The sequence below is a fragment of the Enterobacter sp. 01-M-02-SI-ECC genome (assembly GCF_047530595.1).
GTDB lineage: Bacteria > Pseudomonadota > Gammaproteobacteria > Enterobacterales > Enterobacteriaceae > Enterobacter > Enterobacter cloacae_M.
Genome location: NZ_JBLKCZ010000002.1, coordinates 171,907 through 287,249 on the forward strand (window position 1 = coordinate 171,907; position 115,343 = coordinate 287,249).

Here is a 115,343-nt window from a genome sequence, read left to right on the forward strand (position 1 = left end):
TGCCTGGACCCGTATTTTTCCGAACGGCGACGAGCAGCAGCCTAACGAAGCGGGGCTGGCGTTTTACGACCGGCTGTTTGACGAGCTGGCCGCGCACAACATTACCCCGCTGGTGACGCTCTCGCATTACGAAATGCCGTGGGGGCTGGTGAAGCAGTACGGCGGGTGGGGCAGCCGCCAGACCATTGGGTTCTTCGAGCGCTACGCCCGCACCGTGTTTGCGCGCTACAAGGAGAAGGTGAAGCTCTGGCTGACCTTCAACGAGATCAATATGTCTCTTCACGCGCCGATGACCGGCGTGGGCCTGCCGGAAACCAGCAGCAAAGGGGAGGTGTACCAGGCGATCCACCACCAGCTGGTGGCCAGCGCGCTGGCCGTGAAGGCCTGCCACGAGATTATCCCGGATGCCAGAATCGGCAACATGCTGCTGGGCGGCCTGATGTACCCGCTGACCTGCAAACCGGAAGATGTTCTGGAGACGCTGCAGGAAAACCGCGCGTGGCAATTCTTTGGCGACGTGCAGTGCCGTGGCGCCTATCCGGGGTATATGCAGCGCTTCTTCCGCGACAACGGTATTCAGCTTGAGGTAACGGATGCCGACCGCGAGGCGCTGAAATCGACCGTCGATTTTATCTCCTTCAGCTACTACATGACGGGCTGCGTCACCGCGGATGAGGCCCTCAACCAGCAGGCGCGCGGCAACATCCTGAGCATGGTGCCTAACCCGCATCTGGCAAGTTCCGAATGGGGCTGGCAGATTGACCCCATCGGCCTGCGTACCCTGTTAAACGTGCTCTGGGATCGCTATCAGAAGCCGTTGTTTATCGTGGAAAATGGCCTGGGGGCGAAGGATAAACCGGATGCGAACGGCGTGGTGCAGGATGACTATCGCATCAGCTACCTTAACGACCACCTGGTGCAGGTGCGTGAAGCGATTGACGACGGCGTTGAGGTGATGGGCTATACCAGCTGGGGGCCAATCGACCTGGTGAGCGCGTCTAAAGCTGAACTCTCTAAGCGCTACGGCTTTATTTACGTCGATCGCGATGACAGCGGAAAGGGCACGCTGGCGCGCAGCCGTAAGAAAAGTTTCTACTGGTATAAAGAGGTTATTGCTACGAAAGGGGCTTCGCTGAAAGTTTGATATCAGGAACCTTGCCCGGCGCAGAGCCGGGCAAATAGATCAGAAAATCATCTTGAATACGCCGGTGACCACTAAGAGCCCTATCAGAAATATAATTAAAATAACCCACAGTAATATTTTCATTCCTTTCTCCCGCTCATGGATGTCCTGAATAAGTGTAGCAGCGTATTTATATTTGGCGTGAATGCATTGGATTTAATCATTCTCTTTGGGAATAAATTTCCGGGTATTAAAATGTATGACAATTTGCGGATTGCCACGCGTTACTAAAAAAATGAACGATATCGAGCGTAACGTGCGCCTTTATTTTTTGAGTTTATGGCGTAATGAAACGTTCTCTTATTTTATCTCTGAGTGCTCCCTTCGCTTTTATTCTGGCAGCCTGTGCGCCTGAACATGCCACGGTATCTCCCCTTAAAACGCAAACCGCGGCGGCGTCGGTGAATACGGTTCTGAATCATCAGGACTGGCCGAAAAATGAGTGGTGGAAAGCGTATAACGATCACCAGCTTAACGGGCTGATTGCGAAAGCGTTGAGCGATGCACCGGATATGCAGATTGCCCGTCAGCGCATTACGCTTGCCGAAGCCCAGGCCAAAGCCGCGATGGCCGCTGACGGTCCGCAGATTGATTTTTCCGCCGATGCGGAACGCCAGAAAATGTCCGCCGAAGGGCTGATGGGGCCTTTTGCCTTTACCGACCCGGCTGCAGGCACCACCGGGCCGTGGTACACCAACGGCACCTTTGGCCTGACCGCTGGCTGGGAACTCGATCTGTGGGGAAAAAATCGCGCCCGGGTCGAGGCCCGGATTGGCAAAGTGAATGCGCAAAAAGCGGAGCTGGAGCAAACCCGCCAGCTGCTGGCCAGCAGCGTGGCGCGGCTCTACTGGGAGTGGCAAACTCAGGCCGCCACGGGGGAGGTACTCGCGCAGATCAAACATGAGCAGGACAACATCATTGGTGCCGATCGCGAACTGTATCAGCATGGGATCACCTCCTCCGTGGAGGGGGTGGAAACTGATATCAACGCCAACAAAACCGAAGAGCAGCTGGCAGAAGTCAACGGGAAGATGAAAGCCGTCGAGGCGCGTCTGGTCGCGCTGACGAATTCTTCCTCCGTAACGCTTACGCGGCATGCGCTGCCGACGGTCGACGCCGCGCTACCGTCGACGCTCGGTTATGAACTGCTGGCACGCCGCCCGGATCTTCAGGAGGCACACTGGTATATCGAAGCCTCTATGAGCGAGGTGGAGGCCGCGAGAGCGGCTTTCTATCCTGACGTGAACCTGATGGCGTTCCTACAGCAGGATGCCCTCCATCTGAGCGATCTGTTTCGCGCTTCAGCGCAGCAGATGGGCGTGACCGCCGGGCTGACGCTGCCGATCTTCGACAGCGGCAGGCTGAACGCCAGTCTGGATATCGCCCAGGCGCAAAATAATCTCTCGGTGGCAAACTACAACAAAGCGGTGGTCGAAGCGGTCAATCAGGTGGCGCGCACGGCCAGCGAAGTCGAAACGCTGACGGCGAAGAACCGCCATCAGCAGCAGGTTGAAAAAGATGCGGCGCGGGTTGTGGCGCTGGCGCAGGCGCGTTTCAGCGCGGGGATCGTTGCGGGCTCGCGGGTCAGTGAAGCCAGGATCCCGGCCCTCAGGGAAGACCTCGCCGGATTGATGCTGAAAGGCCAGTATGTCGACGCCACGCTGCAGCTCACCTCGGCGCTGGGCGGCGGTTATCATCATGGCTAAAAATGGTCATTATCTATACTTACCTCTTTGCAGTTTTTCAGGAGGTGAGTATGACCAGAGTAGCGATAGTGACCGCATCGGATTCCGGGATTGGTAAAACCACGGCGCTGATGCTCGCAGAGCGCGGGTTTGATATTGGCGTCACCTGGCACTCGGATGAAAAAGGAGCGCTGGAAACCTGCCGCGAAGTTGAAGCGCAGGGGCAGCGCGCAGAGGCTATCCATCTTGATTTAAGCACGCTGCCGGAAGGCGCAGAGGGTATTGAAACGCTGATTGCGCGTTTTGGTCGGCTGGACGTGCTGGTCAACAATGCGGGTGCGATGACCAAAGCGCCGTTCCTTGAGATGCCGTTTGACGACTGGCGGAACATTTTCACCGTCGACGTGGACGGCGCGTTTCTCTGTTCACAAATTGCCGCCCGCCAGATGGTGAAGCAAGGGGAAGGGGGGCGGATTGTGAACATTACCTCGGTGCATGAGCACACGCCGCTGCCAGAGGCGAGCGCCTACACGGCGGCAAAACACGCGCTCGGCGGGTTAACCAAATCCATGGCGATGGAACTGGTTAAGCACAACATTCTGGTGAACGCCGTCGCGCCGGGCGCCATTGCCACACCGATGAACGACATGGACGACAGCGAAGTGAAGGAGGGTTCAATGCCGGAAATCCCGCTGGCGCGGCCGGGCCACACCAAAGAGATAGCCAGCCTGGTGGCATGGCTGTGCGACAGCGACGCCAGCTACACGACGGGGCAATCGTTTATTGTTGACGGGGGCTTTATGCTGGCGAACCCGCAGTTTAAGCAGGAGGGGTAGTTTTCCCCTCTCCCTGTGGGAGAGGGTGAGGGCATCAGGCCGCACCCGGCTACTCCTCATTCCGCGTCTTTTCCCGATGCTTCAGCCACAGCCTGACCCCAATCACCGCCACCACCACCAGAATCAGCCACGCCCAGTGCTTCAGATGCTGGTCGAGATTATGCAGCCACGGGCCAATCACTTCGCCCCCTACGTAGCCGAGCGTCGTAAAGATCATCGCCCAGGCAATCGCACCAAGAACATTGAGCGGCAGGAAAATTTTTGGCGGCAGATGGCTGGCGCCAATCAGTATCGGCCCGATAATGCGAAAGCCATACATAAAGCGCGTGCCGATGACGAACAGATAGGGATGACGTTGAATGAGCCGTTGAGCGCGACGGATTTTCTTCTGATGCTTTGCGAAACGCTTAAGCAGCGTGGGCCCGAAGCGCAGCCCGAGAAAGTAGAGCAGCTGATCGCCAATCATTCCACCGAGCGCGACCGCTGCGACGACCAGCGGGAATTTCAGCAATCCCTGATGCGCGGCGACGCCGCCTAACAGCGTGATGGTTTCACCTTCTGCCACGCTACCGACGACCAGCGCGGCATATCCATATTGTTCAATGAGTGCGTTAATATCCATTACGTAAATGTAATCTCCCTCTGCTTACCTCGTTTAATCATATACCCCATGAATCAACAGCGGGGAAATCAACGGAAATTTCCCACTGTACAGAAAATAATCTAAAGCCTGCATTATACTTAAGGTATCGCTGACGGGCCGACAACAAGGGGGCGCTATGAACCATGTCTGGGGACTTTTCTCCCATCCCGATCGTGAGATGCATGTCATTAAAAGTGAGAACGAAACGGTCTCGCATCATTACACGCACCACGTGCTGCTGATGGCTGCGGTGCCGGTAATATGCGCCTTTATCGGAACAACACAAATCGGCTGGAACTTCGGTGACGGCACCGTTGTTCAGCTTTCCTGGTTTACCGGGCTCTATCTGGCCATCGTTTTTTATGGCCTGATGCTGGCGGGTGTGGCGGTAATGGGGCGTGTCATTCACTGGATGGCGCGTAACTACCCGCAACGTCCATCGCTGGCGCACTGTATGGTCTTTGCCGGATATGTCGCGACCCCGCTGTTCTTAAGCGGTATTGTTGCGCTCTATCCACTGGTCTGGCTGTGCGCGCTGATCGGTACTATTGCCCTCTTTTACACCGGGTATCTGCTGTATCTGGGGGTTCCAACCTTCCTGAATATCAATAAAGAAGAAGGCCTGAGTTTTTCCAGTTCAACACTCGCTATTGGGGTGCTGGTACTGGAGGCGCTACTGGCGCTGACGGTTATTCTTTGGGGTTACGGATACCGTCTCTTCTGAGTTCACTGCATTGCTGGCGTAAATGCCAGCAATGCAGCATCTGTTCACGATTATCCGCTGGCGACAACGCCCGGTGACCGCTATGATGCCGAAGCCAGCCTGTGTTTATCCGTTGATACAGGCGGTGTACGTCATGACGTGCGTGAATAATTATCAGAAGTCTCACCATGCTGAAATTCCGAGTCTCTTTACTTAGCCTGGCGCTGCTGCTGGGCGCGTCCGCTGCCGTGCCGGCCGTCGCTAAAACGCCTGCGGTGACCGCCGCTGCCGCTCAGCCGCAAATTGCGTCCGGCAGCGCGATGATTGTCGATCTCAACACCAATAAGGTGATCTACGCCAGCCATCCGGACCTGGTGCGCCCGATCGCCTCGATTACCAAATTAATGACCGCGATGGTGGTGCTTGATGCACATCTGCCGCTGGACGAAAAATTGAAAGTGGATATCAGCCATACGCCGGAGATGAAGGGGATCTACTCTCGCGTGCGTCTGAACAGTGAAATCAGCCGTAAAAATATGCTGCTGCTGGCGCTGATGTCGTCTGAAAACCGTGCGGCGGCGAGCCTGGCGCACCACTATCCGGGCGGCTACGACGCCTTTATCCGCGCGATGAACGCAAAAGCCAAAGCGCTGGGAATGACCAATACGCATTATGTTGAACCGACGGGACTGTCGATCAACAACGTCTCCACGGCCCGCGATCTGACGAAACTGTTGATTGCCAGCAAACAGTATCCGCTGATTGGTCAGCTCAGCACCACCCGTGAAGAGATGGCGACCTTTGCGAACCCGGCCTATACGCTGCCGTTCCGCAACACTAACCATCTGGTATACCGCGATAACTGGAATATTCAGTTAACCAAAACCGGCTTTACCAACGCGGCAGGACACTGCCTGGTGATGCGCACCGTGTTTAACGGTAAACCGGTGGCGCTGGTGGTGATGGATGCCTTCGGCAAATATACCCACTTCGCGGACGCGAGCCGCCTGCGTACCTGGATTGAAACCGGGAAAGTGCAGCCCGTTCCGGCCGCAGCATTGACGTATAAAAAGCAGAAAGCGGAACAGATGGCGACGGCGCAGAACGATTGAGTCGTCCGTCAACGCCGGGTGGCGGCTTCGCCTTACCCGGCCTACGAGATAACGAAAAACGGTAACTTATGTTACCGTTTTTTGTTTTCTCCCTCTCCCTGTGGGAGAGGGTCGGGGTGAGGGCACCAGACTGCACGGTCTTTATTCCGGGAGCGTCCAGTCCCCATCGTTGAGCGAGCGCTGCATAATCACCGTATCCCGCCAGTCACCTTTCTTATAGCCTACGCTGCGCAGCTGACCGACAATCACGAAGCCATGCTTTTTATGCAGCCGCAGCGAGCCGGAATTATTGTTGCCATCTCCCACAACGGCAATCATCTGCCGCCACGGGCCTTGCTCGCAGCGGGCGATTAGCGCATCCATTAATGCCGAACCAAAACCGCGCCCGGTGATGCTGGCATCCACGTAAATCGACTCTTCCAGGGTATAGCGGTAGGCGTGTCGCGGGCGGTAAGGCGTGGCGTAGCAGTAGCCCACCACGATGCCGCGATACAGCGCGATAAGCCACGGCAAACCGCTCTCAGCCACGCTTTTCATACGCTGACGCATTTCGTCGATGGTAGGGGGGACTTCTTCAAATGACGCGCGCCCGTGCAGCACATGCCAGGCATAGATGGCGGTGATGGCATGCACATCATCGGGAAGGGCATCGCGCACTTCCAGTTCGGTCTCGGATAAAACATCAATAGCCGACATGATGTGCCTGCTCCTCGTTATAGAAAACCGGAGAAACGTTCCTCCGGCGTCAGACGGTTACTCTATTACGATTAAGGCACGCTAAACAATCTCTCAAATTTGGCTGTAGGAATTAATCAGACGCTTGCGTTACGCGCTGCTCCGCATCTGCCTCTTCTTTCCAGTATTTCTTCCGCGTTGTTTTACCAATGCCGGGGTTCATGCTGTTTGTAGGGTCATTCTCGCGATAAAACTGCTTAAGTGCGTCAGGGGCTTTATAAAGATGCCCGACGTTATGTTCCGCAGGATATTGTGCGCCGCGTTCACGCAGCAGGGCGAGCATCTGCTCCTTCAGTTCGTGCGCATCGACCCCTTTTTTGACGATGTAATCCTGATGGAAGACATAACACATAAAGTGGCCGTAATAGAGCTTATGCACCAGCTTGCTGTCGATTTCCGGCGGGAGGTGCTCAAACCACTCGGTGTCGTTACGTCGCAGGGCGATATCCAGCGCCAGAATATCTTCCACCTCTTCGGAATGCACCGCCTGATAACGGATGGCGGCGCCTGCGGCGGCAAAACGGTGCAGGAACGCTTTGCTGCCCTCTTCAGGCGTACAGGCAAAGAAATCCCCTTCGGCGGTTTTGAAGAATTCGGTCAGCCAGGACTGCGCTTCGGCAATTCCGTCCCCGGCCATTTTCAGCAGCAGGTGATGCTCGTACTTATCGCGCCAGGTTTTCATTCGCTCCGGCAGATGCGCCGGGAAAACGTTGCCCAGCTTCTGCATAAAGCGGTCGGTGAAGTGGGGTTTGAACAGCGACACTTTCTCCAGCATCGCGTCGGTGCGGCCCTTCATGGTGAAGAAGAACGGCATTTTGTCGGTGCCGAGCTTGTCGATCATCAGGAACGTATCTTTGCCGTAACGCTCGGCGATGTCGTAAATGTCCCGGTGCATGTACTCGCCTGCCACCGGCAGATGGGTAAATTCGCCCAGAATATGACGACGAATTTCGGTCAGAACCTCAGGCTGATTGGTACCGATGTAGAACACCTGCTGCTTTTTCTCCGCCGGGAAGGTATCCAGACGCACGGCAAACACGGCCAGCTTCCCGGCGCAGCCGGAGGATTCAAACAGGCGGTCCGGGTCGGCGTTGTAGCGCGCCGGCGTATCGGCGTCGATATCCCGCACGCGGGTCACGTAGTCGTGATCGTGCGCGTGGCGGCCGTCGTGCTGCACGTCTTCGTCCTTCACGCGATCGTCGTCAAGCTTGCTGAGAATCTGCTCTGGCGTCACGCCGAGATCGATTCCCAGATGGTTCACCAGCGTCAGCTTGCCGTTTTCGTCAATACGGGCAAACAGCGACATCTCGGTGTAGGCCGGGCCGCGCTGCACCAGCGAGCCGCCGGAGTTGTTGCAAATCCCGCCAACCACTGAGGCGCCAATACAGGAGGAGCCAATCACCGAGTGCGGCTCACGGCCCAGCGGCTTAAGCGCTTTTTCCAGGGAGTAGAGCGTCGTGCCGGGGAATGCGAGCACCTGCTCGCCTTTATCCAGCAGGTGCAGCTTGTCAAGGCGCAGGGTGCTGATAATCACGATGTCGCGATCGTAATCGTTGCCGTTTGGCGTGGAGCCTTCGGTCAGGCCGGTATTGGCGGCCTGCATTAAAATAATCTTGTCGCCGGCGACGCAGGCGCTCAGCACGCGCCACAGCTCCAGCAGCGTGCCGGGGAAGACCACCGCCAGCGCCTCACCCTGACCGGAGCGGAAACCTTTGCGGTAGCGGGCGGTTTTGGCCGGGTCGGTAAGCAGGTGAGAGGAGCCAACCAGGCGCGACAGTTCGTTAATAAAAGCCGTGTTATCGTTTCTTCGAACAGAAGTCATCTTCCACTCCTTGTGGTGGGGCAAATTTCTCGCTGTAAAGCATAGCGCGATTAACTGTTAAGCGGTCGAGTATTCACGAGAAAAATCAGAGAATAACCCTGCAACGTTTCGAGGGTTTGTGGCACACTGCGCTTTTCGCACGGTATGGCCGAGATCGTCCGGCGGTTATTGATGAGAGAGTAAAACGACATGAAATGGCTATGTTCTGTAGGTGTCGCCGTCAGCCTGGCGCTGCAACTTGCGCTGGCAGAGGATTTGTTTGGTAATCACCCGCTCACGCCTGAAGCACGGGACGCGTTTGTCACGGAATTGCTCAAGAAAATGACGGTTGATGAGAAAATCGGCCAGCTGCGTCTTATCAGCGTCGGTCCGGATAACCCGAAAGAGGCCATCCGCGAGATGATCAAAGACGGGCAGGTAGGGGCCATCTTTAATACCGTCACCCGCCAGGATATCCGCAAGATGCAGGATCAGGTGATGGATCTCAGCCGCCTGAAAATTCCTCTGTTCTTTGCCTATGACGTGGTGCACGGCCAGCGTACCGTTTTCCCGATTAGCCTCGGTTTAGCTTCTTCCTTTAACCTCGACGCGGTGAAAACCGTTGGGCGCGTGTCGGCTTATGAAGCGGCGGACGACGGCCTGAACATGACCTGGGCGCCAATGGTGGACGTTTCGCGCGATCCGCGCTGGGGCCGCGGCTCGGAAGGCTTTGGTGAAGATACATATTTAACCTCCACGATGGGTAAAACCATGGTGGAAGCGATGCAGGGCAAAAGCCCGGCGGAACGCTACTCGGTGATGACCAGCGTCAAACACTTCGCGGCCTATGGCGCGGTTGAAGGCGGCAAAGAGTACAACACCGTCGACATGAGCCCGCAGCGCCTGTTCAACGACTACATGCCGCCGTACAAGGCGGGGCTGGATGCGGGCAGCGGCGCGGTGATGGTCGCGCTGAACTCGCTGAACGGCACGCCTGCGACCTCTGACTCCTGGCTGCTGAAAGACGTGCTGCGCGACCAGTGGGGCTTTAAGGGCATCACCGTTTCTGACCACGGCGCGATTAAAGAGCTGATTAAACACGGTACCGCCTCCGATCCGGAAGACGCGGTGCGCGTGGCGCTCAAGTCCGGCATCAACATGAGCATGAGCGACGAGTACTACAGCAAATACCTGCCGGGGCTGGTGAAGAGCGGCAAGGTAACGATGGCGGAGCTGGACGATGCCGCGCGCCACGTGCTGAACGTGAAATACGACATGGGGCTGTTTAACGATCCGTACAGCCATCTGGGGCCGAAGGATTCTGACCCGGCAGATACCAACGCCGAAAGCCGTCTGCACCGCAAAGAAGCGCGTGACGTGGCGCGCGAAAGCCTGGTGCTGCTGAAAAACCGCCTCGACACGCTGCCGCTGAAAAAATCCGGCACCATTGCCGTAGTGGGCCCGCTGGCCGACAGCAAGCGCGACGTGATGGGCAGCTGGTCTGCTGCGGGCGTGGCTGACCAGTCCGTGACCGTGCTGACCGGTATCAAGAGTGCCGTCGGTGAAAACGCCAAAGTGGTCTACGCCAAAGGGGCGAACGTCACCAACGATAAAGACATCGTGACCTTCCTCAACCAGTATGAGGAAGCGGTGAAGGTCGATCCGCGCACGCCGAAGGAGATGATTGACGAGGCGGTGAACGCCGCGAAGCAGTCTGACGTCGTTGTTGCGGTCGTGGGCGAAGCGCAGGGTATGGCGCACGAAGCCTCCAGCCGTACCGATATCACCATTCCACAGAGCCAGCGCGATCTGATTGCCGCCCTGAAAGCCACCGGCAAGCCGCTGGTGCTGGTGCTGATGAACGGTCGTCCGCTGGCGCTGGTGAAGGAAGACCAGCAGGCTGACGCCATTCTGGAAACCTGGTTTGCCGGTACCGAAGGCGGTAACGCCATCGCCGACGTGCTGTTTGGTGATTACAACCCGTCGGGCAAGCTGCCGATGTCCTTCCCGCGCTCCGTCGGGCAGATCCCGGTCTACTACAGCCACCTGAACACCGGTCGCCCGTATAACGCCGATAAGCCGAACAAGTACACGTCCCGTTACTTCGACGAAGCTAACGGCCCGCTGTATCCGTTTGGTTACGGCCTGAGCTACACCACCTTCAAGGTTTCTGACGTGAAAATGTCGGCACCGACCCTGAAGCGTGACGGCAAAGTTACCGCCAGCGTTGAGGTGACCAACACCGGCAAGCGCGAAGGGGCAACGGTGATTCAGATGTACGTTCAGGATGTCACCGCCTCGATGAGCCGTCCTGTTAAACAGCTGCGCGGCTTCGAGAAGGTCAATCTGAAGCCTGGCGAAACCCAAACCATCAGCTTCCCGATTGACGTGGACGCGCTGAAGTTCTGGAACCAGCAGATGAAATACGATGCGGAGCCAGGCAAGTTTAACGTCTTTATCGGGGTGGATTCCGCCCGCGTGAATAAAGGCGAGTTCGAGCTGCTGTAACTTTCCCTCCTTTGCATCCCCCGACTTCCGGGGGATGCGTCTTACGTTATGCTAAAAAGGCATTTTGCCGGGTAAATCCGCTGTTTTAAGCTACGCTTTTCTCTCAAGCCTCTGAAAAAGGCGATAAAAAAATGAGGATAGCGGAATGACGATTGCAAAGGGGATGTTGGGATCTGCGGTGCTGCTGGCGGCGCTGAGTCTGCCGTTACAGGCGGCGGAGCCGGTAAAAGTGGGCTCAAAGATCGATACCGAAGGCGCGCTGCTCGGCAATATTATTTTGCAGGTGCTGGAAAGCCACGGCGTAAAAACCGTCAATAAAGTTCAGCTGGGCACCACGCCCGTCGTGCGCGGGGCGATTACCTCCGGCGAGCTGGATATCTATCCGGAATACACCGGCAACGGGGCATTCTTCTTCAAAGATGAAAACGATCCGGCATGGAAAAACGCCAAAGCCGGGTATGAGAAAGTCAAAAAACTCGACGCGGAACAGAACAAGCTGGTCTGGCTGACGCCGGCCCCGGCCAACAACACCTGGACTATCGCCGTTCGCAAGGACGTGGCGGAGAAAGGTAAGCTGACGTCTCTGGCGGATCTCAGCCGCTATCTGAAAGAGAAGGGCGACTTTAAGCTGGCTGCGTCCGCGGAGTTTATCGAGCGTCCTGACGCGCTCCCGGCGTTCGAAAAAGCCTACGACTTCAAGCTCGACCAGGCGCAGCTGCTCTCGCTGGCGGGCGGGGATACGGCGGTAACCATCAAGGCGGCGGCGCAGCAAACTTCTGGCGTTAACGCGGCAATGGCCTACGGCACAGACGGCCCGGTGGCGGCGCTCGGCCTGCAAACCCTGACCGATCCAAAAGGCGTACAGCCGATTTACGCTCCGACCCCGGTCGTACGTGAGTCGGTGCTGAAAGCCTATCCGGAGATTGCCGACTGGCTCAAACCGGTCTTCGAAAAACTGGATGAAAAAACGCTGCAACAGCTGAATGCCAGCATTGCCGTCGAGGGGCTGGATGCCAAAAAAGTGGCCGCCGACTTCCTGAAACAACAAGGGCTTGTGAAGTAACGGGAAAGGGCTGTGCCAATAAAATGTCATAACCGCGTACTGCTGCTGTTGGCCTGCGTGGCCATCGCCGCGGTCGCGCTGCCGTTTGTGAATGTCGCACCTAACCGCCTGATGTCAGGGGAAGGGCGCTATCTCTGGGAAGTGTGGGCGTTCACGCCGTGGTGGCTGGCCGCGGCGCTGGGCGCGTGGGTTGCGCTATCGCTCTGGCAAGGGCGCACGGCGCAGTGGCTGACGCTGCTCCTTGCTGAAGGGCTATTTATCCTCCTCTTCTGGGGAGCCGGGCAGGCGGCGACGCATATGGCGTCGGGGGAAAGCCCGCTGGCGAGAACCACGGTGGGCAGCGGCCTCTGGCTGTGGCTGGCGCTGTGTCTGCTGGCCAGCAGCGATGCCATTCGTCGACTCATCTCCAGCGCCGTCTGGCGCTGGGTGCTCAACGCGCAGATATGGTGTATTCCCTTGTTCCTGCTGTTCAGCGGTGAGCTGAACAATCTCTCGTTGCTGAAAGAGTACGCCAACCGTCAGGAGGTGTTTGATGATGCCCTGGCGCAACACCTGACGATCCTTTTTGGCACGCTGATCCCGGCTCTGCTGATCGGGATACCGCTCGGCATGTGGTGCTATCGTCATCCTTCACGCCAGGGTGGGGTCTTTGCCGTGCTCAACGTGATCCAGACCATACCTTCCGTCGCGCTGTTTGGCCTGCTGATTGCCCCGCTGGCGGGGCTGGTGAAGTCATTTCCGGTGCTGGGAACGCTTGGCATAGCCGGAACGGGGTTAACGCCCGCGCTTATCGCGCTGGTGCTGTATGCGCTGCTGCCGCTGGTGCGCGGCGTGGTCGCGGGCCTGAGCCAGGTCGCGCCGGATGTGCTTGAAAGCGCCCATGCGATGGGGATGAGCGCGCGGCAGTGTTTCTGGAAAATTCAGCTCCCCCTGGCGCTGCCCCTGCTGCTGCGCAGCCTGCGGGTGGTGGCGGTACAAACCGTCGGCATGGCGGTGATTGCGGCGCTGATTGGTGCGGGCGGCTTTGGCGCGCTGGTGTTCCAGGGGCTGCTCAGCAGTGCCCTCGATCTTGTGTTGCTGGGCGTGGTGCCCACGATTGCGCTGGCGGTTGTCGTCGACGCGCTGTTTGCCTTATGGCTCGCGCTGCTCAGGAGAAGAGCCAATGATTGAATTTCATGATGTCAGTAAAACCTTTGCCGGTCGCCCGGCGGCGAGCCATCTGAACCTGAACTTTGCCGAGGGGGCGTTTTCCGTGCTGATTGGCACCTCGGGCTCGGGAAAATCCACCACCCTGAAGATGATCAACCGCCTGGTTGAGCATGACAGCGGGGTGATCCGCTTTGCCGGAGAAGAGATCCGCAGCCTGCCGGTGCTGGAGCTGCGTCGCCGGATGGGCTATGCCATTCAGTCTATCGGCCTGTTTCCCCACTGGACGGTGGCGCAGAACATCGCCACCGTGCTGCAGCTGGAGAAATGGTCGCGGACAAAAATCGCTGACCGGGTGGATGAACTCATGGCGCTCCTGGGCCTGGAGCCCGCGCTGCGCGATCGCTATCCGCACCAGCTTTCCGGAGGCCAGCAGCAGCGCGTGGGCGTGGCGCGCGCGCTGGCGGCTAACCCGCAGGTGCTGCTGATGGATGAACCCTTCGGCGCGCTGGATCCGGTCACACGGGGCGCGCTGCAGGCGGAGATGACCCGCATTCACCGCATTCTCGGGCGCACGATCGTTCTCGTGACGCACGATATTGATGAAGCCCTGCGCCTGGCCGACCATCTGGTGCTGATGGATCATGGCGAAGTGGTGCAGCAGGGCTCGCCGCTTAAGCTATTAACATGGCCGAAGAACGACTTTGTGCGCGAGTTTTTTGGCCGCAGCGAGCTGGGCGTGAGGCTGCTCTCCCTGCGGACGGTCAGCGACTATATGCGTCGGGAGGAGGTGCCGGTCAGCGGCGAACCGCTGCAGGCGCAGATGAGCCTGCGGGATGCCCTCTCGGCGTTTGTCGCGCGCCAGTGCGAGGTATTGCCCGTCTCGGACTCGCGCGGTACGCCATGCGGAACCTTACATTTTCGCGATCTGCTAGCCGGGGAGGTGACGCGTGAATGCACTGCGTGATCCGCTCCTCTGGCTGGTAGCGCTCTTTGTCGCCTTGCTGTTTCTGATGCCCCACAGCGCGGCGCTGTTTAACAGCCTTTTTCCCGGGCTGCCGCGGCCGGTGTATCAGCAGGAGAGCTTTATTAATCTCGCCCTGGCGCATCTCTGGCTGGTTGCGCTCTCAAGCGCTGTCGCGATCGTGCTGGGCGTGGGGGCGGGCATCGCGATCACGCGGCCTGCGGGTCGGGAGTTTCGCCCGCTGGTGGAGACGATTGCGGCCATTGGTCAGACGTTTCCCCCGGTGGCGGTGCTGGCGATAGCGGTTCCGGTGATGGGCTTTGGTCAGCAGCCGGCGATCATTGCGCTGATTCTATACGGCGTATTGCCGGTGCTGCAGGGCACGCTAGCGGGCCTCGCGGCGGTACCGGCGTCAGTGCTGAGCGTGGCAGAAGGGATGGGGATGAGTCGCGGCCAGCGGCTGCGCAAGGTTGAACTGCCGCTTGCGGCGCCGGTTATTATTGCCGGGATCCGCACGTCGGTCATCATTAACATCGGGACGGCGACCATTGCGTCGACGGTCGGTGCCAATACGCTGGGGACGCCGATCATTATCGGCTTAAGCGGGTTTAATACGGCTTATATTGTGCAGGGGGCGGTGCTGGTCGCGCTGGCGGCCATCGTCGTCGATCGCCTTTTTGAGCGGCTGACGCTGTACCTCAGCCGACACCGCCGCGAACAATAAACGAGTACCCTGCCAGCATCACGCCGCCGATACCGCTCACGGCCATCAGGACAAAAAGGGTAATAATGGCCAGTTTGGTTGCCTTCATCATGTGCTCCTGTTGTTAACGGAACAATTATACGGTGAAGCGCAGCTGTTAATGAACCATTAAATGCCGTTATGGCTCATCCGGCCCAAGGGAATAAACCGGGTAACCATTTTCTCTCCATTCCATCAGAAGCTGCTGCTGCGTGGCGGACGGCACTTCGCCACACCAGACCAGCAGGGTCTGGCCGTCGAAAAACTCAGGCTTAAGCTGAGCCAGCGAGTGCGCCAGAACATCCACGCGCCAGCCCTTCTGGGTAGCAATCCACGCTTCCAGCCACAGGCGGGTGGTATCGTGCACGTTCCAGCCGACTACCAGCGCATCTTTTCCGGCTTTGTTCTTCGCCGAGGCAAGGCAGACGGCAATATAGTTGATCAGCACCCCGTCGAGCATGCTGAGCAGCGCCTGCAGGGTAGACTGCTGGCACTGCAGGCGTCGACGGAGCGGAATGAAAAGATGGGAGATCAGCGTCTGCGCCGGATAATCGCGACCCTGCTCTTTTATCCATCCGCGCAGGCGCTGCAGGTTGCCTGCCTGCAGGAGCCGCAGCAGGGTTTCCTGCTGTTCGCGCCAGAGGTGCTGCGTGTCCGGGTCGTCGTGGCTCAGCAGAGACTTCACTTTGCCGACCTGCACCCCGTTGTCGATCCAGCTCTTAATCTCGCGGATGCGGTCAATATCGGCCTCATTAAAAAGGCGATGCCCGCCGTCGGTCCTTTGCGGTTTGAGCAATCCATACCGTCGCTGCCACGCCCGTAGGGTAACGGGATTGATATCACAAAGGAGTGCCACTTCACCTATCGTGTAAAACGCCATATTCGCCCCCTGGCTTACGCGTTCCCAGCTTAACTGTAGACCCACTTTTGCGAACCAGGAAGGACTGATTGATTTTTGAACAAACAATGCGAAGCATGCACGATATTCAGGAAAAGGTGTGATAACGGACACGATTTTGTGTTTTTTTGGAATGCTTCAAAGAAAGTAACCCCGCATCAGTGTATGTTACGCGTTTTTAGCGTGTGCGGTTTTGAGTATGTACGAGTTTAATCTGGTGCTGCTGTTGCTTCAGCAGATGTGCGTGTTTCTTGTCATTGCCTGGCTGATGAGCAAAACGCGCCTGTTTATCCCGCTGATGCAGGTCACCGTTCGTCTGCCGCATAAGTTGCTCTGCTACGTCACCTTCTCTATTTTCTGCATCATGGGGACTTATTTTGGTCTCCATATCGAAGACTCTATTGCCAACACGCGCGCGATTGGCGCGGTGATGGGGGGGCTGCTGGGCGGTCCCGTCGTCGGTGGCCTTGTCGGTTTAACCGGGGGGCTGCATCGCTATTCCATGGGCGGGATGACGGCCCTGAGCTGCATGATCTCCACGATCGTGGAAGGGCTGCTCGGCGGCCTGGTGCACAGCTATATGATTAAGCGCGGCCGTCCGGATAAAGTCTTCAGCCCGCTCACCGCAGGTGCCATTACCTTTGTGGCCGAAATGGCGCAGATGGCGATCATTCTGCTCATTGCGCGTCCGTTTGAAGATGCGCTGCACCTGGTCAACAGCATTGCCGCCCCGATGATGGTGACTAACACCGTGGGTGCGGCGCTGTTTATGCGCATTCTGCTCGACAAGCGCGCTATGTTTGAGAAGTACACCTCGGCGTTTTCCGCCACGGCGCTGAAGGTCGCCGCCTCGACCGAAGGGATCCTGCGCCAGGGGTTTAACGAAGAAAACAGCATGAAGGTCGCGCAGGTGCTCTACAAGGAGCTGGATATCGGCGCGGTGGCCATAACCGACCGCGAGCGGCTGCTGGCCTTTACCGGCACAGGGGACGATCACCATCTGCCGGGTAAACCGATCTCCTCAGCCTATACGCTGCGCGCCATCGAAACCGGTGAGGTGGTGTATGCCGACGGTAACGAAGTGCCTTACCGCTGTTCGCTGCATCCGCAGTGCAAGCTGGGTTCCACGCTGGTAATTCCGCTGCGCGGGGAAAATCAGCGGGTGATGGGGACTATCAAGCTGTATGAGGCAAAAAACCGTCTGTTCAGCTCCATCAACCGCACGCTGGGGGAGGGGATAGCCCAGCTGCTGTCCGCGCAAATCCTCGCCGGGCAGTATGAACGGCAGAAAGCCCTGCTGACGCAGTCCGAAATTAAGCTGCTGCATGCTCAGGTCAACCCGCATTTCCTGTTTAATGCCCTCAACACGCTCAAAGCGGTGATCCGCCGCGACAGCGATCAGGCCGCGCAGCTGGTGCAGTTTCTGTCGACCTTTTTCCGTAAGAACCTGAAACGGCCGTCCGAGATCGTGACCCTCGCCGATGAGATTGAGCACGTGAATGCCTATCTGCAGATCGAGCAGGCGCGTTTCCAGTCGCGCCTGCAGGTGTCGCTCTCCGTTCCGGACGAGCTGGCGTATCAGCATCTCCCGGCCTTTACCCTGCAGCCTATTGTCGAAAACGCCATTAAACACGGCACGTCACAGCTTCTGGGAACGGGGGAGATAACCATTGCCGCCAGCCGTTTCAACCACCATCTGGTGCTGGATATTGAAGATAATGCCGGGCTTTATCAGCCTTCCGCCTCCGGCGGTTTGGGGATGAGCCTGGTGGATAAACGCCTGCGCGCCCATTTTGGCGACGACTGTGGGATTAGCGTCGCCTGTGAGCCAGACCGATTTACCCGTATTACCGTACGACTGCCGCTGGAGGAAAACGCATGTTAAGAGTGCTGATCGTGGATGACGAGCCGCTGGCACGAGAAAACCTGCGCGTTCTGCTGCAGGAGCAGCCGGATATTGAGATTGTGGGTGAGTGCGCGAACGCCATTGAGGCCATCGGCGCGGTGCACAAGCTGCGCCCGGACGTGTTGTTCCTCGATATTCAGATGCCCCGCATCAGCGGGCTGGAGATGGTCGGCATGCTCGACCCGGCGCATCGCCCCTATATCGTGTTTCTGACGGCGTTCGACGAATATGCCGTTAAGGCCTTTGAGGAGCACGCGTTTGACTATTTACTCAAGCCGATTGAAGAGAAGCGTCTGGAAAAAACGCTCACCCGTTTACGCCAGGAGCGAACCGTCCAGGACGTCACGCTGCTGCCGGAAAATCAGCAGCCGCTGAAGTTTATCCCCTGCACCGGGCACAGCCGGATTTATCTTCTGCAGATGGATGATGTGGCGTTTGTCAGCAGCCGCCTGAGCGGGGTGTTTGTCACCAGCGCGGAAGGGAATGAAGGATTTACCGAGCTGACCCTGCGCACGCTGGAGAGCCGCACGCCGCTGATCCGCTGCCATCGCCAGTATCTGGTGAACATGGCGCACCTGAAAGAGATTCGCCTGGAAGATAACGGCCAGGCCGAGCTGGTGCTGCGTGCCGGGCAAACGGTACCCGTTAGCCGTCGCTATCTCAAGAGTTTGAAAGAGGCGATTGGGCTGTAAAACTGGTACACTGCGCGCCATTGCATCATCGACATTCGAAGGCTCTATGCTAAGTAACGACATTCTTCGTAGCCTGCGCTACACCCTGAAAGCAAACAATAATGACATGGTGCGCATTCTTGCGCTGTCGCACATGGAATCCACGTCTGCAGGTTTCGATACCTGGATGACCAAAGAAGACGAAGAGGGCTTCGTTCGCTGCCCGGACATTATTCTGTCGGGTTTCCTGAACGGCCTGATTTACGATAAGCGTGGCAAAGATCCGGCTGCGCCAGAACTGGCACTGGAGCGTCGCGTGAACAACAACACGGTACTGAAAAAGCTGCGCATCGCGTTCTCGCTGAAAACGGACGATATCGTGGCGATCATGACGGAGCAAAAATACCGCGTATCCGTGCCGGAAGTGACCGCCATGATGCGCGCGCCGGATCATAAAAATTACCGCGAGTGCGGCGACCAGTTTCTGCGAAATTTCCTGCGCGGGCTGACCCACCGGGTGCATCACCCCAAGGCGTAAAGGCGGTAGGGTGCGGCCTGATGCCCTCACCCTAACCCTCTCCCACGGGGAGAGGGAGAAAACAAAACGCCATAAAAAAAGCCGGAGAGAATCTCCGGCTTTTTTGTTATTTCACCTGCTGGCCAGGCTTCGCGCCTTCGTCAGGGCTTAACAGGAAGATATCTTTCCCGCCAGGGCCTGCGGCCATCACCATCCCTTCAGAGATGCCGAAGCGCATTTTGCGCGGCGCCAGGTTCGCCACCATCACGGTTTGACGACCGATCAGCACCTGCGGGTCCGGGTAGGCTGAACGGATGCCGGAGAAGACGTTACGCTTCTCGCCGCCCAGATCCAGCGTCAGGCGCAGCAGCTTGTCAGATCCTTCCACGAATTCCGCGTTTTCGATCAGCGCCACGCGCAGGTCAACTTTGGCGAAATCGTCAAAGGTAATGGTCTCCTGAATCGGATCGTCTGCCAGCGGGCCGGTGACCGGTGCCGAAGCCGCCTTCACCTCTTCTTTAGACGCTTCCACCAGGGCTTCAACCTGCTTCATCTCGATGCGGTTGTACAGCGCTTTAAAGGTGTTCACCTTGTGGCCGAGCAGCGGCTGCGCCATGGCATCCCAGGCCAGTTCGGTGTTCAGGAACGCTTCGGCGCGGGCTGCCAGCTGCGGCAGAACCGGCTTCAGGTACGTCATCAGCACGCGGAACAGGTTGATGCCCATGGAGCAGATGGCCTGCAGGTCGGCATCGCGGCCTTCCTGTTTCGCGACAACCCACGGTGCCTGCTCGTCCACATAGCGGTTCGCCAGGTCAGCCAGGGCCATGATTTCGCGCACCGCTTTGCCGAACTCACGGGTTTCCCACGCGTCGCCAATGGTGGCTGCCGCGTCGGTAAAGGTTTTGTACAGGTCAGGATCGGCCAGTTCAGCCGCCATCACGCCGTCAAAACGTTTGGCGATAAAGCCCGCGTTACGGGAGGCCAGGTTCACCACCTTGTTGACGATGTCCGCGTTCACGCGCTGCACGAAATCTTCCAGGTTCAGGTCGATGTCGTCGATGCGGGAAGAGAGCTTCGCGGTGTAGTAGTAGCGCAGGCTGTCCGCGTCGAAGTGGTTCAGCCAGGTGCTGGCCTTAATGAACGTCCCGCGAGACTTGGACATCTTCGCGCCGTTCACCGTCACGTAGCCGTGTACGAACAGGTTAGTTGGCTTGCGGAAGTTGCTGCCTTCCAGCATCGCCGGCCAGAACAGGCTGTGGAAATAAACGATGTCTTTACCGATAAAGTGATACAGCTCTGCCGTGGAATCTTTCTTCCAGTATTCGTCGAAGCTGACGGTGTCGCCACGCTTGTCGCACAGGTTCTTGAAGGAGCCCATGTAGCCGATTGGCGCGTCCAGCCAGACGTAGAAGTATTTGCCCGGCGCGTTCGGGATTTCAAAGCCGAAGTACGGCGCATCGCGGGAGATATCCCACTGCTGCAGGCCGGATTCGAACCACTCCTGCATTTTGTTCGCCACCTGCTCCTGCAGCGCGCCGCTGCGGGTCCACGCCTGCAGCATTTCGCTGAAGGACGGCAGGTCGAAGAAGAAGTGCTCGGAGTCACGCATGACGGGCGTGGCGCCGGAAACCACGGATTTCGGCTCGATAAGCTCGGTCGGGCTGTAGGTTGCGCCGCACACTTCGCAGTTATCGCCGTACTGGTCCGGGGATTTACATTTCGGACAGGTGCCTTTGACGAAACGGTCCGGCAGGAACATGCCTTTTTCCGGGTCGTAAAGCTGAGAGATGGTGCGGTTTTTGATAAAACCGTTCTCTTTCAGGCGGGTGTAGATCAGCTCCGACAGCTCGCGGTTTTCGTCGCTGTGCGTGGAGTGATAGTTGTCATAGCTGATGTCAAAGCCAGCAAAATCGGTCTGATGCTCCTGACTCATTTCGGCAATCATCTGCTCCGGGGAGATCCCCAGCTGCTGCGCTTTCAGCATGATCGGCGTGCCGTGAGCATCGTCCGCACAGATGAAGTTAACCTCGTGGCCGCGCATTCGCTGGTAACGGACCCAGACATCAGCCTGGATATGCTCCAGCATGTGGCCGAGGTGGATTGAGCCGTTGGCGTACGGCAGTGCGCACGTTACCAGAATTTTCTTCGCGACTTGAGTCATAGTAGGCATTACTTCTTTTAACTGTGAAAAGGGTTTTTGATGTTACCCGAAAGGTAATAACTACGCCAAGTGATAAGGGCATTAATCCATAAATGAATAATTGTTACCTCTGGGGTAAACTTGGTAATTACACGTCTTTTTTCAGAACAACTACAAAGGAGTCGGGATGAGTTCTCTATCCCAGGCCAAATCACCGGAAGCCTTACGAGCAATGGTCGCCGGGACGCTGGCTAACTTTCAGCATCCAACCCTGAAGCACAATCTCACTACGCTGAAAGCGTTACACCACGTTGCCTGGCTGGACGATACCCTGCACATTGAGCTGCAGATGCCGTTCGTCTGGACCAGCGCCTTTGATGCGCTGAAAGAGCAGACCAGCTCTGAGCTGCTGCGCATTACCGGTGCGAAGGCGATCGACTGGAAGTTGAGCCACAGCATCGCCACGCTGAAGCGCGTGAAAAACCAGCCTGGCGTGAACGGCGTGAAAAATATCATTGCCGTCAGCTCGGGCAAGGGCGGGGTAGGGAAATCCTCTACGGCCGTTAACCTGGCGCTCGCGCTGGCAGCGGAAGGGGCAAAGGTCGGTATTCTGGATGCCGATATCTACGGTCCGTCTATTCCGAACATGCTGGGCGCGGAAAACCAGCGCCCAACCTCGCCGGACGGGACCCATATGGCGCCAATTATGGCTCACGGTCTGGCGACCAACTCGATCGGTTACCTGGTGACCGACGATAACGCCATGGTCTGGCGCGGCCCGATGGCCAGCAAAGCGCTGCTGCAGATGCTGCAGGAGACGATGTGGCCGGATCTGGATTATCTGGTGCTGGACATGCCGCCGGGCACCGGTGACATTCAGCTGACGCTGGCGCAGAACATTCCGGTCACGGGGGCGGTCGTCGTGACTACGCCGCAGGATATTGCGCTGATCGACGCCAAAAAAGGCATCGTGATGTTCGAGAAGGTGGAAGTGCCGGTGCTCGGTATCGTCGAGAACATGAGCGTGCACATCTGCAGCAACTGCGGTCACCACGAACCTATCTTCGGTACGGGTGGTGCAGAAAAACTGGCTGCGAAGTATCACACTCAGCTGCTGGGGCAGATGCCGCTGCACATTACCCTCCGTGAAGATCTGGACAGCGGAAAGCCGACAGTGGTCAGACGTCCGGACAGCGAATTTGCAGAGATGTATCGTCAGCTGGCGGGTCGCGTTGCGGCGCAGCTTTACTGGCAGGGCGAAGTGATCCCGGGCGAAATCGCGTTCCGCGCGGTGTAACGCCTTCGCGTTGAATTGCCGGGTGGCGCTTCGCTTACCTGGCCTACAACTGGCACTATCACGTAGGTCGGGTAAGGCGAAGCCGCCACCCGACTTTAACCCAACCGATAGTGCATCAAATAATACTCTCCGTCCGGAGAATCCCCCGTCGCCTCAATGTGCCAGCCGTGCCGCTGGTAAAACGCGACAGCCCGCGCATTCTTCACCAGACACTTAAGCGAACCCGTACTGGTAAACGTCTTCTGCACCTGTTCCAGGAGCATTTTCCCGACGCCGTGGCTTTGATACTGCGGGTCAACAAAGAGGTTGTGCAGAAAATTATCGTTCGTCCAGACGGAAGCAAAACCCAGTCGATGGCCGTTCTGCGTGGCAACCCAAATCACTTCGTCACGGGTGACCGCGTCAAAGTCTTCAAGCTGCCAGTCTGCACTGTCCAGCCATGGCCAGGCTTCACGCCGGGCGTGGAGGTAGAGCGTGCGCAGGAAAGGGCGGTCACTTTCCTGCCAGGGGCGAATCACAATTGCGTTAGCGGTGATAGAAAATATCTCCATTGTAGGCTTTGTAGATCTTGCCATCAGCATCGCCGATCAGCACGTAGTTCTCACCCATATAGGTCCAGTGGGTTCCGGCATCCGGAGCCGGCAGGTTACGTAACTGGTACTGTTTGATGGTGTACTCCGGCGTTTGATACTGCGCCGGCGCCGTGTCGCCAATCTTGAATTTCGTAAAGTCAGCGATGAACTCTTGTTCTTCATAGGCCTTGATGCCGGATGGCGCAGCGGCCGTTTGCGGGGCAGCGAATGCGGATCCCGCCAGAGACAGTAATACACCCAGAAGCAGCAATTTACGCTTAGCCATTTTTTCTCCAGTGATATCGTTACAGATACTTGTCGTCTGCAAGTCGTGCAAAGCGGAGCAGACAGTCCATTTTAAGTATCAACACAAGGTATGTTTGAAAAAAATGTAACAAAAGTACACGGTTTTGTGTAGTCGACGTGGATGATGTTTATCATTGTGGTGAATATTATCTGTGCTTTATATTTTTAATATTTATTATTTTACCAATTAATTCTGAAAATAATTTTTAACGTTAAAATTGGACTGTTGTATGAATGCTTTCCTGCAGAAGAAGATTTAATATTGCCTTCGTGTGAAGCGGTCTTAATTCCGTTTTTCTTACAAGGATGAGTATTGCTTTTGTTTTCTGAAGAGCGATTTGGTCACATCTTACACTGTCAGAATTTCATATTGCTGAATAATAATTTATTGAATTTCAAAGGCTTAGACTAAGTCTTTTTGCAAGACTGACGATGAAAGCAACGTTAAAAAGAAATTTTTATATAATGAAAGGTACAACTGCATTTTCGCTGTTATTTCTTACTGTTAGCCAATTAACAGGGTGTGTATTTTCCCCCGGGCAGAACTTAAGTGTATCCGGGAAAAAAGTCATTGCTGCGGAAGACGCCAGTTATCAGCTTGATAAGCGCGTGGAAGTTTTTTCTCTGACGCCGGGATTGATTGAAGAACTACGTCCGGCGGTATCGAAATCTCAGGCAAATCCTAATCTGGATGAGCAGATCAAAAACTGGGAATACCGCATTGGCACAGGCGACATCCTGACGGTCACCGTCTGGGATCACCCTGAATTAACGACGCCCGCGGGACAATATCGTAGTGCGAGCGATGCAGGCAACTGGGTCAACGCCGATGGTACGCTCTTTTATCCCTACGTCGGTAAGTTGCGGGTGGCGGGAAAAACGGTTTCACAGGTACGTGAAGAGATTACAGCGCGACTGGATAAAGTCATTGAGAGCCCGCAGGTGGACGTTAGCATTGCCGCCTTTCGTTCCCAAAAAGTCTATGTCACCGGAGAGGTCGAAAAATCGGGCCAACAACCCATAACCAATATTCCACTGACGGTAATGGATGCGGTTAACGCCGCTGGCGGTCTTTCTGCGGATGCCGACTGGCGTAACGTCGTGCTCACGCATGATGGCAAGGACTCCCGCCTTTCGCTCTATGCGCTGATGCAGCATGGCGATTTGACCCAAAACAAGCTGCTTTATCCTGGCGATATCCTGTTTATTCCCCGGAACGACGCGCTGAAGGTGTTCGTGATGGGCGAGGTGGTCAAGCAGAGTACGCTTAAGATGGATCGTAGCGGTATGACGCTGGCCGAAGCCCTGGGAAATGCCGGTGGACTTAACCAAAATATGGCAGATGCAACCGGCATTTTTGTTATTCGGCAGGTATCTAAAAAAGGCGACACGGACAAAATTGCCAACATCTTTCAACTGAATGCGGAAGATGCGTCAGCCATGGTGCTGGGTACGGAATTCCAGCTGGAACCGTATGACATTGTCTACGTCACCACCGCACCGTTATCTCGCTGGAATCGCGTGATCTCCCAACTGGTGCCTACCATCAGCGGCGTTCATGACCTGACCGAAACCGTTCGTTACATTAGGTCGTGGCCGCAGTAATGTTCCAGTCAATCTTAGTGGTCTGCACCGGCAATATTTGCCGTTCACCGATGGGTGAGCGGCTGTTGCGTCAGCAATTGCCCGGCAAGCAGGTGACCTCGGCAGGGATTTTGGGGCTTGAAGGGTATCCGGCGGATGCGACTGCGCAGGCTGTGGCCTGGAGTCATGGTGTTTCGCTGGAAGGTCATGTTGCCCGCAAAATTACGCGCAGCCTGTTGCAAAAATCCGATTTGATTCTGGTGATGGAGCCGGAACATCTCCGTTACATAGCCGCTATGGCCCCGGAGAACCGGGGAAAATCGTTGCTCTTTGGACAATGGCTGGAAACCAGGGAAATTCCCGACCCGTACCACAAAAGTCGTGAAGCCTATGAATATGTTTTCGAGCAATTGGGAAAAGCCAGTCAGGAATGGGCTCGTCGTTTGAGTCAACAAGGAATGAAGCAGTAATGTCGTCTTCTAAATCAGACAAATATAATGCTGCGACACCGCAGAATAATGAGATCGATCTTCTTCAGTTGCTTGCTGAGATGTTTGATAACCGGGTGACGATCGCATGCGTCACGCTCCTGCTCACGTTATGTGCAGGGATCTACGCGTTCAGCATCACACCAGTTTATCAGGCTGATGCCCTGGTACAGGTTGAAGCGAAGCAGGATAACTCGCTGCTCAAGAACCTGGCCTCGTTCGGGTCCGATCTATCGCCCGATGTCGCGCCAGAACTTTTACTCCTCAAATCACGAATGATTCTGGGAGAAACCGTCGATCGGTTAGGGCTGACTTATAACGTTAAGCGGCGAGTGTTGCCTGTAATTGGGCCTTTTTGGGAGCACGTGCGGGGAGGTAAATCCGACAAAATAACGATTGGCGCGCTGACTATTCCTCTTCTGGAAGGGAAGCCACAAACGCTAATACTCACCGTTCAGGAGCATGGGCGGTATCATCTTGAGGGAAAAACGCTTGAGGCAGACGGCGTTGTGGGAAAAACCCTGGCTAAAGACAGCATATCGCTTCTGGTGACATCCCTCAGCGCGGAACCCGGCACCCAGTTTACCCTCGAAACCGTAGCAAGGCTTGACGCGATCAACGCCATTCAGAACAAGCTTACGGTTGTTGAGTCGTCGAAACAGAGCGGTATGATCGCATTAACGTTAACGGGTGAAGACCCTGGCAAAATCGCCACGGTGCTTAATACGATTGCTGAAAATTTTCTTAGCCAGAATATTGCGCGTCAGGAAGCGAAAGATTCCCGCAGCCTCACGTTTTTACAGGATCAATTACCTAAGATCAGCCGGGAACTGGATGAAGCCGAAGCGCGACTGAATGCCTACAGAGAGCAGCGCGATTCTGTCGACTTGTCTCTGGAGGCAAAGTCGGTTCTCGATCAGGTAGTTAACGTGGAAAACCAGCTTAACGAACTGACGTTTCGCGAAGCAGAAGTTTCCCAGCTTTTCAAAAAGGACCATCCCACCTACCGTGCTTTACTGGAGAAGAAACAAACGCTTGAGCGTGAGCGCGCACGTTTGAATAGCCGCGTCTCATCCATGCCTTCCACTCAGCAGGAAATCTTACGCCTGAGTCGCGACGTTGAATCCGGACGAACCATCTACCTGCAGCTGCTGACGCGTCAGCAAGAGCTGAATATCTCGCGCTCCAGCGCTATCGGGAACGTGCGGATTATTGATCCGGCAGTGACGCAGCCGGCCCCAATCAAGCCGCGCAAAGCGCTCATTATCGTGCTGGGTATGCTGATGGGCTTGATGCTCTCTGCTGGAACGGTTTTAGTCCGCTCAGCCTTTAAGCGGGGCATTACCTCGTCTGAACAACTGGAAGTGCTGGGGATACCGCTTCTGGCGACGCTCCCGCGCTCGGTGTGGCTCTGGAAAAAAACGCACCTGCGCAGGAGAAACCTGTTTGATTCCCACTGGAAGCATAGGACGTCAAACATCCCTTTTCTGCCCATTGACCGTCCTGCAGACATGTTTGTCGAGGCGGTGCGCGGGTTGCGCACCAGCCTGCATTTTACAATGATGGATGCCGCAAACCGGATCGTCGTGGTGTCAGGCCCCACGCAGGACTGCGGAAAGACGCTGGTTAGTACGTCACTTGCGTCGATTGCCTCTCAGGCTGGACAGCGTGTGCTGTTTATTGATGCGGATATGCGCAAGGGATATGTCCACAATGTGTTCAAACTGAGCAATCATCGGGGATTATCCTGCGTGCTCGGAGGAGACGTTGAATGGCAGGCGGCTGTTCAACGCGTTGAGAAAGGCGGTTTTGATGTATTGACCTGCGGACCCCAACCTTCACATCCCGTTGAGCTGCTCATGAGTGAACGCTTCCAGACCGTGATGTCGCAGATAGACAAAGTGTATGACATCGTGATTGTCGATACCCCACCTGTGCTTGCCGTAACGGATGCCTTGCTGATAGCCCGAGCAGCGGCAACCACTCTGCTGGTCGCCCGCTTTGGTAAAACTAACGTCAAGGAGATCGAGAACTGCCTGAAGCGTCTGCAGCAAATGGGCGTGCAGGTGAATGGCGCGATCCTCAATGATATCGTGAAATCTGCCGTGCTTTATTACAACTCGGGATATAGCCATTACGACTACGGTTATACCCAGGAGTAAACCTGGCGCGACACTTCTTTACAGCGTGATGGCGTTTTGCCCGTTAAGATGACCTTCATTGAAACATGAGGTCACAATGGATAACCGCAAAATCAACCGACTGCGCCGCTGGGCGCGGGAAGGGATCATACTCGTTCTGCTGACGCTGGCCGTAGTGTGGGGTGTTGATCGGTATCGAAAACCGACACTCCCCGCCAGTTTTAGCGCAACACCAATGCAGAGCATCGACGGTAACATTCACGATATCTCGGCCCTGAGTCAGGAACGCCCGCTGCTGATTTACGTCTGGGCCACCTGGTGCAGCATATGCCGTTTCACGACGCCTTCCGTTAATCAGCTGGCAGAAGAGGGCGGGAACGTGATTAGTATTGCTATGCGTTCCGGTGATAACGCAAAGCTTGAGCGCTGGGTTGAAAAGAAACAGCTGAAAATGCCGGTGATAAACGATGAAAACGGTGCGTTGTCGCAGCAGTGGCAGGTGAGCGTAACGCCGACGCTGGTCATTGTGTCGAAGGGGAATGTGGTCAGCACCACGACAGGCTGGACGAGCTACTGGGGATTAAAATTAAGGATGTGGTGGGCAGGCGTATAAAAATAACCCCTCTCCCGGCGGAAGAGGGGTGTTGTATTACTTAGCCAGAACTTCCTGCGCGGTGCGCTCAACCAGAGACAGCAGGATTTTAATATCTTCCAGCGTCACGGTTGGGTTCAGCAGCGTCAGCTTCAGGCAGGTGACGCCGTTGTGCTCGGTCACACCAACGTTCGCACGGCCGGATTCCAGCAGCGCATCACCAATTTTCTGGTTCAACAGGGAGATGCCAGCGTCATCCATCTGAACCTGTCCGCGGAAGCGGAACAGAACGCTTGCCAGCTGTGGCTGCATAACCAGTTCCAGAGCAGGCTGCTCTTTCACGTAGGCCGCAACCTGCTGTGCCAGGGTCACGCCGTGATCGATGATCGCCGCGTATTGCTCCTGACCCAGCGCTTCCAGGCTCATCCACAGCTTCAGCGCGTCAAAACGACGGGTGGTCTGCAGAGATTTGGACACCAGGTTAGGCACACCCGCTTCTTCGTCGAACTCAGAATTCAGGTAGGCCGCCTGATAGCGCATCAGCTCATAGTGACGCGCTTCTTTCAGCAGGAACGCGCCGCAGCTGATGGTCTGGAAGAACTGCTTGTGGAAGTCCAGGGTGACGGAATCCACCAGCTCGATGCCGTCCAGGTAGTGACGATACTGCTCAGACATCAGCAGCGCGCCGCCCCAGGCCGCATCAACGTGTACCCAGATGTTCTGCTTAGCGGCCAGCTCTGCAATTGCACGCAGCGGGTCAATAGCACCGGCATCGGTTGTACCTGCCGTTGCGACGATCGCCAGAATCTGCTCGCCGTTCGCGTTGCACTGCTCAATTTTCGCCGCCAGATCGGTCAGATCCATGCGGGAAAATTCGTCCGTTTTCACCTGCACCACGGACTGGTAGCCCAGACCCATCAGCGCCATGTTTTTCTGCACGGAGAAGTGTGCGTTTTCGGAGCACAGCACGCGAATTTTGCGCAGATCTCCCACCAGACCGTCCTGCTGAACGGAGTGACCCTGACGCGCGAAGAACGCATCGCGAGCCAGCATCAGGCCCATCAGGTTGCTCTGGGTACCGCCGCTGGTGAAGACACCTGCGTCGCCGGCCTGATAACCCACGCGGGTACGCAGCCACTCGATCAGCTTGATCTCAATAATGGTTGCGGACGGGCTTTGATCCCAGGAGTCCATACTCTGGTTAGTGGCGTTGATCAGCACTTCCGCCGCCTGGCTTACCACCAGGCTTGGGCAGTGCAGGTGCGCCACACACTGCGGGTGATGAACGGACAGGCTGTCTTTCAGGAAGAACTCCACGGCGCGTTCAATCGCCGCTTCGTTGCCCAGCCCTTTCGGGTTGAAATCCAGCTTAATACGGTCGCGCAGTTCTGCGACCGTTTTGCCCTGGTACATCTCAGGCTGTTTCAGCCACTGCATCACAGCCTGAGTGCTTTGTTCGATCGCCTGCTGATAAGCTTCAATGCTCTGCGCAGAGGAGAACAAAATTGGGTTTGAATCAGACATCGTAATCAATAACTCCGGTTACGCCGGGCGAACGCCCGCAGCAAGCAGTGCCTGCTCAAATTTATCCAGGAAGATTTTCAGCTCTTCGTCGCTGATCAGCAGAGACGGCAGCAGACGCAGAACGATACCGTTACGGCCACCGCGCTCCAGAATCAGACCGGCTTCGAAGCACTTCTTCTGAATCAGTGCAGACAGCTCGCCGTCGCCCGGGAAGCAGCCCATGTGGTCAGCGGCTTCGTGTGGCTTAACGATCTCAATACCGATCATCATGCCCAGGCCGCGCACGTGGCCGATAACAGGATAGCGTTTCGCCATCTCTTTCAGCTGGCCTTTCAGCCATTCGCCCTGTGCAGCCACTTTGCCTGCGATGTTCTGGTCTTTCAGGATTTTCAGCGTCGTCAGACCGGTTGCCATCGCCAGCTGGTTGCCGCGGAAGGTACCGGTGTGGTGACCTGGCGCCCATGCGTCGAACTGCTTTTTGATACCGAGCACGGCCAGCGGCAGACCGCCACCTACGGCTTTAGACATCACGATAATGTCTGGCTCAATGCCCGCGTGTTCGAAGGCGAAGAATTTACCGGTACGGGCAAAGCCAGCCTGAACTTCGTCGAGGATCAGCAGAATGCCGTGTTCCTGAGTCACTTTACGGATGCGCTGCAGCCACTCAGCCGGAGCCGGGTTCACGCCGCCTTCGCCCTGAACGGCTTCCAGAATCACCGCAGCAGGTTTACGCACGCCGCTTTCAACGTCGTTGATCAGGTTATCGAAGTAGTAAGTCAGCGCTTTCACGCCCGCTTCACCACCGATACCCAGCGGGCAGCGGTATTCGTGCGGGTAAGGCATGAACTGCACTTCTGGCATCATACCGTCAACCGCTTCTTTCGGAGACAGGTTGCCGGTCACGGACAGCGCGCCGTGGGTCATACCGTGGTAACCACCAGAGAAGCTGATGATACCGCTACGACCGGTCACTTTTTTCGCCAGCTTCAGCGCCGCTTCAACGGCGTCAGCACCGGATGGACCGGTGAACTGCAGGCAGTACTCTTTGCCCTGACCAGGCAGCAGAGAGAGCAGGTATTCAGAAAACGCGTCTTTCAGAGGCGTAGTCAGATCCAGTGTATGTAACGGCAAGCCGCTGGTAATGACATTTTGGATGCTTTTCAGCACATCAGGATGGTTATGGCCAAGCGCAAGGGTCCCCGCGCCTGCTAAACAGTCAAGGTATTCTTTATTATCTGCATCGGTGATCCACACGGCTTCTGCTTTAGTGATGGCTAAAGGCAGTTTGCGCGGATAACTCCTGACGTTAGATTCAAACTCGGCCTGACGGGCCAGATAGGTTTCGTTGCTTTTGTGGGCATCTACGGTGTCAATACGGACTTTATCCGTCATCATATCACTCCTACAACCGCCGCTTCGTTGTGAGCCACGATTGAATAAAAAGTTAAAAAACAGATGGGGGCCTGAAAAAAACGCCGCCAATATAGAGCCTTTTGCCACGGGGCTCAATGGTTAATTTGTTTACTGTTTTGTGACATGGCGCTCAGGGGAAGGGATATCCCCTTTTTAAGAAAGAAAATTGCGCTTTATGATAAAGAAAAACAGACTGTTACGTGTGTTCTGCCCCGACTGTAAATTCATAAAAAAGAGTGTGACAAATCGTGCCATTCGCTGACCAAAAAGGAGGCAGACAGCCTCCTTGTTAGCTTTATTTCTGCGACACCTGCAAAATGCCGTGGTTACGCCCCGTCGTCTTATTCCAGGACGCCGCCGTAATGCCGTTCTCATCAAGGCTTAGCGATATAACAAAACCATTACCGTGAATCTCATAGAAATGAGCATTCAGACGTTTCACGATGGCCTTTTTGCCGTTAATGGTGGCGTTAAAAAAACCATTTGAAATCGTGGCGTTAACCGCATCCGATGTGAAAGTGGCTTCACGCAAAGGGTCGTGGACCGCAGCTGTTGTGTGCTGTGCCGCATTTTGGGCTTTTGTTTTGTGAATATCACAAGAGCCGTCATTCGCGTTCATCTCAGTACATCCTGAACGTTCTAATTGAGCACGATAGTGCGCGTTAATCGCATGAGCCGGTGTTGTCGCTACCGTCAATATCAGTGCAATCCATATTAATTGAGTTTTCATGGCTAAACTTTTGTCCACCTTATAAAACGCACAGATAATAAGAGACGTACATCATGCCGATCCAAATACCGACACCAATGAGTATCAGATACAGGGTCGCTGAAATAATGATATGTCTGAGCATGTTTTTTCTGTCATCGCTATTCTTGCCGGAGGCAAGCGGGTTATTAACTTAACGGCGTCAGTTAATAATGCTTAAGTTGTATTTAGTTAAAAGCCCATTCCGACGCCAACTGACGCCCCCATATTATTGGCGGTATCATCAGAGAAGCTCACTTTCGCGATGACATGTGAACTAAAGTTAACGGATGCCCCGACGGCAAGGGCGCTTTCATTATTGTACGTTGCACCGCCAGCAGAGAACATAACATGCTGATTCGTTTGTACCTGCGGTAAACCTGCCATCGCCATGGCGCCCGAGATACCGGCGTTGGCCTGCATCTTATTATTATCCACTTCGTCATGCAATGATTTGAATTGCTGATTGGTGTTGTTATTCATTGCCTGTAACGTCTGCTTTGTTGCCTGAAGTTCCTGAGCGGTGGCGGTAACAGCCTGGGTATTATTAGCCACTTTAGTTTGCGTTGCTGCGTCTACCTGCATGTGCGTCACGGTGGTCGTCACGCCATCTTTACCATCTTTACCATCTACGCCGTTAGTGGGTTTAGGGGCATTTTCCAGGCTGTCAAGACGGTTATCTTGCACTTTGTTAACGTTTTCCATATTGATAATTTCTGTGCCGTTCGTCATAACGCCCTGTAAAGCCGCATCGCTTTTTTGATTGGCAGTATCTGCAAGCGCGCCAGCAAGCAAGGCTTTTTGGTAAGCGTCATTTGTGGCTTGCTCAATAACCAAAACACCTAATTTAGTGGATTGAAGGTCGCTATCCACCTGCGTTAAGCGATTTTCAGTTGAGAGATCGCGAGCAATACTATCGACCCTGTTTTGCGTAATTTGGTCTTGATGGTCATTCACAATATCTGTGATTGATGCGTCATCCCAAACGGCAGCAGCAGCGTTGGTAATATTCATGGCGCTACCGGCGACCACCCCAAATACAAAAACAGGAATAACAGATTTATTGAAAAGTTTCATTCGAAGGACTCACATATTAACGTATAAAAAAACAAAATTAAGCAGAACAGTTTTGGCTTTAGTGGCGTGTGGATATCTGTATTTCCGTATGTCAATACTGGATATTCGATGCCCGGACCTTTTTTAGTAGCGTGAATAAACTATCGATTAAACCCAAATTGATAATTTTGATCTAAATCATAAATGATATGAATAAATGAAAGGGCAGGGTGCTGTATCGAGGAGGTTTATTTAATGTATACATTAACTTATGGATTGTGCGATAAATCAAGGGAAGCGTTAAGCTATTGATGAAAGTACAAATGTTTAATAGAGTTAAATAAATTAGTACTTTCTTATTCTTTCATGCGAAAGAAGTTTATCTATCTTATAAAAGCGGAATGAGCACGTAATAAAAAATAATAGTCTCAGCAAAAGTACGTAATAAAGTTTTTCAATAACGTATTAACAATTACTGAACCAGACTTAACTAAAGCGTAATAAATGTTGGCAAATGACGGGAAAGAGCGTCTGGAGATTTCCGCTGTGACAAACGGCGTGATAAATCGAAACTCCTTGCGCCTGGCCTGGGCCCGCGGTTACACTACATAACGTTAATGAGTTTTATAACTTACTGTTTTAAAAGTATTTTGACTCGGGGTGCCCTTCTTTGTGAAGGCTGAGAAATACCCGTATTACCTGATCTGGATAATGCCAGCGTAGGGAAGTCAGATGCCTTCCCGGTCATCGCTTCTTCACGCAAGGCAGGAGCGAACCCATGCAGCCTGACCTGCTCGATTTACACGTTTTACACCACTTCCGAACCCGTTCTCCGCTGACCCACTGTATGACCAACGATGTCGTACAGACCTTCACGGCCAACGTTTTGCTGGCGCTTGGCGCATCACCCGCGATGGTGATTGAGGCCGAAGAGGCTGAACAGTTTGCCGGCATCGCCGATGCGCTGCTGATTAACGTTGGTACGCTGACCTCGCCGCGTGCCCAGGCGATGCGTCGGGCAATAGAAAGCGCTGTGGCTGCAGGCAAGCCCTGGACGCTGGACCCGGTTGCTGCGGGCGCCCTGACGTTCCGCACCCGCTTTTGCCATCAAATTCTCGCCCTGAAACCGGCCGCCATTCGCGGCAATGCCTCCGAGATTCTGGCCCTTGCCGGAATGAGCGCGGGCGGGCGCGGCGTCGATACGACCGATACCGCAGCCAGCGCGGTGCCCGCAGCACAGGCGCTGGCTCGCCAGACCAATGCCGTTGTGGTCGTCACCGGCGAGGTGGATTACATCACTGACGGGCAACGTACCCGCACGGTAACGGGCGGCGATCCGTTGATGACGCGCGTAGTGGGAACCGGATGCGCGCTTTCTGCCGTTGTGGCGGCGAGCTGCTCGCTGCCGGGCGACCGGATGGATAACGTCGCTGCCGCCTGCGGATGGATGAAACGAGCCGGAACGGTGGCCGTTGCGCAGTCGCGTGGCCCGGGCAGTTTTGCCAGCGCGTTTCTGGATGCGCTCTATACGCTGGAGGAGCAGGCATGAAGCGGATTAACGCCCTGACCATTGCCGGCACCGATCCCAGCGGCGGCGCGGGTATCCAGGCCGATCTCAAAACCTTCTCGGCCCTTGGCGCGTACGGCTGCTCGGTCATTACCGCGCTGGTGGCGCAAAACACGCGCGGCGTGCAGTCGGTCTACCGTATCGAGCCGGATTTTGTTGCCGCGCAGCTGGATTCAGTGTTCAGCGATGTGCGCATCGATACCACCAAAATCGGCATGCTGGCCGAGACGGATATTGTGGAAGCGGTGGCCGAGCGGCTTAAACGCTATCAGGTGCAAAACGTGGTGCTTGATACCGTCATGCTGGCTAAAAGCGGCGACCCGCTGCTCTCCGTCTCCGCCGTGGAGACGCTGCGTACAAAGCTACTGCCGCAGGTGGCGCTTATCACGCCCAATCTGCCGGAAGCCGCCGCGCTGTTAGGCACATCGCATGCGCAAACTGAACGCGAGATGAAAGCGCAGGGAAACGCGCTGCTGGCGATGGGCTGCGGGGCGGTTCTGATGAAGGGCGGTCATCTTGACGACGCTGAAAGCCCGGACTGGCTCTTTACCCGCGACGGCGAAGTACGTTTTACCGCGCCGCGCGTGCAGACCAAAAACACCCACGGCACGGGCTGCACGCTCTCCGCCGCGCTGGCGGCGCTGCGCCCGCGGCATGACTGCTGGGCTGATACGGTGCGCGAAGCGAAAACCTGGCTCTCGGCGGCGCTGGCAAAAGCCGATACTCTGGAAGTGGGTCACGGTATTGGACCGGTTCATCATTTTCATGCATGGTGGTAACCCAGTATACTGGCAGGAAACACCACGCCTGAGAAAACAGAGATGGAACAAGCGCATACCCGGTTAATCGCTCAACTGAATGAACGGATCGCCGCGCCTGACAACACGCCGCTGTACCTGAAATTTGCCGAAACGGTAAAAAACGCGGTGCGCAGCGGGGTGCTGGAGCACGGGAATATTTTGCCCGGCGAGCGCGATCTGAGCCAGTTAACCGGGGTGTCGCGCATCACTGTGCGAAAGGCGATGCAGGCGCTGGAGGAAGAGGGCGTGGTGACGCGCTCCCGTGGCTATGGCACGCAAATCAACAATATCTTTGAATATTTGCTGAAAGAGGCGCGCGGTTTTTCCCAGCAGGTAGTGCTGCGCGGCCAAAAGCCTAATACGCTGTGGGTCAACAAGCGGGTGGTGAAGTGCCCGGAAGAGGTCGCAAACCACCTGTCGATTCCTCCGGACAGCGAGGTCTTTTTGCTCAAGCGCATTCGCTATGTGGATGACGATGCGGTGTCGATTGAAGAGTCCTGGGTGCCGGTTGGCCTCATTCCCGATCCGGATGCGATTGGCATTTCGCTGTACGACTACTTCCGCAGCCAGAATATCTTCCCGCAGCGCACCCGTTCACGGGTTAGCGCCCGCATGCCGGACAGCGAGTTTCAGGCGCACATTAAGATGGACGAAAAAATACCGGTGCTGGTGATCAAGCAGGTTGCGCTTGACCAACAGCACCGGCCGATTGAGTACAGCATCAGCTACTGTCGCAGCGATCTATACGTCTTTGTGTGCGAGGAATAATTCGTCGCGAGTCGGGGCGCAGTCCCCGCCGCGGTGGCTGACTACCCAGGACGCCACGGCATTCCCCAACAGAACGGCGTCTGCCAGGGACCATCCCGCCGCCAGCCCGGCAAGCGTGCCGCCCGCGTGGCTGTCGCCTGCGCCAATGGTGTCCACAACCGTCGCTGGGAACGCCGGAACAACGCCCGAGACGTCACCGTCATACCATGTGGCGCCGTCTTTATCATGACGCACAATCAGCGCGGCGCCGAAGCGCTGCTGCCACTCCGCACCCAGGTTTTCAGCCGCTACGCCCAGTCGTTCGGCTGCGATCTCCGCTTCCTGACGATTGAGCGACACGATCGGCCTGCAGGCCATAATCCGCGCCATCAGCGCGTCGGGGATATCCGCGATGCGAGGGCCGAAATCGATAAACGCCGTCACGTCCCGCAACCCCTCCAGCCAGCGTGTCAGCAGCTCGCCGCACGGCGAGGCCAGCTGGTAGCCGGATAAGTAGACCAGGCTCTTCGACGGGATGTTAAGCACATCAAGCCAGCGCTGCTGCCACTGGTTCTCCACGCCGCTAAAGGACATAAAGGTGCGCTCGCCGTCTGGCTCCACCAGCGCCAGGCACCAGCCGTTATCGCCGGTTTCGGCCTCGATGGCGCTGTGCAGATCCTGCTTCGCCATGGCGTTGCGGATGATGTCCGCCCATACCCCGTGACCAACGGGCAGGGCGTTTTGCGCTGTAATGCCGAGCCGCTTCAGGGCGATGGCGATATTCAGCGCGCAGCCGCCAATATTCACGCCCTGCTGTTTGAGCTCGATATCGCACCCGCGCCAGGGCAGGGCGTAGGCGTCGGCGATGACGTCTATCACCGCCGCGCCCAGCACCGTCAGCGGGCGCGTGGCGTGCAGGGTGTCGAGACGTTGGGCAAATGAACTCATACGCCCTCCCTTTGCTCCCGGTAGTGCAGCAGTTTCTCGCTATAGTGGCCGAAATCGAGCCGGTTGACGGCGTCAAGTTCGGCTTTGAGCGCCGGGTCAATTGCCTGGACGCCGTGGAGCGCGCCGCAGATGGCTGTCGCCATGGCGCCAATGGTGTCCGTATCGCCGCCCAGGTTGGCGCATAAAATGGCGCAGCGGTTCGGATCGGTTTCCGCCAGTTCGACCATCGCAATGGCCGCCGGGACGGACTCAATGGTGCTGGTTCCTGCGCCGACAAGCTGATAAATCTGCTCGCTGGCGGACTCAACCCCGTTGGCTTCCCGTACGGTTTTAAGCGCCAGCTCAATACGCGCCGCCAGCGACGCGCTGAAGGTGGTGGTTTTCGCCTCCTGCGCATAGCGGGCGATACCCGGCAGGGCATCGACGATGTTCTGCCAGCTTTCGCCGTCGACGGCACGGGAAACCGCCCACGCAATCACCACCGCGCCGGCAATGGCGAGGTCGGATTTATGGGTCGGGCTGGAGGCCAGCGCCACCTGCTCAACAAAGTGTTCCAGACGCGTGGCCGGAAGCAGGCAGCCCAGCGGGGACGCGCGCATCGCCGCCCCGTTGGTCACGCCGTTGTTTTCCAGTTCGCTCACCGGCTTGCCGTCGCGAATCGCGTTAAGCGCGATTTTGGAGGTCGGGCCGAGCACGTTCTTATTAAACGCATCGAAATCGAGCGCCCAGTGCAGAATATGCTTGCCGATAACGTCCGCGTTGATGTCTCCTTCACACTCAATAATCGCATCCGCCAGGCACAGCGCCATTGAGGTATCGTCGGTGAACTCTGCCTGTTTGAAATAGCAGGCCGCATTATTCTCTGCCGGGCCGGGTAAAAAGCGGTCGATCCAGCCGAAGTGCGACTTTACGCGCTTTCTCGGCCACAGCTCCGACGGCATGCCCATCGCATCCCCTAACGCCTGCCCGTAAAGGGCCCCGAGAACACGGTCTTGTTTCATTTAACTTCCCCTTGTGTCAGCGCGGTATCGCCATCAACCACCGCAATTGCGGCGATCTCTTTGTCCGATTCGCGGAAAAACAGCATAAACAGCACGGCAATCACGGCAATCATGATTGCACCAAACGTCCACATTCCGGCCCAGTTGAAGGTCAGCCCATTCACCGGCTCTTTGTATGCGAACATTTTTTCCATCATCACGCCGCCCAGGCGGTAACCCAGCAGGCTACCAAAGCCCTGGCAGCACAGCGTAATCAGGCCCTGCGCGGCGGTGCGCATGTGCACCGGCGCTTTTTTATCCACGTAGATATACGCGGTGACATAGTAGAAGTCGTAGCTCACGCCGTGCAGCAGAATCCCGAGGAACAGCAGGGCGTAGGTGAAGTACTGTTCCGCACCGCCGTATACGAAGAACCCGTAGCGGATGGCGGCCGTGATCAGACCCAGCAGTAAGACCTTCTTAATACCAAAGCGTTTGGTAAAGAACGGCAGGGCGAGCATAAAGAAGATTTCGGAGAACTGGCCGAGCGTCATCCAGCCGGTGGCGTTTTTCATTCCCACTTCGGTGAGATAGCCGTTGGCGAAGATGTAGTAGAAGGCCAGCGGCATGGCGAACAGGAACGAGCAGAAGAAGAATACGAGGAAGTTTCTGTCGCGCAGCAGGATCAGCGCGTCCAGCCCGAGCATCACTTTGAAGTCCAGCTTGCCGGTACTTTTCGGCGGGGTGTTCGGCAGGAACAGGGCAAAGACGCCGAGCAGGGCGGAGCTGGCTGCCGTCATCAGCAGCGGGATGTTGGTGTCGGAAATATCGCTGTAGCCCAGCATCTGCGGAAGGAACCCGCACGCAAGACCGGAGGCGATCCAGCCGATGGTGCCCATCACGCGGATGCGCGGGAAATCGGCCTCGACGTCGTCCACGTTGGCAAAGGCGATACTGTTGGTCAGCGCGATGGTGGGCATGTAGGTCAGGGAGTAAACCAGCAGCAGCGGGAAGAAGGTGCTGAACTGGGTTTGCTGTGCGGCGAAGTACATCAGAATCGCACCGGCGAACATCAGCGCTGACAGCACTTTCTGCGCGGCGAAGAAGCGGTCCGTCAGCGAGCCGACCAGAATCGGGGAGAGGATCGCGGCAATGGCGGTACAGGCGTAAGACCAGCCGATTTCCCCGGCGGTAAAACCGCTTTTGCTCAGCCACAGCCACAGCGGCACAAACCACGCGCCCCAGATAAACCATTCAACAAACATCATGAATGACAGTTGGACTTTCGTTTTCATTTTTTAATCCTGCATGTCAGAGAGGGTACGCCTTTAACATACCACTCAATAATACCTTTTAAATACCTTTGTGGCGATTGTTTGATCAATGTAACAGTTTTGTTGTACACGAATCGAGCCAGCAGATTGTGCTGAAAAAAAATGCAAAAGGTGGAAAATCTGTTAAGTCGGTACCAGGCTTAGTCTGCCCATAAAAGATGGGACTGGATAAACACACACCGACACGACGTCGGACTTACGGGAGTATCACATGACTGATATTGCGCAGTTGCTTGGCAAAGACGCCGACAGCCTTTTACAGCATCGTTGTATGACCATTCCAGCCGACCAGCTGTATCTGCCTGGTCACGACTACGTTGACCGCGTGATGATCGATAACAACCGTCCGCCTGCGGTCCTGCGAAATATGCAGACGCTCTACAACACCGGGCGGCTCGGCGGCACCGGGTATCTCTCAATCCTGCCGGTGGACCAGGGCGTTGAGCACTCTGCGGGCGCCTCTTTTGCGGCGAATCCTCTCTACTTCGATCCGAAGAACATTGTTGAGCTGGCGATTGAGGCGGGCTGTAACTGCGTGGCGTCGACCTACGGCGTGCTGGCCTCGGTTTCGCGTCGCTATGCCCACCGCATTCCATTCCTCGTGAAGCTGAACCACAACGAAACCCTTAGCTACCCAACCGAATATGACCAGACCCTTTACGCCAGCGTCGAGCAGGCGTTCAACATGGGCGCGGTGGCGGTAGGGGCGACGATTTACTTCGGCTCCGAACAGTCCCGTCGTCAGATTGAAGAGATCTCCGCGGCGTTTGAGCGTGCGCACGAGCTGGGCATGGTCACCGTACTGTGGGCATATCTGCGCAACAACGCGTTCAAGAAAGACGGCGTGGATTACCATATATCCGCCGACCTGACCGGGCAGGCGAACCACCTGGCGGCGACCATCGGCGCGGATATCGTGAAGCAGAAAATGGCCGAGAATAACGGCGGCTATAAAGCGGTGAACTTTGGCTACACCGACGATCGCGTTTACAGCAAGCTGACCAGCGATAACCCGATCGACCTGGTGCGCTACCAGCTGGCGAACTGCTACATGGGCCGCGCGGGGCTGATTAACTCAGGCGGCGCGGCGGGCGGTGATACCGACCTGTCAGACGCGGTGCGTACGGCGGTGATCAACAAACGTGCGGGCGGCATGGGGTTGATCCTTGGCCGCAAGGCGTTCAAGAAATCGATGGCCGACGGCGTGAAGCTGATCAATGCGGTTCAGGACGTCTATCTGGATAGCAAAGTCACGATTGCCTGACGGCTCCATCTCCCTCTCCCGGTGGGAGAGGGCATCATCGCGCACCGTGCGAAACATCAGCGCAAAAGCACACAGTCCGGCGGCAGTCGGCACTGCAGCGCGCCGGGCAACACCTCAATGCGGAACTGCGTCCCGCTCAGCGGCTCTCCGTCGAGGTTAAAGGTCATTCCGTGGGGAGCATTCACTTCAAACCACGCCGATTTCCCGGCGATGATATTTGGACTCTCTTCCGGCTGCGTCAGCGTGGTAAACAGCGCGGGCAGCAGGCCGTCGCCCGTGAAAATACGCAGCTGAAGCTGTCCGTCATTAATCAGCGCCTCCGGGCAGAGCTGCTGTCCGCCGCCCGCCTGACGTCCGTTGCCAATCCCAATTACCAGCGCGTCACCCTGCCACTGAAAATCCTCGCCGCGAATTTCGCAGCGGTCAGGCTTGAGGGTGTCCATGCGCATCAGGCCGTGGATCAGGTATGACACGCCGCCCAGCGCCGCCTTCAGCTTTTCCGGCGTTTCGCTGGTGATGCGCGTGCCAAACCCGCCCGTCGCCATATTGATAAAGCAAGTTTTATCATTCACCTGCGCAATATCCACAGCGGTGGCTTTGCCGAGGATCGCCAGCTGGAGCGCCTTCTCTAACTCCTCCGGGATCCCGGCGCTGGTGGCAAAGTCATTGGCGGTGCCGAGCGGTAAAATGCCCATCACCGGGCGGTTTGCCGGGGGTAGGTCGATTAGCGCTGAGGCAATCTCATTGATAGTGCCATCGCCGCCGCCGGAAATGATGGTCTCAACGCCAAGCCCGAGGGCTTCATTGATATAGCGTGCCGCGTCGCCTTTTTCCCACGTCACCCGAACGTGAATGCGCGCGCCATCGTCACGCAAACCTATGATGGCCTGACGCAGCAGATCGTTGCCCGCACTTTTGCCATTGAGAATCAATAAACTGTCTGGATAGGTTGCCATCCGCGCTGCTCCCTTTTTTAGCGTTAGTAAGAGTGTATAGCAGAGAGGAAAAAAGCGGGTAAGAACAGGATGAAAGGAACAAAATATGCCCGAAAGCGCGTTACACTCCAGCGATGATAGTAACGTAATCACAGGAAAGTGATGATGAATAAAATTTTGGTAAGCGCGTGCCTGATGGGCTTTAAGGTTCGTTACAACGGAAGTGAAAAAGCGCGAATGAACGAGCTGCTCGCTCGCTGGCAGCAGGAACAGCGTCTGGTTATCCACTGCCCTGAACTTGCGGCCGGGCTGACTGTACCTCGTCCTCCGGCAGAGATTATGTCCGCTGATGGCAAAGACGTAATGCGCGGGCAAGCCAGAATTAGTGAAAATACAGGGCAGGATGTGACTGAGCAGTATCAGCTTGCAGCCTGGCTCGCGCTACGCGCTGCTCAGGAGTCGGGGTGTAGCGCAGCACTATTAACCGATGGCAGCCCAACGTGCGGCAGTCAGTTTATTTATGACGGATCTTTTCGCGGGATACATAAAGCGGGGAGGGGTGTTGCTGCATCGTTGCTCGCAGAGCATGGGATAGCCGTGTTCTCGGAGGGGCAAATCGACGAACTGATTGCCTGGGTTGAGGAGAGAGAAGGCAAAAAAAATAAGCCCGCGTAAGGGAGATTACGCAGGCTAAGGAGGTGGTTCCTGGTACAGCTAGCATTTATGGGTTATGTTTTTCAGCGGGGGGATAATACCCGTATTGAACGAAGCGGTATGTGATCCGATTCTAAGAATTATCCCAGCGCGAAAAAATTTCCCTGATTAACTATTTGCCGTGTGGGTTTCGGGTGCTTTCACCGTTGAAGTTACGCATCAGCAGCGCAAACTTCAGCTCCACCTCTTCCGGAACCGGCAGCCAGACGGTATGACCGTCGCCCGGCGCCACGTCAATCGCCTCGCCTTTGCCGTTTTCCAGATGCTCCAGCGTGAAGTTCATGTTGCCCTGCGGGGTCATCAGCTCCAGGCTGTCGCCTTTGGTGAATTTGTTTTTCACCGCGACGGCTGCCAGCGCGCCTTTGCGCTCGCCGGTGAAGTCGCCGACAAACTGCTGGCGCTCGGAAACGGAGTAGCCGTGCTCGTAGTTCTGGTAGTCGTCATGGGTATGACGACGCAGGAAGCCTTCGGTATAGCCGCGGTGCGCCAGGCCTTCCAGAGTTTCCAGCAGGCTGGTATCGAACGGTTTACCGGCCGCCGCATCGTCGATGGCTTTGCGGTACACCTGCGCGGTGCGCGCGCAGTAGTAATAGGATTTGGTGCGGCCTTCGATCTTCAGGGAGTGCACGCCCATCTGGGTCAGACGCTCAACGTGGGCGATGGCGCGCAGATCTTTCGAGTTCATGATGTAGGTGCCGTGCTCGTCTTCAAAGGCGGTCATGTACTCGCCCGGGCGTTTGGCTTCTTCAATCATAAACACGCTGTCGGTTGGCGCGCCGATGCCCAGCGTAGGCTCGACGTTGGTCACCGGGATCGGCTCGTGCTTATGCACGATGTTGCCGACGTCATCCTCTTTGCCTTCCTGGACGTTATATTCCCAGCGGCAGGCGTTGGTGCAGGTGCCCTGGTTCGGGTCGCGCTTGTTGATATAGCCGGAGAGCAGGCAGCGGCCGGAGTAGGCCATGCACAGCGCGCCGTGAACGAAGATTTCGATTTCCATATCCGGCACCTGGGTGCGGATCTCTTCGATCTCTTCCAGCGAAAGCTCTCGGGACAGAATGACGCGGGTCAGCCCCATCTGCTTCCAGAACTTCACCGTCGCCCAGTTGACGGCGTTAGCCTGGACGGAGAGGTGAATATCCATCTCCGGGAAGTTTTCCCGAACCAGCATGATTAATCCCGGGTCCGACATGATCAGCGCGTCCGGCCCCATATCGACCACCGGCTTCAGGTCACGGATAAACGTTTTCAGCTTGGCGTTGTGCGGCGCGATGTTCACGACCACGTAGAATTTTTTACCCAGAGCGTGCGCCTCGTTGATGCCGAGCTGCAGGTTCTCGTGGTTGAATTCGTTATTACGTACGCGCAGCGAGTAGCGCGGCTGGCCCGCATACACGGCGTCGGCGCCATAGGCGAAAGCGTAACGCATATTTTGCAGCGTTCCCGCCGGGGAAAGGAGTTCCGGTTTAAACATGTTTGTTCTCGTTCTGATGACAGGTCAGATCCGCATGCACCAGGTGCAGCGGTAAGGGGAGATCCCCCACATTAAGGGCGGGCATTGTAGCGCTGCGGGGCAGGGAGGTAAAGCGCCGGGTCGCGTCACCGCTATCCCGGCGTGCTTCGTGTTGTCAGGTGTTGTCTTTTACCGTCTGAGTGGACCCGTTAGTTTTGACCGAGGCTATGCCCTTATCACGCGATTGTTCCGTTGCATAAAGCTGACTGCTGCCAATCACCTGATGATTGCCTGCCTTGAGATTGAAATGGTACTTACCGTTAGAGGCTGTTTTCTTCTCATAGCGCTCGTCCAGGGGGCTGTTCGTGCGTACGGAGGCAATGCCGTTTTCGGCGGCACTTTTACTGGTGTAAAGCTCGCTGGTAAGAATGGTCTCTCCGTTACCCGCCTTCAGCACAAACCTGAACTGACCATCACTGCTTTTACTTAATTCGAACCAACCAGACATAGGAACTCCTTGATCGAAAGTAAAGTGAGAGGCACCAGTTTTAAGCAAGCGAACCGGTAAAAAGAGTATGGTTGATTCCTGAATTGATTCCAGAAAAGAAAAACCCGCCCTGGGGCGGGTTTCAGCGTCGAAAGGTCACGCTATCCTGCACGCATCCGCTTCCCAGCGATACCCCACGCCATACACCGCGCGGATAAACGACTGCTCGGCGTCCAGCGCCTCCAGCTTGCGGCGCAGGTTTTTAATGTGGCTGTCGATGGTGCGGTCGGTCACCACGCGGTAATCGTCGTACAGGTGGTTCAGCAGCTGTTCGCGGGAGAAGACTTTTCCCGGCTCGTGGGAGAGGGTTTTCAGCAGGCGGAACTCCGCAGGGGTCAGGTCCAGCAGCTTGCTGCGCCAGCTCGCCTGGAAGCGGCTTTCGTCGACAATCAGCGGGCTTTCGGCGTCCAGCACCTGAAGCTCGCGCTGCGGCCTGCAGCGGCGGAGAATGGTTTTCACGCGGGCGACCACTTCACGCGGGCTGTAGGGCTTGCAGATGTAATCATCCGCGCCAATTTCGAGCCCCAGCAGGCGGTCAATCTCTTCAATTTTGGCGGTGACCATGACGATCGGCACGTCGGAGAAGCGACGAATTTCCCGGCACAGGGTCAGCCCGTCAACGCCCGGCAGCATTAAATCAAGCAGGATCAGATCCGGCGGGGTCTGGCGCACGTATGGCATCACCTGGTCGCCGTGGCTTATCAGCGAGGGGGCGTAGCTGGCCGCACGTAAATAGTCGATCAGCAGCTGCCCAAGCTTGGGTTCGTCTTCCACGATCAAAATGCGCGGCGTGTTTTCGTCAATCGGTAACTCGGTCATACTTCTCTCGATAAATCCCGTTCCAGAGGTAACTCTACTGTAATGCTAACCCCGCCAAAAGGCGAATGGGAGGCGCGGATCGTGCCATTATGCGCCTCAACGATGTTAACGCAAATCGCCAGCCCCAGGCCGGAACCGCCGCTGGCGCGGTTGCGGGAGCCTTCGGTACGGTAAAAACGTTCAAACAATTTTTCCAGCTGCGCGTCCTGCACGCCGGGGGCGGAATCCGCGAAGGTGAGGGCAAAGCGCCCGTTTTCCTGCCTGCCGGAGATATGTAGCCCACCGCCGCTGTCGGTGTAGCGCAGGCTGTTTTCCAGCAGGTTATTGAACAGCTGCATCAGCCGGTCCTTGTCGCCAAACACCACCGCGCTGTCCGGCAGGGAGAGGTCGATTTTCAGGTTGCGGCTGGCAAACCGCTCGCGGAAGGCGCCGCTGATCACTTCCAGAATGTTAATTACGTCCACCGGCGCCTTCTGGTAGGCCAGCGCGCCTTCGTCGGACATGGAGAGCTGGTGGAGATCGTCCACGAGCTTGGTGAGCGTGCCCACCTCCGCCTGCAGAGAGGCCACCGATTCTGGCGTAAACTGGCGCACGCCGTCCTGAATGGCCTCCAGCTCGCCGCGCAGCACCGCCAGCGGCGTGCGCAGCTCGTGGGAGATATCGGCCATAAAGTCGCGGCGCATCTGCTGGTTCTTCTCCAGCGTGCTGGCGAGCTGGTTAAAGTCCTGCGCCAGCTTGCCCAGTTCGTCCTGGCTGCGGGTATCGACGCGGGTGGTGAAATCCCCGGCGGCGAGCTTGTGCGTCCCTTCCACCAGCCGTTTCACCGGAGCGAGCAGGCCGCGCGCCAGCGGGAAGGTGGCGAGCGCGGCGAGCAGGGTGGAGAGGGCGACAATCAGCCAGCTTGTCCGGCGCTGCTGGCGGTCAAAGTTGATGTCGGTGTTGCGCGTCAGGCGCTCCACCGGAGAGGCGATAACCCAGCCGACTGTCGCATTGTTGACTTTAATCGCACGACGGGTGCCGTCCGGCGGTATCGGCGCACGCGGACCCACCAGCGTGCGCATGTCCTGGTCAATCACCCAGAACTGGGTGCGCCAGCCGTGCGGCGGCATGCCCGGCCCCGGGCGATCGTCACCGGTATCGTGCTCCAGCGAGCGCAGGATCTGGAAAATAAAGCGGTCGTTATTGCGCAGAAAACGCCAGTTGCCGTGCTGGGCGTACTGTTCACTCAGCGCATCGCTTAAGCCCTGTAAACGCTGTTCATTGCCATGCTTGATGTAATCAATAAAACCGCGCTCGAAGCTGATCCGCACCGCCCAGTGCATGGTGATCAGCAGGACGATACAGGTGGCAAATATCGCCACGAAGAGCTTGCCGGTAATGCCCGGACGCCAGAATTTCATGAACCACTCCTTTTGCCGCGCCTAATCACGACGTTCTTGCTGGTATCATCCGGCACTCTGGCGAAGATGAAAGCGGGCAGGGCGATGATGACCGCCATGCTGAGATAGGTATACAAAAAGACCTGATGCGCCACCGGCGTGTCGACGCTGAGGTGGTGCTGGCCGTACATGCCGAGCAGTAAACCCGCGATGGTCACCCCGACGCTCATCGAGAGCTGCATGATCATCGACAGCAGGCTGTTGCCGCTGCTCGCCAGATCGTCCGGCAGGTCCTTCAGCGTCAGGGTATTCATCGACGAGAAGCGCATGGAGTTGACGATCCCCTGGCAGAACAGCACCAGCGGCAGAACGTAGTACCAGCCCATCAGCGCCACGGCCATAAACAGCAGACTCACCAGCGCCAGCCCCAGCGTGGCGGTCACCAGCACGCGACGATAGCCAAAGCGGTTCACCACCTGTACCACGATGCGCTTCATTCCCATGCTGCCGAGCACCATCGGGATCATCATCAGGCCCGCGTGGAACGGCGAAAATCCCATTCCGATTTGCAGGAAAACGGGCGTCATAAACGGCAGCATGCCGCTGCCGACGCGCCCGGCGAAGCTGCCGAACAGGCCAAGGCGATAGGTAGGGTTTTTAAACAAGCTCAGGCTGAACAGCGCCTTATCGTTACCTCTGGCATGCCGCAGATACCACAGAATGGCGGTGATGCCGATAACGACCAGCATCCCCAGCGTCAGGGGCGAAATCCCCAGCCCTTTTTGCCCGTCGAGCGCCAGGGTAAGCGTGGCCATGCCCGCCGCCAGCAGGATAAAGCCAAAGAAATCAAAGCGCCGCGTCTGCATTTTGTAGTTCGGCATCAGCGTCAGGGTGGCGATGGCGCCGATGATGCCAACAGGAAGATTGATTAAGAAGATCCAGTGCCAGGAGGCGTACTCCACCAGAATGCCGCCGAGCGCCGGGCCCAGGAGCGGCCCCACCTGACCGGGCAGGGTCACAAAGGTCATCGCCGCCATGTACTGCTCGCGCGGCACGATCTTCATCACCGTTAGCCGCCCGACAGGGACCATCATCGCCCCGCCGACGCCCTGCAGCACGCGCGCCATGACCAGCTGGTCGAGGGTGTTGGCCTGGGCGCAAAACAGCGAGCCGGTGGCAAACAGCACGATGGCGGTAAAGAAGATATTCCGCACGCCCACTTTGTCCGCCAGCCAGCCGCTGGCGGGCAGCATCACGGCGACCGTCAGCACGTAGGAGACAATCACCATGTGCATATGGAGCGGGCTCTCCCCCAGGCTTTTCGCCATAGAGGGGAGGGCGGTGTTGACGATGGTCGTATCCAGCGACTGCATAAAGAAGCCGAAAGCGACTATCCATAGCTGCCAGCGAACGTTAGCGGGGAGATCGGTCATTTACTCGGTCACCGTGGTTCTGTTTTTACGCGAGAAGCGCAGCCGCAGGCGGTCGAAGAACAGATAGACCACCGGCGTGGTGTATAGCGTCAGCAGCTGGCTCATCACCAGGCCGCCGACAATGGTGATCCCCAGCGGCTGGCGCAGCTCGGAGCCGTCGCCGCCCGAGATAACCAGCGGCAGCGCGCCAAACAGCGCCGCCAGGGTGGTCATCATGATCGGACGAAAACGCAGCAGGCAGGCCTGGAAGATGGCCTCTTCCGGCGATAGATTGCCGTTACGCTGGGCGTCCAGCGCGAAGTCGACCATCATGATCGCGTTTTTCTTCACAATACCAATTAATAGCATGATTCCGATGAGCGCGATCAGGCTGAACGGCGCGCCGAACAGCTCCAGCGCCAGCAGCGCCCCAACGCCCGCCGACGGCAGCGTCGAGAGAATGGTCAGCGGGTGAACGTAGCTCTCGTACAGCACGCCCAGCACAATATAAACCGTGGCGATGGCGGCCAGAATCAAAATCACCTGCGAATTCATCGTCTCCTGGAACACCTGCGCGGTGCCGGCAAAGCTGCCGCGCACGGTGGACGGCACGCCAAGCTGCGTCATCGCGCGGTTAATTGCGTCGCTGGCTTCAGAAAGCGACGAACCGGCGGGCAGGTTAAAGGAGATAGTCGACGCCGCCGATAGCCCCTGGTGGTTCACCGACAGCGGCGCGTTGGCCGGCTGCCAGCTGGCAAAGTAGGAGAGCGGAATCGCCTTGCCGTCGTTGTTAATCACAAACATTTTGTCCAGAGCGCTGATGTCCTGGGTGTAGCGCGGATCGACCTCCATCACCACCTTATACTGGTTCATCGGCTGGTAGATGGTGGAGATCTCGCGCTGGCCGAAGGCGTTGTTCAGCAGGCTGTTGGCGGCTTCAACGTTAATGCCCAGCCGCGACATGGTTTCGCGGTCGTAGGTCAGGGCCATCTCGGCGCCGTTATCCTGCTGATCGGAGTTGACGTCCGCCAGCTGCGGCAGGGCGGCCAGCGCCTTGCGGATCTTCGGCTCCCACTCCCGCAGGGCGGCTAAATCGTCCGAGAGCAACGTGTACTGATAGCTGGCGTTCGCCTGACGGCCGCCGACGCGGATATCCTGAACGGCCATCAAAAACAGGTTTGCCCCCGGCTCTTTGGCGAGCTTCACCCGCAGGCGGTCAATCACCTGCTGGGCGGTTTCGTTGCGCTCGCCGCGCGGTTTCAGGGTAATAAACATCATCCCGCTGTTGACGCGTGACCCGCCGGTAAAGCCGGTGACGTTATCCACGGCTTTGTCTTCACGAATGATCTTCATGAAGTCCTGCAGCTTGCCGCGCATCGCCAGGAACGAAATGCTCTGGTCCGCCTGAATCCCCCCCATCAGCACGCCGGTGTCCTGCTCCGGGAAGAACGTTTTCGGGATGGTGATGTACATCCAGACGTTGAGCACGATGGTACCGATCAGCACCAGGCCGACCAGCCGGGTATGGTTCAGCACCCACTTCAGCGATTTGCCGTAGCCTTCCTGCATGGCCATCAGGAAGCGACCAAAGCCTTTGCGGCGCGGCTGCGAATGGGGCTTGCTGCGCTTGAGCATCCAGCCGCACATCATCGGCGTCAGCGTTAGGGAGATCGCCAGCGAAATCCCGATGGCGACGGAGAGGGTGACGGCAAACTCGCGCAGCAGCCTGCCCGGCAGCCCGCCCATCAGCAGCAGCGGCAGGAATACCGCCACCAGCGACAGGCTCATGGAGAGCACCGTAAAGCCCACCTCGCGCGTGCCCTGCAGCGCGGCCTGCAGCGGCTTCACGCCCGCTTCCAGGTGGCGGGAAATGTTTTCCAGCACCACGATGGCGTCATCCACCACGAAGCCCGTCGCTATCGTCAGGGCCATCAGCGACAGGTTGTTGAGGCTAAATCCGCACAGGTACATGGCGGCAAAGGTACCGATCAGCGAGACCGGAACGGCCACCGCCGGAATAAGCGTCGCGCGGCCGGATCGCAGGAACAGGAAGACCACCAGGATCACCAGGGCGACGGAGATAATCAGCGTTTGCTCCACCTCTTCAAGCGAAGCGCGAATGGTCGGGGAGCGATCCTGGGCAATTTGCAGATCGATTGCTGCCGGGATGGTCTCCTGCAGGTCCGGAAGACGGGCGCGAATGCTGTTCACCGTCTCAATAATATTCGCTTCCGGCAGCTTGCGGATCATCAGCAGAATGGCCGGTTTCGCGTTGGTCATCCCGGCGTTGCGCACGTCCTGCACCGAGTCGGTAACGCTGGCAACGTCGCTCAAGCGCACCGCCGCGCCGTTGTTGTAGTGAATAATGAGCGGCTGATATTCCGCGGCGGTTTTCAGCTCGTCGTTAGTGTGGATCTGCCAGCGGTGGCTGCCGTCCTCAATCGCCCCCTGCGGTTTGCGGACGTTGGCCGTGCTGATGGCGGAGCGCACGTCATCCAGCGACACGCCCTGGTTGAACAGCGCCTGCGGGTTTAGGCCGACGCGCACGGCGGGCAGGGAGCTCCCGCCGACGCTCACGTCACCGACGCCGTTAATTTGTGAGATGGTCTGCGCCAGCTGGGTAGACGCAAAGTCGTAAAGCTGCCCCTGAGAATACGTATCCGAGGTCAGCGTCAGGATCATGATCGGCGCATCGGACGGGTTGGCCTTGCGGTAGGTTGGGCGGCTCGGCATCCCGCTCGGCAGCAGGCTTTGTGCGGCGTTGATGGCCGCCTGCACGTCGCGCGCCGCGCCGTTGATATCCCGGTCGAAGCTGAACTCCAGAATGATGCGCGTGCTGCCCAGCGAGCTGCTGGAGGTCATCTCGTTGACCCCCGCAATCCGCCCGAGCGAACGCTCCAGCGGCGTGGCAACCGACGAGGCCATGGTCTCCGGTGACGCGCCCGGCAGCGAGGCGCTGACCATGATCACCGGGAAATCCACCTGCGGCAGGGGGGCCACCGGCAGCAGCCGGAAGCCCAGCACGCCGCAGAGGGTAATGGCGAGCGAGATTAATATCGTCGCCACCGGGCGATAAATGAAGAGGGCAAAAAACTTCACTTATGCCTCCTCTTCACGTTTCGGGAAACGGCTTTTGGTCCACAGCGCCAGGCGGTCAAACAGCAGGTAGATCACCGGCGTAGTGAAGAGGGTCAGCACCTGGCTCACCAGCAGACCGCCGACCATGCCGATACCCAGTGGACGGCGCAGCTCCGCGCCGACGCCCGTGCTGAGCATCAGCGGCAGCGCGCCCAGCAGGGCGGCCAGCGTGGTCATCAGGATCGGACGGAAACGCAGCAGACAGGCCTGGAAGATGGCGTCGCGCGGCGACATGCCCTGCTCGCGCTCGGCGGCCAGGGCGAAGTCGATCATCATGATGGCGTTTTTCTTCACGATCCCTATAAGCAGGATAATGCCGATGATGGCAATGACGTCCAGCTCGCTGCCCGCCAGCATCAGTGCCAGCAGCGCCCCCACGCCCGCTGTCGGCAGGGTAGAGAGGATGGTGATTGGGTGGATAAAGCTTTCGTACAGCACCCCGAGCACGATGTACATCGCCACTACCGCCGCGACGATAAGCCAGATGGTGTTACCCAGCGCGGCCTGAAACGCCAGCGTGCTGCCCTGGAACTGGGTCTGAATATCGGACGGGAAGCTGAGCTCTTTTTCAGCCGCCTGAATGGCCTCCACCGCTTCGCCGAGAGAATAATTGTCCGGCACGTTGAAGGAAATGGTGGTGGACGGGAACTGATCCAGATGGTTGATCGACAGCGGGGTATAGCGTTCTTCCACCGTGGCGATAGCGCTCAGCGGCACAATGCCGCCGTCTTTGCTGGTCAGGCGCACCGAGTCCAGCCCCGCCAGGCCAGGCGTGTTGTCCGTGTTGTGCTCCAGCACCACGCGATACTGGTTGGCCTGGGTGTAGATGGTGGAGATCAGGCGCTGACCGAAGGCGTTGTACACGGCGTTGTCCACGTCTGACATGGTAATGCCCAGACGGCTGGCGGTATCGCGGTTGACGTTCACGTATGCCGCCAGCCCTTTGTCCTGCCAGTCGCTGCTGACGTCGGAGAGCTGCGGCAGGGTGTTAAGCTTATTTACCAGCTGCGGCACCCAGGTGCTGAGCGCGTCCAGCGAGGTGGCCTGCAGCGTGAACTGGTACTGCGTGCGGCTGACCTGAGTATCAATGGTCAAATCCTGAATCGGCTGCAGGTAAAGCTCAACGCCCGGCACCCGCGCGACGGCGTTTTGCAGCCGCTCAATGACGGCGTTGACGCGATCGTCGCGCTCATCCAGCGGCTTAAGGTTGATCTGCAGACGCGCGCTGTTGAGCGACGGGTTGGTGCCGTCGACACCCACGTAGGCGGTCAGGCTCTCGACCGCCGGATCTTTCATAACGATCTCAGACACCTGCTGCTGGCGCTGGGCCATACTGGCGAAGGAGACCGACTGCGGGGCCTGAAGCGTGCCCTGAATAATGCCGTTGTCCTGGATCGGGAAGAAGCCTTTCGGAATGAAAATCCACAGCATCACGCTGAGCGCCAGGGTTCCCAGCGCCACGCCGAGCGCGGCCCACGGATGGTTCAGGACTTTCGCCAGCACGCGTCCGTAGGCGGCAATAATCCGCTCGAACATGCGCTCGGAGGCGCGCGAGAAGCGGTTTTGCTTGCGCAGCGACTCGTGGCTCAGCATGCGGGCGCACATCATCGGCGTCAGGGTCAGCGACACCACGGCGGAGATCAGAATGGCGACCGCCAGCGTGACGGCAAACTCGCGGAAAAGCCGCCCGACGATATCGCCCATAAACAGCAGCGGGATCAGCACCGCAATCAATGAGAAGGTCAGCGAGATAATGGTAAAGCCGATTTCCCCTGCGCCCTTCAGCGCGGCGGCCAGCGGTTTTTCGCCTTTCTCGATATAGCGCGAGATGTTCTCGATGACGACTATAGCGTCATCCACCACGAACCCGGTGGCGATGGTGAGCGCCATCAGCGTCAGGTTGTTAATCGAAAAATCGAGGAACACCATCACCGCAAAGGTGCCGACCAGCGAGAGCGGTACGGCGACGGCGGGAATAATGGTCGCCGGAACGTTACGCAGGAACAGATAGATGATCATGACCACCAGCGCAATTGCCAGCATCAGCTCGAACTGGGTGTCGGTGACCGACGCGCGAATATTCGTGGTACGGTCGGAAAGCACTTTTACGTTGACCGATTTCGGCAGGCTTTCGATCAGCTGCGGCAGCATGGTGCGAATACTGTCGGCGGTTTCAATGATGTTTGCGCCCGGCTGGCGCTGGACGTTCATCACGATCGCCTGCTGTTTGTTCGCCCAGGCGCCGAGCCAGCTGTTTTCCGCCCCTTGTTCGACGGTCGCCACATCACCCAGACGCACCGGCGCACCGTTCTGGTAAGCGATAATCAGCTGACGATATTCGTCGGCGGACTGCATCTGGTCGTTCGCCGAGAGCGTGACGGCGCGGGTGGGGCCGTCCAGCGAGCCTTTTGCCGAGTTAACGTTGGCGCTGCTGATGGCGGTGCGGATGGTTTCGCTGGTCAGGCCCAGCGCGGCAATCGCCTGCGCGTTAAGCTTCACGCGCACGGCGGGGCGCTGGCCGCCCGCCAGCGTGACGAGGCCGACGCCGGAGACCTGTGAAATTTTCTGCGCCACGCGCGTTTCGACCATGTCTTCGACCTGGGTCATCGGCATGGCGGAGGAGGTGACGGCAAGCGTCATGATTGGCGGATCGGCCGGGTTCACCTTGCTGTAGACCGGCGGGTTGGGCAGGTCTGACGGCAGCAGGTTGGTGGCGGCGTTGATGGCGGCCTGCACCTCCTGCTCGGCGACGTCCAGCGACAGCGTCAGCTGGAACTGCAGCGTCACGACGGATGCCCCGCCGGAACTCTGGGAGGACATCTGTTTTAGCCCGGACATCTGGCCGAACTGGCGCTCCAGCGGGGCGGTAATGGCGGACGTCACAACGTCCGGGCTGGCTCCGGGATAGAGAGTGACAACCTGAATCGTTGGGTAATCCACCTCCGGCAGCGCCGACACGGGCAGGAAGCGATAGCCGATAATCCCGGCGAGCAGGATCGCCACCATCAGCAGCGTGGTGGCGACAGGACGAAGGATAAACAGGCGTGACGGCCCGCCTGTAGAGCCTGGGGGCATCACCTGCATCAGGATTTCTCTCCCTGTTTCGCAGGTTCAACCACTTCCACTTTGGCCCCTTCGGTCAGACGGTCAATGCCGTCGGTGACCACGCGGTCGCCTGCGGAAAGGCCGGCGGCGATGACCACCGTCTGGCTGTCCTGGATACCGGTTTTCACCAGGTGCTTGCTGACCTTATTGTCGCCGTTAAGTACCCAGACGAAATTACCTTCGTTACCCATCTGCAGCGCAGCGGTGGGGATCACTACCGCGTTCTCTTCGGTCGCGACCAGCATACGCGCGTTGACGAACTGGTTCGGGAAGAGGGCATCGTCCTGATTGTTAAAGCGCGCCTTCAGCTTGATGGTGCCGGTGGTGGTGTCGATCTGGTTATCCAGGCTGAGCAGGGAACCTTCGCTCAGCTTCTGCTTGTTGCTGCGGTCCCAGGCTTCCACCACCAGCCCCTTCCCGGATTTTTGCGCCTGCACCACGGTCGCAATGTCGCTTTCCGGTAGGGTAAAGACTAAATCAATCGGGTGGGTCTGGGTGATGACCACTATGCCCGTGGTGTCGCCGCTGGAGATCTGGTTGCCGATATCGACCTGCTTCAGGCCCACGCGTCCGTCAATCGGCGCGGTGATGCGGCTCCAGTCCAGCTGCAGCTGGGCGCTGGCCACGGCGGCCTCGTCGGCTTTGATGGTGCCCTGCGTTTCGCTGACCAGCGACTGCTGGGTGTCCAGCTCCTGACGAGATACGAGGTTGGTTTTCACAAGCTGCTGGTAGCGGGCCAGATCGCGGCGGGCGTTGGCGAGCGTGGCTTTGTCTTTCGCGAGCTGCCCCTGCGCCTGGGCGAGGGCGACCTTAAACTGGCTCGGGTCTATTTCGGCCAGCAGATCGCCCGCTTTAACCTGCTGACCTTCCTGGAAGTGAATGGCCATCAGCTGGCCGTCGACGCGGCTGCGCACCGTCACGGTGTTGGCGGCGGTAATGGTCCCAAGGCCAGTAAGATAGCGAGGAACGGCTTTATTCACTGCCGTCGCCGCCTGGACCGGCGCCAGCGCGCCGCCGCGCATGCCGTGACGCCCTCCGCCTGCCGGGCGCTGTGCCTGACTATTTGCACCCGCGGGGGCTGCGGAGTTCGCGGATTGACTGTGCCAGTACCAGGCGGCGGCAAGGACCACCACAATGATGCCAGCGGCGATTGCCCAGCGGGATTTGTTACTGCCTTTCATCGTTATACGTTCTCATCCTGAAGACTTCGGGGAATGATACTAGTTTAGTCAGCTAACACAGCGGAAAAATGGAGGAAATATGGAAGACTGTCAGGAATGGTCTGAATGGAGGTAAACGCAAAACGGCAACATCCGTTGCCGTTTTTGGTGTTTACTCCCTCTCCCTGTGGGAGAGGGCCGGGGTGAGGGCACCAGACCGCACCGCAACAATGCTAGCTAAACATCACCTGCGCCCAGCGTGCCAGGCCTGCGGTAACGGATCCAAAGTCATCGCCACCGGCAATCGGAATGCCCGGCAGCTGTTCCGCCAGCGCTTTCTTGATCAGCGGCGAGCGGGCGCTTCCCCCCGTCAGATAAATCACATCCGGCTTCTCTTTGCCGTTCTCCAGCGCCAGCTGTACCTGCTCAAGAATACGCTGTAGCGGCTGCGCGAGCGCCGTCTCCAGCCCGTCCTGCGAAATCGCAGTGGCCAGATCGTCGCTGATAAACGGCAAGGAGACCGCATGCTCAGCACGGTCGGAAAGGGCAATTTTGCTCTCTTCGGCAGTGCGCACCACGCGGTAGCTCAGGCGCTGACGCCACACTTTATACAGCAGGGCGACTTTTTCGGCGTCCTGCGCGTCGCGCACCAGATCGTTAAGGAAGCGGCCGTTGGCGGTGCTGTAAAAATCACTCTGCGCAGGCACGTCGTTAATGGCAATCGCGTTCCACCACGGCAGGATCGGCAGGGCGATACCTTTTTCGGTTTGCCCGCCCATGCCGAGCAGCGGCATCAGGCTCTTGAATGCCAGCGCGATATCGAGATCGTTACCGCCTACGCGACAGCCGCTGTGCCCGAGCAGGCTATTTTCACGATCGCGTCGGTTATGCCACTGCGGCCCCATCAGCAGCAGCGAGCAGTCCGTGGTGCCACCGCCGATATCCACAACTAATACGCGCTTCTCTTCCGTCAGCGTGGCTTCAAAATCCAGCCCCGCGGCAACCGGCTCGTACTGGAATACCACATCTCGGAAGCCTGCGCGGTGCGCCGCGCGTTCAAGGATCCCCTGCGCCTGCTGGTTGGCCTCGCCGCCGCCCAGCCCCTGGAAGTTGATCGGGCGGCCAATGACCGCCTGGGTAATCGCATCGGAAACCTGCGTCTGCGCCTGATTGCGAATATGCAGCATCATCGCGCACACCAGGTCTTCGAACATCGCCACCTGCTGCGGCTTCAGTCCGCTGGCGCCGAGGAAGGATTTTGGCGACTTAACGAAGTAAACCTCTTCAGGATCTTCAATGTAGTGCCCGAGCGAAGAGAGGCCGAACTGCACGCTGGACGGCGAAACGTCGATGTCTTCCTCACGGTTAAAGCTGACCGCCCGGCGCAGCAGCGCCTGGGTCTCCGCCGCCGTGGCCGGAACCTGATGGTGGCGGAACAGCCATTCGCTTACCGCTTCACGCGTCGGCGCGCAGAGCATTGACGGCAGCAGCGTGCTCTCTTTTTCCATTTTCAGAAGCTGTGGCTGTCCGTTTTGCATAATCGCAACCGAGCAGTTTGCCGTACCGTAGTCGAATCCAATAAACACGATGAATCCCCATGCCAGTGAGAAGGGGCGAGACTTTAACGAAATGTCTTCATGGCGACAACAGGAATATGAAAGCAAGGCGAAACAGGACCTTTCCGTTTATGCTGTGGAGAACCCAAAAGTAGAGACGATGTACACCCTGAACTGGCAACCCCCTTACGACTGGCAGTGGATGTTTGGCTTTCTCGGCGCGCGTGCGGTGACGGGCATTGAAACCGTCACACGCGACTACTACGAGCGCAGTTTTGCCTGTGAAGGGCATCAGGGGATATTTCGCGTAACGCCGGATATCGCCACCCATACGCTGACCGTGACGCTCAGTCCGGGGTTAGTTCCGGTTGCGCAGACGTGCCTTGAACGCATCGAGCGCCTGTTCGATCTCGCCTGCAACCCGCAGCACATCGCGGATACGCTGGGCGATCTCGGTGCTGCCCGGCCGGGCTTGCGTTTGCCGGGGGCGATGGACGCGTACGAGCAGGGCGTACGGGCGATCCTCGGGCAGCTGGTGAGCGTGGCGATGGCGGCGAAACTGACGTCGCGCGTGGTGGCGCTGTGCGGTGAGCCGATCGCGGATTGTCCGGGGTATCTCTGTTTCCCCACGCCGGACGCGCTGGCGGCAGCGGACCCGCTGGCGCTGAAGGCGTTGGGCATGCCGGTAAAACGCGCGGAGTCGTTAATTCATCTGGCGCAGTCGGTCATCGACGGGACGTTTCCGCTTTTCCCGCCCGAGAATATTGAGGCCGGGATGAAGGCGCTACAGCAGCGGCCGGGGATAGGGCGCTGGACGGCAAACTACCTGGCCCTGCGCGGCTGGCAGGCGAAAGATGTCTTTCTGCCGGATGATTATCTGATTAAGCAACGCTTTTCCGGGATGACGCCCGCGCAAATTCGGCGTTATGCCGAGCGCTGGCAGCCGTGGCGCTCTTACGCGCTGCTGCACATCTGGTACACCGACGGCTGGGCACCGTCAGTTGATGGCGAAATAGCTGGTGTTGAGCAGTAGATCCAGCGGCTGCGGCTCGGCGATGGTGTCGCCATAGATAAAATCAATGCCGATGCCGGAGAGCGTATCCATCATGATGGGCTGATTGCACGGGCCCGCGATGGTTTTCATCCCCAGACGCTGGGCGTGGCCCTGCACAATGGTCACCATCATCTCATCCATCAGGTTGCCATACACGTTGCTTACCACCTCCGCGTCCAGCATCAGATAGTCGGCCATATTGGCGGTCAGGTGGGTAAAGACGTTCATGTCGCGACCCACCTGGCTGAAGATCACGCGGCAGCCCGCCTGGCGAAGCTTTTGCAGACTCCGCTGCAGGTTTTTATCCGGGCTGCACACCACGTCGGCAGAGATAACCAGATGCAGGAGACGGCCCGGCATCGGGCTTTTATCCAGCAGGTCGAGAAGTTCATCGACCAGCGTTACGCTGGCTAAACCGGCCTCAGAGAGCGGCAGTGCCACTCCCATGCCTTTACTGGCGATCTGGGCGGCTGAGGTGCGGAAAAACTCGCTAAAGATCCGTCTGTCGAGGGCATGTAAAAGCTCAGGCTCTGCCAGGCCCGAGCGGAAGGCATGCTCCTCCTGGACTTCGCCCTGGCTGGTCCACAGGCGTAACGACAGCAGCCAGAAATTACTGCTTTCCGGGATGCGCGGGGAGGCGACGCTGCGGGCAATCATCATCAGGTGATTGTCTTTAATCATGTGCCACTGTTCATCAAGCGACATCATGCTGCGCGTGTTGTGATCCCGCTCCTGCTGGGGTTCGTAAACCGTCACCATGCCGCGCCCGCTGTTTTTCGAGGCATAACAGGCTATATCCGCCTGCGACATTACCTCTGACGCCTGATGGTTATTTTCATCAATCAGCGTGATACCTGCGCTGGCGCCGATCCGGTGCAGACGGCCTTCCCACATAAAGTGATAGTCATTGATCGTGTGGATCAGGCGCCCGGCGATATAGCGCGCGCTTTCAATATTGCAGTCCGGGAGCAGTAATCCGAACTCATCCCCACCCAGACGCGCCAGCACGTCGCTGGAGCGAAGCATGGTCAACATCAGCGAAGAGAGTTCCCGCAGCAGGGCATCGCCCGCCGCATGGCCTGCCGTATCGTTGACGGCTTTGAAGCGATCGAGATCGATAAAGACCAGGGCATGACGCTGGCGCGTTTCGCGAACGGTCTGCAGAAGCCGTTTAAGATGATTTTCGAAGCTGACCCGGTTTGCCAGATGGGTCAGGGCATCGTGGGAGGCGCTGTAGCTCAGCTGACGCAGCATTTTGCGCGACTCGGTCACGTCCTGAATCACGATAACCGAGCCAATATTCTGCCCGTCCAGCGTGCTGAGCGGCGTAATGCTGTAGTGAATATCAAAATTACCGCCGGTACGGCAGTTCAGCACCACGTCCTGATCGATATCGGAACGGGACATATCGCCGCTGTGAATATTCTCCATCAGCGGCCCTTTTTCACCAAAGGTGATGTGCAACACCTTCAGGATCGGCTGGCCGATAGCCTCGGTCTGCAGCCAGCCGCTCATTTTCTCGGCCACCGGGTTCATAAAGGTGACGTTCATGTTGATATCGGTACACAGCACCGCTTCACCGATGGAATCAAGGGTAATGTGCAGACGCTCTTTTTCCTGGAAGAGGGCCTCGTTGAGCTGCTTCACCTCGGTCATATCCATGTTGATACCGAGCAGCCGTTCGACTTCACCCTGCTTATTGAGCACCCGGTTCGCCAGGGAGCGAATATGGCGCACGCCTTCCTTCACGCGGATGCGAAATTCCAGCTTAAACGGCAGGCGGGAAATCAGCGAGTCCCGCAGCACCTGCTCGGCGTGGGCACGATCTTCCGGCAGCATCGTGTCGTGCCAGAGCTGCCAGGTAGGCTTGATGTGCGGCGGGATTTCATATAGCTCAAACATCCGCTTGTCCCAGCTGATAATGTCTGGCTCCAGATCCCACTCCCAGATGCCGATGCCGCCCGCTTCGTTAGCTAGCGTAATGCGCTCCATCAGGCGTTTGTTGACCCACTCGGTCTGCTTCAGGTCGTTAATGTCTTCAATCTGGGCGATAAAATAGAGCGGCGAGCCGTCGGCATGGCGCACGACGGAGACGGCAAGAAGCGCCCAGACTACTTCCCCGTTGCGGGTGTAATAGCGCTTCTCGAGGGTATAGGTATTGATGTCGCCGTTGACCAGCTGTTCGAGCTGTTCAAGGTCGGTGTGCAGATCTTCCGGCCAGGTGAGCTGCTGGAAGGTCAGCGACTGAAGCTCCGTCTGGCTGTAACCGAGGAAATTGCACAGCGCCTTGTTAGCCTGCAGCCATTTGCCCTCAATGCTGACCAGCGCCATACCGATGGCGGAATACTCCATCGCATTGCGGAAGCGCTCCTCACTTTCGGTGATGTGCTTGCGCTCTGCGCGGAAGGCGTACATCACCATGGTCATCACGTTGGCAGGCAGGAGCAGCATCAGGAACGGCAGCCAGGGGGCGTTCAGCATCGCCCCGACGTGCTGGGTTGTCAGCGCCACCGGGTTTTGGGCAATCATCAGCGACACAACCATCACGGTGACCAGAAACACCAGGAACGCTTCCATTCGCGGCAGGCGCACGGCGCTCCACATAAGCAAAACGATAACGCAGGTGAAAGGCCACGGCAGCCAGGTGATGGCTGCCCAGCTGAGGGCCAGCGTTACGGCCAGCGTGGTCAGGGTTTCCAGGAGCAGTCTCGGGTCACGGTGGCGCAGCAGATAATGCGGTTTAAATAACAGCCCCAACGGAACCACCGCCAGTGCGCCAATCGCTTCGGACAACACCCAGACGAAGAAATTACGCAGGGGTTCAGGGCCGGGCGCCAGCAGAGACACCAGGACGCCGCCCACCAGCGGCGGTATCACTGCGCTGCCGATGGCCACGCGGATCCAGTCATTCAGATTCTGCAGCGGGTTGTACCACGGGAGCAATTTGCGAAGTAATAGCGCACCGGTAAAAGCTTCAACCACGTTAATTGAGGTGTAGGTGAAGCTTATCGATCCCCACGAAAACAGCATCCAGGTGGCCAGAATATTGCCAAACGAACAGGCCAGGGCGATTCCCGGCCACATTTTTCCTGCATGGCGGTAAAACGCCACCATCATAATGGCGGTGGGGAACCAGAGCGGGGCCAGCAGGGTGCCGAACCGGGTGAGCTCCAGGGAAAATAAGGTAAAGATAAAGGTGACCAGGCCCAGACAGACAAGTCGTATTAAAGGATGTGGGGTGGTAACCAAAACCCGCTGGTATTGTTTATTCATTACCGCTTTATCCAGAGACGCCATGCCGTCAGGGAAGATGTCCGAACGCGTGAATTAGATAATTTGGTTTATGCTAGTACAAACAATTTACAATTCATATGGTGACCGCTCAGAATTTGACACCACAGACTTATTAAATAGAGGCTCCGTGAAAAAAAACGGTTAAACGCTGAAAAAACGTTCATTTAAATTTCACTCAGGGAATAAAGCGCCACTTTTCGGCCAGTCTCGCAGAACCTGTGCTTTCGACTGGTATCACGCCCGCGAAATCCCTATAATTGCCGCGTTTGACGCTCCGGCGTCGTCCTTCCTTAACATCCAGGTTAATCAGGTCGCTAAATTTATGACTGATAAGTCTCATCAGTGCGTCATTATAGGCATCGCCGGCGCATCGGCTTCAGGTAAAAGTCTAATTGCCAGTACGCTTTATCGCGAACTGCGTGAACAAGTAGGTGATGAGCATATCGGCGTCATTCCCGAAGACAGCTATTACAAAGATCAATCCCATCTGTCGATGGAAGAGCGCGTCAAAACCAACTATGACCACCCAAATGCAATGGATCACAGCTTGCTGTTCCAGCATTTAGAAGCGCTCAAGAGCGGCCAGGCGATTGAGCTGCCCGTTTACAGTTACGTAGAACACACCCGCACCCAGGAAACCATCCGTATCGAGCCGAAAAAGGTCATTATCCTTGAAGGCATCCTGCTGCTGACCGACGCCCGCCTGCGCGAATCCATGAACTTCTCGATTTTCGTTGATACCCCGCTGGATATCTGCCTGATGCGTCGCATCAAGCGTGACGTGAATGAACGCGGCCGTTCGATGGACTCAGTCATGGCGCAATACCAGAAAACGGTCCGCCCGATGTTCCTGCAGTTTATTGAGCCATCCAAACAATACGCCGATATCATCGTGCCGCGCGGGGGTAAAAACCGCATTGCTATTGATATCTTAAAAGCGAAAATCAGCCAGTTTTTTGAATAAGCCGCGCGAATTGTGTACCGTTCAGAGATAACCTGGTTTTACCCTGAGCGCTTAACGCCTCAGGGTACGATGCATGAAAGGAGAAAGTGCCATGCGTCTTTGTGATCGCGATATAGAAGCCTGGCTGGATGAAGGCCGTTTGTCTATTACCCCACGTCCACCCGTTGAGCGTATCAATGGCGTGACCGTTGATGTGCGGTTAGGCAATAAATTCCGTACCTTTAGCGGCCATACAGCACCGTTCATTGACCTTAGCGGGCCGAAGGACGAAGTCAGCGCCGCGCTCGATCGCGTGATGAGTGACGAAATCGTGATCGATGAAGGCGAAGCTTTTTATCTGCATCCAGGTGAACTGGCCCTGGCGGTGACGTTTGAATCCGTCACCCTGCCTCCGGATCTGGTTGGCTGGCTTGATGGCCGTTCTTCGCTGGCGCGACTGGGGCTGATGGTTCACGTGACCGCGCACCGTATCGATCCTGGCTGGTCGGGGCGTATCGTGCTGGAATTCTTCAATGCCGGTAAATTGCCGCTGGCGCTGCGCCCGGGCATGATGATCGGCGCGTTGAGCTTTGAACCTCTGTCAGGCCCGGCAGATCGTCCTTACAACCGTCGGCAGGACGCAAAATATCGCGACCAGCAGGGCGCGGTTGCCAGCCGTATTGATAAAGACTGATCGTTAGCCCATTGAGGATGCCATGAGAAGAGTTCTGACAACGCTGATGATTTTGCTGGTGGTGCTGGTGGCTGGCCTTTCGGCGTTGGTTCTGCTGGTTAACCCCAACGATTTCCGCGCTTACATGGTGCGGCAGGTCGAGGCACGCAGTGGTTATCAACTGAAGCTTGACGGGCCGCTGCGCTGGCACGTCTGGCCGCAGCTCAGCATTCTCTCTGGCCGCATGTCGCTCACGGCGCCGGGGGCGGCCCAGCCGCTGGTGTCCGCAGACAACATGCGCCTTGATGTGGCGCTGTTCCCGCTCATTTCCCATCAGCTGCAGGTTAAGCAGGTGATGCTGAAAGGCGCGGTGATCCAGCTCACCCCGCAAACCGAAGCCGTGCGTGATGCCAGTGCGCCGGTTGCGCCGCGCGAAAATACTCTGCCTGATGATCCGTCCGATACCGGCTGGTCCTTTGATATCGGCAAGCTGAAAGTTGCCGATAGCGTGTTGGTTTTCCAGCATGAGCACCAGGAGCAGGTGACCATTCGCAACATTAACCTGCAGATGGAACAGGATGCTCATCATCTTGCGTCGCTGGAATTTAGCGGGCGCGTGAACCGCGATCAGCGTGATTTGACCCTGTCGCTGAATGCTAATGTGAACGCCTCAGACTATCCGCACCAGCTTACGGCCGACATCCAGCAGCTGAACTGGCAGCTGACGGGTGCCGATCTTCCCACCCAGGGGATCACAGGGCAGGGAACGCTGCAGGCCGTGTGGCGCGAAGAGCAAAAGCAGCTGGAGCTGGATAATCTCAACCTGCAGGCAAATGACAGTAGCCTGAAGGGGCAGGCGAGCGTCACGCTCGAAGAGAAGCCGAAGTGGGTGCTGAATCTGCAGTTTGACAAGCTCAACCTGGAAAATCTGCTGCCGCCTCTGCCCGCCAGCGCCACGGACAGCGATGCCACGCAGACGGGGCAAAGCCAGGCACCGGTATCACGTCCGGTAATCTCGTCTAATCTCGATCAGCCTGACTATAACGCCCTGCGCGGGTTCACGGCGGATATTCTGCTGAAAGCCAATAGCCTGCGCTGGCGCGGCATTGATTTTAGCGACGTGAGCAGCCAGATGTTTAACCATAACGGTTTGCTGGTGATCTCCGAGCTGAGCGGAAAGATGGGCGCAGGCAGCCTCTCGCTGCCCGGCACGCTCGACGTCCGTAAAGACGAAGCCAGCGCCGAATTCCAGCCGCGTCTCGACAACGTTGAGATAGGCACCATCCTGAACGCGTTTAATTATCCGATATCCCTGACGGGGCAGTTGACGCTCGCGGGTGACTTCTCAGGCACGAAAATTGATGCCGATGCTTTCCGCCGCGAGTGGCAGGGACAGGCGCATCTTGATCTGAAAAATTCCCGTATGGAAGGGCTTAACTTCCAGCAGCTGGTGCAGCAGGCGGTCGAGCGCAGCAGCGATGTGAAGGCCCAGGATAACTACGACAGCGCCACGCGCCTCGACAGCTTCACCACGGACCTGACGCTGGACAACGGACAACTTACTCTCGACGGAATGCAGGGTACTTCTTCACTCTTATCAATGACCGGTGAAGGTAAGCTGGATCTGGTGAAAGAAACCGCGGACACGCGCTTTAACGTGCGCGTACTTTCCGGCTGGCAGGGTGAAAGCAAGCTCATCGACTTCCTGAAAGAGACGCCGGTCCCGCTGACCGTATACGGCAAATGGCAGGCCCTGAATTACCGTCTGGAGGTGGATCAGATCCTGCGCAAGCATCTGCAGGATGAAGCGAAACGTCGGCTTAGCGGCTGGGCGGAACGCAATAAAGATTCACAGGACGGTAAGGACGTTAAGAAGCTGCTGGATAAGCTTTGATGTCCGTTGCGCCGGGTGACGTTGCGGCCTGATGCCCTCACCCCGGCCCTCTCCCACGGGAGAGGGAGCAAACACTAAAAACGGCAACCGGGTTGCCGTTTTGTTTTACCTAAACCTCAAAATCCAGTTCTTCCTCATCCCGCAGCGGAATGAGCTGAACCTTCTGCACGCGATGGTTTTCAATCTGCAGCGTTTTGAGCAGATAGTCGCCCACCTGAACCTCTTCTCCCGGCTGCGGGATACGCTGCAAATATTCCATCAGCAGGCCGGCAATAGTGTGATACTCCCGTTTTTCATCCAGCGGCAGCGGCACGTATTGCACCAGGTCTTCCAGCGGCATATGGCCGTTTGCCGTCCACGAGCCGTCTGCGTTTTTCTGAATATCATGGCGGGCGTCAATCTCATCCACCTCGTTAGGCAGATTACCGGCGATGGTTTCCATTACGTCGCTGAGCGTGACCAGCCCTTCCACCGAACCAAACTCATCCACCACAAAGGCAAAGTGCGTGCGCGCGTTACGGAATTGCTCAAGGGCGGAAAGCAGCGGTAGCCCCTCAGGGAAGACCAGCGGCTGGCGTACCAGTACGCGCAGGTTGAGCGCCTCGCCGTGAAGCTGCTGCTGGAGCAGGTCAATTACGTGCACCACGCCCAGCAGCTCCTCTTCCTCTTCACCGCCGGTCACCACCACGCGGGTGTGCTGGTTTTTATCCAGCAGGGCGCGAATATGCTCTTCCGGTGCCGTCAGGTCGATATGCTCAATATCATGCCGCGAGGTCATGATGCTGCTGACCGTCCGCTGATTCAGATTAAGCACCCGCTCGATCATCCGTCGTTCCTGCGGGTCGAAGATCAGCCCGTCGCTGTGATCGGCCAGCATGGCGGAGGATTCGGCATCCAGCTCCGCATCCTCTTTCTTACCGCTTAGCAGGCGCATAACCGTGTCGGCAGTACGCTGACGCAGGGTCTGATTCGCGGACAGGAAGCGGCGGCGGTTAAATATCGCCAGCTGGTTGAGCGCTTCAATCATGACGGAGAAGCCGATGGCGGCGTACAGGTAGCCTTTCGGAATATGGAAGCCAAAACCGTCGGCCACCAGGCTAAAGCCAATCATCAGCAGGAAGCTCAGGCAGAGGATCACGATGGTCGGGTGACTGTTCACAAAGCGGGTCAGCGCCTTGCTGGCCATGACCATCAGCGTGATGGCAATAATCACCGCCGCCATCATCACCGCAAGGTGGTCCACCATCCCGACGGCGGTGATCACCGAGTCGAGAGAAAAGACCGCATCCAGCACCACGATTTGCGCCACTACCGGCCAGAATTTCGCCCCGCGGCGCTGGGTTGGATTCTCGCTGTCTTTGCCCTCCAGCCGCTCGTTGAGCTCCACCGTGGCTTTGAACAGCAGGAACAACCCGCCTAAGAGCATGATCAGATCGCGGGCGCTAAAACTCAGACCGTGGATGGAGAACAGAGGCTGTGTGAGCGTCACCAGCCAGGAGATAGAGGCCAGCAGCAGTAACCGCATCACCATCGCCAGCAGCAGGCCCGTCACGCGCGCGCGGTCGCGCTGGGAAGGGGGCAGTTTTTCAGCGAGGATGGCGATAAAAACCAGATTATCAATCCCGAGCACGAGCTCGATGACGACCAGCGTAACCAGCCCGGCCCAGATTGAGGGATCGGCAATCCATTCCATAGTAATAGCAATACCTTCTGTTATATGACGAATGTCACACTTCGATCATGGATAAAGCTGGGGGAAATTGCAATGCCGGGCTGAGATTTCTCTTAATACGACGGGTAATAAAGAGAGCATTCTCAATAGGGTGTAAATAAGCGAAATACGTATATTTAATTACAAGGAAGGCATTTTAGGATATATCGCAGGGACTGATTTTTACTCTTATTTTGTCAATATAAAGAAAATCCTAAAAGTTCAAAAATTTGCTCTTAATATTAATCTTAAAAACCAATATTAGGACAGTTGTCTCCTTGCCTGCTATTAGGTTAGCTGCAACAATTCTCCCAGCATCAAATGTTAAATCTCGGTGTTGCTATTAATGTTCTGTCTTCAGGGATGGTTATTCATTATCCGTCGGGTTTCTCAAGCGACTGATATATTTCCAGAAGACCTTGCTCAAGAGGGTGTCTATCCATAACACATTGTTTAGTCAGTGGATTGGTAACTGAAAGCCAAGGGCGGTAGCGTGCCTGAAAGCGTGTGAATCAGCCTCGATTATTCTGTCAATAGCCAATGGATGAATAAGCTTTTTTTAGGACTGATGCCAGTTATATTTCTATTTGATTAACTGCATGCTGAAACCCAATACGACTCGAGCTTATTTAAATTGCACAGGATAATTACTCTGCCAAAGTGATAAATAATCAATGATGAAATCCAAAATGAAATTGATGCCATTATTGGTGTCTGTGACCTTGATGAGTGGTTGCACGGTCTTTCCCGGCAGCAATATGTCAACAATGGGTAAGGATGTGATCAAGCAACAGGATGCCGATTTTGATCTCGACAAAATGGTGAATGTTTATCCACTTACGCCTCGTCTGGTCGAACAATTACGTCCACGTCCGAATGTTGCCCAGCCGAATATGTCGCTGGACCAGGAAATTGCGTCCTACCAGTATCGCGTGGGGCCGGGTGACGTGATCAACGTGACCGTCTGGGACCACCCTGAACTGACCACGCCAGCGGGCCAGTACCGAAGCTCAAGCGACACCGGTAACTGGGTGCAGTCAGATGGCACCATGTTCTATCCCTACATTGGTAAAGTCCATGTTGCAGGGAAAACGCTTGCCGAGATACGTAGTGATATTACCGGCCGCTTAGCGCAGTACATCGCCGATCCGCAGGTGGACGTTAATATCGCCGCATTCCGCTCGCAAAAAGCCTATATCTCCGGCCAGGTGAACAAATCCGGCCAGCAGGCCATCACCAACGTTCCTCTGACCGTACTGGATGCCATCAACGCCGCGGGCGGGTTAACCGACGGCGCCGACTGGCGCAACGTCGTGCTCACCCACAACGGGAAGGAGCAGCGCATTTCGCTGCAGGCGCTGATGCAAAACGGCGATCTGACCCAGAACCGCCTGCTCTATCCGGGCGACATTCTCTACGTGCCGCGCAATGACGATCTGAAAGTCTTCGTGATGGGTGAAGTGAAGAAACAGAGCACCCTCAAAATGGACTTCAGCGGTATGACGCTGACCGAAGCGCTGGGCAATGCTGAGGGTATCGATCTGACGACCTCTAACGCGACCGGTATCTTCGTTATCCGTCCGCTGAAAGGTGAGGGCAGTGCGAAAGGCAAGATTGCCAACATCTACCAGCTGGATATGTCCGATGCGACCTCTCTGGTGATGGCAACGGAGTTCCGTCTCCAGCCATACGATGTGGTGTATGTCACCACCGCGCCGGTTGCCCGCTGGAACCGTCTGATCAACCAGTTGCTGCCAACCATCAGTGGCGTTCGCTACATGACGGATACGGCGCGCGACATTCATACCTGGTAATCCGCGATGTTTAACAAAATTCTGGTGGTATGCGTGGGGAACATTTGCCGTTCTCCTACGGCTGAACGGTTGTTGAAACACTACCAGCCCGAACTGACCGTTGATTCGGCAGGGCTGGGTGCACTGGTCGGTAAAGGTGCCGATGAGCGCGCAACGAGCGTGGCGCGGGATCATCACCTCTCTCTCGACGGCCACGTGGCCCGCCAGGTCACTGGCCGCATGTGCCGGGAGTATGACCTGATCCTGACGATGGAAAAACGCCATATTCATGCGCTTTGCGATATCGCTCCGGAGATGCGCGGCAAGGTGATGCTGTTTGGTCACTGGGACAATGAACGTGAAATCCCCGATCCGTATCGCAAAAGCCATGAGGCCTTTGAGGCGGTTTACACCTTACTTGACCAGTCTGCCCAACAGTGGGCGCAGGCACTGAAAGTTCAGCAGGGATAACAATGACAGAAAAAACGAGACCTTCTGCCGCCCCGACTTCGGGCAGTGATGAAATTGATATTGGGCGCCTGGTCGGCACTGTTGTAGAGGCAAAGTGGTGGGTGCTGGGCATTACCGCCGTGTTCGCCGCGGCGGCCGTCGTCTATACGCTGTTCGCCACCCCTATCTACAGCGCCGACGCGCTGGTACAGATCGAGCAGAATACCGGCAACTCGCTGGTGCAGGACATTGGTTCCGCGCTGGCGAACAAGCCGCCGGCATCCGACGCCGAAATTCAGCTCATCCAGTCACGCCTGGTGCTGGGTAAAACGGTTCACGACCTCGGACTCGATATCTCCGTCACCAAAAATACCTTCCCGGTCTTTGGTGCCGGCTGGGATCGTCTGATGGGGCGAAACAACGACACGGTGAAAGTCACTGACTTCGTGCTGCCGAAAGGGGCAGGCGATCAGACGTTTACCCTGAAGGTGCTTGGCCCGAAACAGTACCAGCTAACCAGCGACGCAGGTTTTAACGCGCGCGGCAAAGTGGGGCAGATGCTGACCAAAGACGGTGTCAGCATGATGGTTAGCGCCATCAACGCCCAGGAGGGCGGCGAATTCACCGTCACTAAATTCTCCACCCTGGGGATGATCAACAATCTGCAAAACAACCTGACCGTCACCGAAAACGGTAAGGACACCGGCGTGCTGAGCATGACCTTTACCGGTGAAGATAAGGATCAAATCCGCGACATCCTGAACAGCATTACCCGCAACTATCTTGAGCAGAACGTTGAGCGTAAGTCGGCAGAAGCGGCGAAAAGCCTGGCCTTCCTCGCGAAACAGCTCCCGGAAGTGCGCGCCCGTCTGGATGATGCCGAGAACAAGCTGAACGCCTATCGTCAGGATAAAGACTCCGTTGACCTGCCGCTGGAGGCGAAATCGGTCCTCGATTCGATGGTCAACATTGATGCGCAGCTCAACGAGCTGACCTTCAAAGAGGCGGAGATTTCCAAGCTTTATACCAAACGTCACCCGGCCTACCGCACGCTGCTGGAGAAACGCCGCACGCTGGAAGAGGAGAAGGCGAAGCTCAATGACCGCGTGACCGCGATGCCGAAAACGCAGCAGGAGATCGTGCGTCTGACCCGCGACGTGGAGTCCGGACAGCAGGTTTACATGCAGCTGCTGAACAAGCAGCAGGAGCTGAAAATCACCGAAGCCAGTACCGTCGGTGACGTGCGCATCGTTGACCCGGCCATTACCCAGCCTGGCGTGCTGAAGCCGAAGAAAGCGCTGATTATTCTCGGCAGCATTATTCTCGGCCTAATGCTCTCCATCGTGGGCGTGCTGCTGCGTTCGCTGTTCAACCGCGGTATCGAAAGCCCGCAGGTGCTGGAAGAGAGCGGTATCAACGTCTATGCCAGCATTCCGCTGTCCGAGTGGCAAAAATCCCGCGACAGCGTCAAAACCATCAAGGGCGTCAAGCGTTACAAACAGAGCCAGCTTCTGGCGGTGGGTAACCCGACCGACCTCGCCATCGAAGCGATCCGTAGCCTGCGTACCAGCCTGCACTTCGCCATGATGCAGGCCAAAAACAACGTCCTGATGTTAACCGGCGTCAGCCCGTCGATTGGTAAAACCTTCGTCTGCGCCAACCTGGCGGCGGTGGTCAGCCAGACCAACAAGCGCGTGCTGCTGATCGACTGCGATATGCGTAAGGGCTACACCCACGAGCTGCTGGGCACCAACAACGTTAACGGTCTGTCGGAAATTCTGCTCGGTAAAGGTGAAATCAGCCAGAGCGCGAAACCTACAACGGTGCCGAAATTTGACCTGATCCCTCGCGGTCAGGTGCCGCCTAACCCGTCCGAGCTGCTGATGAGCGAACGTTTCACCCAGTTGATTGAGTGGGCGAGCAAAAATTACGACCTGGTGCTGATCGATACGCCGCCAATTCTGGCGGTGACCGACGCGGCCGTCGTTGGCCGCCACGCGGGCACCACGCTGATGGTAGCGCGTTACGCGGTGAACACCCTGAAAGAGGTGGAAACCAGCCTGAGCCGATTCGAGCAGAACGGGATTGAGGTGAAAGGGGTGATCCTGAACTCCATCTTCCGCCGCGCGACCGGGTACCAGGATTACGGCTATTACGAGTACGAATATAAATCTGACAGTAAATAACAAAACACACCCCACCCCCTCACCCTAACCCTCTCCCCAAAGGGGCGAGGGGACAGTTCGGTGCGGGATTTGGGGGACGAACGTAATGATAACCACTGGCTGCCTTTCACCCTCTCCCCTGTGGGGAGAGGGCCGGGGTGAGGGGAAAAGATGACCACACAACGCCCTTTAGTATCAATCTATATGCCGACATGGAATCGTCAGCAGCTGGCGATCCGCGCCATCAAATCCGTCCTGCGACAGGATTACGATAACTGGGAGCTGATCATCGTGGATGACTGCTCTTCCTCGTATGAACAGCTGCAAAAATTCGTGACTGACCTCAACGACCCGCGGGTGGTCTATACGCATAACGCGATTAACTCCGGCGCCTGCGCTGTACGTAATCAGGCGATTATGCAGGCCAAAGGGCAGTATCTGACCGGGATCGACGACGATGACGAATGGACGCCGAACCGCCTGTCTATTTTCCTGTCGCATAAAGAGCAGCTGGTCACGCACGCTTTCCTGTATGCCAACGACTATGTCTGTCAGGGCGAGGTGTACTCGCAGCCCGCGAGCCTGCCGCTGTACCCGAAATCACCGTACTCTCGACGCCTGTTTTACAAGCGCAACATCATTGGTAACCAGGTCTTCACCTGGGCGTGGCGCTTTAAAGAGTGCCTGTTCGATACCGAACTGAAGGCCGCGCAGGATTACGACATCTTCCTGCGGATGGTGGTGGAGTATGGCGAGCCGTGGAAAGTGGAAGAGGCCACGCAGATCCTGCACATCAACCACGGGGAGATGCAGATCACCTCGTCGCCGAAGAAGTTCTCGGGCTACTTCCATTTTTACCGCAAGCACAAGGACAAATTTGACCGTGCCAGCCGTAAATATCAGCTCTTTACCCTCTATCAGATCCGCAATAAGCGCATGAACTGGCGCACGCTGCTGACGCTGCTGTCAGTGCGTAACGGCAAGCGCCTGGCTGATGGACTTCGGGGGAAATAATGTTTCTGGAAGATTGCCGCGCTAACAGCTGGAGCCTGCGTCCGTGCTGCATGGTTCTGGCGTACCGCATCGCGCACTTTTGCTCGGTGTGGCGTAAGAAAAGTGTGCTGAACAATATCTGGGCGGCGCCCGTGCTGGTGCTGTACCGCATCATTACCGAATGCTTTTTTGGCTATGAAATTCAGGCCGCTGCCACCATTGGCCGCCGCTTTACCATCCATCACGGCTATGCGGTGGTGATCAACAAGTTTGTGGTCGCCGGGGATGATTTCACCATTCGTCATGCGGTCACCATTGGCAACCGCGGGCCTGACAGCCTGGCCTGCCCGGTCATCGGCAATAACGTCGAGCTGGGGGCGAACGTGGTAATCATCGGTGACATTACGATTGGTAATAACGTCACGATTGGTGCTGGCAGCGTAGTGCTGGACAGCATTCCGGATAACGCGCTGGTGGTGGGAGAAAAAGCCCGCGTGAAGGTGATTAAATGAACATTCTGCAATTTAACGTACGCCTCGCAGAAGGCGGAGCGGCTGGCGTGGCCCTGGATCTGCACCAGCGCGCGCTGCAAAAAGGACTACAGTCTCGTTTTATTTACGGCTACGGCAAAGGCGGCAAGAAAAGCGTCAGCCACGATAACTTCCCGCAGGTGCACAAGCACACGCCGCGTCTGACCTCGATTGCCAACATTGCGCTGTTCCGCCTGTTTAACCGCGATCTGTTTGGCAACCTGAACAACCTTTACCGCACCGTGACGCGCACGACCGGCCCGGTTGTGCTGCATTTTCACGTGCTGCACAGCTACTGGCTGAATCTGGAAGAGGTGGTGGCGTTTTGTCAGAAGGTGCAAGCCCACAAGCCCGACACCCGATTCGTCTGGACGCTGCACGATCACTGGAGCGTGACCGGACGCTGCGCGTTTACCGACGGCTGCGAAGGCTGGAAAGATAACTGCCAGAAGTGCCCGACGTTAAGCAACTACCCGCCGGTGAAGGTGGATCGCGCGCATCAGCTGGTGGCCGGAAAGCGTCAGCTGTTCCGCGACATGCTCTCGCTCGGCTGTACGTTTATCTCCCCGAGCCAGCACGTGGCCGATGCCTTCAACAGCCTGTACGGGGCAGGGCGCTGTCAGATTATCAACAACGGCATCGACGTAGCGACGGAAGCCATTCTTGCCGAGCTGACTCCGGTGGCCGAAACCGCGGGCAAACCGAAAATTGCTATCGTTGCGCATGACCTGCGTTACGACGGTAAAACCAACCAGCAGCTGGTGCGCGACATGATGGCGCTGGGTGACAAGATAGAGCTTCACACCTTCGGCAAGTTTTCACCATTCGAAGGGGCCAACGTGGTGAACCACGGGTTTGAGACCGACAAGCGCAAGCTGATGAGTGCGCTGAATGAAATGGACGCGCTGGTGTTCAGCTCCCGCGTGGATAACTACCCGCTGATCCTCTGCGAAGCGCTCTCTATCGGCGTGCCGGTGATCGCCACCCACAGCGATGCGGCGCGCGAAGTGCTGGAAAAGTCCGGCGGGAAAACCTTCACGGAGCAGGAGGTCCTGCCGCTGGTACAGCTGCCGAAGGCGCAGATTGCTGAGATCGTTTTTGGCACAGACCTGGAATCGTTCCGCAACCGCAGCCGCAAGGCCTACAGTGGACAACAGATGCTGGAGGAATATGTCTCGTTCTATCAGAATCTGTAGTTATCTGCTGCTGCCGCTGATCTACCTGCTGGTCAACGTCAAAATTGCCCAGCTCGGCGAAAGCTTCCCGATAACCATCGTAACCTTCCTGCCCGTTCTGCTTCTGTTGTATGTCGATAAAATCAACCTCAAGAAGCTGATGATTGCCTTAGGTCTGGGCACGGGCCTGACGCTGTTTAACTACATCTTTGGCCAGTCGCTGGATGCGAGTAAATACGTCACGTCGACCATGCTGTTTGTTTATATTGTTATTATTATCGGAATGGTCTGGAGTATTCGGTTTAAAACTATTTCTCCGCACAATTATCGGAAAATCCTTAGGTTCTTTTATATTGCCGTTGCGTTAATTGTTATGCTTGCCGCACTGGAGATGGCGCAAATTATTCTCACCGGCGGCAGCAGCCTGATGGAGATAATTTCGAAATATCTCATTTACAGTAACAGCTATGTATTGAACTTCATCAAGTTTGGCGGGAAGCGTACTACGGCCCTCTATTTTGAACCGGCGTTTTTCGCTCTGGCGTTAATCTCAATTTGGCTCAGCATCAAACAGTTTGGTATCAAAACGCCTAAGACCGATGCTATGATTCTTGCAGGAATTGTTCTGTCTGGATCGTTCTCAGGGGTAATGACATTTATCCTGTTTTACCTGCTGGAGTGGGCGTTCCAGTACCTGAACAAAGATGCGATTAAGAAAAAACTGCCGCTGGCGATTATCTCCCTGACGGTATTTATGGTAGGCGTGATATTTGCCTTCCCGTACATCTCAGAACGTCTGGGTGATTTGGGAACGGAAGGGTCTTCGTCCTATTATCGCATCATTGGGCCACTGGTGATGGTGGGTTATTCCTTAACCCATATTGATGGGGTAGTAAGATTCGGCTCACTTTACGAATATGTTGCATCATTCGGAATCTTTAACGGTGCGGATGTCGGTAAAACCATAGACAATGGTCTGTATCTGTTAATTATTTATTTTTCGTGGTTCGCCGTACTGTTGACCCTGTGGTATCTGTTTAAAGTTTTCAAAATGATGATTAACGCGTTTGGTGATAACCAGAACTTTCGCGTTCAGCTTTATCTGTTTACTCCGGTGTCGCTGTTTTTTACCGGGTCAATATTTAGCCCGGAATATGCTTTCTTGATTGTCTGTCCGTTTATTCTGCGCAAGGCGCTTAATATTACGAACGTATGACGAAATGAGGTGATTTATGTTTCTTAGCGTCATTACTGTCGCTTTTCGTAATTACGAAGGGGTGGTAAAAACCTGGCGCTCGCTGCGCAACCTGGCGCGCGATCCAAGCCTCACCTTTGAGTGGATTGTGGTCGACGGCGGCTCGAACGATGGCACGGCGGAGTTTCTGGAAAAACTCAACGGTGAGTTCAACTTACGCTACATCAGCGAGAAAGATAAAGGCATCTATGATGCGATGAATAAAGGCATCAACATGGCGCAAGGCCGTTATGCCATCTTCCTGAACTCGGGCGATATTTTCCATGAAGACGTGGCGCTGTTTGCCCGTCAGCTGGCTCGCCAGAAAGAGGACGCCATGTATATTGGCGATGCGCTGCTCGATTTTGGCGACGGACATAAAGTGTGCCGCAGCGCGAAGCCAGGCTGGTATATCTATCACAGCTTGCCGGCCAGCCATCAGGCCATTTTCTTCCCGGTAAAGGGGCTGAAAAAACAGCCTTACGATTTACAGTATAAAGTGTCTTCCGATTATGCACTGGCAGCCAGCCTGTATAAATCAGGTTATCCGTTCCGTCGAATTAAAGGGCTGGTGTCTGAATTCTCAATGGGCGGCGTGTCAACGTCTAATAATCTGGAATTGTGCCAGGACGCCAAAAACGTACAGCGTAAAATATTACGCGTGCCGGGGTTTTGGGCGGAATTGTCTTATTTATTACGCCTGCGTACCACAGGCAAAACGAAAACCTTATATAACAAAGCCTGAATATAAGGAAACGCAATGCAGGATTTAAAAGGTTTCTCCGTGCCGAAAGGTTTTCGGGGCGGGAACGGTATTAAGGTACAGCTGTGGTGGGCCGTTCAGGCAACGTTATTTGCCTGGTCGCCGCAAATAATGTACCGCTGGCGAGCTTTTTTATTGCGCCTGTTTGGCGCAAAAATCGGAAAAAACGTAGTCATCCGACCTTCTGTGAAAATTACCTATCCGTGGAAATTAACGCTTGGGGATTACGCATGGGTTGGGGATAACGCGGTGTTATATACCCTGGGCGAAATAACGATTGGCGCAAATTCGGTGGTTTCACAGAAATGTTATTTGTGCACCGGCAGCCACGATTTTATGAGTCAGCATTTTGATATTACCGCTTCGCCTGTTGCGATAGGTGAAAAATGCTGGCTGGCAACGGATGTTTTTGTTGCACCGGGTGTTTCTGTTGGCGATGGCACGGTAGTCGGTGCCCGCAGCAGCGTTTTTAAATCGCTACCGGCAAATAAAATTTGCCGTGGCAACCCCGCAGTGGTGATACGCGAACGCGTTGAAACTGATTAAATTCATAAGTAGAGGAATATAAACATGTCTAAAGTCGCTCTCATCACCGGCGTTACCGGGCAGGATGGTTCTTACCTGGCAGAGTTCCTGCTGGAAAAAGGGTATGAAGTACACGGTATTAAACGTCGTGCATCTTCTTTCAACACCGAACGTGTGGATCATATTTATCAGGATCCTCACGCGGCGAACCCGAAATTCCACCTGCACTACGGCGACCTGACCGATACCTCCAACCTGACCCGTATCCTGCAGGAAGTTCAGCCGGATGAAGTCTACAACCTGGGCGCGATGAGCCACGTAGCGGTCTCCTTCGAATCCCCGGAATACACCGCCGACGTTGATGCCATGGGTACGCTGCGTCTGCTGGAAGCGATTCGCTTCCTCGGCCTTGAGAAGAAAACTCGCTTCTACCAGGCATCCACCTCCGAGCTGTACGGTCTGGTGCAGGAAATCCCACAGAAAGAGACCACGCCGTTCTACCCGCGCTCTCCGTATGCGGTAGCAAAACTGTACGCCTACTGGATCACCGTGAACTACCGTGAATCCTACGGCATGTACGCCTGTAACGGCATCCTGTTCAACCACGAATCTCCACGTCGCGGCGAAACCTTCGTGACCCGCAAAATCACCCGCGCTATCGCCAACATCGCGCAGGGTCTGGAGTCTTGCCTGCACCTCGGCAACATGGATTCCCTGCGTGACTGGGGCCATGCCAAAGACTACGTGAAAATGCAGTGGATGATGCTGCAGCAGGAACAGCCAGAAGACTTCGTGATTGCGACCGGCGTGCAGTACTCCGTACGTCAGTTCGTTGAAATGGCTGCGGCACAGTTGGGCATCAAACTGCGCTTCGAAGGTACCGGCGTGGAAGAGAAAGGTATCGTTGTTTCCGTGACCGGCCACGACGCTCCGGGCGTGAAGCCAGGCGACGTGATTGTCCAGGTTGACCCGCGCTACTTCCGTCCTGCTGAAGTGGAAACTCTGCTGGGCGACCCAACCAAAGCGCACGAGAAGCTGGGCTGGAAACCAGAAATCACTCTGCAGGAGATGGTTTCCGAGATGGTAGCCAAAGATCTTGAAGCAGCGAAAAAACACTCCCTGCTCAAGTCTCATGGCTACGAGGTTGCCATCGCGCTGGAGTCCTGAGAATGACAAAACAACGTATTTTTGTCGCCGGTCATCGCGGAATGGTGGGTTCCGCGATTGAACGCCTGCTCGAACAGCGCGGTGACGTCGAAGTGGTTGTCCGCACCCGCGACGAGCTGAACCTGCTCGACAGCCGCGCGGTACAGGACTTCTTTGCTAACGAACGCATTGACCAGGTGTATCTGGCCGCGGCGAAGGTGGGCGGCATTGTCGCTAACAACACCTACCCGGCGGATTTCATCTACGAAAACATGATGATCGAGAGCAACATCATTCACGCCGCGCATCTGCACAACGTGAATAAGCTGCTGTTCCTCGGGTCGTCCTGTATTTACCCGAAAATGGCGAAACAGCCGATCGCCGAGAGCGAACTGCTGCAGGGCACGCTTGAAGCAACCAACGAGCCGTACGCGATTGCCAAGATTGCCGGGATCAAGCTGTGCGAGTCCTACAACCGCCAGTACAACCGCGACTATCGTTCGGTGATGCCGACCAACCTGTACGGACCGCACGACAACTTCCACCCGAGCAACTCGCACGTGATCCCGGCGCTGCTGCGCCGCTTCCACGAGGCGACCGCCGAGAACGCGCCGGACGTGGTGGTGTGGGGCAGCGGTACGCCGATGCGCGAATTCCTGCACGTGGACGACATGGCTGCCGCCAGCATTCACGTGATGGAGCTGGATCGCGAGGTGTGGCAGGAGAACACCGAGCCGATGCTGTCGCACATCAACGTCGGTACCGGTGTGGACTGCACCATTCGCGAGCTGGCGCAAACCATCGCGCAGGTAGTGGGCTACAAGGGCCGCGTGGTGTTTGACGCGACGAAACCGGACGGCACGCCGCGCAAGCTGCTGGACGTGACCCGTCTGCATCAGCTGGGCTGGTATCACGAGGTGTCACTGGAGCAGGGTCTGGCCAGTACCTACCAGTGGTTTCTGGAAAACCAGCACCGCTTCCGGGGGTAACGATGTTTTTAAGTCAGGAAGATTTTGCCACGGTAGTGCGTTCCACTCCGCTCATCTCAATTGATTTGATCGTGGAGAACGAACGCGGCGAGTTCTTGCTGGGGAAACGAACCAACCGTCCTGCACAGGGCTTCTGGTTCGTGCCCGGCGGGCGCGTACAGAAGGATGAGACGCTGAGCGATGCGTTTGAGCGTCTCACTCTGGCGGAACTGGGCCTGCAGCTGCCGATGGCAGCGGGCCAGTTTTACGGGGTCTGGCAGCACTTCTATGACGATAACTTTTCAGGCACCGGGTTCACCACGCACTACATCGTGCTGGGGTTCCGCCTGAAGGTGAGTGAGGCAGACCTGCGTCTGCCTGATTCTCAGCATGACGACTACCGCTGGCAGACGCCAGAGGCGCTGCTTGCCAGCGACAATGTGCATGACAACAGTCGCGCCTATTTCCTCGCTGAACGTCAGTCCGGGGTGCCGGGCTTATGAAGATCCTCGTATACGGAATCAACTACTCGCCGGAATTAACCGGCATCGGGAAATACACCGGCGAGATGGTCGAGTGGATGGCGAGCCAGGGACATGACGTGCGGGTCATTACCGCGCCGCCGTACTACCCGGAATGGAAAGTGGGGGAGCGCTACTCAAGCTGGCGCTACCGTCGCGAAGAGGGCGCAGCGACCGTCTGGCGCTGCCCCCTGTATGTGCCTAAGCAGCCCTCGACGCTGAAGCGGTTGATTCATCTCGGCAGCTTTGCTCTGAGCAGCTTCTTCCCGCTGATGGCGCAGCGTCGCTGGAAGCCGGATCGCATCATCGGCGTGGTGCCAACGCTGTTTTGCACGCCGGGCATGCGCCTGCTGGGCAAACTCTCCGGCGCGCGCACTCTGCTGCACATACAGGATTACGAAGTTGACGCCATGCTGGGCCTGGGGATGGCAGGCAAGAGTAAAGGCGGCAAGGTCGCGAAGCTCGCCAGCGCGTTTGAGCGCAGCGGCCTGCACAACGTTGATTACGTCTCGACTATCTCGCGGTCGATGATGAACAAGGCGCAGGAGAAGGGCGTCCCGGCGGAGAAAGTCATTTTCTTCCCGAACTGGTCAGAAGTGGCGCGTTTTCGCGATGTAACTGAGCAGGATGCTCATGCCCTGCGCGCGCAGCTCGGTTTGCCTGAAGATCAAAAAATCATTCTTTACTCAGGCAACATCGGCGAAAAGCAGGGGCTGGAAAGCGTGATTGAAGCGGCCCAGCTGCTGAGTGAACATCCGTGGACGTTTGTGATTGTCGGGCAGGGCGGTGGAAAGGCGCGGCTGGAAAAAATGGTCGGGGAACGCGGCCTGACCAACGTGAAATTTTTCCCGCTTCAGTCTTACGAGGCATTGCCTGCGCTGCTGAAGATGGGCGACTGCCATCTGGTGGTGCAAAAACGCGGCGCGGCCGACGCGGTGCTGCCGTCCAAGCTGACCAACATTCTGGCAGTGGGCGGTAACGCGGTGATCACGGCAGAAGCCGAAACAGAATTAGGCCAGCTGTGTGACAGCTATCCGGGGATTGCCGTGTGCGTGGAGCCGGAATCGGTCCCGGCGCTGGTAACCGGAATTGAGCAAGCGCTTGCCATGCCAAAAGTGAACACGGTGGCACGTGAATATGCCGAACGCACGCTCGAAAAAGAGAACGTGCTGAGCCAATTTATTACAGATATACGGGGATAAATCATGAGTCAAACCACTTTGTATCCAGTTGTGATGGCTGGTGGCTCTGGTAGCCGGTTGTGGCCGCTGTCCCGCGTGCTCTATCCAAAACAGTTCCTCTGCCTGAAAGGGGATCTCACCATGCTGCAGACGACGGTAAACCGTCTGCACGGCGTGGAGTGTGAAAGCCCGGTGGTGATTTGTAACGAACAGCACCGTTTTATTGTTGCCGAGCAGCTGCGCCAGCTGAATAAGCTCACCGAAAACATCATCCTGGAGCCTGCCGGACGCAATACCGCGCCCGCGATCGCCCTGGCGGCGCTGGCGGCAAAACGCAGCAGCCCGGACTGTGACCCGCTGATGCTGGTCCTGGCGGCAGACCACGTTATCCAGCAGGAAGACGCCTTCCGCGACGCGGTGCGTGCGGCGATCCCTTACGCCGAGAGCGGCAAGCTGGTGACCTTCGGCATCGTGCCGGATCTGCCGGAAACCGGATATGGCTATATTCGTCGCGGCAGCGTGACGCCGGGTGAAGGTGACAGCGTGGCGTTTGACGTGGCGCAGTTTGTTGAAAAACCGAATCTGGAAACCGCGCAGGCGTATGTCGCCAGCGGTGAGTATTACTGGAATAGCGGGATGTTCCTGTTCCGCGCCGGACGCTATCTGGAAGAGCTGCGCAAATACCGCCCGGATATTCTGGACGCCTGCGAGAAAGCGATGGCGGTGGTGGACCCGGATCTCGACTTCATCCGCGTGGATGAAGAGGCGTTCCTCGCCTGCCCGGAAGAGTCCATTGACTATGCGGTGATGGAACGTACGGCGGACGCCGTCGTGGTACCGATGGATGCGGGCTGGAGCGATGTCGGCTCCTGGTCCTCCCTGTGGGAGATCAGCGCCCATACCCCGGAGGGTAACGTCCACCACGGCGATGTTATTAGCCACAAAACGGAAAACAGCTACGTCTACGCCGAATCCGGCCTGGTGACCACGGTCGGGGTGAAGGATCTGGTGGTTGTCCAGACAAAGGACGCCGTGCTGATTGCCGACCGTAACGCCGTGCAGGACGTTAAAAAAGTGGTTGAACAAATTAAGGCCGATGGCCGTCACGAGCACCATATTCACCGCGAAGTCTACCGTCCGTGGGGGAAATATGACTCCATTGACTCCGGTGACCGCTATCAGGTGAAACGCATCACCGTGAAGCCGGGCGAGGGGCTGTCGGTGCAGATGCACCATCACCGCGCCGAGCACTGGGTGGTGGTTGCGGGTACCGCTAAAGTCACTATCGACGGTGAAGTCAAACTGCTGGGTGAAAACGAGTCCATTTATATTCCGCTGGGGGCGACACACTGTCTGGAGAACCCGGGGAAAATTCCTCTCGACTTAATTGAGGTGCGCTCCGGCTCGTATCTGGAAGAGGACGATATCGTGCGCTTCCAGGACCGCTACGGGCGGGTGTAGCACTCTGCATTATGCCCGGTGGCGCTGCGCTTACCGGGCCTGCGAATGACAAAAAAATCAATTTGGCCATTAAGTGGTCAGGGCCGACTGTTGCCTGAAAAAGGGGTCATCATGGAAAAATTAACCTGTTTTAAAGCCTACGATATTCGCGGCAAGCTGGGCGAAGAGCTGAATGAAGACATCGCGTGGCGCATTGGCCGCGCGTACGGCGAATATTTAAAACCGCAGACCATCGTGCTGGGCGGTGACGTGCGTCTGACCAGTGAATCCCTCAAGCTGGCCCTGGCGAAAGGGCTGCAGGACGCGGGCGTGGACGTGCTGGACATCGGTCTTTCCGGGACCGAAGAGATTTACTTTGCCACCTTCCACCTGGGCGTGGACGGCGGTATCGAAGTGACGGCCAGCCACAACCCGATGGACTATAACGGCATGAAGCTGGTGCGCAAGGGCGCGCGCCCTATCAGCGGCGACACCGGCCTGCGCGAGGTGCAACGTCTGGCGGAAGCCAACGACTTCCCGCCAGTGAACGAGGCGAAGCGCGGCAGCTACAAAAAAATCAACCTGCAGAAAGAGTACATCGACCACCTGCTGGGCTACATCAACGTGGCGAACCTCAAGCCGCTGAAGCTGGTCATCAACTCCGGTAACGGCGCGGCCGGCCCGGTGGTGGACGCGCTGGAAGCCCGCTTTAAGGTGCTGAACGTGCCGGTAACCTTCGTCAAGGTGCACAACACCCCGGACGGCAACTTCCCGAACGGTATTCCTAACCCGCTGCTGCCGGAGTGCCGCGACGACACCCGCAACGCGGTGATTGAGCACGGCGCGGACATGGGCATCGCCTTTGACGGTGACTTCGACCGCTGCTTCCTGTTCGACGAGAAAGGGCAGTTTATCGAGGGCTACTACATTGTCGGCCTGCTGGCAGAAGCGTTCCTCGAGAAAAACCCGGGCGCGAAAATCATTCATGACCCGCGCCTTTCCTGGAACACCGTCGACGTGGTCTCCGCGGCGGGCGGCACACCGGTGATGTCCAAAACCGGCCACGCCTTCATCAAAGAGCGCATGCGCGAAGAAGACGCCATCTACGGCGGCGAGATGAGCGCCCACCACTACTTCCGTGATTTTGCCTACTGCGACAGCGGGATGATCCCGTGGCTGCTGGTCACCGAGCTGCTGTGCCTGAAGGGGCAGACGCTGGGCGAGCTGGTGCGCGACCGCATGGCGGCGTTCCCGGCGAGCGGGGAGATCAACAGCAAGCTGGCGCAGCCTGCCGAGGCCATTGCCCGCGTGGAGCAGCACTTTGCGATCCACGCGCTGGAAATTGACCGTACGGACGGCATCAGCATGGCGTTCCCGCAGTGGCGCTTTAACCTGCGCTCGTCCAATACCGAGCCGGTGGTGCGCCTGAACGTGGAGTCCCGTGCTGACACCGCGCTGATGGAAGCCCGAACGAAGGACATTCTGGCGCTGTTGAATCAGTAATACTTGCCCCTCCCGGTGGGAGGGGGAACCGAATACAGGAACAACGATGACGAATCTAAAAAAACGCGAACGAGCGAGAACGAATGCATCGTTAATCTCTATGGTGCAGCGTTTTTCTGATATCACCATCATGGTCGGTGGATTGTGGGCGGTGTGTCGGATCGGCGGGCTGCCGTTCTTATATATGCATCTGCTGATGGCACTCATTGCGCTGGTCGTGTTTCAGATGATCGGCGGGATGACCGATTTCTACCGCTCGTGGCGCGGCGTCAAAATGACCACTGAACTGATGCTGTTGCTGCAGAACTGGACCCTGAGCCTGATCTTCAGCGCAGGCCTGGTGGCTTTCAGCCATGATTTTGATAATCGCCTCGTCACCTATCTCTGCTGGTATCTGCTGACCAGCTTCGGCATGGTGGTCTGCCGTTCCCTGATCCGTTTCGGCGCGGGCTGGCTGCGCAACCGGGGCTATAACCGTCGCTTCGTTGCCGTAGCGGGCGATCTGCCGGTTGGTAAGGTCCTGCTCGACAGCTTCCGCAAAGAGCCGTGGTTAGGGTTTGAAGTGGTCGGGATTTACCACGACGCGAAGCCGGGCGGCGTGCCTGCGGACTGGGCGGGCAATTACGAACAGCTTATTGAAGACGCGAAAGCCGGCAAAATTCATAACGTCTACATCGCCATGCAGATGAAAGACGAATCCCGCATCAAGCAGCTGATGCGCGAGCTGGCGGACACCACCTGTTCGGTGATCCTGATCCCGGACGTCTTTACCTTTAACATCCTCCATTCACGCATTGAAGAAGTGAACGGCGTGCCGGTGGTACCGCTGTACGACACCCCGCTGTCGGGCATTAACCGCGTGCTGAAGCGCGCGGAAGATATCGTGCTCTCGTCGCTGATTTTACTGCTCATCTCCCCGGTGCTGTGCTGCATTGCCCTCGCGGTGAAGCTGAGCTCTCCCGGCCCGGTTATCTTCCGCCAGACCCGCTACGGTATGGACGGTAAGCCGATTATGGTGTGGAAATTCCGCTCCATGAAGGTGATGGAAAATGACAAGGTGGTGACCCAGGCGACGCAGAACGATCCGCGCGTCACCCGCGTGGGGAACTTCCTGCGCCGTACCTCGCTGGATGAACTGCCGCAGTTTATCAACGTCTTTACCGGCGGAATGTCGATTGTTGGCCCGCGTCCGCACGCGGTGGCGCATAACGAGCAGTACCGCTCGCTGATTGAAGGCTACATGCTGCGTCATAAGGTGAAGCCTGGCATTACCGGCTGGGCGCAGATCAACGGCTGGCGCGGCGAAACCGACACGCTGGAAAAAATGGAAAAACGCATCGAATTCGATCTGGAGTACATCCGTGAATGGAGTATCTGGTTCGATATCAAGATTGTTTTTCTGACCATCTTCAAAGGTTTCGTGAACAAAGCGGCGTACTAAGATGAGCTTACGTGAAAAAACCATCAGCGGGGCGAAGTGGTCAGCGATGGCGACCATCGTCATCATTGGCCTCGGTCTGGTGCAGATGACCGTGCTGGCGCGCATTATTGATAATCACCAGTTCGGCCTTTTGACCGTCTCGCTGGTGATTATCGCGCTGGCCGATACGCTGTCTGATTTTGGTATCGCCAATTCGATTATCCAGCGCAAAGAGATCAGCCATCTGGAGCTGACCACCCTCTACTGGCTGAACGTGGGGCTGGGGATTTTCGTGTTCGTGCTGGTGTTCCTGCTGAGCGAAACCATCGCCAGCGTGCTGCACAACCCGGATCTGGCTCCGCTGATGCGCACGCTGTCGTTTGCTTTCGTGGTGATCCCGCACGGGCAGCAGTTCCGCGCGCTGATGCAGAAAGAGCTGGAGTTCAACAAGATCGGCATGATCGAGACCAGTGCCGTGCTGGCGGGCTTTACCTTCACCGTGGTGAGCGCCCATTTCTGGCCGCTGGCGATGACCGCTATCCTCGGATACCTGGTTAACTCTGCCGTGCGTACGCTGCTGTTTGGCTACTTTGGCCGCAAGATCTACCGTCCCGGGCTGCATTTCTCTCTCGCATCCGTCTCGTCCAACCTGCGCTTTGGCGCGTGGCTGACGGCGGACAGCATTATCAACTATGTGAATACCAACCTGTCGACGCTGGTGCTGGCGCGTATTCTTGGCGCGAGCGTGGCGGGGGGCTACAACCTGGCCTACAACGTCGCGGTGGTGCCGCCGATGAAGCTGAACCCGATCATCACCCGCGTCCTGTTCCCGGCCTTCGCCAAGATCCAGGACGACACCGAGAAGCTGCGCGTTAACTTCTACAAGCTGCTTTCCGTGGTGGGGATTATCAACTTCCCGGTGCTGCTGGGGCTGATGGTGGTTTCCAGCAACTTCGTGCCGCTGGTGTTTGGCGAGAAGTGGAACGGCATCATCCCGATCCTGCAGCTGCTGTGCGTGGTGGGGCTCCTGCGCTCCGTGGGGAATCCGATTGGTTCCCTGCTGATGGCAAAAGCGCGCGTCGATATTAGCTTTAAGTTCAACGTGTTCAAAACCTTCCTGTTTATTCCGGCGATTATCGTCGGCGGGCATATGGCTGGCGCCATCGGCGTCACGCTGGGCTTCCTGCTGGTGCAGGTAGTCAATACCGTTCTGAGCTACTTCATCATGATCAAGCCGGTGCTGGGCTCCAGCTACCGTCAGTACATCCTGAGCCTGTGGCTGCCGTTCTATCTCTCGTTGCCGACCCTGGCGGTGAGCTACGGCCTGGGCATCATCCTCAGCGGTCACCTGCCGCTGGCCGCGCTGCTGGCGGTGCAGGTTGCCGCGGGGGCGCTGGCATTTGGCGTGATGATTGTGCTGTCACGCAATGCGCTGGTGGTGGAGATGAAGCGCCAGTTTTGCCGTAACGAAAAAATGAAAACGCTGCTTCGCGCAGGCTAGTTATTTAAGAGGCCATTATGAAATTATTAATTCTTGGCAACCATACCTGCGGCAACCGTGGCGACAGCGCCATCCTGCGCGGTTTACTGGATGCAATTAACACCCTTAAGCCTGAGACCGAAGTGGACGTGATGAGCCGTTATCCGGTCAGCTCATCCTGGTTACTGAACCGCCCGGTGATGGGTGACCCGCTTTACAGCCAGATGAAACAGCACAATAACGCCGCGGGCGTGATGGGCCGCGTGAAGAAAGTGCTGCGTCGTCGCTACCAGCACCAGGTGCTGCTTTCCCGCGTGACCGATACCGGCAAGCTGCGCAACATTGCGATCGCGCAGGGCTTTACCGATTTTGTCCGTCTGCTGTCCGGCTACGACGCCATTATTCAGGTCGGCGGATCGTTCTTCGTCGATCTCTACGGAGTGCCGCAGTTTGAGCATGCGCTCTGTACCTTTATGGCGAAAAAGCCGCTGTTTATGATTGGCCACAGCGTCGGGCCATTCCAGGATCCGCAGTTTAACCAGCTCGCAAACTACGTCTTCGGCCACTGCGACGCGCTGATCCTGCGCGAGTCGGTCAGCCTCGACATGATGAAGCGCAGCGAAATTGACACCTCAAAAGTTGAGCACGGCGTGGACACCGCGTGGCTGGTGGATCATCAGGACGACAGCTTCCAGCCGAGCTACGCGGTGCAGCACTGGCTCGACGTGACGTCGAAACAGAAAACCGTCGCAATAACCCTGCGCGAGCTGGCGCCCTTTGATAAACGTTTAGGTACGACCCAGGCGGCGTATGAGAAAGCCTTCGCCGACGTGGTGAACCGCGTGCTGGACAGCGGGTACCAGGTGCTGGCGCTCTCCACCTGCACCGGCATCGACAGCTACAACAAAGACGACCGCATGGTGGCGCTGAACCTGCGCAGCCTGGTTAACGATCCGTCCCGCTATCATGTGGTGATGGACGAACTGAACGACCTGGAGATGGGCAAGCTGCTCTCCGCCTGCGACCTGACCGTCGGCACGCGGCTGCACTCCGCCATTATCTCCATGAACTTTGGCACGCCGGCCATTGCCATCAACTACGAACACAAATCAGCAGGCATCATGCAGCAGCTCGGTATGCCGGAAATGGCCGTGGATATCCGTCATCTGCTGGATGGTTCGCTGGGTGCGATGGTGGGGGACACCCTGGGTCAACTGCCCGCCATCAATGAACGCCTGGCCGTGGCGGTGAAAGCCGAGCGCGAGAAGGGCATTGGGATGGTGAAATCGGTACTTGACCGCGTACGGGAGGGGAAATGAAGGTTGGTTTCTTCTTACTGAAATTTCCGCTGTCGTCTGAAACGTTTGTCCTGAACCAAATCACCGCGTTTATCGATATGGGATATGACGTGGAGATTATCGCCCTGCAAAAGGGCGATACCAAAAATACCCATGCGGCCTATACCCAGTATGGGCTGGAGGCGAAAACCCGCTGGCTGCAGGATGAGCCGTCCGGAAAGCTGAGCAAGCTGCGCCACCGGGCCAGCCAGACCTTGCGCGGGATCCACCGCGCGTCGACGTGGCGGGCGCTGAACGTTTCCCGCTATGGGTCCGAATCCCGCAATCTGATCCTGTCGGCCATCTGCGGGCAAACCGCGCAGCCGTATCGTGCCGACGTGTTTATCGCCCACTTTGGCCCGGCGGGCGTCACCGCCGCGAAGCTGCGTGAGCTGGGCGTGATTGACGGCAAAATTGCGACCATCTTCCACGGTATCGATATCTCCAGCCGCGAAGTGCTGAACCACTACACGCCGGAGTATCAGCAGCTGTTCAGGCGCGGCGACATGATGCTGCCTATCAGCGACCTGTGGGCCGGGCGCCTGAAAAACATGGGCTGCCCGGGAGAGAAAATTGCCGTTTCGCGTATGGGCGTGGATTTAACGCGCTTCACTCGCCGTCCTGTAAAGGTGCCGGGAAAACCGCTGCAGATCATCTCCGTTGCTCGCCTGACCGAGAAGAAAGGCCTCCATGTGGCCATTGAAGCCTGCCGCCAGCTGAAAGCGCGCGGGGTGGATTTCCACTACCGCATTCTCGGCATTGGGCCGTGGGAGCGTCGTCTGCGCACGCTTATCGAACAGTATCAGCTGGAAGATGTCGTAGAGATGCCGGGCTTCAAACCGAGCCACGAGGTCAAGGCCATGCTCGACGAGGCGGATGTCTTTCTGCTGCCTTCCGTAACGGGTGCCGATGGCGATATGGAAGGCATTCCGGTGGCGCTGATGGAGGCGATGGCCGTAGGTATTCCGGTGGTATCAACCCTGCACAGCGGGATCCCGGAGCTGATTAAGTCTGACCACTCCGGCTGGCTGGTGCCGGAGAATAACGCGATGGCCCTTGCGGACCGATTAGCAGCCTTCAGCGATATTGACCAGCAGGCGCTGGAGCCCGTGCTCCATAACGCCCGACAAAAAGTGGAAACCGATTTTAACCAGCAGGTGATTAACCGCCAGCTAGCGAGCCTGCTGCAAACGTTGTAACGCCGAGGATGTATGCTGAAAAAGATTACCCGACGCACTTTTGTCTCTTCTCTCTCCGTTCTGGCGGCCACGCCGCTGCTGTCGTCACGCATCGCGCGGGCGGCAAGCGGCAGAACGGTCTCTGTTAATCAGTACAATAACAACGACTGGATCGCCGCCTTTAAGCAGGCGTTCAATGACGGCGACACCGTCGTGGTCCCCGCCGGGCTCACCTGCGAAAACATCAATACGGGCATTTTCATTCCCGACGGTAAAACGCTTCTGATCCGCGGGGCGTTAACCGGCAACGGGCGCGGCCGCTTTGTTCTGCAGGAAGGTAGCAAAGTGATAGGCGAAGGTGCCGGTCGCACGGAGAACATTACGCTCGACGTTCGCGGCTCTGACTGCGTCATCAAAGGGCTGGCCATGAGCGGTTTTGGCCCGGTGACGCAGATCTACATCGGCGGCAAGAAACCGAGCGTGATGCGTAATTTGCTGATTTATAACATCAGCGTGAGTCAGGCCAACTACGCCATCCTGCGCCAGGGGTTCCACAACCAGGTGGACGGTGCCCGCATCACCAACAGTAAATTTAGCCATCTCCAGGGGGATGCGATCGAGTGGAACGTCGCCATCAACGATCGCAATATCCTGATCTCCGATCATGTCATCGACAACATCAACTGCACCAACGGCAAGATCAACTGGGGCATCGGCATTGGCCTCGCCGGCAGCACCTACGATAACGACTATCCGGAGAAGCAAACCGTCAAGAACTTCGTGGTGGCCAACATCACCGGCAGCAACTGTCGCCAGCTGGTGCACGTTGAAAACGGTAAGCATTTTGTTATTCGCAATATTAAGGCCAAAAATATAACTCCCGACTTCAGTAAAAAGGCGGGAATAGACAACGCCACGGTGGCCATTTATGGCTGTGATAATTTCATTATTGATAATGTCGATATGGTGAACAGCGCCGGAATGTTAATCGGCTATGGGGTAATAAAAGGCGATTATTTGTCCATCCCACAGAATTTCAAGCTCAATAATATTCACCTCGATAATCGACAGCTTGCGTATAAATTGCGCGGAATACAGATTTCATCCGGTAACGCCACATCGTTTGTGGCGATAACCAACGTGGAAATGCAGCGTGCTACGCTTGAACTGCACAACAAGCCGCAGCATCTTTTTTTACGCAACATCAATGTGATGCAGGAAGCCGCTGTGGGTCCCGCCCTGAAGATTAACTTCGACCTGCGCAAGGATGTTCGGGGTAAATTTATGGCTAAAGATGAGACCTTGCTGTCGCTGGCGAACATTAAAGCGGTGAATGAGAAGGGGCAAAGCTCGGTGGATATTGACCGGGTCGACCAGCAGGTGGTGAACGTTGAAAAGCTTAACTTTGCGCTTCCGCACAGATAATCGACAATTAGCTGTTTTGAGACTATTCCTGGGAAAGAAGCGTGATCTATTCAGATTACAACTACAGAAATTTGTAGGGCTAAGGCGTAACATAACCTGAGGATTACGGCAAATCATGCTGGCGAAAACAGGTTTAAGAGCTATAATTCGTCAACCATTTTAAGGTGGAAGAAATAATGATTAATTTGAAAGCAGTCATTCCGGTAGCAGGCTTGGGCATGCATATGCTGCCAGCCACAAAAGCCATTCCTAAAGAGATGCTGCCGATCGTCGACAAGCCAATGATTCAGTACATTGTCGACGAGATTGTTGCTGCAGGGATCAAAGAAATCGTCCTGGTTACGCACTCGTCCAAGAATGCGGTAGAAAACCACTTCGACACCTCTTACGAACTCGAAGCGTTGCTTGAGCAGCGCGTTAAGCGCCAGCTGCTGGCGGAAGTGCAGTCTATTTGCCCCCCTGGCGTGACCATCATGAACGTGCGTCAGGCGCAGCCGCTGGGCCTGGGCCACTCTATCCTGTGTGCCCGTCCGGTTGTGGGTGATAACCCATTCATCGTCGTGCTGCCGGACATCATTATTGATACGGCATCTGCCGATCCGCTGCGTTACAACCTGGCGGCAATGGTGGCTCGTTTCAATGAAACGGGTCGTAGCCAGGTGCTGGCGAAACGCATGAAGGGCGATCTCTCCGAGTACTCTGTGATCCAGACTAAAGAACCGCTGGAGACGGAAGGGCAGGTGAGCCGCATCGTTGAGTTCATCGAAAAACCGGATCAGCCACAGACGCTGGATTCGGACCTGATGGCTGTAGGTCGTTACGTTCTGAATGCCGATATCTGGGCGGAACTGGAAAAAACCGAGCCAGGCGCCTGGGATCGTATTCAGCTGACCGACGCGATTGCCGAGCTGGCAAAAAAACAGTCCGTAGACGCTATGCTGATGACCGGTGACAGCTATGACTGCGGTAAGAAAATGGGGTATATGCAGGCGTTCGTGAATTATGGACTGCGTAACCTCAAGGAAGGGGCGAAGTTCAGAACCCGTATTGAGAAGTTGCTCGCAAACGACTGATATTCCAGCCACGAATTGAACAAGCGGCAGTCATGATTTTGGTGTGATGAAATCTAACCAAAGTGATGACTGCCGCTTTTTGTTATTAATTCCATGATTACAGAGAGTTACAGGGTCTAAATAGGGAGCGCTTTGTAGCGATTTGTGCTTGTTTCTGAGGTCATTTAGGACGACAATTAACGCCAGTTTTTTGTCTGTATCCAGACAAGAAAAATCATTTAATCAGACATCGCTCAGTGCACTGGTAGCTGTTAAGCCAGGGGCGGTAGCGTGCCTTGTATTCGCAATTGAATATAGAACGGGCAGTCGTGGCCTATACAGTTTCTCGCGATCCTGCACTCTTCGCAGGCAAAAAATATCAGATAGAGCAGATAGGGGATATCAATGAAAGTATTGGTGACGGGCGGAACCGGGTTTCTTGGTACTGCTTTAGTCCGGACGTTGAAATCATCAGGACACGAGGTGATATTAACAACGCGCAAGCAGGAGAACACTGAACAGGGAATTTACAACCTGGGTGATATCTCAGCCGATACCAACTGGATAAATCTTCTTCAGGGATGCGACACTGTCATTCATACTGCGGGAAGAGCGCATATCCTTAATGATGATGCTCAGGACGCTTTAGCGGAATTTCGCCGTGTCAATCACGACGCGACGATGAAATTAGCGAGAGATGCTGCGACCAGTGGGGTTAAACATTTTATATTTGTAAGCTCAATCGGCGTTAACGGTAATGCCACCTCAGGGATCCCATTTACTGAGGCCTCGGAGCCACAACCCACTTCCGATTACGCCATTTCCAAGCGAGAAGCTGAGCAGAGTCTACTTAATCAATTTGCAGAAAGCGATATGGCGATCACCATTGTCCGCCCTGCATTGATTTGTGGTGAAAATGCACCGGGTAATATACAGCGTCTTTTAAAAATGGTTTCTAAAAACCTACCGTTGCCATTTAAAAATGTTAGGAACAAGCGAGCGCTGGCGTCTCTGGATAATGTCGTCAGTTTCATCAGCGAATGCGTGGTGAATGAGAAATCTAAAAATCAACTCTATTTACTTGCAGATGCAGAACGTCCTTCAACTAAAGATATGATTAATGCCTTTGCTTCAGGAATGGGCATTAAAGCGAAACTGATCTCTTTCCCAACGGGTATCTTCAGGTTATTACTTTCTACTGTTGGTAAACGAGGTATTTACGATCAGCTGTTTGGCGATCTGGAAGTCGATGCCTCTAAATCTCGGGAACATTTAAACTGGACGCCCCCGATAACGCTTTATGAAACGATGAAAAAAACGGCGAAATATTATATCGAAGGTAATAAATAATGATGAATTTTGGGATGGTGATATTCGCTTTTTTTGTCTCATACGCACTGACTTGGGGATTGCGGGGGTATGCCTTAAAGCATAATGTTATTGACCGCCCTAACCAGCGAAGTTCTCATTCTGTACCCACCCCGCGAGGTGGTGGGGTAGCGATCGTCCTGACGTTCCTGGCTGCTTTAGTAGGATTTTATCTTAATCATACGCTTACGTTGGAGAGCTTCCTGGGGTTGTTTATTCCAGGGGGAATTGTTGCCATCATCGGTTTCCTTGACGATCATGGTCATATTGCGGCACGCTGGCGTCTATTGATGCATTTCCTGGCAGCAGCAATTGGCATCTATTTCCTGGGATCCTTCCCTGTCATTACGCTGTTTGGTTACGATCTTTCCTTATCCTGGATTGGTATGATTCTGGGCTGTGTTTATCTGGTCTGGATGTTGAATTTGTATAATTTCATGGATGGAATTAATGGATTAGCCAGCGCTGAAGCAATAACATTTGCCGCATGTAGTGCAATGTTGATTGCTGTAAACCAGTACACGGACGCGCCTGGAAGTATTTTTCCGATAACGCTTGCTCTTATCGGTGCCGCGGCTGGCTTTATTGTCTGGAACTTTCCGAAAGCAAAAATCTTCATGGGCGATGCCGGAAGTGGTTTTCTAGGGATAACCATCGGGCTGATGATCCTGCACATTGCGAAAGTTGACTCGCATTTCTTTATTGCTGAGTTGTGCTTGCTGGGCGTATTTATCGTCGATGCTACAACAACTTTGATGAGGAGGCTCGTAGCAGGTAAAAAGGTCTATGAAGCACATGCCAGCCATGGCTACCAAATCCTCGCAAGAAAATATGGCAGCCACGTTCCGGTGACATCATTGGCGATTGCCGTCAATCTGCTGTGGCTCTTCCCCATTGCCTTTTTTATTGCCTCAGGCAAAATTGATGGTCTTGTGGGGCTGCTCATCGCCTGGTTCCCGCTTCTCGTTGTTGCACTAATATGTGGTGCAGGCGTTAAAGACAAAGAGAGCAACGTCAATGCATGACTTATTGATTTTGGGCGCGGGTGGTCATGGCCGTACGCTGTACGAGACAGCGAGACTGCTGGGATATAAGGATATCGTTTTCCTCGACGATAATACCTCTGCCTGCCAGGAAATTAACCAACTGATTATTGGAAAAATTTCTGAACTTCAGTTACATATTGGTACCGTCAGTCATGTCGCTATTGGCATCGGAAACAATAAAGTCAGAGAGCAGCTCTATCAGCAACTGCTCGACTTAGGTATTCATCCTGTAACGCTTATACACCCCTTTGCATTTGTCAGTCCATCGGCGACCCTTGCTGAGGGAACTGTTGTATTAGCGGGAGCTGTAGTGGGTGCCAACGCAAAATTAGGTTTGGCAACGATTGTGAATAGCCACTCGACAATAGATCACGATGCCATTCTTGGTGATTTCGCTCATTTAGGTGTTGGTGTCCATCTTGCGGGCAGCGCTGTGATTGGGAAATCAGCGTTTCTCCAGGCGGGGACAGTGGGCGGTTATAATACTAAAGTAGACGATTACTCAGTGTGTCCTGCTGGTACTATTTTATAAACTGAATGCAAGCTTTAGTGAGGCGACCAGTTTTTAGTATGCTAAATTATTTAATATCTTTACCACGACCAATAAAACGTATTATCACACTCTCTATAGATGTTTTGCTTCTGTTGTGCGCATTTTGGTTTGCATTTTGGGTGCGTATTGATGCAATGACTCCATTATATAGTACGGAGCATTGGCTTTTTATTTTCTCAATAATTTTAGTTACTCTGGCAATATTTGTTAAATTAGGACTGTATCGGGCGGTAATCCGTTATATTACTGCCAAGATATTATTGGTCGTAACGATGGGGATGGTCATATCATCCATTTTGCTTATTATCGCAGCGTTCTATACCAACCTCTATTTGCCGAGAACGATTCCTTTTATCTATTTCTCATTCGGTCTACTGCTTATTGCCGGATCACGGCTTGGAATGAGGATGTTGGTGAATCGTGGGTTGAATCTGGGCACTCGGGTAGTTATTTATGGTGCAGGTGCATCGGGTCGTCAATTACTGCCTGCGCTGAGCCAGATGGACGAATATTACCCCGTTGCTTTTGTCGACGATAATCGCGCCCTGCAAGGTCAGGTGATTCACGGGGTAAGCGTCTTCGCACCAGAAAAACTGCCCTGGCTGGTTGAGAAATACGAAGCGAAGAAAATTCTGCTGGCCATGCCAAGCGCAAGCCGGGCAAGAAAGAACGAAGTCATTAAAACCCTGGAAGGTCTGCCGTGTGAAGTGCTCTCCATCCCGGGAATGGTCGATCTAGTGGAGGGGAAGGCAAGTATTGATTCCTTGCGGAAAGTCGTTATTACAGACCTGCTGGGCCGCGATCCTGTCTCACCCATTCCGGAACTGATATCGCGTAATATCAACGGGAAAACAGTGATGGTTACCGGGGCAGGGGGGTCTATAGGGTCTGAACTATGCCGACAGATAATTAAAAATAAGCCAAACCAGCTTATTCTGTTCGAACTGTCCGAATTCTCCCTCTATTCCATTGATTCCGAACTGCGTAACCTGAATCTGGGTCAGGATTTTAAGGTTAAAATCTATCCGATCCTCGGAAACGTTCAGGATAAAGAGCATCTCGAAAGGTTAATCAGAGCATTCAACGTCGACACAATTTATCATGCTGCGGCGTACAAGCATGTACCGCTTGTCGAGTTCAACGTACTTGATGGCGTGCGCAATAATATCTTTGGTACGTTGAGCTGCGCTCAGGCTGCGGCAAGTTGCGGTGTTGAAAACTTTGTTCTGATTTCGACTGATAAAGCCGTTCGCCCTACCAACACCATGGGGGCGACCAAGCGCATGGCGGAGCTGGTGCTGCAAGCGCTGGCGAAGGAATCCAGTAAAACCTGCTTCAGTATGGTTCGTTTCGGCAACGTGTTAGGATCATCAGGCTCAGTTGTGCCGTTATTTGAAAAACAGATTGCTGCAGGTGGACCGGTGACGCTGACTCACGAAGATATCACGCGTTACTTTATGACCATTCCTGAAGCGGCTCAATTGGTTATCCAGGCGGGAGCCATGGGCACTGGCGGCGATGTTTTTGTTCTGGATATGGGGGAACCCGTCAAGATCATCGACCTTGCGCACCGCATGATTACATTGCAAGGGCTTACCGTTCGCGATGATAAAAACCCTTATGGTGATATTGCGATAAAAACAACGGGTCTGCGGCCTGGTGAGAAACTGTATGAAGAGTTGCTTATCGGAGACAATGTATCCGTTACGCAGCACCCGCGTATCAGGACTGCTAACGAGGTGATGTTGCCGTGGAGTGAGATGAGCATTATTCTCCGTGACCTCGACAACGCCTGCTGTCAGTTCGACTACGAGCGCGTGCGAGAGATACTTTTACAGGCACCTGCAGCATTTAATCCAACCGACGGTATCTGCGATTTACTTTGGAATGTAAAGGTAAGTTAAAATAGCAGATTGTCAATTTCTACGCCCTGGAGGCCTATCGAAAGTTACCAGGGCGACAGCAACTAATTAATTGTTTCTGATAACATTAAGAGCGAAATAAACGTGAAAATTCTGGTCACTGGTGGAGCAGGCTTTATTGGGTCTGCGGTGGTACGACACATTATTAATGATACGCAAGATTCTGTTATTAACGTCGATAAACTGACTTATGCAGGGAATCTTGAATCGCTGGCCGAAGTCTCGCACAGCGAACGCTATCATTTTGAACAAGCCGATATCTGCGACAGCAATGCCATGGCGCGTATTTTTGCAGAGCACCAGCCGGATGCGGTGATGCACCTGGCGGCCGAAAGCCACGTTGATCGCTCGATCACCGGCCCGGCAGCCTTTATTGAGACTAACATTGTTGGTACCTATGTACTGCTGGAAGCAAGCCGCCAATACTGGTCAGCGTTAGATGCTGATAAAAAAGCGTCTTTCCGTTTCCACCATATCTCAACAGATGAAGTCTATGGCGATCTTCCGCATCCGGATGAAATGGCCAAGGGAGCTGAACTGCCGCTGTTTACTGAAAAAACGGCCTATGCCCCAAGCAGTCCCTATTCTGCTTCTAAAGCGTCCAGCGATCATTTGGTCCGTGCCTGGCTCCGTACCTATGGTTTCCCTACCATTGTGACTAACTGTTCTAACAATTACGGTCCATATCACTTCCCGGAAAAACTTATCCCGCTGGTCATTCTCAATGCGTTGGAGGGTAAAGCCCTGCCTGTTTACGGTAAAGGAGACCAAATCCGCGACTGGCTGTACGTAGAAGATCACGCCCGTGCGTTATACACCGTGGTTACCCAGGGCAAGATTGGCGAAACCTATAACATCGGCGGCCACAATGAGAAGCAGAACCTTGATGTGGTAAATACCATCTGCTCATTGCTGGATGAAATCGTGCCGAAGGAAGGTTCCTATCGTGACCAGATAACGTATGTGGCTGACCGCCCGGGTCACGATCGCCGTTACGCAATTGATGCAGAGAAAATTGGTCAGGAGTTAGGCTGGAAGCCTCAGGAAACTTTCGAAAGTGGTATTCGTAAAACCGTAGAATGGTACCTGGCAAACACAAAATGGGTAGAGAACGTGAAAAGCGGCAGCTACAAATCCTGGATTGAAGAAAACTACGGGGATCGTGCGTAATGAACATCCTGTTGTTTGGCAAAACAGGGCAGGTGGGCTGGGAGCTACAGCGTGCTCTGGCACCGCTGGGTCATTTGATTGCGGTTGACGTCCATTCGCAGGAGTATTGCGGTGATTTCAGCAACCCTGAAGGCATTGCAGAAACGGTGCGCCGCATTAAGCCTGATGTCATCGTCAACGCGGCCGCGCATACCGCCGTCGATAAGGCCGAGTCAGAACCCGAATTTGCTCAGCTGCTGAATACCACGAGTGTCGAGGCGATTGCCAAAGAGGCCCAAAAATTGGGGGCCTGGGTTGTTCACTACTCTACTGATTACGTATTCCCGGGTAATGGCGATACGCCGTGGATTGAAACGGACGCCACAGCGCCACTTAATGTGTATGGTGAAACCAAACTTGCTGGTGAAAAAGCGTTAAGTGAAAATTGTTCACGCCATTTGATCTTCCGGACTAGCTGGGTTTATGCCGGTAAAGGGAATAATTTTGCGCGTACCATGCTGCGACTGGCAAAAGAGCGTTCTGAGCTGTCTGTTATTAACGACCAATTTGGGGCCCCTACGGGTGCTGAGTTATTAGCAGACTGTACGGCTCATGCTATTAGGGTTGCCCTAAATAAACCTGAAGTGGCAGGGACTTATCATCTGGTCGCCAGTGGTACAACAACCTGGTACGACTATGCCTCTCTGGTATTTGATGAAGCGCGCAAAGCAGGAATTGAATTGGCATTAAAGCAGCTTCATGGCGTGCCGACCAGTGCGTACCCTACGCCTGCAAAACGTCCGGCAAACTCGCGCCTCAATACGTTAAAGTTCCAGAAGAATTTCAACCTCGTACTGCCTCAGTGGGACGAGGGGGTTAAGCGTATGCTGACTGAGTGGTTTACAGCGACAGCGATTTAATAATGATCGGGATGCTGGGAATGGGCATCTTATGACTATAGAGATGATGAAATGAAAACGCGTAAAGGTATTATTCTGGCGGGTGGATCTGGCACTCGTCTGTATCCAGTGACCATGGCTGTTAGTAAACAATTATTGCCTATTTATGATAAGCCGATGATTTACTATCCGCTTTCAACGCTGATGCTGGCTGGTATTCGAGATATTTTAATTATTAGTACTCCGCAGGATACACCGCGTTTTGAACAACTTCTGGGTGATGGAAGCCAGTGGGGTCTGAATCTGCAATACAAAGTCCAGCCAAGCCCGGATGGTCTGGCGCAGGCTTTTGTTATTGGCGAAGAATTCATTGGTAACGATGATTGCGCTCTGGTGTTGGGGGATAACATTTTCTATGGTCACGACCTTCCTAAATTGATGGATGCCGCGGTTAATAAAGAAAATGGTGCAACGGTCTTTGCCTATCACGTGAACGATCCTGAGCGTTACGGTGTTGTCGAGTTTGATAAAAGTGGTACCGCCATCAGCCTCGAAGAAAAACCACTGGAACCGAAGAGTAATTATGCGGTGACGGGACTCTATTTCTACGATAATAGTGTCATTGAGATAGCGAAGAATTTAAAACCGTCAGCACGTGGTGAACTGGAAATCACGGATATTAACCGTATTTATATGGAGCAAGGCAAGCTTTCCGTGGCTATGATGGGCCGTGGCTTTGCCTGGCTTGATACAGGGACTCACCAGAGCCTGATTGAAGCGAGTAACTTCATTGCAACCATTGAAGAGCGCCAGGGGCTGAAAGTGGCTTGTCCTGAAGAAATTGCCTATCGTAAAGGCTTTATTAATGCTGAGCAAATAGCTCTCTTAGCAAAGCCATTAGCAAAAAATAATTATGGCAAATATCTTCTAAAAATGATTGATAAAAAAATATAATAACCAATTTTCTCAAATAATTTATAAAGTAGTATTGCTCTGTCACATTTCTCACATGAACATGTGAATGAATTTTTAAATTAGACAGAATTACTATATTTAAGCAGCAGTGAGGAAGTGTGGGGATTATATGCATTTTAGTGTGTTAATGTCGCTCTATGACAAGGAAAAACCTTCCTATTTGGAAGAGTGTTTTGACAGCCTGGCAAATCAAACGGTTAAAGCGGATGAAATCGTTCTTGTTTATGATGGGCCTATCAACGAAGCATTATGCACAGTGGTCGATAGATGGTCAATGTCATTACCTATCAAGATCGTCGCATTAAAAAAGAACGTTGGGTTAGGACAAGCGCTGAATGAAGGAATGAAACATTGTACATATGATTATGTCATGCGGATGGATACGGATGATATATGCCAACCAACTCGTTTTGAATTACAATCTGTATTTATGGAGCTAAACCCTGATATTGATATTTCAGGAAGTTGTATCCGAGAGTTTATAGGTGATAAAAACAATATAGTATCAGAAAGAAAAGTTCCTCTTACTGATAAAGAAATTAAAAAATTCGCCAGACATAAAAATCCTTTTAACCATATGACTGTCATTTTCAAAAAATCCAGCGTCCAGTCTGTTGGGGGATACCAGCACCATTATCTTATGGAAGATTATAATTTATGGTTGCGGTTACTAGGGGGGGGATTCAGAGCGGGCAACCTGGACGAATCATTGGTATTGGTCAGAGTCGGAGCTGATATGTTGGTCAGGCGACGCGGACTTAAGTATGTTTCAAGTGAGTATAAACTTGCTCGAATGAAAAGAATGACTGGTTTTCAGAGTATCTTATCGTCTCACTACTATTTTATTTTGAGAAGCATTCCACGATTACTGCCATTATGGGCGCTTAAGCGAATATATAATATTACACGAAAATAGAGACTCACTCTGCGAGTTACTGATATTGATAGAGGCTATAATGAAAATTTCTAATACTTCGCTCAGTGGTGTTTTGATTATCGAACCTCGAGTGTTTCATGATGAAAGAGGCTATTTCTTTGAGAGTTTTAACGAAAAAAACTTCAAAGAAAATATAGATCCAAACGTCACTTTTAAACAAGATAATCAGTCAAGATCTTCTAAAGGGGTTTTACGGGGTTTGCACTATCAAGAAGCACCTTTTGCCCAGGGAAAACTGGTTAGATGCGTTACAGGGCAGGTTTTTGATGTAGCGGTTGATATACGCAAAGAATCTCCAACATATGGGCAATGGGTGGGTGTTATTTTATCAGAAGAGAATAAAAAGCAGCTTTGGATCCCAGCTGGATTTGCACACGGTTTTTTAACTTTAAGTGAGCATGCAGAATTTCTTTATAAAACTACCGATTATTATTCTCCAGCACATGAACGTTGTATAAAATGGGATGATAAGGACTTGAATATAGAATGGCCAAAAATGGAATACATCATTTCTGAGAAAGATCAGAACGGTTCAACCTTTGCTTCTTTAAACGTTCAAGGTAAATAATGAAAATCAATTTTATCCCACTTCAAAAGCATGGTGATGATCGTGGTTCATTGGTCGCCTTAGAAGAAGAGAATAATATCCCTTTTAGTATTAAAAGAGTTTACTACATCTTTGATACTAAAGAAGGTGTTCGTAGAGGTTTTCATGCGCATAAAAAATTAAAACAGGTTGCGATCGCCGTAAAAGGTTCTTGTCGTTTTCTGTTGGATGATGGAACAGAGAGGATAGAGGTTGTTTTGGACAACCCAGCGCAGGGGCTTCTCATTGAGTCATGTATTTGGCGTGAGATGTATGATTTTTCTAGCGATTGTGTATTAATGGTATTAGCTGACAGTCATTATGACGAAAATGATTATATTCGTGACTATGATGCATTCATCATTCACGCTAACGCAAAGACAGATATTTAAGAGGCTATAATGATCAATTTTTTGAATTTAAAAGAACTTAACAGTAAATATCAATCTGAATTACAAGAGGCATGCTCACGTGTAATTGAATCCGGCTGGTATATTATGGGTGAGGAGCTGAGTAACTTTGAGTCAGAATTCGCAACTTATGTTGGCTCAAAATATTGTTTAGGCGTTGCCAACGGTTTAGACGCGCTAACCCTTTCTCTAAAAGCCTGGAAATTAATGGGTAAGCTAAGTGAAGGAGATGAAGTAATTGTTCAGGCGAATACATATATAGCATCTATACTTGCTATTACCGCAAATAATCTTGTCCCCGTTCTTGTAGAACCATCTGAACTAAGTTTCAATCTTTCTATCGAGAATATAAAAAAGGCTATCTCACCAAGGACTAAAGCTATCCTTCCAGTGCATCTATATGGGCAATTAAGCCCTATGGATGAGATTATGAATATTGCTCAAGAGCATGGGCTATTGGTTCTTGAGGACTGCGCACAATCACATGGAGCTTCTATTTCTGGCCGCAATGCAGGTAATTGGGGGCATGCTGCAGGCTTTAGTTTTTACCCGGGCAAGAATTTAGGTGCTTTGGGTGATGCTGGTGCAATAACTACAAACGATAGCGAGTTTTATGATGTTGTTAAAGCATTGCGTAACTATGGTTCTCATAAGAAATATCAGAATATATATGAGGGCGTGAACAGTCGTCTGGATGAAATCCAGGCAGCAATGCTAAGAGTCAAATTGCGACATCTAGATGATGAAACATTTGCGCGACAAAAAATCTCTAAAATATACCGCACTTCTATTGTGAATCGCTATATTACTCTCCCTGAAATTTCTTCTGGTAGCGAGAGTGGTCACGTTTGGCATTTGTTTGTTATTCGAGCTAAAAATAGAACCAAGCTCCAAGAGTATTTAAGTCACCATCGTATTCAGACGCTTATACATTATCCAATCCCACCGCATAAACAACAAGCATATTCTTCATGGAATACCTTAAGTTTACCAATAACAGAAGCTATGCATAGAGAAGTTTTATCGATACCTTTAGATTCAACACTTAGTGATGATAATGTAAAATATATCGTTGAAATTTTGAATGGTTATATTGAATGAAAAAGTTGTTGGGCATAACGGTTATGTCCGGTGCGATGACATTAGTTAAGATTGGGATCGGGTTTATTATTGCAAAATTAATTGCGATATATACTGGTCCTTCAGGAATGGCATTGCTCGGGCAACTGCAGAGTCTAGTAACTGGGGTAAATGGAATAGCAAATGCTCCTACAGCTACAGGTATAGTAAAATATACTGCTGAAAACCGGGAAAGTTATGAAAAGTGCTCGCCGTGGTGGCGAGCTTCAACTTATTATATATTCCTTATAACATTGTGTTTTACTCCATTTCTTATATTCTTTTCAAGTGATATTGCCGACTGGGTCTTCCATGATGCGCAATATCAGTGGCTTGTTATAATTACTATCTTAACATTACCTATAACTTCTTTTGGAACGGCGATTTCTTCAGTTCTTAATGGGTTGCAAAATTTTAGGTATTACATCATTAGCGGGGTTCTTTCAGCACTAATATCCGGGGGGATTATCTCGGTTATGATTGTGTTATGGGGGATTAAAGGGGCTCTGGTTGCTGCCTCAATGCAGTATGTGTTTATAGGGTTGATTACATTTGCTATTAACTCAAGACAAACATGGATGAAATTCTCCTATTGGATTGGGCGCACAGATTCTCAAGCCAATAGGAATATACTTGAATTTGTTTTGATGACAGCCGTAAGTTCTATTGTTATACCAATAGCATTGATTTTTATAAGAAACTCTCTTGTAGAACATGCAGGATGGGATTCTGCAGGGCAATGGCAAGCCGTATGGAAAATCTCTGAAGTATATTTAGGGGTTCTCACTATGGCTTTGTCCGTTTATTACCTACCAAAGTTGGCTTCATTGAGTAGTGTGGCGGAAATAAAAAAAGAAATTAATTCTGTTTTCGTTGTTATACTGCCTGTAATAATTTTTGCCGCACTATGCATATATTTACTTCGAGACTATATAATTAAACTGCTTTTTACTTCGGAGTTTATGGCTGCAAGAGATTTGTTTGCTATACAGTTGATAGGTGATGTTATCAAGGTTATCAGTTGGTTGTATGCATATCCAATGTTGGCTAAGAAAGCTACTAAGTACTTCATAGGTACTGAGATCTTCTTCGGGATTACATGGGTATTATTAAGCATTTTCTTTATAAATAAGCACGGAGTTTCCGGAGCGAATATTGCCTATGCTGTGAATTATAGCTTTTACTTTCTTTTTGTTTTCTTTAACTTAAAGCGAGTGATTTTGCTTAAGTAAATATTATTGAATGAGTTATTCTGGAGTTATCGTGATATCAATTGTTATTTTGTCATACAATCATGAGAAATATATTGCTGAGACTTTGGAATCAGTTTATCAGTTAAATATTCCAAAGGAGGTCATTGTAATTGATGATTGTTCAAAAGATTCTTCTCTAGATGTCATAAGAAATATTGTGAGTAAACATGATGCAAGTATGTATACAAAAATAGTTGCAAAAGAGATAAACCGTGGTTTAGTCGACTCACTTAATTCAGGATTAGAAATGGCAAATTCTGAGTTTGTTTATTTCATAGCGTCAGATGATCTCGTTGAATCTGAAGGTTTTAAATTATTATATGATGAGCTATGCAATAATGATAGCGCTCAATTTGCCATGGGGAATGCTTGGGTATTTTACACTGGTCAAAAATCAACAGAGTTTGTTTATAAAAAACAACATGATGTTTTTTTCTCTGGTGATGATGCGTCATTGAGAAAGAAAATCTTTACTAATTTTCCTAAACCTTTATTGCTGCAAGCTACGATCTTTAGAACTCAAGCGCTAAAGGATGTGGGGGGATGGGATAAGACCTTAGTTTGGGACGATTATCCTATGTTTGTAAAATTATTTCAGTCTTTCTCACTATCAAAAAATGAATTTCTTTTTCGAAAAGGTTTGATAGTCTCTAAATATCGTCAGCATGACTCTAATGCATACAAAAATTTTACAAAGCAGCTAGATATGGTCGAGAAGGCTATCAAAAAATTAGCTCCTTCGGAGTTGTATAACACAGCTATATCCAGGCAATATGCTTTTTATGTACTTTTAGCAGTAAAGTCTGGTGATTATAAAACAGCAAAGTATATAGCAAAGAAAATTCTTAGACAAAAAATTTTGTTTTCTACCATCTTTTATATTTGTGCTGAAGTTATACAGTGGGTTCATAGGAAGCGAAAATGAGAGATTATGTTTTCTTTGAGTTCTTATTTAGCAATTACATTGAGTATATAACATATGCTTTGTTAATCTGTTTTTTTCTCTTCTTATTGTCTAACAGAAAAGTAAAAAACATTATGGATCCATTCCATTTCTTTTATGCATTTACTTATGGTACAGGGTATGCAATAATTTTAATATTGTTTGTTCATGGTTATGTGGATGTTTATTACTTTAGTTATCTACTCTTAAGTGGTTCTGTTTTTTTTATTATGTTTTACTGTTCTTCAAGTACGACAGTGAAATATAAAAAATCTCTTTTTAACAGACTCAGTATTTCTGTCGTAGAACAGGAAGCTTTTCTGGTTAAATTCCTTTCGATAGTTTATATTGTGTTATTTCTTTTTTATTTATCACAAATTTCAGTTACCATGTTTTTCACCTCTCGCTTTGAAGCAAATAGAGGACTTGGTATTATTGTGCGCTTGATGGATGCGCTCCGTGTTATTTTGGCTGGTTGGTACTTTTATTATTATCTTCGCTTCCATAAAAAAAGATATTTTATATCTGCGTTGTTTATTTCCATTATCGGAGCGCTTATCTCAGGTGCAAAGTTTGCCTTCTTAGAACAAATATATGTGCTTTGTGTTGTTGGGTTTATCACCACAAGAAAAACTTTTAGGTTCAACTTAAAATCTCTTTTCCTGATAGTTATAATTGCTATACTCTTTCTATTATTTTCCTTGTATTTTATATCAAAGCTATCAGTTATGATAGGATACACCTCTTCACAGTATATACCGGGTGCGCCAGTTGCAATTGAACTTCTTTTATTGCGAATTCTGGCTAATGGAGACGCTTACTATCTATCCTTGACTGAGCATGTTATAGATAAAATTATTATTGATCATCCTTGGCTTCAGTTACTATCTAATACTTTTGGTAACTCTGTAATGGCTAAGGTTTTTGATATCGACTTTTCAAACTTAGACGTAGGAAGACAGATTTGGTTATACTGGTATCCTAATGATCCAGTGATGCGTGGACCAACTAATCATTTCGATTTGGCTGGGTATGCTTATTTTGGTTATATAGGTGGAGTGGTTTTTTCGGCTGTTATTGGTTATGTTGTCGGGATCATTAATAGCTGGAAGTTGAAATGTGATAACTCATCTGCCTTAATTGTTGCTTTCATATCGGCTTTATATTGTCGCTCGCTTCCTATAATTTACAATCCTTCAGTTGGGATTGCCTATATGATAGATATTTACGCTATTTTATTTTTGTCTCTTGTTTTAATTACTCTTTTTAAAGGTGCCAATAAAAATGCTTACCGGCATAGTGATCGTAACCTATAATTCAAATGTGGAACGTTTAAAGCTAATTTTAAACGCATTGGTTGATGACGGTATAAAATATTTCGTTTCAGATAATTCCACTAGTATGGATAAAAAAGAAGCAATTTATCAGCTTTGTTCTGAATGTAATGCTCAGTTTATCGATATGAAAGGAAACGTCGGGATAGCAAAAGCGCAAAATGTAGGTATTCAGTCTGCTATTGATTATGGATGTGACAATTTACTTCTTCTTGATGACGATAGTATCCCATCAAGCAATATGTTATTCGAATTACTAAAATCGAGAGCTTCGTATGTTGACGCATATGGTAAGTTGCCTGTTATTTGCGCTGATGCGATTGCAGAAGATGGTAGATGCTTATCTCATGTTGGAAAAAAACTGCTTGAGGATGTTTACGTATACCGAGATATCATTAGTTCCGGAACGCTGGTAAGTAATGAGATTTTTGAACTTGTTGGGTTGCATGAAGAACGGCTTTTTATTGACTGCGTTGACTATGAATGGGGTTGGCGTGCTGCAAATCTTGGTGTTGATATAATTCTTTGTAAAAAGGCTGTTTTGAATCATAGGCTTGGCAACGGCAGGGTTAAGGCAATTAACGCTGGATACGGTTCACCTGTACGACATTATTATCAGTACCGTAACATTCTATATATGATGGGCCGAAAGTATGTGCCATCAACATGGAAGCTTTCTCAATTAATCAAATTAATTGTCAAGCCAGTATTGATGATTTTGTTTTTTGATAAAAAAACGCTTAGACTGAAATATGCACTAAGGGGCTTTTTGGATTTTATAAAAAAAAGATATGGCTCTATCGATTGTCAAAAGTAGTGTTTTGACAATCTTTGTTTTTATACATGCCATGACTTTTATTGCTGAATTATGAGAGGGTGAAATGTTTATACACGAGCTTAGCAATGTTAAAAGCAACAAAATAGGAAAGAATACACGTGTTTGGCAATATTCAGTTATCTTGCAAGGTGCCCAAATTGGCGATGATTGTAATATCTGCGCACACACTTTAATTGAAGGTGATGTTATCCTCGGTGATAGAGTTACTATAAAGTCGGGAGTTTATTTATGGGATGGACTCAGAGTTGAGGATGATGTTTTTATCGGCCCATGCGTTTCATTCGCAAACGATCTTTACCCGAAATCTAAAGTTTACCCTGATTCCTTTTTAACCACAGTCATTAAGAAGGGTGCTTCGATTGGAGCTAATGCTACTATCCTTCCCGGGATTACCCTAGGTGAAAATTGCTTGGTAGGTGCAGGTAGTGTAGTCACTAAAGACGTACCTCAAAACGCTGTAGTTGCAGGAAATCCTGCCAAAATACTTCGCTATATCGACTAATCTTTTATGGTTTGGATGCTCCGGAACCGATAGTTGTTATAATTTGTTCAAAAATCTTATAAAGCAATATCTGCTATTCATCGCATCTCTTCCTGAGTTAACATCAACAAAAACATTCCAAGCCGCGCATAAGTCGCGGTGACCACACCTGACAGGAGTATGTAATGTCCAAGCAACAGATCGGCGTTGTCGGTATGGCAGTGATGGGGCGCAACCTGGCGCTCAACATCGAAAGCCGTGGTTATACCGTCTCCGTTTTCAACCGCTCCCGTGATAAGACTGAAGAAGTGATTGCCGAAAACCCAGGCAAGAAACTCGTTCCTTTCTATACGGTAAAAGAATTTGTTGAGTCTCTGGAAACGCCTCGTCGAATCCTGCTAATGGTGAAAGCGGGCGCAGGTACCGATGCAGCTATTGACTCCCTGAAGCCTTACCTCGAAAAAGGCGACATCATCATTGATGGTGGTAACACCTTCTTCCAGGACACCATTCGCCGTAACCGTGAATTGTCCGCTGAAGGCTTCAACTTCATCGGTACCGGCGTTTCCGGCGGTGAAGAGGGCGCGCTGAAAGGCCCATCTATCATGCCTGGCGGCCAGAAAGAAGCATACGAACTGGTAGCGCCTATTCTGACCAAAATCGCTGCTGTTGCTGAAGATGGCGAGCCGTGTGTGACCTATATCGGTCCGGACGGTGCGGGTCACTATGTCAAAATGGTGCACAACGGCATCGAATACGGCGATATGCAGCTGATTGCAGAAGCATACTCCCTGCTGAAAGGCGGCCTGAATCTCTCTAACGAAGAGCTGGCTGAAACCTTTACCGAGTGGAATAAAGGCGAGCTGAACAGCTACCTGATCGACATCACCAAAGATATCTTCACGAAGAAAGATGAAGAAGGTAAATACCTGGTTGATGTGATCCTGGATGAAGCAGCGAACAAAGGTACCGGTAAATGGACCAGCCAGAGCTCTCTGGATCTGGGCGAGCCGCTGTCTCTGATCACCGAATCCGTCTTTGCGCGTTATATCTCTTCTCTGAAAGAGCAGCGCGTTGCGGCTTCTAAAGTGCTGTCAGGCCCACAGGCTAAACCAGCCGGTGACAAAGCTGAGTTCGTCGAGAAAGTTCGTCGCGCCCTGTACCTGGGTAAAATCGTCTCCTACGCCCAGGGCTTCTCACAGCTGCGTGCGGCGTCTGACGAGAATAACTGGGACCTGAACTACGGCGAGATCGCGAAGATCTTCCGCGCGGGTTGCATCATTCGTGCGCAGTTCCTGCAGAAAATCACCGATGCCTATGCTGAAAACGCAGGTATCGCTAACCTTCTGCTGGCACCGTACTTTAAGAAGATTGCAGACGAGTACCAGCAGGCGCTGCGTGACGTGGTTGCCTACGCTGTACAGAACGGTATCCCGGTTCCAACCTTCTCCGCTGCGGTGGCGTATTACGATAGCTACCGCGCTGCCGTTCTGCCTGCCAACCTGATTCAGGCACAGCGTGACTATTTCGGCGCGCATACTTACAAGCGCACGGATAAAGAAGGCGTGTTCCACACCGAATGGATGGAATAAGTTAACTTACTCGCTTTCATCAAACCCGGAGCCTGTCTCCGGGTTTTTTTATGCAAAAAATGCCGCGCATTATTCGAAGTAGTCTGAATCTCATCCCCCTCGTTGTGATTACTCCTGGTTTGCCTTGACAGTGCTGTTTGCCAGGAGGTACAAAGCCCAACAGTTATGTTTATCGCGATGGTCTGCCGGCCATCAATACAGTTAACTAAAAGAAGTCATTAGCGAATGAAAATAACAATTTCCGGAACAGGGTATGTCGGTCTTTCTAACGGCATTCTGATTGCTCAGAACCATGAAGTGGTTGCGCTGGATATCGTGCAGGCCAAAGTGGATATGCTCAATCAGAAGAAATCGCCGATTGTCGACAAAGAAATCCAGGACTATCTCAGCAACAAACCGCTGAATTTCCGCGCCACGACAGATAAAGAAGATGCATACCGCGATGCGGATTACGTCATCATTGCGACGCCTACTGACTACGATCCAAAAACCAATTACTTCAACACCTCAACCGTAGAAGCGGTTATCAAAGATGTTATTGCGATTAATCCTGATGCGGTGATGGTTATTAAATCGACCATTCCTGTCGGCTTTACCAAATCCATCAAAGAAAAGTTTGGTATTGATAATATCTTCTTCTCGCCAGAGTTCCTGCGTGAGGGGAGAGCGCTTTACGATAACCTGCATCCTTCCCGTATCGTTATTGGCGAACGTTCTGAGCGCGCTGAACGCTTTGCCGCACTGCTGCAGGAAGGCGCAGTGAAGAAAGATATTCCGGTGCTGTTTACGGACTCCACCGAAGCGGAGGCGATTAAGCTTTTCGCAAACACCTATCTGGCAATGCGAGTCGCGTACTTCAATGAGCTCGACAGCTACGCAGAAAGTCTTGGGCTGAACACCCGCCAGATTATTGAAGGGGTTTGCCTCGACCCGCGTATTGGCAACCACTATAACAACCCGTCATTTGGCTACGGTGGCTATTGCCTGCCAAAAGATACCAAGCAGCTGCTGGCAAACTACCAGGCTGTGCCGAATAACCTGATATCGGCGATTGTTGACGCTAACCGGACGCGTAAAGATTTCATCTCCGATTCTATTCTTGCGCGCCAGCCGAAAGTGGTCGGCGTGTACCGTCTGATCATGAAGAGCGGTTCCGATAACTTCCGCGCCTCTTCCATTCAGGGGATCATGAAGCGCATCAAGGCGAAAGGCGTTGAGGTTATTATTTATGAACCGGCCATGCAGGAAGATCAGTTCTTCAATTCCCGCCTGATCCGCGATCTGGATGCTTTTAAGAAGGAAGCGGATGTCATCATCTCGAACCGCATGGCCGAAGAGCTGGCTGACGTCGCTGACAAAGTCTATACCCGCGATCTGTTCGGTAGCGACTAATTCTATTACGTTAAAATAAAAAACCCGGCTGATTTGCCGGGTTTTTTATTTTCAGACCTTATAAAACTCGCGGTACCAGTCAACGAAGTTCTTCACGCCGTCTTTAACCGAGGTTTGCGGTTTGAAACCGATCACGTCATAGAGCGCTTTAGTATCTGCGCTGGTTTCCAGTACGTCCCCTGGCTGGAGAGGCAGCATGTTTTTCTCCGCTTTTTTACCCAGCGCGTCTTCCAGCGCGGTAATGTAATCCATAAGTTCTACTGGCGAACTGTTACCGATGTTGTAAACGCGGTAAGGTGCTGAACTGGTTGCCGGTGAGCCAGTCTCGACGGTCCAGTTTGCGTCAGGATGGGGAATAACATCCTGCAGGCGGATAATTGCTTCAGCGATATCATCGATGTAGGTGAAATCGCGCTTCATCTTGCCGTAGTTATAGACATCGATGCTTTTGCCTTCAATCATCGCCTTAGTAAACTTAAACAGCGCCATGTCCGGGCGTCCCCACGGACCGTATACGGTAAAGAAGCGCAGTCCGGTGGTCGGCAGGTTGTAGAGATGCGAATAGGTGTGCGACATCAGCTCATTGGCTTTTTTGGTCGCGGCATAGAGTGAAACCGGGTGATCTACGGAATCGTCAGTGGAGAAGGGCATCTTACGGTTGAGGCCATATACGGAGCTGGATGAGGCATACAGCAAATGCTGAACGTGGTTATGGCGGCAGCCTTCCAGCACGTTGAGGTGGCCAATAAGGTTGGCATCGGCGTACGCATGCGGATTTTCCAGGGAGTAGCGTACGCCTGCCTGTGCGGCCAGGTGAATAACGCGATCGAACTTCTCGTCAGCGAAAAGCGCAGCCATACCTTCCCGGTCAGCTAATTCCATCTTGTGGAAGGTGAATCGCTCAGATTGTAGCCGTTCCAGACGTGCCAGCTTTAAATTAACATCGTAATAGTCGTTCAGGTTATCAATACCGACAACCTCATGACCGCCCTCAATGAGGCGTTTGCTGACATTCGAACCGATAAAACCCGCTGCACCCGTTACCAGAAATTTCATATCTTTCCTCAAATACCCAACGCTTACAGATGCGATAACGCATCACATGGTGACTATGATAGCGCGAAGGGGGTGAGTTACATAACGCATCTTTCCGATATAACTCATCGGATTCTTATAGAAAAATCCCCAGCAATAGATAAACTATGAAAACACAATTATGTTTGCCCTTTTTCATCTGTTAGGGAATGTATGACGCACAACAACAATAGCCAGGTCATCCGAAGCAATGACCCTGAGCAAATTGATTTACTTGATTTAATGCTGCAGCTGTGGCGTGGGAAGTGGATGATAGCAACGTTTGTTGTTGTTTTTATTACACTTGCTGTCGGTTATCTTACTTTCGCGAAAGAAAAGTGGACCTCAAGCGCAATTATTGCGCAACCTGATGTCGCTCAAATTGCAACATATTCTAATGCGTTGAATATCCTCTACGGTAGCGCTGCACCCTCAATGCTTGATGTTCAAACACGCGCTATTGGTCGTTTCAATTCTTCCTTCTCTGCATTGGCACAGGCACTGGAAAATCAGGACGAACCTGAAAAACTGACAATCGAGCCTGCTGTTAAAGGGGAATCGCTCCCGTTGAGTGTTTCCTATACCAGTACTTCCGCAGAAGCGGCGCAGAAGCAGCTTGCGCAATATATCCAGCAGGTTGATGAGCAAACTTCCAAAGAGCTCACGGTTGACCTGCAAAACAGCATCAAAGAGCAGATTAAAACCCTGAACGATTCTCTGGTAAACCAGGAGAAGGTCGCTCAGGAGCAGAAAGACCTGCGTATTAAACAAATTACCGAAGCGCTGAAAAACGCTGAGGCGGCGAAAATCTCCTCGCCACAGATTCAACAAACTCAGGATGTGACACAGGAAACAATGTTCCTCCTGGGAAGCGTAGGGCTGAAATCGATGATTGAAAACGAAGCCTCTCGTCCCCTGGTCTTTTCTGCTGCATACTATCAGACCAGGCAAAACCTGCTGGACATCCAAAACCTGAACGTAAAGCCGGACACAATACACGTCTACCGTTACGTCATGAAACCGGATCTGCCCGTTCGTCGTGACAGCCCGAAAAAAGCCATTGTGCTGATCCTTGCCGTGCTGCTGGGCGGAATGATTGGTTCCGGTGTGGTATTAGGGCGTAACGCATTACGCAACTATAAGCCAAAAGCCTGATTTGCAGATCAAAAAAAACCGGGGAAAATCCCCGGTTTTTTTATTTATGACGCTTTCGTAGATTCTCAATCACCGCCGTCAAATCCAGTTCCTGATCCTGCAGCAGCACCAGCAGGTGATACATCAAATCCGACGCTTCATTCGTCAACTCTTCCCGGTCGTGTACGGTCGCGGCCAGCGCCGTCTCAACGCCTTCTTCACCCACCTTCTGCGCAATACGCTTAGTCCCGCTGGCATACAGCTTCGCGGTATAGGAGCTCTCAGGATCCGCAGATTTACGCTCCGCCAGGAGTTGCTCAAGCTGATACAGGAACAGCCACTGGTGGCTCGCCTCGCCGAAGCAGCTGCTGGTGCCCTTATGGCAGGTTGGTCCGATCGGATTGGCCAGCACCAGGAGGGTGTCGTTATCGCAGTCTGGCGTCATGCTGACCACGTTCAGGAAGTGCCCCGAGGTTTCCCCTTTGGTCCACAGGCGCTGCTTCGTGCGCGAGAAAAACGTCACTTTGCCGCTGTCGATTGTTTTTGCCAGCGCGTCCTGGTTCATGTATCCCAGCATCAGCACTTCGCCTGAGACGGCATGCTGTACAACCACCGGCAATAATCCGTCAGTTTTTTCCCAGTCCAGCTGCGCCTGTTGTTGCTCTGTTAACATACCCTGATCTCCACGCCCTGGTCGGCCAGGTACGTTTTTAACTCGCCAATATTAATAATCTGTTTGTGGAACACGGACGCGGCCAGCGCGCCGTCGACGTTCGCATCGCGGAAGGCTTCCAGGAAGTGTTCCATGGTGCCCGCGCCGCCGGAGGCAATCAGCGGAACGTGGCACACCGCGCGAACTTTCTTCAGCTGCTCGAGATCGTAACCGTTACGCACGCCGTCCTGGTTCATCATGTTCAGCACAATCTCACCTGCGCCGCGCTTCTGCACTTCCTGCACCCAGTCGAGCGTTTCCCACTGCGTCACGCGCGTGCGGCTTTCATCCCCGGTGTACTGGTTTACGTGGTACTTGCCCGTTGCGGCGTCATACCAGGTGTCGATCCCAACCACAATGCACTGCACGCCAAAACGATCTGCAAGGCGGGTAATGAGCTCCGGGTCGGCCAGGGCAGGGGAGTTGATAGAAATCTTATCGGCGCCAAAGGAGAGAATTTTGGCGGCGTCGTCAGCGGACTTAATCCCGCCCGCCACGCAGAATGGAATGTCGATCACTTCCGCCACGCGTGCCACCCAGCTTTTGTCGACCACGCGGCCATCGCTGGAAGCGGTGATATCATAAAAGACCAGCTCGTCGGCGCCTTCATCGGCATAGCGTTTTGCCAGCGGAACGATGTCGCCAATGATCTCGTGGTTGCGGAACTGCACGCCTTTCACCACCTGGCCGTCACGCACGTCCAGGCAAGGGATTATCCGTTTTGCCAGCATTGAATCGCCTCCGTCACCGTAAATTTGCCTTCCAGTAAGGCCCGTCCCACAATCACGCCCTGCACACCGGTACCGCGCAGCGCGGCCACGTCGCCAATATCACCGATACCGCCAGAAGACTGGAATGCCACCTGCGGATAACGCGCACAGACCTCTTCGTACAGCGAAACGTTAGAACCGGCCAGCGTGCCATCGCGGGAGATATCCGTGCACAGCACGTGCTTCAGGCCGACGGGAAGATAAATATCGACCAGCTCTTCCAGCGTTACGCCGGAGTTTTCCTGCCAACCGCTAACGGCCACCTGCTTGTTACCCTGTTCATCAATACGAACGTCCAGCGCCAGGACCAGGGCATCGGCGCCAAAGCGGCGGAACCAGCCTTTCACGGCCTCAGGATCTTTCACGGCGGTTGAACCCACCACTACGCGGGCCACGCCAGCGTCCAGCAGTGCCGCAACGTCATCTTCCGTACGCACGCCGCCGCCGACCTGGACGGGCACATCAACACCCGCAACAAGTTGTTTAAGCAGCGGGATCTGGCGTTTCGCCGGGTCTTTCGCGCCCGTTAAATCCACCAGGTGCAGTACCTGCGCACCCTGAGCGGCATAATCCTGCAGACGCGGCAGCGGGTCGTTTCCGTAGTCGCGCTGCTGGCCGTAATCGCCCTGATGCAGACGGACAACCGTACCGTCAATTAAATCTAATGCGGGAATAATCATCACATCTCCAGGAAGTTTTTCAGCAGCTGCGCGCCTGCGGCGCCAGAGCGCTCCGGGTGAAACTGCACGCCGAAGAAATTGTCTTTCTGTACGGCCGCCGTGAACGCCTCGCCGTAGGTGCACTGAGCGATCGTATTCACGTTCACCGGCATGGCGTAGCTGTGCACGAAGTAAAAATACGCGCCGTCTTCGATGCCGCGAAACAGCCGGTCGCCCGCTTTGGCGTAAACGCGGTTCCAGCCCATATGCGGCAGAGGCAGGCCGCGATCGGTCATTTTCGGCACGTCTTCATCAATAATGCCCAGCAGGTCGACGCCGTTGCTCTCTTCGCTGCGGCGGCCCAGGATCTGCATGCCCAGACAAATGCCCAGCACCGGCTGGGTACAGGCTTTGATCAGGTCGACCAGCTCGCGTTCGCGAATCTGATCCATCGCCGCCTGCGCGGTGCCCACGCCCGGTAAAAAGAGTTTGTCGGCGCGCAGCACCACGTCCGGGTCACGGCTCACCGCCGGCTCATAGCCGTGGCGCGCAATCGCCGATTTGACGGAGTTCAGGTTGGCGCATCCGGTATCCAGAATGACCACGTTCATTACAGCACTCCTTTCGACGAGGGAAGGGTGTCACCTTCTACGCGAATTGCCTGACGAAGGGTACGGCCAAAGGCTTTGAAGAGGCTCTCCACGCGGTGGTGGTCGTTCTTGCCCTTGGTCTTCAGGTGCAGCGTCAGGCCCATGGTGTAGGACAGTGAGCGGAAGAAGTGCTCCACCATTTCGGTGCTCAGATCGCCCACGCGCTGGTAGGTGAAATCAGCTTTGTATTCCAAGTGCGGACGGCCGGAGATGTCCATCGCGCAGCGCGCCAGACACTCATCCATCGGCAGGACAAAGCCGAAACGGTTAATGCCGCGCTTGTCGCCGAGCGCCAGCTTCAGGGCTTCACCCAGCGCCAGGCCGGTATCTTCTACGGTGTGGTGATCGTCTATATAGAGATCGCCTTTTACCGTAATTTCCATGCGGAAACCGCCGTGGGTGGCAATCTGGTCCAGCATGTGGTCGAAGAAACCGACGCCGGTGTGGATCTTGCTGCCGCCTTCACGGTCCAGCCAGACCTTCACATCAATCTGCGTCTCTTTGGTGTTGCGCTCAACGTGGGAATAGCGGTCGCGTTTTGTCAGCTGCTCGCCAATCTTCACCCAGTTAAGGTTGTAACGGTCGTAGCGCAGCCCCGCGATGCCCATGTTTTCCGCCAGCGTAATATCGGTGATGCGATCGCCGATAACATAGCTGTTGGTTTTATCCAGCGCATCTTCAGCCAGATAGCGCTCTACCAGCTTCACCTTTGGCTTACGGCAGTCGCACTCGTCGGCCGGCATGTGCGGGCAAATCAGCACTTCATCAAATACCACGCCCTGAGAGGTCAGCACCTGCATCATCAGATTATGCGGGCCGTCAAAGTCTGCCTGCGGGAAGCTGTCGGTACCCAGACCATCCTGGTTG

100 protein-coding genes and 1 riboswitch (2 of these 101 only partly in view) are annotated in these 115,343 nt (G+C 54.4%); of the genes, 67 read left to right on the forward strand and 33 right to left on the reverse strand.

Going from position 1 to position 115,343, the window contains the following annotated elements:
* From ACMWLG_RS03970 to ACMWLG_RS03980, 3 genes are all read left to right on the forward strand, one after another.
* Positions 1–1,144: the 3' portion of a glycoside hydrolase family 1 protein gene (locus tag ACMWLG_RS03970; RefSeq protein WP_045402880.1), read on the forward strand. It extends 251 nt beyond the left edge of the window; only the last 1,144 of its 1,395 coding nucleotides appear in the window; the start codon falls outside the window, past its left edge; it ends in the stop codon at positions 1,142–1,144.
* Positions 1,145–1,470: 326 nt separating this feature from the next.
* Positions 1,471–2,889: a multidrug resistance outer membrane protein MdtQ gene (mdtQ, locus tag ACMWLG_RS03975; protein WP_045619292.1), complete on the forward strand. Its 1,419-nt coding sequence runs from the start codon at positions 1,471–1,473 to the stop codon at positions 2,887–2,889.
* Between the two features lie 50 nt (positions 2,890–2,939).
* Positions 2,940–3,704, forward strand: coding sequence for an SDR family oxidoreductase (locus ACMWLG_RS03980; protein ID WP_072254611.1), 765 nt, complete (start codon positions 2,940–2,942; stop codon positions 3,702–3,704).
* A gap of 49 nt (positions 3,705–3,753) precedes the next feature.
* Here ACMWLG_RS03980 and ACMWLG_RS03985 read toward each other — a convergent pair whose 3' ends face one another.
* Positions 3,754–4,326, reverse strand: coding sequence for a DedA family protein (locus tag ACMWLG_RS03985; protein WP_045402886.1), 573 nt, complete (start codon positions 4,324–4,326; stop codon positions 3,754–3,756).
* Positions 4,327–4,483: 157 nt separating this feature from the next.
* Between ACMWLG_RS03985 and ACMWLG_RS03990 the strand changes: the two genes are divergently transcribed.
* Together ACMWLG_RS03990 and pbpG are read left to right on the forward strand one after the other, a co-directional pair.
* Positions 4,484–5,071: a Yip1 family protein gene (locus ACMWLG_RS03990; RefSeq protein WP_023312454.1), complete on the forward strand. Its 588-nt coding sequence runs from the start codon at positions 4,484–4,486 to the stop codon at positions 5,069–5,071.
* Between the two features lie 167 nt (positions 5,072–5,238).
* Positions 5,239–6,162 carry a D-alanyl-D-alanine endopeptidase gene (gene pbpG, locus ACMWLG_RS03995; protein WP_023312453.1) on the forward strand — a complete coding sequence of 308 codons (924 nt, stop codon included), beginning with the start codon at positions 5,239–5,241 and terminating at the stop codon, positions 6,160–6,162.
* 141 nt (positions 6,163–6,303) lie between these two features.
* Here pbpG and ACMWLG_RS04000 read toward each other — a convergent pair whose 3' ends face one another.
* Both ACMWLG_RS04000 and dld read right to left on the reverse strand, forming a co-directional pair.
* Positions 6,304–6,858, reverse strand: a complete 555-nt coding sequence (locus ACMWLG_RS04000) for a GNAT family N-acetyltransferase (protein ID WP_023312452.1) — start codon at positions 6,856–6,858, stop codon at positions 6,304–6,306.
* A gap of 112 nt (positions 6,859–6,970) precedes the next feature.
* Entirely contained in the window at positions 6,971–8,719 is a 1,749-nt protein-coding gene (gene dld / locus ACMWLG_RS04005; RefSeq protein WP_045402889.1) for a D-lactate dehydrogenase, read from the reverse strand.
* Positions 8,720–8,908: 189 nt separating this feature from the next.
* Here dld and bglX point away from each other — a divergent pair, with 189 nt between their 5' ends.
* The 5 genes from bglX to ACMWLG_RS04030 all read left to right on the forward strand — a co-directional run bounded on the left by bglX (position 8,909) and on the right by ACMWLG_RS04030 (position 15,103).
* On the forward strand, positions 8,909–11,206 hold the full coding sequence (bglX, locus tag ACMWLG_RS04010; protein WP_045619287.1) for a beta-glucosidase BglX: 2,298 nt from the start codon (positions 8,909–8,911) through the stop codon (positions 11,204–11,206).
* A gap of 145 nt (positions 11,207–11,351) precedes the next feature.
* Positions 11,352–12,269, forward strand: coding sequence for an ABC transporter substrate-binding protein (locus ACMWLG_RS04015; protein WP_023312449.1), 918 nt, complete (start codon positions 11,352–11,354; stop codon positions 12,267–12,269).
* 12 nt (positions 12,270–12,281) lie between these two features.
* Complete coding sequence (locus ACMWLG_RS04020) at positions 12,282–13,439, forward strand: ABC transporter permease (protein ID WP_045402895.1); 1,158 nt, start codon at positions 12,282–12,284, stop codon at positions 13,437–13,439.
* Complete coding sequence (locus tag ACMWLG_RS04025; protein ID WP_045402898.1) at positions 13,432–14,382, forward strand: ABC transporter ATP-binding protein; 951 nt, start codon at positions 13,432–13,434, stop codon at positions 14,380–14,382. Before ACMWLG_RS04020 ends, ACMWLG_RS04025 begins: the two co-directional genes overlap by 8 nt.
* A complete protein-coding gene (locus tag ACMWLG_RS04030) occupies positions 14,366–15,103 on the forward strand; it encodes an ABC transporter permease (RefSeq protein WP_045402901.1) in 738 nt (245 codons plus the stop codon). Before ACMWLG_RS04025 ends, ACMWLG_RS04030 begins: the two co-directional genes overlap by 17 nt.
* On the opposite strand, the gene ACMWLG_RS04035 is transcribed toward ACMWLG_RS04030, so the two are convergent.
* Together ACMWLG_RS04035 and mlrA are read right to left on the reverse strand one after the other, a co-directional pair.
* Positions 15,078–15,191 (reverse strand): protein YohO, encoded by a 114-nt coding sequence (locus tag ACMWLG_RS04035; RefSeq protein WP_008500895.1) that lies wholly within the window; start codon positions 15,189–15,191, stop codon positions 15,078–15,080. The genes ACMWLG_RS04030 and ACMWLG_RS04035 overlap by 26 nt on opposite strands.
* 69 nt (positions 15,192–15,260) lie before the next feature.
* Complete coding sequence (gene mlrA, locus ACMWLG_RS04040; RefSeq protein WP_045402904.1) at positions 15,261–16,001, reverse strand: HTH-type transcriptional regulator MlrA; 741 nt, start codon at positions 15,999–16,001, stop codon at positions 15,261–15,263.
* 217 nt (positions 16,002–16,218) lie between these two features.
* On the opposite strand from mlrA, the gene ACMWLG_RS04045 reads away from it, so the two are divergent.
* From ACMWLG_RS04045 to ACMWLG_RS04055, 3 genes are read left to right on the forward strand one after another with little or no spacing between them, the layout of a single operon-like run.
* On the forward strand, positions 16,219–17,904 hold the full coding sequence (locus tag ACMWLG_RS04045) for a sensor histidine kinase (protein WP_045402907.1): 1,686 nt from the start codon (positions 16,219–16,221) through the stop codon (positions 17,902–17,904).
* Positions 17,898–18,617 (forward strand): two-component system response regulator BtsR, encoded by a 720-nt coding sequence (btsR, locus tag ACMWLG_RS04050; RefSeq protein WP_023312443.1) that lies wholly within the window; start codon positions 17,898–17,900, stop codon positions 18,615–18,617. Before ACMWLG_RS04045 ends, btsR begins: the two co-directional genes overlap by 7 nt.
* Before the next feature lie 46 nt (positions 18,618–18,663).
* Entirely contained in the window at positions 18,664–19,134 is a 471-nt protein-coding gene (locus tag ACMWLG_RS04055) for a DUF1456 family protein (protein WP_045402911.1), read from the forward strand.
* Between the two features lie 106 nt (positions 19,135–19,240).
* On the opposite strand, the gene metG is transcribed toward ACMWLG_RS04055, so the two are convergent.
* Entirely contained in the window at positions 19,241–21,274 is a 2,034-nt protein-coding gene (gene metG / locus ACMWLG_RS04060; RefSeq protein ID WP_045355471.1) for a methionine--tRNA ligase, read from the reverse strand.
* A gap of 166 nt (positions 21,275–21,440) precedes the next feature.
* On the opposite strand from metG, the gene apbC reads away from it, so the two are divergent.
* Complete coding sequence (gene apbC / locus ACMWLG_RS04065) at positions 21,441–22,550, forward strand: iron-sulfur cluster carrier protein ApbC (RefSeq protein WP_045402914.1); 1,110 nt, start codon at positions 21,441–21,443, stop codon at positions 22,548–22,550.
* Positions 22,551–22,645: 95 nt separating this feature from the next.
* Here the strand turns inward: apbC and ACMWLG_RS04070 are convergent, their stop codons facing one another.
* Both ACMWLG_RS04070 and ACMWLG_RS04075 read right to left on the reverse strand, forming a co-directional pair.
* Positions 22,646–23,101 carry a GNAT family N-acetyltransferase gene (locus ACMWLG_RS04070; RefSeq protein WP_226855192.1) on the reverse strand — a complete coding sequence of 152 codons (456 nt, stop codon included), beginning with the start codon at positions 23,099–23,101 and terminating at the stop codon, positions 22,646–22,648.
* Positions 23,076–23,408 carry an RcnB family protein gene (locus tag ACMWLG_RS04075; protein ID WP_023336316.1) on the reverse strand — a complete coding sequence of 111 codons (333 nt, stop codon included), beginning with the start codon at positions 23,406–23,408 and terminating at the stop codon, positions 23,076–23,078. Before ACMWLG_RS04075 ends, ACMWLG_RS04070 begins: the two co-directional genes overlap by 26 nt.
* 485 nt (positions 23,409–23,893) lie before the next feature.
* On the opposite strand from ACMWLG_RS04075, the gene ACMWLG_RS04080 reads away from it, so the two are divergent.
* The 4 genes from ACMWLG_RS04080 (at position 23,894) to ACMWLG_RS04095 (ending at position 28,254) form a co-directional block, all read left to right on the forward strand.
* A complete protein-coding gene (locus ACMWLG_RS04080; protein WP_045402919.1) occupies positions 23,894–25,033 on the forward strand; it encodes a polysaccharide export protein in 1,140 nt (379 codons plus the stop codon).
* The gene (locus ACMWLG_RS04085) at positions 25,033–25,482 is read left to right on the forward strand and encodes a protein-tyrosine-phosphatase (RefSeq protein ID WP_045402921.1); all 450 of its coding nucleotides are present in this window, start codon (positions 25,033–25,035) and stop codon (positions 25,480–25,482) included. The genes ACMWLG_RS04080 and ACMWLG_RS04085 overlap by 1 nt, the downstream gene beginning before the upstream one ends.
* Entirely contained in the window at positions 25,482–27,662 is a 2,181-nt protein-coding gene (locus tag ACMWLG_RS04090) for a polysaccharide biosynthesis tyrosine autokinase (protein WP_045402925.1), read from the forward strand. The genes ACMWLG_RS04085 and ACMWLG_RS04090 overlap by 1 nt, the downstream gene beginning before the upstream one ends.
* Before the next feature lie 76 nt (positions 27,663–27,738).
* Positions 27,739–28,254, forward strand: coding sequence for a protein disulfide oxidoreductase (locus ACMWLG_RS04095; RefSeq protein WP_045402928.1), 516 nt, complete (start codon positions 27,739–27,741; stop codon positions 28,252–28,254).
* Between the two features lie 36 nt (positions 28,255–28,290).
* On the opposite strand, the gene ACMWLG_RS04100 is transcribed toward ACMWLG_RS04095, so the two are convergent.
* The 4 genes from ACMWLG_RS04100 to ACMWLG_RS04115 all read right to left on the reverse strand — a co-directional run bounded on the left by ACMWLG_RS04100 (position 28,291) and on the right by ACMWLG_RS04115 (position 32,995).
* Positions 28,291–29,757, reverse strand: coding sequence for a pyridoxal phosphate-dependent decarboxylase family protein (locus ACMWLG_RS04100; RefSeq protein ID WP_045402931.1), 1,467 nt, complete (start codon positions 29,755–29,757; stop codon positions 28,291–28,293).
* Between the two features lie 18 nt (positions 29,758–29,775).
* Positions 29,776–31,152, reverse strand: coding sequence for a diaminobutyrate--2-oxoglutarate transaminase (locus tag ACMWLG_RS04105; RefSeq protein WP_045619283.1), 1,377 nt, complete (start codon positions 31,150–31,152; stop codon positions 29,776–29,778).
* A gap of 313 nt (positions 31,153–31,465) precedes the next feature.
* A complete protein-coding gene (locus ACMWLG_RS04110; protein ID WP_045402934.1) occupies positions 31,466–31,900 on the reverse strand; it encodes a hypothetical protein in 435 nt (144 codons plus the stop codon).
* Positions 31,901–32,110: 210 nt separating this feature from the next.
* Entirely contained in the window at positions 32,111–32,995 is an 885-nt protein-coding gene (locus tag ACMWLG_RS04115; RefSeq protein ID WP_229218332.1) for a YadA C-terminal domain-containing protein, read from the reverse strand.
* Between the two features lie 625 nt (positions 32,996–33,620).
* Positions 33,621–33,717, forward strand: a riboswitch (TPP riboswitch).
* Positions 33,718–33,752: 35 nt separating this feature from the next.
* Here ACMWLG_RS04115 and thiM point away from each other — a divergent pair.
* Genes thiM through ACMWLG_RS04130 form a run of 3 tightly spaced genes read left to right on the forward strand, consistent with a single transcriptional unit; the run spans position 33,753 to position 36,109 of the window.
* Positions 33,753–34,523, forward strand: a complete 771-nt coding sequence (gene thiM / locus ACMWLG_RS04120; RefSeq protein WP_045402937.1) for a hydroxyethylthiazole kinase — start codon at positions 33,753–33,755, stop codon at positions 34,521–34,523.
* A complete protein-coding gene (gene thiD, locus ACMWLG_RS04125; protein ID WP_045402942.1) occupies positions 34,520–35,320 on the forward strand; it encodes a bifunctional hydroxymethylpyrimidine kinase/phosphomethylpyrimidine kinase in 801 nt (266 codons plus the stop codon). Before thiM ends, thiD begins: the two co-directional genes overlap by 4 nt.
* 42 nt (positions 35,321–35,362) lie before the next feature.
* The gene (locus ACMWLG_RS04130; RefSeq protein ID WP_045402945.1) at positions 35,363–36,109 is read left to right on the forward strand and encodes a GntR family transcriptional regulator; all 747 of its coding nucleotides are present in this window, start codon (positions 35,363–35,365) and stop codon (positions 36,107–36,109) included.
* On the opposite strand, the gene ACMWLG_RS04135 is transcribed toward ACMWLG_RS04130, so the two are convergent.
* From ACMWLG_RS04135 to ACMWLG_RS04145, 3 genes are read right to left on the reverse strand one after another with little or no spacing between them, the layout of a single operon-like run.
* A complete protein-coding gene (locus ACMWLG_RS04135; RefSeq protein WP_045402948.1) occupies positions 36,083–37,036 on the reverse strand; it encodes a PfkB family carbohydrate kinase in 954 nt (317 codons plus the stop codon). The genes ACMWLG_RS04130 and ACMWLG_RS04135 overlap by 27 nt on opposite strands.
* Positions 37,033–38,037 (reverse strand): ADP-ribosylglycohydrolase family protein, encoded by a 1,005-nt coding sequence (locus tag ACMWLG_RS04140; RefSeq protein WP_045402951.1) that lies wholly within the window; start codon positions 38,035–38,037, stop codon positions 37,033–37,035. The genes ACMWLG_RS04135 and ACMWLG_RS04140 overlap by 4 nt, the downstream gene beginning before the upstream one ends.
* Positions 38,034–39,311: a nucleoside permease gene (locus tag ACMWLG_RS04145; protein ID WP_045402954.1), complete on the reverse strand. Its 1,278-nt coding sequence runs from the start codon at positions 39,309–39,311 to the stop codon at positions 38,034–38,036. Before ACMWLG_RS04145 ends, ACMWLG_RS04140 begins: the two co-directional genes overlap by 4 nt.
* A gap of 250 nt (positions 39,312–39,561) precedes the next feature.
* Between ACMWLG_RS04145 and fbaB the strand changes: the two genes are divergently transcribed.
* Entirely contained in the window at positions 39,562–40,614 is a 1,053-nt protein-coding gene (gene fbaB / locus ACMWLG_RS04150; RefSeq protein ID WP_045402957.1) for a class I fructose-bisphosphate aldolase, read from the forward strand.
* A 56-nt stretch (positions 40,615–40,670) separates the two neighbouring features.
* Here the strand turns inward: fbaB and yegS are convergent, their stop codons facing one another.
* The gene (gene yegS, locus ACMWLG_RS04155) at positions 40,671–41,570 is read right to left on the reverse strand and encodes a lipid kinase YegS (protein WP_045402961.1); all 900 of its coding nucleotides are present in this window, start codon (positions 41,568–41,570) and stop codon (positions 40,671–40,673) included.
* Between the two features lie 141 nt (positions 41,571–41,711).
* On the opposite strand from yegS, the gene ACMWLG_RS04160 reads away from it, so the two are divergent.
* Entirely contained in the window at positions 41,712–42,224 is a 513-nt protein-coding gene (locus ACMWLG_RS04160; RefSeq protein ID WP_045355486.1) for a DUF523 domain-containing protein, read from the forward strand.
* Between the two features lie 151 nt (positions 42,225–42,375).
* On the opposite strand, the gene yegQ is transcribed toward ACMWLG_RS04160, so the two are convergent.
* The 9 genes from yegQ to yegD all read right to left on the reverse strand — a co-directional run bounded on the left by yegQ (position 42,376) and on the right by yegD (position 56,862).
* Positions 42,376–43,737 carry a tRNA 5-hydroxyuridine modification protein YegQ gene (gene yegQ, locus ACMWLG_RS04165; RefSeq protein ID WP_023312421.1) on the reverse strand — a complete coding sequence of 454 codons (1,362 nt, stop codon included), beginning with the start codon at positions 43,735–43,737 and terminating at the stop codon, positions 42,376–42,378.
* A 154-nt stretch (positions 43,738–43,891) separates the two neighbouring features.
* A complete protein-coding gene (locus ACMWLG_RS04170) occupies positions 43,892–44,224 on the reverse strand; it encodes a YegP family protein (protein WP_045402964.1) in 333 nt (110 codons plus the stop codon).
* Positions 44,225–44,359: 135 nt separating this feature from the next.
* Positions 44,360–45,082 carry a two-component system response regulator BaeR gene (baeR, locus tag ACMWLG_RS04175; protein WP_045402967.1) on the reverse strand — a complete coding sequence of 241 codons (723 nt, stop codon included), beginning with the start codon at positions 45,080–45,082 and terminating at the stop codon, positions 44,360–44,362.
* Positions 45,079–46,482, reverse strand: a complete 1,404-nt coding sequence (gene baeS, locus ACMWLG_RS04180; RefSeq protein ID WP_045402970.1) for a two-component system sensor histidine kinase BaeS — start codon at positions 46,480–46,482, stop codon at positions 45,079–45,081. The genes baeR and baeS overlap by 4 nt, the downstream gene beginning before the upstream one ends.
* On the reverse strand, positions 46,479–47,894 hold the full coding sequence (locus ACMWLG_RS04185) for an MFS transporter (protein WP_045402972.1): 1,416 nt from the start codon (positions 47,892–47,894) through the stop codon (positions 46,479–46,481). The genes baeS and ACMWLG_RS04185 overlap by 4 nt, the downstream gene beginning before the upstream one ends.
* Positions 47,895–50,972 (reverse strand): multidrug efflux RND transporter permease subunit MdtC, encoded by a 3,078-nt coding sequence (gene mdtC, locus ACMWLG_RS04190; RefSeq protein WP_045402973.1) that lies wholly within the window; start codon positions 50,970–50,972, stop codon positions 47,895–47,897. It abuts the gene before it with no gap.
* Complete coding sequence (locus ACMWLG_RS04195; RefSeq protein WP_045402977.1) at positions 50,973–54,095, reverse strand: MdtB/MuxB family multidrug efflux RND transporter permease subunit; 3,123 nt, start codon at positions 54,093–54,095, stop codon at positions 50,973–50,975. It abuts the gene before it with no gap.
* Positions 54,095–55,297, reverse strand: coding sequence for an MdtA/MuxA family multidrug efflux RND transporter periplasmic adaptor subunit (locus ACMWLG_RS04200; RefSeq protein ID WP_045402981.1), 1,203 nt, complete (start codon positions 55,295–55,297; stop codon positions 54,095–54,097). Before ACMWLG_RS04200 ends, ACMWLG_RS04195 begins: the two co-directional genes overlap by 1 nt.
* A gap of 212 nt (positions 55,298–55,509) precedes the next feature.
* Positions 55,510–56,862, reverse strand: coding sequence for a molecular chaperone (gene yegD, locus ACMWLG_RS04205; protein WP_045402984.1), 1,353 nt, complete (start codon positions 56,860–56,862; stop codon positions 55,510–55,512).
* 130 nt (positions 56,863–56,992) lie between these two features.
* Here yegD and alkA point away from each other — a divergent pair, with 130 nt between their 5' ends.
* Positions 56,993–57,865: a DNA-3-methyladenine glycosylase 2 gene (alkA, locus tag ACMWLG_RS04210; RefSeq protein ID WP_045402987.1), complete on the forward strand. Its 873-nt coding sequence runs from the start codon at positions 56,993–56,995 to the stop codon at positions 57,863–57,865.
* Here alkA and ACMWLG_RS04215 read toward each other — a convergent pair.
* Positions 57,830–61,159, reverse strand: a complete 3,330-nt coding sequence (locus tag ACMWLG_RS04215) for a diguanylate cyclase (RefSeq protein WP_045402990.1) — start codon at positions 61,157–61,159, stop codon at positions 57,830–57,832. The two genes, alkA and ACMWLG_RS04215, sit on opposite strands and share 36 nt — an antisense overlap.
* A 343-nt stretch (positions 61,160–61,502) precedes the next feature.
* Here ACMWLG_RS04215 and udk point away from each other — a divergent pair, with 343 nt between their 5' ends.
* The 3 genes from udk (at position 61,503) to asmA (ending at position 64,690) form a co-directional block, all read left to right on the forward strand.
* Positions 61,503–62,144, forward strand: coding sequence for a uridine kinase (gene udk, locus ACMWLG_RS04220; RefSeq protein ID WP_008500855.1), 642 nt, complete (start codon positions 61,503–61,505; stop codon positions 62,142–62,144).
* A gap of 91 nt (positions 62,145–62,235) precedes the next feature.
* Positions 62,236–62,817, forward strand: a complete 582-nt coding sequence (gene dcd, locus ACMWLG_RS04225; RefSeq protein ID WP_023312408.1) for a dCTP deaminase — start codon at positions 62,236–62,238, stop codon at positions 62,815–62,817.
* 22 nt (positions 62,818–62,839) lie between these two features.
* Positions 62,840–64,690, forward strand: a complete 1,851-nt coding sequence (gene asmA / locus ACMWLG_RS04230; RefSeq protein ID WP_045402993.1) for an outer membrane assembly protein AsmA — start codon at positions 62,840–62,842, stop codon at positions 64,688–64,690.
* A 109-nt stretch (positions 64,691–64,799) separates the two neighbouring features.
* Here the strand turns inward: asmA and ACMWLG_RS04235 are convergent, their stop codons facing one another.
* Positions 64,800–66,383, reverse strand: a complete 1,584-nt coding sequence (locus tag ACMWLG_RS04235; RefSeq protein ID WP_045402996.1) for a TerC family protein — start codon at positions 66,381–66,383, stop codon at positions 64,800–64,802.
* 692 nt (positions 66,384–67,075) lie between these two features.
* Here ACMWLG_RS04235 and ACMWLG_RS04240 point away from each other — a divergent pair.
* The 39 genes from ACMWLG_RS04240 to ugd all read left to right on the forward strand — a co-directional run bounded on the left by ACMWLG_RS04240 (position 67,076) and on the right by ugd (position 109,477).
* Positions 67,076–68,215, forward strand: a complete 1,140-nt coding sequence (locus ACMWLG_RS04240; RefSeq protein WP_014170829.1) for a polysaccharide export protein — start codon at positions 67,076–67,078, stop codon at positions 68,213–68,215.
* A gap of 6 nt (positions 68,216–68,221) precedes the next feature.
* Positions 68,222–68,665, forward strand: coding sequence for a low molecular weight protein-tyrosine-phosphatase Wzb (gene wzb / locus ACMWLG_RS04245; RefSeq protein ID WP_023312405.1), 444 nt, complete (start codon positions 68,222–68,224; stop codon positions 68,663–68,665).
* 2 nt (positions 68,666–68,667) lie between these two features.
* A complete protein-coding gene (wzc, locus tag ACMWLG_RS04250; protein WP_045619277.1) occupies positions 68,668–70,830 on the forward strand; it encodes a tyrosine-protein kinase Wzc in 2,163 nt (720 codons plus the stop codon).
* 150 nt (positions 70,831–70,980) lie between these two features.
* Positions 70,981–71,823 carry a colanic acid biosynthesis glycosyltransferase WcaA gene (gene wcaA / locus ACMWLG_RS04255; RefSeq protein WP_023312403.1) on the forward strand — a complete coding sequence of 281 codons (843 nt, stop codon included), beginning with the start codon at positions 70,981–70,983 and terminating at the stop codon, positions 71,821–71,823.
* Entirely contained in the window at positions 71,823–72,314 is a 492-nt protein-coding gene (gene wcaB / locus ACMWLG_RS04260; RefSeq protein WP_045403001.1) for a colanic acid biosynthesis acetyltransferase WcaB, read from the forward strand. Before wcaA ends, wcaB begins: the two co-directional genes overlap by 1 nt.
* Positions 72,311–73,528: a colanic acid biosynthesis glycosyltransferase WcaC gene (gene wcaC / locus ACMWLG_RS04265; RefSeq protein ID WP_032658829.1), complete on the forward strand. Its 1,218-nt coding sequence runs from the start codon at positions 72,311–72,313 to the stop codon at positions 73,526–73,528. The genes wcaB and wcaC overlap by 4 nt, the downstream gene beginning before the upstream one ends.
* Positions 73,503–74,723 carry a colanic acid polymerase WcaD gene (wcaD, locus tag ACMWLG_RS04270; RefSeq protein WP_029742034.1) on the forward strand — a complete coding sequence of 407 codons (1,221 nt, stop codon included), beginning with the start codon at positions 73,503–73,505 and terminating at the stop codon, positions 74,721–74,723. The genes wcaC and wcaD overlap by 26 nt, the downstream gene beginning before the upstream one ends.
* A 16-nt stretch (positions 74,724–74,739) precedes the next feature.
* A complete protein-coding gene (gene wcaE, locus ACMWLG_RS04275; protein ID WP_033145980.1) occupies positions 74,740–75,486 on the forward strand; it encodes a colanic acid biosynthesis glycosyltransferase WcaE in 747 nt (248 codons plus the stop codon).
* A gap of 15 nt (positions 75,487–75,501) precedes the next feature.
* Positions 75,502–76,050 carry a colanic acid biosynthesis acetyltransferase WcaF gene (gene wcaF, locus ACMWLG_RS04280; RefSeq protein WP_045403004.1) on the forward strand — a complete coding sequence of 183 codons (549 nt, stop codon included), beginning with the start codon at positions 75,502–75,504 and terminating at the stop codon, positions 76,048–76,050.
* A gap of 24 nt (positions 76,051–76,074) precedes the next feature.
* Positions 76,075–77,196: a GDP-mannose 4,6-dehydratase gene (gmd, locus tag ACMWLG_RS04285; RefSeq protein WP_014884502.1), complete on the forward strand. Its 1,122-nt coding sequence runs from the start codon at positions 76,075–76,077 to the stop codon at positions 77,194–77,196.
* Positions 77,197–77,198: 2 nt separating this feature from the next.
* Positions 77,199–78,164, forward strand: coding sequence for a GDP-L-fucose synthase (gene fcl, locus ACMWLG_RS04290; RefSeq protein ID WP_045403007.1), 966 nt, complete (start codon positions 77,199–77,201; stop codon positions 78,162–78,164).
* 2 nt (positions 78,165–78,166) lie between these two features.
* Entirely contained in the window at positions 78,167–78,646 is a 480-nt protein-coding gene (locus ACMWLG_RS04295) for a GDP-mannose mannosyl hydrolase (RefSeq protein WP_045403011.1), read from the forward strand.
* A complete protein-coding gene (gene wcaI / locus ACMWLG_RS04300; protein ID WP_045403014.1) occupies positions 78,643–79,866 on the forward strand; it encodes a colanic acid biosynthesis fucosyltransferase WcaI in 1,224 nt (407 codons plus the stop codon). The genes ACMWLG_RS04295 and wcaI overlap by 4 nt, the downstream gene beginning before the upstream one ends.
* Positions 79,867–79,869: 3 nt before the next feature.
* A complete protein-coding gene (gene cpsB, locus ACMWLG_RS04305; RefSeq protein WP_033145975.1) occupies positions 79,870–81,306 on the forward strand; it encodes a mannose-1-phosphate guanyltransferase in 1,437 nt (478 codons plus the stop codon).
* Between the two features lie 111 nt (positions 81,307–81,417).
* Positions 81,418–82,788: a colanic acid biosynthesis phosphomannomutase CpsG gene (gene cpsG, locus ACMWLG_RS04310; RefSeq protein WP_045403017.1), complete on the forward strand. Its 1,371-nt coding sequence runs from the start codon at positions 81,418–81,420 to the stop codon at positions 82,786–82,788.
* A gap of 46 nt (positions 82,789–82,834) precedes the next feature.
* Positions 82,835–84,229 (forward strand): undecaprenyl-phosphate glucose phosphotransferase, encoded by a 1,395-nt coding sequence (gene wcaJ / locus ACMWLG_RS04315; protein WP_045403019.1) that lies wholly within the window; start codon positions 82,835–82,837, stop codon positions 84,227–84,229.
* Position 84,230: 1 nt separating this feature from the next.
* Positions 84,231–85,709, forward strand: coding sequence for a colanic acid undecaprenyl disphosphate flippase WzxC (gene wzxC / locus ACMWLG_RS04320; RefSeq protein ID WP_045403022.1), 1,479 nt, complete (start codon positions 84,231–84,233; stop codon positions 85,707–85,709).
* A 17-nt stretch (positions 85,710–85,726) separates the two neighbouring features.
* Positions 85,727–87,007, forward strand: coding sequence for a colanic acid biosynthesis pyruvyl transferase WcaK (wcaK, locus tag ACMWLG_RS04325; protein WP_045403025.1), 1,281 nt, complete (start codon positions 85,727–85,729; stop codon positions 87,005–87,007).
* Positions 87,004–88,224, forward strand: coding sequence for a colanic acid biosynthesis glycosyltransferase WcaL (wcaL, locus tag ACMWLG_RS04330; RefSeq protein ID WP_045403028.1), 1,221 nt, complete (start codon positions 87,004–87,006; stop codon positions 88,222–88,224). Before wcaK ends, wcaL begins: the two co-directional genes overlap by 4 nt.
* A 12-nt stretch (positions 88,225–88,236) precedes the next feature.
* Positions 88,237–89,628, forward strand: coding sequence for a colanic acid biosynthesis protein WcaM (gene wcaM, locus ACMWLG_RS04335; RefSeq protein WP_045403031.1), 1,392 nt, complete (start codon positions 88,237–88,239; stop codon positions 89,626–89,628).
* Positions 89,629–89,804: 176 nt separating this feature from the next.
* Positions 89,805–90,701, forward strand: a complete 897-nt coding sequence (gene galF / locus ACMWLG_RS04340) for a GalU regulator GalF (RefSeq protein WP_029742022.1) — start codon at positions 89,805–89,807, stop codon at positions 90,699–90,701.
* Positions 90,702–91,085: 384 nt separating this feature from the next.
* A complete protein-coding gene (locus ACMWLG_RS04345) occupies positions 91,086–92,030 on the forward strand; it encodes an NAD-dependent epimerase/dehydratase family protein (protein ID WP_045403034.1) in 945 nt (314 codons plus the stop codon).
* Entirely contained in the window at positions 92,030–93,073 is a 1,044-nt protein-coding gene (locus tag ACMWLG_RS04350; protein WP_045403037.1) for an MraY family glycosyltransferase, read from the forward strand. The genes ACMWLG_RS04345 and ACMWLG_RS04350 overlap by 1 nt, the downstream gene beginning before the upstream one ends.
* A complete protein-coding gene (locus tag ACMWLG_RS04355; RefSeq protein ID WP_045403039.1) occupies positions 93,066–93,626 on the forward strand; it encodes a sugar O-acyltransferase in 561 nt (186 codons plus the stop codon). The genes ACMWLG_RS04350 and ACMWLG_RS04355 overlap by 8 nt, the downstream gene beginning before the upstream one ends.
* Positions 93,627–93,664: 38 nt before the next feature.
* A complete protein-coding gene (locus ACMWLG_RS04360) occupies positions 93,665–95,551 on the forward strand; it encodes a polysaccharide biosynthesis protein (protein ID WP_045403042.1) in 1,887 nt (628 codons plus the stop codon).
* A gap of 102 nt (positions 95,552–95,653) precedes the next feature.
* On the forward strand, positions 95,654–96,739 hold the full coding sequence (gene rfbB / locus ACMWLG_RS04365; RefSeq protein ID WP_045403045.1) for a dTDP-glucose 4,6-dehydratase: 1,086 nt from the start codon (positions 95,654–95,656) through the stop codon (positions 96,737–96,739).
* A complete protein-coding gene (gene rfbD, locus ACMWLG_RS04370) occupies positions 96,739–97,638 on the forward strand; it encodes a dTDP-4-dehydrorhamnose reductase (RefSeq protein ID WP_045403048.1) in 900 nt (299 codons plus the stop codon). The genes rfbB and rfbD overlap by 1 nt, the downstream gene beginning before the upstream one ends.
* A gap of 51 nt (positions 97,639–97,689) precedes the next feature.
* Positions 97,690–98,571, forward strand: coding sequence for a glucose-1-phosphate thymidylyltransferase RfbA (rfbA, locus tag ACMWLG_RS04375; RefSeq protein WP_045403052.1), 882 nt, complete (start codon positions 97,690–97,692; stop codon positions 98,569–98,571).
* Positions 98,572–98,701: 130 nt separating this feature from the next.
* The gene (locus ACMWLG_RS04380; RefSeq protein ID WP_045355508.1) at positions 98,702–99,508 is read left to right on the forward strand and encodes a glycosyltransferase family 2 protein; all 807 of its coding nucleotides are present in this window, start codon (positions 98,702–98,704) and stop codon (positions 99,506–99,508) included.
* Between the two features lie 40 nt (positions 99,509–99,548).
* Positions 99,549–100,097: a dTDP-4-dehydrorhamnose 3,5-epimerase gene (gene rfbC, locus ACMWLG_RS04385; protein WP_045403055.1), complete on the forward strand. Its 549-nt coding sequence runs from the start codon at positions 99,549–99,551 to the stop codon at positions 100,095–100,097.
* A complete protein-coding gene (locus tag ACMWLG_RS04390) occupies positions 100,097–100,507 on the forward strand; it encodes a sugar 3,4-ketoisomerase (protein WP_045403056.1) in 411 nt (136 codons plus the stop codon). Before rfbC ends, ACMWLG_RS04390 begins: the two co-directional genes overlap by 1 nt.
* Positions 100,508–100,516: 9 nt before the next feature.
* Positions 100,517–101,626: a DegT/DnrJ/EryC1/StrS family aminotransferase gene (locus ACMWLG_RS04395; protein WP_045620817.1), complete on the forward strand. Its 1,110-nt coding sequence runs from the start codon at positions 100,517–100,519 to the stop codon at positions 101,624–101,626.
* A complete protein-coding gene (locus ACMWLG_RS04400) occupies positions 101,623–102,876 on the forward strand; it encodes an O-antigen translocase (RefSeq protein ID WP_045403060.1) in 1,254 nt (417 codons plus the stop codon). Before ACMWLG_RS04395 ends, ACMWLG_RS04400 begins: the two co-directional genes overlap by 4 nt.
* A 31-nt stretch (positions 102,877–102,907) precedes the next feature.
* Positions 102,908–103,822 (forward strand): glycosyltransferase family A protein, encoded by a 915-nt coding sequence (locus tag ACMWLG_RS04405; protein ID WP_052952358.1) that lies wholly within the window; start codon positions 102,908–102,910, stop codon positions 103,820–103,822.
* A 113-nt stretch (positions 103,823–103,935) separates the two neighbouring features.
* On the forward strand, positions 103,936–105,156 hold the full coding sequence (locus ACMWLG_RS04410) for an O-antigen polymerase (protein ID WP_045620651.1): 1,221 nt from the start codon (positions 103,936–103,938) through the stop codon (positions 105,154–105,156).
* Positions 105,125–105,991, forward strand: coding sequence for a glycosyltransferase (locus ACMWLG_RS04415; RefSeq protein ID WP_045403068.1), 867 nt, complete (start codon positions 105,125–105,127; stop codon positions 105,989–105,991). The genes ACMWLG_RS04410 and ACMWLG_RS04415 overlap by 32 nt, the downstream gene beginning before the upstream one ends.
* A gap of 64 nt (positions 105,992–106,055) precedes the next feature.
* A complete protein-coding gene (locus tag ACMWLG_RS04420; RefSeq protein WP_045620649.1) occupies positions 106,056–106,514 on the forward strand; it encodes an acyltransferase in 459 nt (152 codons plus the stop codon).
* 164 nt (positions 106,515–106,678) lie between these two features.
* Positions 106,679–108,085, forward strand: a complete 1,407-nt coding sequence (gene gndA / locus ACMWLG_RS04425; RefSeq protein WP_028013772.1) for an NADP-dependent phosphogluconate dehydrogenase — start codon at positions 106,679–106,681, stop codon at positions 108,083–108,085.
* A gap of 225 nt (positions 108,086–108,310) precedes the next feature.
* Positions 108,311–109,477, forward strand: coding sequence for a UDP-glucose 6-dehydrogenase (ugd, locus tag ACMWLG_RS04430; protein ID WP_045403072.1), 1,167 nt, complete (start codon positions 108,311–108,313; stop codon positions 109,475–109,477).
* 51 nt (positions 109,478–109,528) lie between these two features.
* Here the strand turns inward: ugd and ACMWLG_RS04435 are convergent, their stop codons facing one another.
* On the reverse strand, positions 109,529–110,533 hold the full coding sequence (locus tag ACMWLG_RS04435; protein WP_045403074.1) for an NAD-dependent epimerase: 1,005 nt from the start codon (positions 110,531–110,533) through the stop codon (positions 109,529–109,531).
* A 192-nt stretch (positions 110,534–110,725) separates the two neighbouring features.
* Here ACMWLG_RS04435 and wzzB point away from each other — a divergent pair, with 192 nt between their 5' ends.
* Positions 110,726–111,706: an LPS O-antigen chain length determinant protein WzzB gene (gene wzzB / locus ACMWLG_RS04440; RefSeq protein ID WP_045403077.1), complete on the forward strand. Its 981-nt coding sequence runs from the start codon at positions 110,726–110,728 to the stop codon at positions 111,704–111,706.
* Between the two features lie 40 nt (positions 111,707–111,746).
* Here the strand turns inward: wzzB and hisIE are convergent, their stop codons facing one another.
* The 5 genes in view from hisIE to hisB are tightly spaced (each overlapping or abutting the next) and all read right to left on the reverse strand, a layout consistent with a single transcriptional unit that may run on beyond the window.
* A complete protein-coding gene (hisIE, locus tag ACMWLG_RS04445) occupies positions 111,747–112,358 on the reverse strand; it encodes a bifunctional phosphoribosyl-AMP cyclohydrolase/phosphoribosyl-ATP diphosphatase HisIE (RefSeq protein ID WP_045403080.1) in 612 nt (203 codons plus the stop codon).
* Entirely contained in the window at positions 112,352–113,128 is a 777-nt protein-coding gene (hisF, locus tag ACMWLG_RS04450; protein ID WP_023330862.1) for an imidazole glycerol phosphate synthase subunit HisF, read from the reverse strand. The genes hisIE and hisF overlap by 7 nt, the downstream gene beginning before the upstream one ends.
* Positions 113,110–113,847 (reverse strand): 1-(5-phosphoribosyl)-5-[(5-phosphoribosylamino)methylideneamino]imidazole-4-carboxamide isomerase, encoded by a 738-nt coding sequence (gene hisA / locus ACMWLG_RS04455; protein WP_045403084.1) that lies wholly within the window; start codon positions 113,845–113,847, stop codon positions 113,110–113,112. The genes hisF and hisA overlap by 19 nt, the downstream gene beginning before the upstream one ends.
* Positions 113,847–114,437, reverse strand: a complete 591-nt coding sequence (gene hisH / locus ACMWLG_RS04460) for an imidazole glycerol phosphate synthase subunit HisH (protein WP_023312368.1) — start codon at positions 114,435–114,437, stop codon at positions 113,847–113,849. Before hisH ends, hisA begins: the two co-directional genes overlap by 1 nt.
* A protein-coding gene (gene hisB, locus ACMWLG_RS04465) for a bifunctional histidinol-phosphatase/imidazoleglycerol-phosphate dehydratase HisB (RefSeq protein ID WP_045620647.1) crosses the window boundary here: on the reverse strand, positions 114,437–115,343 show its 3' portion. The gene runs 161 nt beyond the window's last position; 907 of the gene's 1,068 nt are visible here — the last part of the coding sequence; its start codon lies off the right edge, out of view; it ends in the stop codon at positions 114,437–114,439. The genes hisH and hisB overlap by 1 nt, the downstream gene beginning before the upstream one ends.

Coding starts and splice junctions, on each gene's coding strand:
- dcd (WP_023312408.1), top strand. CDS start 62,236: ATGCGTCTTTGTGATCGCGATATAGAAGCCTGGCTGGATGAAGGCCGT.
- wzxC (WP_045403022.1), top strand. CDS start 84,231: ATGAGCTTACGTGAAAAAACCATCAGCGGGGCGAAGTGGTCAGCGATG.
- ugd (WP_045403072.1), top strand. CDS start 108,311: ATGAAAATAACAATTTCCGGAACAGGGTATGTCGGTCTTTCTAACGGC.
- galF (WP_029742022.1), top strand. CDS start 89,805: ATGATTAATTTGAAAGCAGTCATTCCGGTAGCAGGCTTGGGCATGCAT.
- ACMWLG_RS04160 (WP_045355486.1), top strand. CDS start 41,712: ATGATGAATAAAATTTTGGTAAGCGCGTGCCTGATGGGCTTTAAGGTT.
- pbpG (WP_023312453.1), top strand. CDS start 5,239: ATGCTGAAATTCCGAGTCTCTTTACTTAGCCTGGCGCTGCTGCTGGGC.
- baeS (WP_045402970.1), bottom strand. CDS start 46,482: ATGAAATTCTGGCGTCCGGGCATTACCGGCAAGCTCTTCGTGGCGATA.
- ACMWLG_RS04140 (WP_045402951.1), bottom strand. CDS start 38,037: ATGAAACAAGACCGTGTTCTCGGGGCCCTTTACGGGCAGGCGTTAGGG.
- mdtQ (WP_045619292.1), top strand. CDS start 1,471: ATGAAACGTTCTCTTATTTTATCTCTGAGTGCTCCCTTCGCTTTTATT.
- fbaB (WP_045402957.1), top strand. CDS start 39,562: ATGACTGATATTGCGCAGTTGCTTGGCAAAGACGCCGACAGCCTTTTA.
- wcaA (WP_023312403.1), top strand. CDS start 70,981: ATGACCACACAACGCCCTTTAGTATCAATCTATATGCCGACATGGAAT.
- wcaJ (WP_045403019.1), top strand. CDS start 82,835: ATGACGAATCTAAAAAAACGCGAACGAGCGAGAACGAATGCATCGTTA.
- wzzB (WP_045403077.1), top strand. CDS start 110,726: ATGACGCACAACAACAATAGCCAGGTCATCCGAAGCAATGACCCTGAG.
- wzc (WP_045619277.1), top strand. CDS start 68,668: ATGACAGAAAAAACGAGACCTTCTGCCGCCCCGACTTCGGGCAGTGAT.
- ACMWLG_RS04080 (WP_045402919.1), top strand. CDS start 23,894: ATGAAAGGTACAACTGCATTTTCGCTGTTATTTCTTACTGTTAGCCAA.
- ACMWLG_RS04195 (WP_045402977.1), bottom strand. CDS start 54,095: ATGCAGGTGATGCCCCCAGGCTCTACAGGCGGGCCGTCACGCCTGTTT.
- ACMWLG_RS04105 (WP_045619283.1), bottom strand. CDS start 31,152: ATGATGACGGATAAAGTCCGTATTGACACCGTAGATGCCCACAAAAGC.
- ACMWLG_RS04295 (WP_045403011.1), top strand. CDS start 78,167: ATGTTTTTAAGTCAGGAAGATTTTGCCACGGTAGTGCGTTCCACTCCG.
- gmd (WP_014884502.1), top strand. CDS start 76,075: ATGTCTAAAGTCGCTCTCATCACCGGCGTTACCGGGCAGGATGGTTCT.
- ACMWLG_RS04025 (WP_045402898.1), top strand. CDS start 13,432: ATGATTGAATTTCATGATGTCAGTAAAACCTTTGCCGGTCGCCCGGCG.
- rfbC (WP_045403055.1), top strand. CDS start 99,549: ATGAAAATTTCTAATACTTCGCTCAGTGGTGTTTTGATTATCGAACCT.
- ACMWLG_RS04390 (WP_045403056.1), top strand. CDS start 100,097: ATGAAAATCAATTTTATCCCACTTCAAAAGCATGGTGATGATCGTGGT.
- bglX (WP_045619287.1), top strand. CDS start 8,909: ATGAAATGGCTATGTTCTGTAGGTGTCGCCGTCAGCCTGGCGCTGCAA.
- ACMWLG_RS04415 (WP_045403068.1), top strand. CDS start 105,125: ATGCTTACCGGCATAGTGATCGTAACCTATAATTCAAATGTGGAACGT.
- ACMWLG_RS04015 (WP_023312449.1), top strand. CDS start 11,352: ATGACGATTGCAAAGGGGATGTTGGGATCTGCGGTGCTGCTGGCGGCG.
- ACMWLG_RS04360 (WP_045403042.1), top strand. CDS start 93,665: ATGCTAAATTATTTAATATCTTTACCACGACCAATAAAACGTATTATC.
- hisA (WP_045403084.1), bottom strand. CDS start 113,847: ATGATTATTCCCGCATTAGATTTAATTGACGGTACGGTTGTCCGTCTG.
- ACMWLG_RS04035 (WP_008500895.1), bottom strand. CDS start 15,191: ATGAAGGCAACCAAACTGGCCATTATTACCCTTTTTGTCCTGATGGCC.
- ACMWLG_RS04420 (WP_045620649.1), top strand. CDS start 106,056: ATGTTTATACACGAGCTTAGCAATGTTAAAAGCAACAAAATAGGAAAG.
- ACMWLG_RS04355 (WP_045403039.1), top strand. CDS start 93,066: ATGCATGACTTATTGATTTTGGGCGCGGGTGGTCATGGCCGTACGCTG.
- hisF (WP_023330862.1), bottom strand. CDS start 113,128: ATGCTGGCAAAACGGATAATCCCTTGCCTGGACGTGCGTGACGGCCAG.
- dld (WP_045402889.1), bottom strand. CDS start 8,719: ATGACTTCTGTTCGAAGAAACGATAACACGGCTTTTATTAACGAACTG.
- thiM (WP_045402937.1), top strand. CDS start 33,753: ATGCAGCCTGACCTGCTCGATTTACACGTTTTACACCACTTCCGAACC.
- cpsG (WP_045403017.1), top strand. CDS start 81,418: ATGGAAAAATTAACCTGTTTTAAAGCCTACGATATTCGCGGCAAGCTG.
- alkA (WP_045402987.1), top strand. CDS start 56,993: ATGTACACCCTGAACTGGCAACCCCCTTACGACTGGCAGTGGATGTTT.
- wcaD (WP_029742034.1), top strand. CDS start 73,503: ATGTCTCGTTCTATCAGAATCTGTAGTTATCTGCTGCTGCCGCTGATC.
- ACMWLG_RS04130 (WP_045402945.1), top strand. CDS start 35,363: ATGGAACAAGCGCATACCCGGTTAATCGCTCAACTGAATGAACGGATC.
- wcaM (WP_045403031.1), top strand. CDS start 88,237: ATGCTGAAAAAGATTACCCGACGCACTTTTGTCTCTTCTCTCTCCGTT.
- ACMWLG_RS04350 (WP_045403037.1), top strand. CDS start 92,030: ATGATGAATTTTGGGATGGTGATATTCGCTTTTTTTGTCTCATACGCA.
- baeR (WP_045402967.1), bottom strand. CDS start 45,082: ATGACCGAGTTACCGATTGACGAAAACACGCCGCGCATTTTGATCGTG.
- ACMWLG_RS04000 (WP_023312452.1), bottom strand. CDS start 6,858: ATGTCGGCTATTGATGTTTTATCCGAGACCGAACTGGAAGTGCGCGAT.
- yegS (WP_045402961.1), bottom strand. CDS start 41,570: ATGGCAACCTATCCAGACAGTTTATTGATTCTCAATGGCAAAAGTGCG.
- ACMWLG_RS04135 (WP_045402948.1), bottom strand. CDS start 37,036: ATGAGTTCATTTGCCCAACGTCTCGACACCCTGCACGCCACGCGCCCG.
- thiD (WP_045402942.1), top strand. CDS start 34,520: ATGAAGCGGATTAACGCCCTGACCATTGCCGGCACCGATCCCAGCGGC.
- ACMWLG_RS04185 (WP_045402972.1), bottom strand. CDS start 47,894: ATGACCGATCTCCCCGCTAACGTTCGCTGGCAGCTATGGATAGTCGCT.
- mlrA (WP_045402904.1), bottom strand. CDS start 16,001: ATGGCGTTTTACACGATAGGTGAAGTGGCACTCCTTTGTGATATCAAT.
- rfbA (WP_045403052.1), top strand. CDS start 97,690: ATGAAAACGCGTAAAGGTATTATTCTGGCGGGTGGATCTGGCACTCGT.
- ACMWLG_RS03980 (WP_072254611.1), top strand. CDS start 2,940: ATGACCAGAGTAGCGATAGTGACCGCATCGGATTCCGGGATTGGTAAA.
- ACMWLG_RS04170 (WP_045402964.1), bottom strand. CDS start 44,224: ATGTCTGGTTGGTTCGAATTAAGTAAAAGCAGTGATGGTCAGTTCAGG.
- ACMWLG_RS04380 (WP_045355508.1), top strand. CDS start 98,702: ATGCATTTTAGTGTGTTAATGTCGCTCTATGACAAGGAAAAACCTTCC.
- ACMWLG_RS04075 (WP_023336316.1), bottom strand. CDS start 23,408: ATGGCTAAGCGTAAATTGCTGCTTCTGGGTGTATTACTGTCTCTGGCG.
- ACMWLG_RS04215 (WP_045402990.1), bottom strand. CDS start 61,159: ATGAATAAACAATACCAGCGGGTTTTGGTTACCACCCCACATCCTTTA.
- ACMWLG_RS04235 (WP_045402996.1), bottom strand. CDS start 66,383: ATGGAATGGATTGCCGATCCCTCAATCTGGGCCGGGCTGGTTACGCTG.
- asmA (WP_045402993.1), top strand. CDS start 62,840: ATGAGAAGAGTTCTGACAACGCTGATGATTTTGCTGGTGGTGCTGGTG.
- gndA (WP_028013772.1), top strand. CDS start 106,679: ATGTCCAAGCAACAGATCGGCGTTGTCGGTATGGCAGTGATGGGGCGC.
- ACMWLG_RS04395 (WP_045620817.1), top strand. CDS start 100,517: ATGATCAATTTTTTGAATTTAAAAGAACTTAACAGTAAATATCAATCT.
- ACMWLG_RS04115 (WP_229218332.1), bottom strand. CDS start 32,995: ATGAAACTTTTCAATAAATCTGTTATTCCTGTTTTTGTATTTGGGGTG.
- wcaC (WP_032658829.1), top strand. CDS start 72,311: ATGAACATTCTGCAATTTAACGTACGCCTCGCAGAAGGCGGAGCGGCT.
- rfbD (WP_045403048.1), top strand. CDS start 96,739: ATGAACATCCTGTTGTTTGGCAAAACAGGGCAGGTGGGCTGGGAGCTA.
- metG (WP_045355471.1), bottom strand. CDS start 21,274: ATGACTCAAGTCGCGAAGAAAATTCTGGTAACGTGCGCACTGCCGTAC.
- ACMWLG_RS04110 (WP_045402934.1), bottom strand. CDS start 31,900: ATGAAAACTCAATTAATATGGATTGCACTGATATTGACGGTAGCGACA.
- wcaB (WP_045403001.1), top strand. CDS start 71,823: ATGTTTCTGGAAGATTGCCGCGCTAACAGCTGGAGCCTGCGTCCGTGC.
- ACMWLG_RS04400 (WP_045403060.1), top strand. CDS start 101,623: ATGAAAAAGTTGTTGGGCATAACGGTTATGTCCGGTGCGATGACATTA.
- ACMWLG_RS04100 (WP_045402931.1), bottom strand. CDS start 29,757: ATGTCTGATTCAAACCCAATTTTGTTCTCCTCTGCGCAGAGCATTGAA.
- ACMWLG_RS04200 (WP_045402981.1), bottom strand. CDS start 55,297: ATGAAAGGCAGTAACAAATCCCGCTGGGCAATCGCCGCTGGCATCATT.
- ACMWLG_RS04055 (WP_045402911.1), top strand. CDS start 18,664: ATGCTAAGTAACGACATTCTTCGTAGCCTGCGCTACACCCTGAAAGCA.
- ACMWLG_RS03990 (WP_023312454.1), top strand. CDS start 4,484: ATGAACCATGTCTGGGGACTTTTCTCCCATCCCGATCGTGAGATGCAT.
- wcaK (WP_045403025.1), top strand. CDS start 85,727: ATGAAATTATTAATTCTTGGCAACCATACCTGCGGCAACCGTGGCGAC.
- ACMWLG_RS04345 (WP_045403034.1), top strand. CDS start 91,086: ATGAAAGTATTGGTGACGGGCGGAACCGGGTTTCTTGGTACTGCTTTA.
- ACMWLG_RS04410 (WP_045620651.1), top strand. CDS start 103,936: ATGGATCCATTCCATTTCTTTTATGCATTTACTTATGGTACAGGGTAT.
- wcaF (WP_045403004.1), top strand. CDS start 75,502: ATGCAGGATTTAAAAGGTTTCTCCGTGCCGAAAGGTTTTCGGGGCGGG.
- fcl (WP_045403007.1), top strand. CDS start 77,199: ATGACAAAACAACGTATTTTTGTCGCCGGTCATCGCGGAATGGTGGGT.
- ACMWLG_RS04240 (WP_014170829.1), top strand. CDS start 67,076: ATGATGAAATCCAAAATGAAATTGATGCCATTATTGGTGTCTGTGACC.
- ACMWLG_RS04090 (WP_045402925.1), top strand. CDS start 25,482: ATGTCGTCTTCTAAATCAGACAAATATAATGCTGCGACACCGCAGAAT.
- udk (WP_008500855.1), top strand. CDS start 61,503: ATGACTGATAAGTCTCATCAGTGCGTCATTATAGGCATCGCCGGCGCA.
- ACMWLG_RS04435 (WP_045403074.1), bottom strand. CDS start 110,533: ATGAAATTTCTGGTAACGGGTGCAGCGGGTTTTATCGGTTCGAATGTC.
- wcaE (WP_033145980.1), top strand. CDS start 74,740: ATGTTTCTTAGCGTCATTACTGTCGCTTTTCGTAATTACGAAGGGGTG.
- ACMWLG_RS03985 (WP_045402886.1), bottom strand. CDS start 4,326: ATGGATATTAACGCACTCATTGAACAATATGGATATGCCGCGCTGGTC.
- hisH (WP_023312368.1), bottom strand. CDS start 114,437: ATGAACGTGGTCATTCTGGATACCGGATGCGCCAACCTGAACTCCGTC.
- ACMWLG_RS04045 (WP_045402907.1), top strand. CDS start 16,219: ATGTACGAGTTTAATCTGGTGCTGCTGTTGCTTCAGCAGATGTGCGTG.
- wcaI (WP_045403014.1), top strand. CDS start 78,643: ATGAAGATCCTCGTATACGGAATCAACTACTCGCCGGAATTAACCGGC.
- wzb (WP_023312405.1), top strand. CDS start 68,222: ATGTTTAACAAAATTCTGGTGGTATGCGTGGGGAACATTTGCCGTTCT.
- hisIE (WP_045403080.1), bottom strand. CDS start 112,358: ATGTTAACAGAGCAACAACAGGCGCAGCTGGACTGGGAAAAAACTGAC.
- btsR (WP_023312443.1), top strand. CDS start 17,898: ATGTTAAGAGTGCTGATCGTGGATGACGAGCCGCTGGCACGAGAAAAC.
- yegQ (WP_023312421.1), bottom strand. CDS start 43,737: ATGTTTAAACCGGAACTCCTTTCCCCGGCGGGAACGCTGCAAAATATG.
- ACMWLG_RS04145 (WP_045402954.1), bottom strand. CDS start 39,311: ATGAAAACGAAAGTCCAACTGTCATTCATGATGTTTGTTGAATGGTTT.
- wcaL (WP_045403028.1), top strand. CDS start 87,004: ATGAAGGTTGGTTTCTTCTTACTGAAATTTCCGCTGTCGTCTGAAACG.
- ACMWLG_RS04070 (WP_226855192.1), bottom strand. CDS start 23,101: ATGGAGATATTTTCTATCACCGCTAACGCAATTGTGATTCGCCCCTGG.
- apbC (WP_045402914.1), top strand. CDS start 21,441: ATGAGTTCTCTATCCCAGGCCAAATCACCGGAAGCCTTACGAGCAATG.
- ACMWLG_RS04085 (WP_045402921.1), top strand. CDS start 25,033: ATGTTCCAGTCAATCTTAGTGGTCTGCACCGGCAATATTTGCCGTTCA.
- cpsB (WP_033145975.1), top strand. CDS start 79,870: ATGAGTCAAACCACTTTGTATCCAGTTGTGATGGCTGGTGGCTCTGGT.
- ACMWLG_RS04095 (WP_045402928.1), top strand. CDS start 27,739: ATGGATAACCGCAAAATCAACCGACTGCGCCGCTGGGCGCGGGAAGGG.